The organism is Scandinavium sp. (assembly GCF_051650185.1).
Classification (GTDB): domain Bacteria; phylum Pseudomonadota; class Gammaproteobacteria; order Enterobacterales; family Enterobacteriaceae; genus Scandinavium.
Genome location: NZ_JBOFIN010000127.1, coordinates 1 through 85,203 on the forward strand (window position 1 = coordinate 1; position 85,203 = coordinate 85,203).

At 52.8% G+C, this 85,203-nt stretch carries 70 protein-coding genes, 1 tRNA gene, 3 pseudogenes and 1 other annotated feature; of the genes and pseudogenes, 27 read left to right on the forward strand and 47 right to left on the reverse strand.

What is annotated here, in order from left to right; all coding sequences use genetic code 11:
* The first annotated feature begins 2 nt into the window (after positions 1-2).
* From puuR to ACRCWW_RS17035, 3 genes are all read left to right on the forward strand, one after another.
* The gene (gene puuR / locus ACRCWW_RS17025; protein WP_438683458.1) at positions 3-476 is read left to right on the forward strand and encodes an HTH-type transcriptional regulator PuuR; all 474 of its coding nucleotides are present in this window, start codon (positions 3-5) and stop codon (positions 474-476) included.
* Positions 477-606: 130 nt separating this feature from the next.
* On the forward strand, positions 607-2,094 hold the full coding sequence (gene puuC, locus ACRCWW_RS17030; protein WP_438683459.1) for an aldehyde dehydrogenase PuuC: 1,488 nt from the start codon (positions 607-609) through the stop codon (positions 2,092-2,094).
* A 2-nt stretch (positions 2,095-2,096) separates the two neighbouring features.
* The gene (locus tag ACRCWW_RS17035; RefSeq protein ID WP_438683460.1) at positions 2,097-3,377 is read left to right on the forward strand and encodes an NAD(P)/FAD-dependent oxidoreductase; all 1,281 of its coding nucleotides are present in this window, start codon (positions 2,097-2,099) and stop codon (positions 3,375-3,377) included.
* 113 nt (positions 3,378-3,490) lie between these two features.
* On the opposite strand, the pseudogene ACRCWW_RS17040 reads toward ACRCWW_RS17035, so the two are convergent.
* Together ACRCWW_RS17040 and ACRCWW_RS17045 are read right to left on the reverse strand one after the other, a co-directional pair.
* Positions 3,491-4,954: pseudogene (locus ACRCWW_RS17040) on the reverse strand (EmmdR/YeeO family multidrug/toxin efflux MATE transporter).
* A 46-nt stretch (positions 4,955-5,000) separates the two neighbouring features.
* Positions 5,001-5,099: pseudogene (locus ACRCWW_RS17045) on the reverse strand (DUF5951 family protein); the annotation flags it as partial.
* Between the two features lie 9 nt (positions 5,100-5,108).
* Here ACRCWW_RS17045 and ACRCWW_RS17050 point away from each other — a divergent pair.
* Positions 5,109-5,184: transfer RNA gene (locus ACRCWW_RS17050), tRNA-Asn, on the forward strand.
* 88 nt (positions 5,185-5,272) lie between these two features.
* On the opposite strand, the gene ACRCWW_RS17055 is transcribed toward ACRCWW_RS17050, so the two are convergent.
* From ACRCWW_RS17055 to dacD, 4 genes are all read right to left on the reverse strand, one after another.
* The gene (locus tag ACRCWW_RS17055) at positions 5,273-5,608 is read right to left on the reverse strand and encodes a DUF496 family protein (RefSeq protein WP_097161971.1); all 336 of its coding nucleotides are present in this window, start codon (positions 5,606-5,608) and stop codon (positions 5,273-5,275) included.
* Between the two features lie 164 nt (positions 5,609-5,772).
* The gene (locus ACRCWW_RS17060) at positions 5,773-6,831 is read right to left on the reverse strand and encodes an FUSC family protein (RefSeq protein ID WP_438683461.1); all 1,059 of its coding nucleotides are present in this window, start codon (positions 6,829-6,831) and stop codon (positions 5,773-5,775) included.
* Between the two features lie 98 nt (positions 6,832-6,929).
* Entirely contained in the window at positions 6,930-7,403 is a 474-nt protein-coding gene (sbmC, locus tag ACRCWW_RS17065; protein WP_438683462.1) for a DNA gyrase inhibitor SbmC, read from the reverse strand.
* 237 nt (positions 7,404-7,640) lie between these two features.
* Positions 7,641-8,807, reverse strand: coding sequence for a serine-type D-Ala-D-Ala carboxypeptidase DacD (dacD, locus tag ACRCWW_RS17070; protein ID WP_438683463.1), 1,167 nt, complete (start codon positions 8,805-8,807; stop codon positions 7,641-7,643).
* A 190-nt stretch (positions 8,808-8,997) separates the two neighbouring features.
* Between dacD and sbcB the strand changes: the two genes are divergently transcribed.
* A complete protein-coding gene (gene sbcB, locus ACRCWW_RS17075) occupies positions 8,998-10,422 on the forward strand; it encodes an exodeoxyribonuclease I (protein ID WP_438683464.1) in 1,425 nt (474 codons plus the stop codon).
* A gap of 61 nt (positions 10,423-10,483) precedes the next feature.
* Here sbcB and ACRCWW_RS17080 read toward each other — a convergent pair whose 3' ends face one another.
* The 4 genes from ACRCWW_RS17080 to ACRCWW_RS17095 all read right to left on the reverse strand — a co-directional run bounded on the left by ACRCWW_RS17080 (position 10,484) and on the right by ACRCWW_RS17095 (position 13,901).
* Complete coding sequence (locus tag ACRCWW_RS17080) at positions 10,484-11,845, reverse strand: APC family permease (RefSeq protein ID WP_438683465.1); 1,362 nt, start codon at positions 11,843-11,845, stop codon at positions 10,484-10,486.
* Positions 11,835-11,897: a membrane protein YoeI gene (yoeI, locus tag ACRCWW_RS17085; RefSeq protein ID WP_330986102.1), complete on the reverse strand. Its 63-nt coding sequence runs from the start codon at positions 11,895-11,897 to the stop codon at positions 11,835-11,837. Before yoeI ends, ACRCWW_RS17080 begins: the two co-directional genes overlap by 11 nt.
* Before the next feature lie 216 nt (positions 11,898-12,113).
* Positions 12,114-13,043 carry a LysR family transcriptional regulator gene (locus ACRCWW_RS17090; RefSeq protein WP_438683466.1) on the reverse strand — a complete coding sequence of 310 codons (930 nt, stop codon included), beginning with the start codon at positions 13,041-13,043 and terminating at the stop codon, positions 12,114-12,116.
* A gap of 39 nt (positions 13,044-13,082) precedes the next feature.
* A complete protein-coding gene (locus ACRCWW_RS17095; RefSeq protein ID WP_438683467.1) occupies positions 13,083-13,901 on the reverse strand; it encodes an SDR family oxidoreductase in 819 nt (272 codons plus the stop codon).
* Between the two features lie 175 nt (positions 13,902-14,076).
* On the opposite strand from ACRCWW_RS17095, the gene hisL reads away from it, so the two are divergent.
* The 9 genes from hisL to hisIE all read left to right on the forward strand — a co-directional run bounded on the left by hisL (position 14,077) and on the right by hisIE (position 21,273).
* The gene (gene hisL, locus ACRCWW_RS17100; protein WP_330986103.1) at positions 14,077-14,127 is read left to right on the forward strand and encodes a his operon leader peptide; all 51 of its coding nucleotides are present in this window, start codon (positions 14,077-14,079) and stop codon (positions 14,125-14,127) included.
* Positions 14,103-14,227: a sequence feature (His leader region), on the forward strand. (Overlaps the previous gene by 25 nt.)
* Before the next feature lie 46 nt (positions 14,228-14,273).
* Positions 14,274-15,173 carry an ATP phosphoribosyltransferase gene (hisG, locus tag ACRCWW_RS17105; RefSeq protein ID WP_330986092.1) on the forward strand — a complete coding sequence of 300 codons (900 nt, stop codon included), beginning with the start codon at positions 14,274-14,276 and terminating at the stop codon, positions 15,171-15,173.
* A gap of 4 nt (positions 15,174-15,177) precedes the next feature.
* Positions 15,178-16,482, forward strand: a complete 1,305-nt coding sequence (gene hisD, locus ACRCWW_RS17110) for a histidinol dehydrogenase (protein WP_438683468.1) — start codon at positions 15,178-15,180, stop codon at positions 16,480-16,482.
* Entirely contained in the window at positions 16,479-17,540 is a 1,062-nt protein-coding gene (gene hisC, locus ACRCWW_RS17115) for a histidinol-phosphate transaminase (RefSeq protein ID WP_438683469.1), read from the forward strand. The genes hisD and hisC overlap by 4 nt, the downstream gene beginning before the upstream one ends.
* Complete coding sequence (gene hisB, locus ACRCWW_RS17120; RefSeq protein WP_438683470.1) at positions 17,537-18,604, forward strand: bifunctional histidinol-phosphatase/imidazoleglycerol-phosphate dehydratase HisB; 1,068 nt, start codon at positions 17,537-17,539, stop codon at positions 18,602-18,604. The genes hisC and hisB overlap by 4 nt, the downstream gene beginning before the upstream one ends.
* Complete coding sequence (hisH, locus tag ACRCWW_RS17125) at positions 18,604-19,194, forward strand: imidazole glycerol phosphate synthase subunit HisH (RefSeq protein WP_438683471.1); 591 nt, start codon at positions 18,604-18,606, stop codon at positions 19,192-19,194. The genes hisB and hisH overlap by 1 nt, the downstream gene beginning before the upstream one ends.
* Positions 19,194-19,931 (forward strand): 1-(5-phosphoribosyl)-5-[(5-phosphoribosylamino)methylideneamino]imidazole-4-carboxamide isomerase, encoded by a 738-nt coding sequence (gene hisA, locus ACRCWW_RS17130; protein ID WP_438683472.1) that lies wholly within the window; start codon positions 19,194-19,196, stop codon positions 19,929-19,931. Before hisH ends, hisA begins: the two co-directional genes overlap by 1 nt.
* Positions 19,913-20,686 (forward strand): imidazole glycerol phosphate synthase subunit HisF, encoded by a 774-nt coding sequence (gene hisF, locus ACRCWW_RS17135; RefSeq protein WP_438683473.1) that lies wholly within the window; start codon positions 19,913-19,915, stop codon positions 20,684-20,686. The genes hisA and hisF overlap by 19 nt, the downstream gene beginning before the upstream one ends.
* The gene (hisIE, locus tag ACRCWW_RS17140; protein ID WP_438683474.1) at positions 20,683-21,273 is read left to right on the forward strand and encodes a bifunctional phosphoribosyl-AMP cyclohydrolase/phosphoribosyl-ATP diphosphatase HisIE; all 591 of its coding nucleotides are present in this window, start codon (positions 20,683-20,685) and stop codon (positions 21,271-21,273) included. Before hisF ends, hisIE begins: the two co-directional genes overlap by 4 nt.
* A gap of 67 nt (positions 21,274-21,340) precedes the next feature.
* On the opposite strand, the gene wzzB is transcribed toward hisIE, so the two are convergent.
* A complete protein-coding gene (wzzB, locus tag ACRCWW_RS17145) occupies positions 21,341-22,345 on the reverse strand; it encodes an LPS O-antigen chain length determinant protein WzzB (RefSeq protein WP_438683475.1) in 1,005 nt (334 codons plus the stop codon).
* Between the two features lie 231 nt (positions 22,346-22,576).
* Between wzzB and ACRCWW_RS17150 the strand changes: the two genes are divergently transcribed.
* On the forward strand, positions 22,577-23,581 hold the full coding sequence (locus ACRCWW_RS17150; protein ID WP_438683476.1) for an NAD-dependent epimerase: 1,005 nt from the start codon (positions 22,577-22,579) through the stop codon (positions 23,579-23,581).
* Positions 23,582-23,693: 112 nt separating this feature from the next.
* Here ACRCWW_RS17150 and ACRCWW_RS17155 read toward each other — a convergent pair whose 3' ends face one another.
* The 4 genes from ACRCWW_RS17155 to gndA form a co-directional block, all read right to left on the reverse strand.
* On the reverse strand, positions 23,694-24,740 hold the full coding sequence (locus tag ACRCWW_RS17155) for an acyltransferase family protein (RefSeq protein WP_438683477.1): 1,047 nt from the start codon (positions 24,738-24,740) through the stop codon (positions 23,694-23,696).
* A gap of 281 nt (positions 24,741-25,021) precedes the next feature.
* Positions 25,022-26,041: an acyltransferase family protein gene (locus ACRCWW_RS17160; RefSeq protein ID WP_438683478.1), complete on the reverse strand. Its 1,020-nt coding sequence runs from the start codon at positions 26,039-26,041 to the stop codon at positions 25,022-25,024.
* A gap of 137 nt (positions 26,042-26,178) precedes the next feature.
* The gene (ugd, locus tag ACRCWW_RS17165; protein WP_438683479.1) at positions 26,179-27,345 is read right to left on the reverse strand and encodes a UDP-glucose 6-dehydrogenase; all 1,167 of its coding nucleotides are present in this window, start codon (positions 27,343-27,345) and stop codon (positions 26,179-26,181) included.
* Between the two features lie 228 nt (positions 27,346-27,573).
* On the reverse strand, positions 27,574-28,980 hold the full coding sequence (gene gndA, locus ACRCWW_RS17170; protein WP_438683480.1) for an NADP-dependent phosphogluconate dehydrogenase: 1,407 nt from the start codon (positions 28,978-28,980) through the stop codon (positions 27,574-27,576).
* Between the two features lie 270 nt (positions 28,981-29,250).
* On the opposite strand from gndA, the gene ACRCWW_RS17175 reads away from it, so the two are divergent.
* Entirely contained in the window at positions 29,251-30,312 is a 1,062-nt protein-coding gene (locus ACRCWW_RS17175; protein ID WP_438683481.1) for a glycosyltransferase, read from the forward strand.
* 79 nt (positions 30,313-30,391) lie between these two features.
* Here ACRCWW_RS17175 and ACRCWW_RS17180 read toward each other — a convergent pair whose 3' ends face one another.
* The 26 genes from ACRCWW_RS17180 to ACRCWW_RS17305 form a co-directional block, all read right to left on the reverse strand.
* Positions 30,392-31,492, reverse strand: coding sequence for a glycosyltransferase family 4 protein (locus ACRCWW_RS17180; protein WP_438683482.1), 1,101 nt, complete (start codon positions 31,490-31,492; stop codon positions 30,392-30,394).
* Between the two features lie 21 nt (positions 31,493-31,513).
* Positions 31,514-32,668: an oligosaccharide repeat unit polymerase gene (locus ACRCWW_RS17185; RefSeq protein WP_438683483.1), complete on the reverse strand. Its 1,155-nt coding sequence runs from the start codon at positions 32,666-32,668 to the stop codon at positions 31,514-31,516.
* A gap of 27 nt (positions 32,669-32,695) precedes the next feature.
* Complete coding sequence (locus ACRCWW_RS17190; protein WP_438683484.1) at positions 32,696-33,706, reverse strand: hypothetical protein; 1,011 nt, start codon at positions 33,704-33,706, stop codon at positions 32,696-32,698.
* 6 nt (positions 33,707-33,712) lie between these two features.
* The gene (glf, locus tag ACRCWW_RS17195) at positions 33,713-34,807 is read right to left on the reverse strand and encodes a UDP-galactopyranose mutase (RefSeq protein WP_438683485.1); all 1,095 of its coding nucleotides are present in this window, start codon (positions 34,805-34,807) and stop codon (positions 33,713-33,715) included.
* 11 nt (positions 34,808-34,818) lie between these two features.
* A complete protein-coding gene (locus ACRCWW_RS17200) occupies positions 34,819-36,066 on the reverse strand; it encodes a flippase (RefSeq protein WP_438683486.1) in 1,248 nt (415 codons plus the stop codon).
* Positions 36,067-36,410: 344 nt separating this feature from the next.
* Positions 36,411-37,304, reverse strand: coding sequence for a GalU regulator GalF (galF, locus tag ACRCWW_RS17205; RefSeq protein ID WP_438683487.1), 894 nt, complete (start codon positions 37,302-37,304; stop codon positions 36,411-36,413).
* Positions 37,305-37,449: 145 nt separating this feature from the next.
* The gene (gene wcaM / locus ACRCWW_RS17210; RefSeq protein WP_438683488.1) at positions 37,450-38,856 is read right to left on the reverse strand and encodes a colanic acid biosynthesis protein WcaM; all 1,407 of its coding nucleotides are present in this window, start codon (positions 38,854-38,856) and stop codon (positions 37,450-37,452) included.
* Between the two features lie 9 nt (positions 38,857-38,865).
* Positions 38,866-40,086 carry a colanic acid biosynthesis glycosyltransferase WcaL gene (wcaL, locus tag ACRCWW_RS17215; RefSeq protein ID WP_438683489.1) on the reverse strand — a complete coding sequence of 407 codons (1,221 nt, stop codon included), beginning with the start codon at positions 40,084-40,086 and terminating at the stop codon, positions 38,866-38,868.
* Positions 40,083-41,363 (reverse strand): colanic acid biosynthesis pyruvyl transferase WcaK, encoded by a 1,281-nt coding sequence (gene wcaK, locus ACRCWW_RS17220; protein WP_438683490.1) that lies wholly within the window; start codon positions 41,361-41,363, stop codon positions 40,083-40,085. Before wcaK ends, wcaL begins: the two co-directional genes overlap by 4 nt.
* A gap of 135 nt (positions 41,364-41,498) precedes the next feature.
* Positions 41,499-42,977, reverse strand: coding sequence for a colanic acid undecaprenyl disphosphate flippase WzxC (wzxC, locus tag ACRCWW_RS17225; protein ID WP_438683491.1), 1,479 nt, complete (start codon positions 42,975-42,977; stop codon positions 41,499-41,501).
* Positions 42,978-42,986: 9 nt separating this feature from the next.
* The gene (gene wcaJ, locus ACRCWW_RS17230) at positions 42,987-44,381 is read right to left on the reverse strand and encodes an undecaprenyl-phosphate glucose phosphotransferase (RefSeq protein WP_438683492.1); all 1,395 of its coding nucleotides are present in this window, start codon (positions 44,379-44,381) and stop codon (positions 42,987-42,989) included.
* Between the two features lie 127 nt (positions 44,382-44,508).
* Positions 44,509-45,879: a colanic acid biosynthesis phosphomannomutase CpsG gene (gene cpsG / locus ACRCWW_RS17235; RefSeq protein ID WP_438683493.1), complete on the reverse strand. Its 1,371-nt coding sequence runs from the start codon at positions 45,877-45,879 to the stop codon at positions 44,509-44,511.
* 103 nt (positions 45,880-45,982) lie between these two features.
* Complete coding sequence (cpsB, locus tag ACRCWW_RS17240) at positions 45,983-47,419, reverse strand: mannose-1-phosphate guanyltransferase (protein WP_438683494.1); 1,437 nt, start codon at positions 47,417-47,419, stop codon at positions 45,983-45,985.
* Positions 47,416-48,660 (reverse strand): colanic acid biosynthesis fucosyltransferase WcaI, encoded by a 1,245-nt coding sequence (wcaI, locus tag ACRCWW_RS17245; RefSeq protein ID WP_438683495.1) that lies wholly within the window; start codon positions 48,658-48,660, stop codon positions 47,416-47,418. Before wcaI ends, cpsB begins: the two co-directional genes overlap by 4 nt.
* Positions 48,657-49,136, reverse strand: a complete 480-nt coding sequence (locus tag ACRCWW_RS17250) for a GDP-mannose mannosyl hydrolase (RefSeq protein ID WP_438683496.1) — start codon at positions 49,134-49,136, stop codon at positions 48,657-48,659. The genes wcaI and ACRCWW_RS17250 overlap by 4 nt, the downstream gene beginning before the upstream one ends.
* Before the next feature lie 3 nt (positions 49,137-49,139).
* The gene (fcl, locus tag ACRCWW_RS17255) at positions 49,140-50,105 is read right to left on the reverse strand and encodes a GDP-L-fucose synthase (RefSeq protein ID WP_438683497.1); all 966 of its coding nucleotides are present in this window, start codon (positions 50,103-50,105) and stop codon (positions 49,140-49,142) included.
* Positions 50,106-50,109: 4 nt separating this feature from the next.
* Entirely contained in the window at positions 50,110-51,231 is a 1,122-nt protein-coding gene (gmd, locus tag ACRCWW_RS17260; protein WP_438683498.1) for a GDP-mannose 4,6-dehydratase, read from the reverse strand.
* Between the two features lie 16 nt (positions 51,232-51,247).
* Positions 51,248-51,805 carry a colanic acid biosynthesis acetyltransferase WcaF gene (wcaF, locus tag ACRCWW_RS17265; protein ID WP_438683499.1) on the reverse strand — a complete coding sequence of 186 codons (558 nt, stop codon included), beginning with the start codon at positions 51,803-51,805 and terminating at the stop codon, positions 51,248-51,250.
* 15 nt (positions 51,806-51,820) lie between these two features.
* Positions 51,821-52,567, reverse strand: coding sequence for a colanic acid biosynthesis glycosyltransferase WcaE (gene wcaE / locus ACRCWW_RS17270; protein ID WP_438683500.1), 747 nt, complete (start codon positions 52,565-52,567; stop codon positions 51,821-51,823).
* 14 nt (positions 52,568-52,581) lie between these two features.
* Positions 52,582-53,802 carry a colanic acid polymerase WcaD gene (gene wcaD / locus ACRCWW_RS17275; protein WP_438683501.1) on the reverse strand — a complete coding sequence of 407 codons (1,221 nt, stop codon included), beginning with the start codon at positions 53,800-53,802 and terminating at the stop codon, positions 52,582-52,584.
* Positions 53,777-54,994 carry a colanic acid biosynthesis glycosyltransferase WcaC gene (wcaC, locus tag ACRCWW_RS17280; RefSeq protein WP_438683502.1) on the reverse strand — a complete coding sequence of 406 codons (1,218 nt, stop codon included), beginning with the start codon at positions 54,992-54,994 and terminating at the stop codon, positions 53,777-53,779. The genes wcaD and wcaC overlap by 26 nt, the downstream gene beginning before the upstream one ends.
* The gene (gene wcaB / locus ACRCWW_RS17285) at positions 54,991-55,479 is read right to left on the reverse strand and encodes a colanic acid biosynthesis acetyltransferase WcaB (protein ID WP_438683519.1); all 489 of its coding nucleotides are present in this window, start codon (positions 55,477-55,479) and stop codon (positions 54,991-54,993) included. Before wcaB ends, wcaC begins: the two co-directional genes overlap by 4 nt.
* 2 nt (positions 55,480-55,481) lie before the next feature.
* On the reverse strand, positions 55,482-56,324 hold the full coding sequence (gene wcaA, locus ACRCWW_RS17290; protein WP_438683503.1) for a colanic acid biosynthesis glycosyltransferase WcaA: 843 nt from the start codon (positions 56,322-56,324) through the stop codon (positions 55,482-55,484).
* 107 nt (positions 56,325-56,431) lie between these two features.
* Entirely contained in the window at positions 56,432-58,594 is a 2,163-nt protein-coding gene (wzc, locus tag ACRCWW_RS17295) for a tyrosine-protein kinase Wzc (protein ID WP_438683504.1), read from the reverse strand.
* A gap of 2 nt (positions 58,595-58,596) precedes the next feature.
* Positions 58,597-59,040 (reverse strand): low molecular weight protein-tyrosine-phosphatase Wzb, encoded by a 444-nt coding sequence (gene wzb, locus ACRCWW_RS17300; protein WP_438683505.1) that lies wholly within the window; start codon positions 59,038-59,040, stop codon positions 58,597-58,599.
* Between the two features lie 5 nt (positions 59,041-59,045).
* Positions 59,046-60,179 (reverse strand): polysaccharide export protein, encoded by a 1,134-nt coding sequence (locus ACRCWW_RS17305; RefSeq protein ID WP_438683506.1) that lies wholly within the window; start codon positions 60,177-60,179, stop codon positions 59,046-59,048.
* A gap of 673 nt (positions 60,180-60,852) precedes the next feature.
* Between ACRCWW_RS17305 and ACRCWW_RS17310 the strand changes: the two genes are divergently transcribed.
* Positions 60,853-62,439: a TerC family protein gene (locus ACRCWW_RS17310; RefSeq protein WP_438683507.1), complete on the forward strand. Its 1,587-nt coding sequence runs from the start codon at positions 60,853-60,855 to the stop codon at positions 62,437-62,439.
* A 118-nt stretch (positions 62,440-62,557) separates the two neighbouring features.
* Here ACRCWW_RS17310 and asmA read toward each other — a convergent pair whose 3' ends face one another.
* From asmA to udk, 3 genes are all read right to left on the reverse strand, one after another.
* Positions 62,558-64,405 carry an outer membrane assembly protein AsmA gene (gene asmA / locus ACRCWW_RS17315; protein ID WP_438683508.1) on the reverse strand — a complete coding sequence of 616 codons (1,848 nt, stop codon included), beginning with the start codon at positions 64,403-64,405 and terminating at the stop codon, positions 62,558-62,560.
* Positions 64,406-64,429: 24 nt separating this feature from the next.
* Positions 64,430-65,011, reverse strand: a complete 582-nt coding sequence (dcd, locus tag ACRCWW_RS17320; RefSeq protein WP_438683509.1) for a dCTP deaminase — start codon at positions 65,009-65,011, stop codon at positions 64,430-64,432.
* 72 nt (positions 65,012-65,083) lie between these two features.
* Positions 65,084-65,725 (reverse strand): uridine kinase, encoded by a 642-nt coding sequence (gene udk / locus ACRCWW_RS17325; RefSeq protein WP_312627665.1) that lies wholly within the window; start codon positions 65,723-65,725, stop codon positions 65,084-65,086.
* A gap of 340 nt (positions 65,726-66,065) precedes the next feature.
* On the opposite strand from udk, the gene ACRCWW_RS17330 reads away from it, so the two are divergent.
* Together ACRCWW_RS17330 and ACRCWW_RS17335 are read left to right on the forward strand one after the other, a co-directional pair.
* Entirely contained in the window at positions 66,066-69,389 is a 3,324-nt protein-coding gene (locus ACRCWW_RS17330) for a diguanylate cyclase (protein ID WP_438683510.1), read from the forward strand.
* A gap of 26 nt (positions 69,390-69,415) precedes the next feature.
* Positions 69,416-69,772: pseudogene (locus ACRCWW_RS17335) on the forward strand (MFS transporter); the annotation flags it as partial.
* On the opposite strand, the gene alkA reads toward ACRCWW_RS17335, so the two are convergent.
* Entirely contained in the window at positions 69,769-70,611 is an 843-nt protein-coding gene (alkA, locus tag ACRCWW_RS17340) for a DNA-3-methyladenine glycosylase 2 (protein ID WP_438683511.1), read from the reverse strand. The pseudogene ACRCWW_RS17335 and the gene alkA sit on opposite strands and share 4 nt — an antisense overlap.
* A 135-nt stretch (positions 70,612-70,746) precedes the next feature.
* Here alkA and yegD point away from each other — a divergent pair, with 135 nt between their 5' ends.
* Positions 70,747-72,099 carry a molecular chaperone gene (yegD, locus tag ACRCWW_RS17345; protein ID WP_438683512.1) on the forward strand — a complete coding sequence of 451 codons (1,353 nt, stop codon included), beginning with the start codon at positions 70,747-70,749 and terminating at the stop codon, positions 72,097-72,099.
* Between the two features lie 100 nt (positions 72,100-72,199).
* Here the strand turns inward: yegD and ACRCWW_RS17350 are convergent, their stop codons facing one another.
* Complete coding sequence (locus ACRCWW_RS17350) at positions 72,200-72,259, reverse strand: type I toxin-antitoxin system Ibs family toxin (protein ID WP_108418456.1); 60 nt, start codon at positions 72,257-72,259, stop codon at positions 72,200-72,202.
* A gap of 288 nt (positions 72,260-72,547) precedes the next feature.
* Between ACRCWW_RS17350 and ACRCWW_RS17355 the strand changes: the two genes are divergently transcribed.
* The 7 genes from ACRCWW_RS17355 (at position 72,548) to trhP (ending at position 85,096) form a co-directional block, all read left to right on the forward strand.
* Positions 72,548-73,789 carry an MdtA/MuxA family multidrug efflux RND transporter periplasmic adaptor subunit gene (locus tag ACRCWW_RS17355; protein ID WP_438683513.1) on the forward strand — a complete coding sequence of 414 codons (1,242 nt, stop codon included), beginning with the start codon at positions 72,548-72,550 and terminating at the stop codon, positions 73,787-73,789.
* A complete protein-coding gene (locus ACRCWW_RS17360) occupies positions 73,789-76,911 on the forward strand; it encodes an MdtB/MuxB family multidrug efflux RND transporter permease subunit (RefSeq protein ID WP_438683514.1) in 3,123 nt (1,040 codons plus the stop codon). The genes ACRCWW_RS17355 and ACRCWW_RS17360 overlap by 1 nt, the downstream gene beginning before the upstream one ends.
* Positions 76,912-79,989 (forward strand): multidrug efflux RND transporter permease subunit MdtC, encoded by a 3,078-nt coding sequence (mdtC, locus tag ACRCWW_RS17365; RefSeq protein ID WP_438683515.1) that lies wholly within the window; start codon positions 76,912-76,914, stop codon positions 79,987-79,989.
* A 2-nt stretch (positions 79,990-79,991) separates the two neighbouring features.
* Complete coding sequence (locus tag ACRCWW_RS17370) at positions 79,992-81,407, forward strand: MFS transporter (protein WP_438683516.1); 1,416 nt, start codon at positions 79,992-79,994, stop codon at positions 81,405-81,407.
* A complete protein-coding gene (gene baeS / locus ACRCWW_RS17375; protein ID WP_438683517.1) occupies positions 81,404-82,825 on the forward strand; it encodes a two-component system sensor histidine kinase BaeS in 1,422 nt (473 codons plus the stop codon). Before ACRCWW_RS17370 ends, baeS begins: the two co-directional genes overlap by 4 nt.
* Complete coding sequence (gene baeR / locus ACRCWW_RS17380) at positions 82,822-83,544, forward strand: two-component system response regulator BaeR (protein WP_330982407.1); 723 nt, start codon at positions 82,822-82,824, stop codon at positions 83,542-83,544. The genes baeS and baeR overlap by 4 nt, the downstream gene beginning before the upstream one ends.
* A gap of 187 nt (positions 83,545-83,731) precedes the next feature.
* Positions 83,732-85,096, forward strand: a complete 1,365-nt coding sequence (gene trhP, locus ACRCWW_RS17385; protein WP_438683518.1) for a prephenate-dependent tRNA uridine(34) hydroxylase TrhP — start codon at positions 83,732-83,734, stop codon at positions 85,094-85,096.
* A 24-nt stretch (positions 85,097-85,120) separates the two neighbouring features.
* On the opposite strand, the gene ACRCWW_RS17390 is transcribed toward trhP, so the two are convergent.
* Positions 85,121-85,203 (reverse strand): hypothetical protein (locus ACRCWW_RS17390; protein ID WP_259293634.1); only part of this gene is annotated, 83 nt, incomplete at its 5' end.

The window sequence follows — 85,203 nt, forward strand, 5'->3', positions numbered from 1 at the left end:
AACTGTCTGGATTAACGCATAGCGCCATCAGCACCATAGAACAGGACAAAGTCAGTCCTGCCATCAGTACGCTGCAAAAGCTGCTGAAAGTCTACGGGCTGTCGCTCTCCGAGTTCTTCGCGGAACCGGAAAAACCTGATGAGCCGCAGGTGGTTATCAATCAGGATGACCTGATTGAGATCGGCAGTCAGGGTGTTTCAATGAAGCTGGTACACAACGGAAATCCGAACCGTACACTGGCAATGATCTTCGAGACTTACCAACCGGGGACAACCACCGGGGAGAGGATCAAACACCAGGGTGAGGAGATAGGCACGATACTGGAAGGTGAAGTGATACTGACCATCAACGGCCAGGATTATCACCTCGTTGCAGGGCAAAGCTATGCCATTAACACCGGCATACCGCACAGCTTCAGCAACACCTCGGCAGGCATTTGCCGCATTATCAGCGCCCATACCCCCACCACGTTCTGACTTCCTTCTGGCCTGAGTTTCTCAGGCCATCTTAAACGATGCTTTTTTAACAGGGTTCATTTCCTGGGGCATTTTGCAGCCTGAATTTCGTGGCCGCGGCAAAAAATTGCATTTATCAGAAGGAGTTACCATGGACTTTCAACATCTGAATTACTGGCAGGACAAAGCGAATAACGCCACGCCAGAAACGCGTCTGTTTATTAACGGCGAATATTGTCAGGCTCAGGATGGCAGCACGTTCGATATTGTCGATCCTGCCGCACAGCGCACTCTGGCACACGTTTCACGCGGCAAAAAAGCAGATGTGGACATCGCCGTTCGCGCTGCACGCGAAGTGTTTGATCGCGGTGACTGGTCGCAGGCCTCCCCGGCTAAACGTAAAGCCGTGTTGAACAAGCTGGCGGATTTAATGGAGCAGCATCACGAGGAGCTGGCACTGCTGGAAACGCTCGATACCGGCAAGCCTATTCGCCATAGCCTGCGTGATGATATTCCCGGCGCTACCCGCGCTATTCGCTGGTATGCCGAAGCGATCGATAAAGTCTATGGTGAAGTCGCGACCACCGGTGTGAATGAACTGGCGATGATTGTTCGCGAGCCGGTTGGCGTGATTGCCGCCGTGGTGCCCTGGAACTTCCCTCTGCTGCTGGCTTGCTGGAAATTAGGCCCGGCGTTGGCAACTGGCAACAGCGTTATCCTTAAGCCTTCTGAAAAATCGCCATTGACCGCTATTCGCATGGCGCAACTGGCGAAAGAAGCCGGGCTACCTGATGGCGTGTTCAACGTGATTCCAGGTTTTGGTCATGAAGCGGGCCAGGCGCTCTCTCAGCATCCTGATGTCGACGTGATCACCTTCACGGGTTCAACGCGCACAGGTAAACAACTGCTGAAAGATGCGGGCGACAGCAACATGAAACGCGTGTGGCTGGAAGCTGGCGGCAAAAGCGCCAACATCGTATTCGCTGACTGTCCGGATCTGCCTAAAGCCGCTGCGACAACAGCCGCAGGCATCTTCTATAACCAGGGCCAGGTGTGTATCGCGGGAACTCGTCTGCTGCTGGAAGAGAGCATCGCCGATGAGTTTATCGCTCTACTTAAAGAGCAGGCCAAAAACTGGCAGCCGGGCAACCCTCTCGATCCAAACACCACCATGGGCACGCTGATTGATAACGCCCACGCCGACACCGTTCACAGCTTTATTCGCGATGGCGAAACGCAAGGCAAACTGGCGCTGGATGGCCGCGACGGCAAGCACCCTGCCGCTATCGGCCCGACCATTTTTGTTGATACCGATCCGAAAGCCCGCGTGGGGCGTGATGAAATTTTCGGGCCGGTGCTGGTTGTTACCCGCTTCACCTCTGAAGCACAGGCGCTGGAACTGGCTAACGACAGCGACTATGGCCTGGGCGCAGCAGTGTGGACCAGCAACCTTTCCCGTGCGCATCGCATGAGCCGCCGCCTGAAAGCAGGGTCTGTTTTCGTCAATAACTACAACGATGGCGACATGACCGTGCCGTTTGGCGGGTACAAACAGAGCGGCAACGGACGCGATAAGTCCCTGCATGCCCTGGAAAAATTTAGCGAACTGAAAACTATCTGGATTGCCCTGGAGCCTTAATCATGACTGAACATACCACCAGCTATTACGCCGCAAGCGCTAACCAGTATGAACCGTTTCCGCAGTTGAACGAATCCGTCACCTGCGACGTGTGTGTGGTCGGCGGCGGCTACACCGGGCTTTCCGCTGCGCTGCATTTGTCCGAAATGGGCTATGACGTGGTGCTGCTGGAAGCGGCGCGTATTGGCTTCGGGGCCAGCGGACGTAACGGCGGCCAGTTGGTTAACTCCTACAGCCGCGATATTGACGTGATTGAACGCAACTACGGCCCGGAAGCGGCAAAAATGCTCGGCAGCATGATGTTTGAAGGCGGGGAGATCATTCGCGAACGCATCAAACGCTACCAGATTGACTGCGACTATCGTCCCGGCGGCCTGTTTGTGGCGATGAACCATAAGCAGCTGGAAAAACTGGAAGATCAGAAAGCCAACTGGGAACGCTACGGCAATACCCAGCTGGAGCTGCTGGATGCCAACGAGCTGAAACGCGAAGTGAACAGCGATCGCTATGTGGGCGCTCTGCTGGATCACAGCGGCGGCCATATTCATCCGCTCAACCTCGCCATCGGTGAAGCTAACGCGATTCGTCTGAACGGCGGGCGCGTCTATGAGCAATCACCGGTGACGAAGATCCAGCACACCACCCCGGCCGTTGTCAGCACGGAAAAAGGCCAGGTCACAGCGAAGTATGTGGTCGTGGCGGGCAACGCCTATCTTGGCGATAAAGTGGAGCCGGATTTGGCGAAACGTAGCATGCCGTGCGGCACCCAGGTGCTCACCACTGAGCCGCTGGGCGAAGACGTTGCCCGCTCACTGATCCCGAAAAATTACTGCGTGGAAGACTGTAACTATCTGCTGGATTACTACCGTCTGACTGCGGATAACCGTCTGCTGTACGGCGGCGGCGTAGTGTACGGTGCACGTGATCCAGCGGATATCGAACGTCTGGTAATGCCAAACCTGCTGAAAACCTTCCCGCAGTTGAAAGGCGTGAAAATTGATTACAGCTGGACGGGTAACTTCCTGCTGACGCTTTCCCGCCTGCCGCAGGTGGGGCGTCTGGATAACAATATTTATTACAGCCAGGGTTGCAGTGGTCACGGTGTCACTTATACCCATCTGGCAGGCCGCCTGATTGCCGAACTGCTGCGGGGTGATGCAGAACGCTTCAATGCCTTTGCCAACCTGCCGCACTATCCGTTCCCGGGCGGCCGTACCTTCCGTATTCCGTTCACGGCCATGGGAGCCGCTTACTACAGTCTTCGCGATCGCCTTGGGGTGTAATGAGCTCTGGTGTTTTGCCCGACGCACAAGGGAGATCCCCCCTTGTGCGTTTTTTTATTCATCGCCGAAGTCATTCGTAGGCCGGAGTAAGGCGAAGCCGCCACCCGGCATTTTTATTCACTCCGGACGCGCGGATATTTCCACAACCAGCGCCCGCTGATCATTCGCCAGTAGAACGCTGCGCCGCGTACAGCCCAATCCAGGAACATCCCCAGCCAGACGCCCACAACGCCCATCCCGAGCACAATGCCCAGCAGATAACCGGCCACCACGCGCGCGCCCCACATACTGAACATCGATACCCACATCGCGAAGCGTGCGTCACGAGCCCCTTTCAGCCCTGCCGGAAGCACCCATGAGGCCGACCAGATAGGCATAAACGCGGCGTTCAGCCACAGCAGTTCTTTCACCACCGCTTTCACGTCCGCTTCGTGCGTATAGAAGGAAGCAAACAGCCCGGCAAAGGGCGCGGTTCCCCACGCAATCGCGGTCAGCACAATCGTCGACATCCAGAAGACGTGGCGCAGCTGTTTTTCCGCCTGACCAATCTGCCCTTTACCGAGACGTTTGCCAGTGATGATGGTCGACGCCGAACCCAATGCGTTACCCGGCAGGTTAATCAGCGAGGCGACGGAGAAAGCAATAAAGTTACCGGCAATAACGTCAGTGCCCATTCCGGCCACGAACATCTGCGTCAGCAGTTTCCCGCTGTTAAACAGCACCGACTCAATACTGGCTGGAATGCCAATCCCCATCACCTCCCAGATAATGGCGAAGTTCAGCGGCTTGATGTAGCTCTTAAGCGGAATACGCAGCGCCGGGTTAAAGCCCACAGCCAGCACCGCCACAATCGCTACGGCACCGATGTAACGCGAAATCGTCAAGCCCAGCCCGGCGCCCACAAAGCCTAGTCCGTCCCACGAGAAGACACCGTAAATAAGAATGCTGCTGATAATAATGTTGAGGATGTTCATCCCGCCGTTAATCAGCAACGGGATTTTGGTGTTCCCTGCCCCACGCAGCGCTCCGCTGCCGATCAGCGCGATGGCTGCTGCCGGGTAACTCAATACGGTCAATTCCAGATAGGTCAGTGCCAGCTCTTTAACGTGCGGCGTGGCTGCTCCGGCAACCACCTCAATAATTTCGCGGCCAAACAGATGGATCACGACCGCAAGAATGATCGAGAATAGCGTCATAATCACCAACGACTGGCGCGCTGCGGCTCGCGCCTGCTTACGATTACGTTTGCCGAGACTGAAGGCCACCACCACTGTTGTACCGAGATCAATCGCGGCGAAAAACGCCATGATCACCATATTGAAACTGTCAGCCAGCCCAACGCCTGCCATGGCGTCAGCCCCCAGCCAGCTCACCAAAAATGTGCTGAGTACGCCCATTAACAGGACGCAGGTGTTTTCCAGAAAGATGGGCACAGCAAGAGGGGTGATTTCACGCCAGAACAGAACACGGTACGTTTTGCGATTTTTATACCAGGTTGTGCGAGTGACGGCCTGGCTTACAGCGGCAGAGAGCTTCAAGGGGTGCCTTAGAGAGAAAGTTGAAACCACGTTTTAAATGATGAGGGAGAATCCGAAAACCTGCAACGTGGAATTCACCGATAATTGTGGGTAAATACAACAAATTGTTGACGGAACCGTCAGTCGTGCAGAAAGGCGCGAATTGGGGTTTGACAAAAATTTTTTCGCCGCTAAGATTAGCCACCTAACCGATTCCTCTGTAGTTCAGTCGGTAGAACGGCGGACTGTTAATCCGTATGTCACTGGTTCGAGTCCAGTCAGAGGAGCCAAATTTAAAAAGCCTGCTTTCGAGCAGGCTTTTTGCTTTTGCGCGTCTGGCGCAATAAAAAAGCGGTGATGATCACCGCTCTTTGAATCTTACTCTGCTTTCGGCTCGGCGGTTTTCAGTTCGCCCATCACTTTCAGCTTTTTGGAGATCTCGCGACGCTCTTTAGAGAGTTCAGCGTTTTTGATGATGTAGTCGTCAACGCGATCTTCATAGTCGGTTTTCATGCTGGCGATGATGCCCTGAATCGCTTCTACGCTCATGCCTGGCTTGATGTAGTCGCTGAGGTTGTCCAGCAGCAGAACGCGTTTCTGGTTGTCACGGACCTTTTTCTCAACGTCCTGAATTTCACGCTGCAGCTTGTTCTTACGGCGGAACAGACGAACAAACTCCAGTACGTCCTGGAATGAAGGCTTAGTTGTTTCCATTTTGACACCCCTGATAATTGAGATTCGGATTCGTAAAACAGCCGCTACGGGTAAACATAACTGCTAGCGGCCGCGAATGACAATGGTTTTTGCTCTGGGTTCATCATAACCCTAAACGTTGCTGAATCGAAACAAGCACACCGCAAACCGTGACCGTGTGGGCGTTATTTGCGCAACGCGCGACAAATCAGATGCGACAGCAGTTCCAGCTGTCTGGCGAGCTCCATACTTAACCATACATAGCCGTGCATCGGGGTTTCTGCCAGGTTGTCGCCTTTGTAGTCACTGACCAGCTGGCGCAGTTCTGCGACTATCTCATTGAGCTTTTCGTTGTTCGCCAGAATCGGCTGCGGATTCCCTTCGTAAAGCGCATGGGCAATCGTCAGCAGCGTCTGTTGCGTCATGTGCTGCATGTCGCGCAGGGTATGGGCATTCAGCATCACATAGTGGCTGGCGCGGGACGCCCAGTGCGCATTGATTTGCAGTTCAAGCATGCAGACCAGGTTGCGGTTAACGGTCTGAATGCCTTCAAAGATAGATTTCTGGATGTGCGTTTCTTTGCTGGCGGGCGTAATGAGCCCACGCATTTTGACCACGTCATTGAGGATTTTTTGCAGATGGCGATCCAGACGCGGGCGTTCAAGCAAGTTCGGCGAGAACCCTGTCTGATAAAGACGGTTGAACTCTGTGACGTAACTGGCCATCTGAATGCGCCAGTGAATGAAAGCTCGCTGTGGCCAGATACCGGTGAATAACATCGCCAGCAATGAGCCAATGATAACGTCGCCACTTCGCCACAGCGCCATGTGCATATCGCCTGGTGGCGCACCCACCACCACCGCAAGCGTGATGCCGATCAGCAATGCCTGATAAGGTTTTTTACCGAGCGCCAGCCAGCCGCAAAGGAACATCGCCGCCGCGCACCATAATAGCATTAAGGGCAGAGACATCAGTTCCAGCTTGAGCGCCACCAGCCCAAGAACAGAGCCGAGGATTGTTCCGCCGATACGCTCGAAGGCACGAGGCACCACGTTGCCCCAGAATGAAATGGGCCCCATGATCACCACCAGGGTGATCAGAGGCCACGTGCCTTCCGGGATGTTTAGCAGGCGAACCAGAAGAAAGGTCAGAATAAATGCCAGCGAAATACGTATACCGTGAATAATGCGATAATTACGGTACAGACGAATTTCAAAAGGACTCAGTGATTTATCGGCGCGCACACCCGCTCTCCGCCAGGGCTAAAACACAATTGTATCTGCTTTTCTGCTTCTGGCATCACGGATGTGCAAAAAACCCTGCTAAAACCAGGACTTTTACCTTAACCCCCCCGGCGCTTAACAGGCACGTACATCTCAATATCCCAGTGCCCGTCTTTGTTACCGTCATTCAGATAGAGCTCGAAGCAGGGTTTGTCCGCAAGCTCGTGATCTTTATCTTCAAGCACGCTATTGAAGAACTGATACCACGGCGTGGAGAAGTCGTGATCAATAACCCTGGCAGGGGCTTTGGCATAAAGACCTGCGGCGACTTCGGTGATGATCACGCCTTCACTGTTGGCCGGGATAGCAAATCCCTCATCGACTGTGACCACCGTATCGCAACGCAGCTTCTCTGCGGGCGTTTCGTCCGGGTTATCGTAGTACACCGCCACCCACTCTTTGGCTGGGATCTTTTGACCGTCGACCCACATAGCCAGTTGCTCAAAGCCTTGCTTAACGGTTTGTTCCCATGGACCAACCATGTGAAAACCCGCCACGACGCGTTTTTGCTGCTGGGTAATGCTGTAATCCATACGTCCTCCGCACACAAGTTTACTGGATAAATATACATATAAAATCTAGCAAACAGCCCTGAAGGAGTATGTGCGATATTTCACAGAACGGGAAAGTCAGAGGCCTTCAATATGGGTTGATGACCAGGGGAATTGCCGGGTGGCGCTGCGCTTACCCGGCCTACAAATCCGTCCTGTAGGCCCGCGCAAACGCAGTGCCGCCGGGCAAAAACGCCACCCGGCAGCGTATTAAATGGATCAGGCTTTATGGTGCAGCCAGTCGCTAAAGCGTGAGAAGACTCCGCCCTTGCCAACGCTTTCCAGCGTCACCAGCGGCCAGTGAGCCACAATCTTGTCGCCATCATAGAGTTCAATTTCCCCGACGCGTTGATGGGCCGCAATCGGTGCGTCCAGCTCTTTCTTATCCAGCACGTATTTGGCTTTGATGTTCGGTACTTCCGCTTTTGGCAGCGCCAGCCAGAAATCCTGGTCAGTGCCAAGACTGATTTGTTCTTTATCGCCGTACCAGATGCGTTCCGTACCGACCTGTTTGCCCGTATGCAGAATTTGCACGGTGTCGAAATTCTGCTGGCCCCATTGCAGCAGCTTGCGAGCCTGATCTTCACGCCCTTTCGGGCTGTCGGCCCCCATGACGACCGCAATCAGACGGCGTTTGCCATCCACTGCCGATGCAATCAGGTTAAAGCCTGCGCCTGACGTATGCCCGGTTTTCAGGCCATCCACATTCATGGTTTTGTCCCACAGCAACCCGTTACGGTTGTTCTGGGTGATGCCGTTCCAGGTCAGGCTTTTCTCACTGTACATATGGTAGAAATCTGGCTCGCCGTGAATAATCGCCCGGGAAAGCACGGCCAAATCGTAGGCAGAACTGTGCTGGCCTGGCGCATCAAGCCCGTGCACCGTTTCAAAATGGGTGTCTTTCAGGCCCAACTTCTTCACGTAATCGTTCATCATGGTGACGAACTGCGGCTGCCCGCCTGCGACGTAGTCAGCCAGCGCCACGCAGGCGTCGTTACCCGAATCCACAATCAGACCACGACTGAGGTCGTGCACGGTTAAGCGGTCACCTTCTTTGAGGAACATCAGCGAGGAACCGTTAAATACAGGATTCACTTTCGCCCACGCATCGCGTCCCACCGTGACCATGTCATCCGGTGAAATACGGTGGCTGTCGATAGCGCGATCGACCACATAGCCGGTCATTAGCTTGGTCAGACTGGCGGGGTTACGCTGCTGGTGTTCATTACCGGCGGTAAGAATTTGGCCCGTGGTGTAATCCATCAGCACCCAGGAACCTGCCTGAATGGCCGGTGGCTGAACCGGTGCGGGGATATAATCTGCGGCAACGGCGCAGGAGATGCTCGAAGCGAGCAAAGATACAGCGACAAACAAACGGCCTTTCAACAGCAAATCCTCTACTTTCTTTTATTCGCCGTTCTTTTTACGGGAGTTACGCTTTACTGACAGCGTTAAATTGCAAGAAAGTATGACATTTCCTGCGAGATACGCCGCGGGATTGAACCCGTGCCCTTCTGATGCCAGGGCAAATCGTTTACCATTACCGCCTTTCGCGCTTACGGATTACTGACAGCTCATGCAAGAAACGCCATCGCAACCTGGATTTCTGTTCCACGATTATGAAACCTTCGGTACCAGCCCACAGCTGGACAGGCCGGCACAGTTTGCGGCCATCCGCACTGACAGCGATTTCAACATTATCGGTGAACCGGAAGTCTTTTATTGCAAGCCTGCCGACGATTATTTACCCCAGCCACAGGCGGTGATGATCACGGGTATTACGCCCCAGGAAGCGCTGGCGAAAGGCGAAAATGAAGCGGCTTTTGCCAAACGCATTCACGACCTGTTTACGGTGCCGAAAACCTGCGTCGTGGGCTACAACAACGTGCGCTTCGATGACGAAGTGACCCGCAACATTTTTTACCGAAATTTCTACGATCCGTATGCCTGGAGCTGGCAAAACCATAATTCACGCTGGGATTTGCTTGATGTGATGCGCGCCTGTTACGCGCTTCGTCCGGAAGGGATCAACTGGCCTGAAAATGAAGAAGGCTTGCCGAGCTTCCGTCTTGAGCATCTGACCAAAGCCAACGGGATTGAGCACAGCAACGCGCACGACGCGATGGCCGATGTTTACGCCACCATTGCGATGGCAAAACTGGTGAAATCACGTCAACCGCGCCTGTTTGAGTATCTCTATACCTACCGCGGCAAGAACAAACTTGCGACGCTGATTGATGTGCCACAGATGAAACCCCTGGTGCACATCTCTGGGATGTTTGGCGCATGGCGCGGCAACACCAGTTGGGTTGCGCCCCTTGCGTGGCATCCTGATAACAAAAACGCGGTGATCATGGTCGACCTGGCGGGTGATATTTCTCCGCTGCTGGAACTGGATGCCGATCAGCTGCGTGAGCGTCTGTATACGCCAAAAGCGGATTTGGGCGAGTTAGCTGCCGTCCCGGTCAAACTGGTTCATCTGAATAAATGCCCGATTCTGGCGCAGGCAAACACGCTGCGTCCTGAAGATGCTGACAGACTGGGCATTCATCGCCAGCAGTGTCTGGATAACCTGAAAGTGCTGCGTGAAAACCCGCAGGTGCGCGACAAAGTCGTCGCTATCTTTGCTGAAGCAGAACCGTTTGTCCCGTCGCCAAACGTCGATACACAGCTCTATAACGGATTCTTTAGCGATGCGGATCGCACGGCGATGAAAATCCTGCTGGAAACGGAACCGCGTAATTTGCCGGCGCTGGATTTGACCTTTGCCGACTCGCGAATTGAGAAGCTGTTATTTAACTACCGCGCGCGTAACTTCCCGGGAACACTGGATGAAGCCGAGCAGGAACGCTGGTTGCAGCATCGTCGCAATGTCTTTACGCCGGAGTTTTTGCAAGCTTATGCGCAGGAGCTGGAAGCGCTGTACGGGCAGTATGAAGGGGACAACGAGAAGCTGGCTTTGCTGAAAGCACTGTATCAGTACGCGCAGGATATCGTCTGAGGCCAGATTGCAGACATAAAAAAACCGGAGACACTGTCTCCGGTTTTTTATTGCGTCAGGATCACTGCGCGATATCTTCGTACTGCGGCACCGGGTTACGGAAGCTGCGGGTCACACAGGCCAGATAAATCAGGCCGACTGCGCCCCAAATCAGGCCGAGAACCATCGAACTCTCTTCGAGGTTAATCCACAGCGCACCAACGGTCAGAGCACCACATACCGGCATAATCAGGTAGTTGAAGTGGTCTTTCAGCGTCTTGTTACGCTTCTCGCGGATCCAGAACTGTGAGATAACGGACAGGTTCACGAAGGTAAACGCCACCAGCGCACCGAAGTTGATCAGCGCTGTCGCGGTAACCAAATCGAACTTGATAGCCAGCAGTGCGATAGCACCTACCAGCAGCACGTTCCACGCCGGAGTACGCCATTTCGGATGCACATAACCGAAGAAGCTTTTCGGGAACACGCCGTCACGACCCATGACGTACATCAGACGAGAAACACCTGCGTGCGCCGCCATACCAGAAGCCAGAACGGTGACGCTGGAGAAAATCAGCACACACCACTGGAAGGTTTTACCGGCAACGTACAGCATGATTTCTGGCTGTGACGCGTCTGGATCTTTGAAGCGCGAAATGTCCGGGAAGTACAGTTGCAGGAAGTAAGAAGCAACGATAAATACCGCACCGCCAATCAGAGCTGTCAGCACGATAGCTCTTGGGATTACGCGCTCTGCATCTTTGGTCTCTTCAGACAGAGAAGAGATACCGTCAAAGCCGAGGAACGAGAAGCACAGGATTGTCGCACCGGTGATCATCGGCGTGATATGCGCGCCTTCAGACCAGAACGGACGGCTGCTTGTCAGCGTGCCAGCACCCGTTCCGTTGTGTACGCCCCAGACGATCATGCCGACGATAACGGCCACGATCCCCATCTGCAGGACCACAATCAGGGTGTTGAAGTTAGCCACGGTCTTAATGCTGCGCAGGTTAGAGATGGTCATAAAGGCCACCAGACCGACAACAAAGATCCATGACGGCACCGACGGCACCAGGGCTTCAAAATAGATTTTCGCCAACAGGATGTTGATCATCGGCATAAACAGATAATCAAGCAGCGAAGACCAACCCACCATAAAGCCAACCGTCGGGCTAATGGATTTCTGGGCGTAGGTATAGGCTGAACCTGCAGACGGATAGCGGCGAACCAGCTTACCGTAACTTAACGCAGTAAACAGGATGGCTATCAGAGCGAATGCATAAGCTGTCGGGACGTGACCATCGGTCAGTCCAGATACGATACCAAATGTATCGAACAGCGTCATAGGCTGCATATAGGCAAGACCCATCATAACAACCGGAATCAACGTAAGAGACTTACGTAATTCCACGCGAGAGGTGTTTGGAGTAACGTTATGCGACATGGCTATTCCCCTTTACGGTGATAACCGTCGCGTAAGCAAAAAATTGCCCCATTTTTTGGATTTCCTCGGCGACAACAACTGTCGATTTTTAGTAAGTATCTATCCGGTACGAAGCCCGGCCTCTTGTTTGTATGAGTGTCTGAAAACAAAAAAATAACCGACGCCACTTTTAAATTGCGTCGGTTACTCTTTTTTTTCTGGCGCGTATTTTGCCCTCATCCCCACGTAAACACAAGAGAATGAGGGCTGCGTAAGAGAATTCTTTTAGCTAACTGCCTGATAATCCATCACCGATGCGATTGTAAACAGCCGCGATAGCATTATTTGCTAAAACAGCTTCCCGCCACCAGCTGCTGGCAAGCCCCGCCGTCTGCTCGTTCCAGCCCATCCAGACGGTATCAAAGGGCACATGAGCCGAAATCTGTTTTTCAATTAATGCGCCACTCTCGAGAAACCGTTGCGCCATATAACGCGGTAAATAGCCGCAGCCAAGGCCGCTGATTTGCAGCTCAAGCTTGGTTTTAAAGTCAAAAACCGTAATCGCTTCCTGATCGTCCAGCAATTGTTGAAATGCCGGGCAGTCGGGCGTCATGCCGTCACCCACCACAATCGCACGATAGCGTTTCAGGGTTTTACGGCTTATCGGCTCGGCTTCTTGCGCCAGGGGATGATGCGGGGCAATGACAAAGATTTGCTCCAGTTGGCCCAACGGAGCAAAGCCAAAATCACTAAGAGCTGGTGGATCGTGCAGCGCGCCGACAATCATATCCGCGCGGCCCTGGATTAACGCATCCCATGAGCCACCGAGCACGCCGTTAACGAATTTCAGCCGCGTGACGTTGTGCTTTGCATAGAATTGCTCAATCAGCGGTGCCAGAAGCGAGAAAGGAAAGGTGTCATCCACGCCAATCACCAGATCGTTTTCCCAGCCTTCGTGCAGCTTAATCGCCTGCTTCTCAAGCTCCCGAACGGTATGCAGCACTTCCCGGCCTTTCTCCAGCAGCAATTGCCCGGTGCGAGTGAAGGTTGCCCGATGCCCGCTGCGGTCAAGCAGCTGAATATTGAGGTCGCTTTCCAGCTTGTGGACGGTGTAACTGAGGGCAGACGGCGTCTTAAAGAGCTTTGCCGAAGCCGCAGCAAAGCTCCCTTCTTTATCGAGCGCATCAAGAATGATGAGGACTTCCAGCAATGGTTTCATCGTCGCCCCCTTACGGTACGCGATGTCACCGCCAGCAAGTTATTCCAGCGGCATCACCAGCGGATCAGGATATTGATACTCAAAGCCCAACTCAGCACAAATCCGGTTCCCGTCAATAATGCGCCCTTTCTCAGTGCTGTTGCTGAACACCGGCGGCTCAAGCCCCAGTTCGCGGGCCATTTGCGGGTAAAAGGTAGAGCGCGACGGATGTCCCGGCGCACAAAGATTATAGATATGGCCGCCTTTCGGGGCCTGCAACAGCAGCGTAATCGCCGAAATCACGTCTTCGAGATGCACAAGATTGACGCCCTGCTGCCCGTCCGGAGCCGATTTTCCGGCAAAGAAACGGCCTGGGTGACGGCCTGGCCCCACTAAACCGGCAAGGCGCAAAATGTCGACAGAGGTGCCGGGCAAATTGTGTAGCCAGTCTTCCAGCTCTTTTAATACTCGTCCGCTAGAGGTAATCGGCTCGCGCTCTGCGTTCTCTTTAATCGTGCCCTGCCCTTTGCCGTACACGGACGTTGAGCTGGTAAACACGATGCGGGGAATATGGTAAGCCAGGGCGCTGTCGACAATTTCTTGCACCGCCTGAAGATAAAAGTCTTCTCCCGGCCCGCTGCGACGAGCGGGAAGTGTTATCACCAGCGCGTCCACATTCATTAACGCATCGAGGTCGTCGCTATCGCAGACCAGCTGTGGCTCCAGACGAAGCGGATAACCGTCGATACCGCACATCCTCGCCGCCTCAACCCCGTCATCCGTGGTTTTGCTGCCCGTCACCTGCCAGCCTCGTGCCGTTAACGACAGCGCCAGCGGCATTCCCAGCCACCCTAAACCGACAATGGCGACCTTTTTCATCTGCATTCTCCTGCTTTTTCGCATTCCTGACTTAAGGCTACGCCAGCCCCGGCGAACTGACAATTTATCTGGTGAATATGAAATGAATTAAAGATAAAAAAAAGCCCTTGCAATCAGGCGCAGAACTGGTTTAGGTTAAACGACATCAAATGCATAAGCATTCAACGAGAAAATTATGAGCTGCGTTCAATTTAAACACCACCATCATCACCATCACCCTGACTAGTCTTTCAGGCGATGTGTGCTGGAAGACAGTTAGATCTTCCAGTGGTGCATGAACGCAAGAGAAAGCCCCCGGAAGATCGCACTTCCGGGGGCTTTTTTTTGGACGCGAGCAAGCGAAATACAGACAGGACTACGAGGATAACCAGAATGTCAGACACCAGCCGTTTACGCATAGCTATTCAGAAATCAGGCCGTTTAAGCGATGATTCACGCGAATTACTCGCCCGCTGTGGCATAAAAATTAATCTGCACACCCAGCGCCTGATCGCGCTGGCGGAAAATATGCCGATCGACATTCTGCGCGTGCGTGACGACGATATCCCTGGCCTGATCATGGATGGCGTGGTTGACCTCGGCATCATCGGTGAAAACGTACTGGAAGAAGAGCTGCTGAGCCGCCGCGCTCAGGGCGAAGACCCGCGTTACTTCACGCTGCGTCGTCTTGATTTTGGCGGTTGCCGTTTTTCCCTTGCTATCAATGTCGATGAACCGTGGGACGGCCCGGCATGCCTGAACAATAAGCGTATCGCGACCTCTTATCCTCACATCCTTAAACGCTATATGGACAGCAAGGGCGTACAGTTTAAATCCTGTCTGCTGAACGGTTCCGTTGAAGTCGCCCCGCGTGCGGGTCTGGCGGATGCGATTTGCGATCTGGTTTCGACTGGCGCGACGCTGGAAGCAAACGGTCTGCGTGAAGTGGAAGTGATTTATCGTTCTAAAGCATGCCTTATCCAGCGCGACGGCGAGATGCCGGAAGCCAAACAGCAGCTTATCGACAAACTGCTGACCCGTATTCAGGGCGTTATCCAGGCTCGCGAATCGAAATACATCATGATGCACGCGCCAACCGAACGTCTGGAAGAAGTCATTGCTCTGCTTCCTGGCGCTGAGCGCCCAACCATTCTGCCGCTGGCGGGCGATCAGCAGCGCGTGGCAATGCACATGGTCAGCAGCGAAACCCTGTTCTGGGAAACCATGGAAAAGCTCAAAGCGCTGGGCGCCAGCTCCATTCTGGTGCTGCCGATTGAGAAGATGATGGAGTAACGCCATGAGCTTCAATACTCTTATCGACTGGAACCAGTGTGACGAAGCCGAGCAGCGTGCTCTGCTGATGCGTCCGGCCATTAGCGCCTCTGACAGCATCACTCGCACCGTGGTCGAGATACTGGATAACGTCAAAACCAACGGCGATAACGCGCTGCGTGAATACAGCGCTAAGTTTGATAAAACTGATGTTAAAGCGCTTAAAGTCAGCGAGCAGGAAATTGACGCGGCAAGCGAACGCCTGAGCGATGAACTGAAACAAGCGATGGCGGTAGCGGTAAAAAACATCGACACCTTCCACAATGCGCAGATATTGCAGGCGGTTGATGTGGAAACGCTGCCCGGCGTGCGCTGCCAGCAGGTTACCCGTCCAATCTCGTCCGTGGGCCTTTATATTCCTGGCGGCTCTGCGCCACTGTTCTCGACAGTATTGATGCTCGCCACGCCAGCACGTATCGCGGGATGCAAAAAAGTGGTGCTCTGTTCCCCACCGCCGATTGCTGATGAAATTCTGTATGCGGCAAAACTGTGCGGCGTGCAGGAAGTGTTTAACGTCGGCGGCGCACAGGCGATTGCTGCCCTCGCCTTCGGAACCGAATCCGTTCCGAAAGTCGATAAAATTTTTGGCCCGGGCAATGCCTTTGTCACCGAAGCCAAACGCCAGGTTAGCCAGCGTCTGGACGGCGCAGCCATCGATATGCCAGCGGGCCCATCCGAAGTGCTGGTCATTGCCGACAGCGGCGCAACACCTGATTTTGTTGCTTCCGATTTGCTGTCTCAGGCGGAACACGGCCCTGATTCCCAGGTGATTTTGCTGACGCCAGATGCCGACATGGCTTCTCGCGTGGCGCTGGCCGTCGAACGCCAGCTCGCAGAGTTACCGCGTGCTGAAACAGCCCGTCAGGCGCTTTCAGCCAGCCGTTTGATTGTGGCTCGCGACATGGCGCAATGCGTGGAAATTTCCAACCAGTACGGCCCGGAGCACCTGATCATTCAGACTCGCGATGCACGCTCACTGGTCGACAGCATCACCAGCGCAGGCTCGGTGTTCCTCGGCGACTGGTCGCCGGAATCCGCGGGCGATTACGCTTCCGGCACCAACCACGTATTGCCAACGTACGGCTACACCGCAACCTGCTCAAGCCTTGGCCTTGCCGACTTCCAGAAGCGCATGACCGTACAAGAGTTGTCCCGCGAAGGTTTTGCGTCACTGGCTTCCACCATTGAAACGCTGGCCGCTGCCGAACGCCTGACCGCCCACAAAAACGCCGTCACCCTGCGCGTTGCCGCCCTCAAGGAGATGAAATGAGCATTGAAGAGTTAGCCCGCAAAAACGTTCGCGACCTGACGCCTTATCAATCCGCCCGTCGTCTTGGCGGTAAAGGGGATGTCTGGCTGAATGCCAACGAATTTCCGACGGCGGTAGCGTTCGACTTGTCCCAGCAGACACTGAACCGTTATCCAGAGTGCCAGCCAAAAGCGGTCATCGACAACTATGCCCAATACGCCGGACTGAAACCGGAACAAGTGCTGGTTAGCCGCGGTGCCGATGAAGGCATTGAGCTGCTGATCCGCGCATTTTGCGAACCGGGTAAAGATGCCATTCTGTTTTGCCCACCGACTTACGGCATGTACAGCGTCAGCGCCGAAACCTTCGGCGTGGAATACCGTACCGTTCCGGCACTGGAAAACTGGCAGTTAGACTTACAGGCGATTGCCGACAAACTCGACGGCGTGAAAGTCGTTTACGTCTGCAGCCCGAACAACCCGACCGGGCAAATTATTAACCCGCAGGATATTCGCGTGCTGCTGGAAATGACACGCGGCAAAGCGATCGTAGTGGCAGACGAAGCATATATCGAATTTTGCCCACAGGCGACGCTCACCAGCTGGATTGCCGAGTACCCACACTTAGTGGTGCTGCGTACGTTATCCAAAGCCTTCGCCCTGGCCGGGCTGCGCTGCGGCTTTACGCTGGCAAGTGAAGAAGTCATCGCCCTGCTGCTGAAAGTCATCGCCCCCTACCCGCTTTCAACGCCAGTAGCCGACATTGCGGCTCAGGCGCTAAGCCCGCAGGGGATAAACGCCATGCGTGACCGCGTCGCGCAAATCCTGCAAGAGCGCCAGTATCTGGTTAGCCAGCTGCGTGAGATTGACTGTGTCGAACAGGTGTTTGATTCAGAGACCAACTACATTCTGGCGCGTATCACCGCCTCAAGCGCAGTCTTCAAATCTCTGTGGGATCAGGGCATTATCTTACGTGATCAGAATAAACAACCTTCTTTAAGCGGCTGTCTGCGAATCACCATCGGCACCCGTGAAGAGAGCCAGCGCGTCATTGACGCCCTTCGTGCGGAGAAAGTATGACCCAGAAGTTCCTCTTTATCGATCGTGACGGCACGCTGATTAGCGAGCCACCGAGTGATTTTCAGGTAGACCGTTTTGACAAGCTGGCGTTTGAGCCGGAAGCGATCCCTTCCCTGCTGAAGCTGCAAAATGCAGGCTACAGGCTGGTGATGATCACCAATCAGGATGGTCTTGGCACTGACAGCTTCCCGCAGGCGGATTTTGACGGCCCGCACAACCTGATGATGCAGGTTTTCACCTCGCAGGGCGTGAAGTTTGAAGACGTGCTGATTTGCCCGCACTTCGAAACCGACAACTGCGAGTGCCGCAAACCGAAAACCAAAATGGTGGCGGCGTGGCTGGCAGACGGCGCCATGGACGGGGCGCACAGCTATGTGATTGGCGACCGTGCCACCGACGTTCAGCTTGCCAATAACATGGGCATCGCTGGCCTGCGTTATAACCGCGATGAACTGAACTGGCTGAAAATCACCGAACAGCTGACCCAACGCGATCGTTATGCTCACGTTGAACGCACCACGCGCGAAACGCAGATTGATGTGAAAGTGTGGCTGGATCGCGAAGGTGGCAGCAAAATCAACACCGGCGTCGGTTTCTTCGATCATATGCTGGATCAGATTGCCACCCACGGCGGGTTCCGTATGGAAATCACCGTCAAAGGTGACCTGTATATCGACGATCACCACACCGTGGAAGACACCGGTTTAGCACTGGGCGAAGCGCTGAAGCTGGCGCTCGGCGATAAGCGTGGCATCAACCGCTTTGGCTTCGTGCTGCCGATGGACGAATGCCTGGCCCGCTGTGCGCTGGATATTTCCGGCCGTCCTCACCTCGAATACCGCGCCGAATTTACCTATCAGCGCGTCGGCGACCTCAGCACCGAAATGATTGAGCACTTCTTCCGCTCGCTGTCGTACACCATGGGCGTGACGCTGCACCTGAAAACCAAAGGCAAAAACGATCACCACCGCGTAGAAAGCCTGTTTAAAGCCTTTGGCCGTACACTGCGCCAGGCAATCCGCGTGGAAGGCGACACCCTTCCCTCCTCCAAAGGAGTGTTGTGATGAACGTGGTGATCCTCGACACCGATTGCGCCAATCTCAACTCGGTGAAATCCGCCGTGAGTCGTCACGGCTATGAGCCTGTCGTAAGCCGTGACCCGGACGTGGTTCTGCGTGCGGACAAACTCTTTCTGCCGGGCGTAGGCACTGCGCAGGCGGCCATGGATCAGCTTCGCGAGCGCGAGCTGATTGAGCTCATCAAAGCCTGTACTCAACCAGTGCTGGGCATTTGTCTGGGGATGCAGCTGCTTGGTCGTCGTAGCGAAGAGACTCGCGGCGTCGACATGCTGGGCATCATCGAGCAGGATGTGCCGAAGATGACAGATTTTGGCCTGCCGTTGCCGCACATGGGCTGGAACCGCGTTTATCCGAAAGCGGGCGATCGCCTGTTCCGTGGCATTGAAGACGGGGCTTATTTCTACTTCGTGCACAGCTACGCGATGCCGGTTAACACATACACCACTGCGCAGTGTAATTACGGCGAGCCTTTTACTGCCGCCGTGCAAAAAGACAATTTCTTCGGCGTGCAGTTTCACCCGGAACGCTCCGGTGCTGCCGGGGCCATGCTGCTGAAAAACTTCCTGGAGATGTGATGATCATTCCAGCTTTAGATTTAATTGACGGCACCGTGGTGCGTCTTCATCAGGGCGATTACGGCCAACAGCGCGACTACGGCAATGACCCGTTGCCGCGCCTGCAGGATTACGCAGCGCAAGGTGCGGAAGTTTTACATCTGGTCGATTTGACCGGAGCAAAAGACCCGGCTAAGCGTCAGATCCCATTGCTTAAAAAACTGGTCGCTGGCATTAACGTGCCAGTTCAGGTTGGCGGCGGTATTCGTACCGAAGAAGATGTTGCAGCCCTACTGGATGCTGGAGTTGCACGGGTGGTCGTCGGTTCAACGGCGGTTAAATCCCCGGAGATTGTGAAAAGCTGGTTTGCGCGTTTTGGTGCGGACAAGCTGGTACTGGCGCTCGATGTACGCATCGACGAACAAGGCAATAAGCAGGTCGCGGTCAGCGGCTGGCAGGAAAACTCAGGCGTCACGCTGGAAGAACTGGTTGATACCTATTTGCCGGTTGGGCTCAAACATGTGCTGTGTACCGATATTTCGCGCGACGGCACGCTGGCTGGCTCCAACGTCTCTTTATATAAAGAAGTCTGTGCTCGTTTTCCGCAGATTGCCTTCCAGTCATCCGGCGGGATTGGTGATATTCAGGATGTCGCGGCTCTGCGCGGCACGGGTGTGAAAGGCGTTATCGTAGGGCGCGCCCTGCTGGAAGGTAAGTTCACTGTAACGGAGGCCATCGAATGCTGGCAAAACGGATAATTCCTTGTCTTGATGTGCGCGATGGTCAGGTCGTGAAAGGCGTGCAGTTCCGCAATCACGAAATCATCGGCGATATCGTGCCGCTGGCAAAACGCTATGCCGAAGAAGGTGCCGACGAACTGGTGTTCTATGACATCACCGCTTCCAGCGACGGCCGCGTGGTTGATAAAAGCTGGGTATCGCGCGTGGCAGAAGTTATCGATATTCCTTTCTGCGTGGCAGGCGGGATCAAGTCGGTGGACGATGCGTCCAAAATTCTCTCTTTCGGCGCAGATAAGATTTCGGTCAACTCCCCTGCGTTGGCCGATCCAGAGCTGATCACGCGTCTTGCGGATCGCTTTGGCGTGCAGTGTATTGTGGTGGGGATCGACACCTGGTTTGACGATCAAACAGGAAAGTATCACGTCAACCAGTACACGGGCGATGAAAGCCGAACTCGCGTCACTCAATGGGAAACCCTGGAGTGGGTGCAGGAAGTGCAGAAACGTGGCGCGGGTGAAATCGTGTTAAACATGATGAACCAGGACGGCGTGCGTAATGGTTACGACTTAGCCCAGCTGAAAAAAGTCCGTGAAGTTTGCCATGTTCCGCTGATCGCCTCTGGCGGCGCGGGCACAATGGAGCACTTCCTCGAAGCGTTCAGGGATGCCGACGTTGACGGCGCTTTAGCCGCCTCGGTGTTCCACAAACAGATTATCAATATTGGTGAATTAAAAGCGTACCTGGCGACTCAGGGCGTGGAGATCAGGTTATGAAACTGGACTGGGAAAAAACCGACGGACTGATGCCCGCCATCGTGCAACACGCCGTTTCCGGCGAAGTGCTGATGCTGGGCTATATGAATCAGGAAGCACTGGCGCAAACACAAGAAAGTGGCAAAGTGACCTTTTACTCACGCACGAAAGAGCGTCTGTGGACCAAAGGCGAAACGTCCGGAAACTTCCTGAATGTTGTCAGTATCACTCCAGATTGCGACAACGACACCTTGCTGGTGCTGGTGAATCCGATTGGCCCAACCTGCCACAAAGGCACCTCAAGCTGCTTTGGCGAAGCAAGCCACCAGTGGCTGTTCCTGTATCAACTTGAACAACTTTTGGCTGAGCGCAAAACAGCCGATCCCGCGAGTTCGTATACCGCCAAACTGTACGCCAGCGGCACCAAGCGCATCGCACAAAAAGTGGGTGAAGAAGGCGTGGAAACAGCGCTGGCGGCAACAGTCAACGACCGTCATGAGCTGACCAACGAAGCTTCAGATTTGATGTATCACCTGCTGGTTTTGCTACAGGATCAGGACCTGGATTTAACGACGGTGATCGAGAATTTACGTAAGCGGCATCAGTAAACCGTTTCGCAGTGACAAAAAAACCGGGCCATTTCTGTGCCCGGTTTTTTTATGACTTGCGTGAAGCTTAAGCTTTCGGCTGGTAGTTACGCAGCGCGTTGCGGCCCAGAACAACACCAGCCCCGACCATACCGCCCAATAACACGGCCAGGATCAGCGTGATAGCACGTTTCGGGCTATCGCGATGAATAGCCAGCGTTGGCTTCATCACATAACGGTAGGCGTGAATGTTAGAGGTTTTGAGCTCCTCTTTATTCTCGCCGCTCATCAGGTTATCGATATCAAACAGCGTCTGACGCGTCTGGTAGTAGCTGTCCGGGAAGGACAACGGACGCGTTGCTTCGTTTTTTACCATCGCAGAAAGCGCATCGCTCCCCAACATAAACATGGTGTCCTGCGAAACCTGTTCAGCCTGCTGAACTTGCGGCACCTTGATTTTTGACTGTTCGGCAATGGTCAGCGCCTGAGTGATCTGCGCGACACGTAATGCTTTCTGCTCGGTAGCGACTTTTTCCTGCGTCGTCAGTGACTGCTCAAGCGCGTCTTTACGGGAATCAATGTTGGATTTGAGATCCCCGCCTACCGCTTTGGCCACACCTTCATCAACCTGCTGAATGTACTGCGCCAGAGTTTTCTGTGCTTCTTCAGCCGAAGGCCCCGTGTAGGAGACGCGCAGTGGCAAGCCCTGCCCCTTCACCGCCGTTTCAATACTCAGTTTTTCCGGCACTTCCTGATTATCCAGTGTTTCGGACAATGCTGAGAAAGAGGAGTTAAAACGGGTGATGAAATCTTGTTGAATCGCCCCTGTAGAAGGCGCACTGCCACCAAACAGAATGTTCATGGCGTTAGAGTAGCTGGAAATCTGCCCTGAATCCGGCTGTGTGATGAGTGCTGTAGAGGTCCATTTCTCTTTAGCAACAAACAGATAAACGACAGCAAGCAGGATCGCGACAACAACACAAACAATGATGGTGCCCTTCCCACGCCAGATCTGCATCACTAAATCTATCAGATCAATCTGCTCCGGATCGCTGCTGCGGCCGGAAAAACTCTTATTGTTATCCTGTGTCATAAAAACCTTAAGCTGCGAAATGAAGAAATGCCCACAAGGCCAGGTAGTCTACTCATACATCCGGGAAATACTATAGGAATAATGCCCGAACTCATCTGAATTTACCGAAAAAGCTGGCTACCCTAATTGTAGATAACGATTATCTTTTTGCCTTATCTAACGGTATGATTTTGCTTTCAGATGTGCCAGGAGCGATGTGGTGAAATCCTGGTCAGTTTTCGAGGATATAAGATGAAATATCTGGTTACCGGCGCGGCCGGTTTTATCGGCTTCCATGTAAGCGAACGCCTTTTGCAGGCGGGCCATCAGGTGGTGGGGATTGATAACCTCAATGACTACTACGACGTCAGCCTCAAGCAGGCGCGACTGGATCTGCTTAGCGCACCTGGCTTCAGCTTCCATAAAATCGATCTCGCTGACCGTGAAGCCATGGCGACCTTGTTTGCTGAAGAGAGATTCGACAGAGTGATCCATCTGGCCGCACAAGCGGGGGTGCGCTACTCGCTGGAAAACCCACACGCGTATGCCGATGCCAACCTGATGGGTCACCTGAACGTGCTGGAAGGCTGTCGCCATAACAAAGTTCAGCATCTTCTCTACGCCTCTTCCAGCTCCGTATACGGCCTGAACCGCAAGATGCCTTTCTCAACTGATGATTCGGTTGACCACCCGGTGTCCCTGTATGCGGCAACCAAAAAAGCCAACGAGCTGATGTCCCATACCTATTCACACCTGTATGGCCTGCCAACAACAGGGCTGCGCTTCTTTACCGTGTATGGCCCGTGGGGCCGCCCGGATATGGCACTGTTTAAGTTCACCAAAGCCATGCTTGAAGGCAAAAGCATCGACGTTTACAACTATGGCAAAATGAAGCGTGACTTCACCTATATCGATGATATTGCCGAAGCCATCATTCGCTTGCAGGACGTCATCCCACAGCCAGATGCCAACTGGACTGTAGAAGAAGGCTCCCCGGCTACCAGTTCTGCGCCCTACCGCGTCTATAACATCGGTAACAGCTCCCCTGTCGAGCTGATGGATTACATTACCGCGCTGGAAGAAGCGCTGGGCATTGAGGCAGATAAGAACATGATGCCGATTCAGCCTGGCGATGTGCTGGAAACCAGCGCCGACACCAAAGCGCTGTTTGATGTTATCGGCTTTAAACCAGAAACCACGGTGAAAGATGGGGTGAAAAACTTCGTCGACTGGTATCGCGAGTTTTATAAAGCCTAAATGTTGTATCAGCTACTCCATCATTGAGTAGCTGATACTTTTCTATAATTGAATTTCACCGCCAGGTTAGACACCTGAACCAAATTTTATTAAGTCACAGGCTCACGGCCATTCAGTTCAATCGTGTTTTCATAACCAATTCTCTTAGCTTATTTTTCTCGAGCAATTGATAGCTGAAAAAAGCCGTAATTATAGCGGATAGTATAGCAACTGACGCGAGTAGATATGAAGAATGCACCCTTGAGATAAGAAAATACTTAACCAATATAAAAATTGGCAGATGGCATAAGTACAATGAGAAAGAGATATTGCCGATACCCGCAAGCATGTTATTAAAAACGCCAAAAACGGGCCGACTATAAAATGAAGTAGCAACAAAGGCTATTGACAAGATTAGTGCCGTTATTGTGTAAGCAACACCTCCGAATCTCTGGTATGGATAAGACAGAAAAGATGCACTGAGTAGTGCTAATATAAATACTGTAACAATCATTGCCGGGTGCTGTTTATTTAATGTATTTTTTATCATTTCGAATGGTGCTAATTGGGTAATAAACCACACCAGCAATCCGATAAAAAGAGCATTAGCCCTAAACATCCACCAGGTTTTTATCCCACCAGGAATTACTGTGAAAAGCAACAGCAAAATTATGCAGGGAACCCATCTGTTACGAATGCTAATAGCAACAAGCAAAGGAAGAAAAAGATAAAATTGCATTTCAACGCCTAATGACCAAAAATAGCCGAAAACATTTGGCATCGTCGCATTGAAAAAATTCCCGGTGAAGGTTATTGCACCAAGCACCACACCTAAGATTTGACGAAACTCTTTAAAAAAACCTTGTTCAATCCAGACCCAACTTAACACAAAGATGAAAACTGCCCAAAAAAAACAAGGCAAATACAGCCTTGAAAATCTTCGTTTATAAAAAACAAATGCATCTTCGCATGTCATCATTCGGCCATCTATTTTTTTAAGAAAAGTTTCCCCCATCAGGTAACCCGATATGATAAAGAAAAAATCAACACCAATCGCCGTATCAAAATACGAATGCCAAAAATTAAATACATCACTCTTTTTAAGAAAGATGCCCAAATGTGTAAAAATAACCAGAAGAATAGAGACACCACGCAACATCTGAATGTTATTATTTTTCACTCTGTACTCCAACAACGCTGAAGATGGTTCTTTTACACTAATTAACTATTATTCCATTAACATTTACTTAGGCAGACAAGAACGTGATGCCGATTCAATTGGGCGCCTGTGCCTGAACCGACGATGACAGTAAAGCTCTGCTGATTATATTGGTCCTAAACAGATAACAGGCGATAACTGAAACATTATCACCTGCGATCTCGAGCATTTTACTAATGCATTACTCTTTGCATATCGAACTGGTAGCGAATGCCCCTGGTGCCACTGTTCTGACAGGGGGATTATCGTACCACCACCCGTTGCCTTTTTGCTTTAAAAAATCTCACCATCGGTTTTTCCAGATATAAATAGCCAATCACACCTGATGCTATCGCTGGAATCAGCATTCCAAAACCGAAAAGATATGGCACGGTCAGATGAAGTTTTTTTAAAATCATAGCAGCAGGACTTAAAACAAATGGGTGGATCAAGTATAACGAGTATGAGCTATAGCCAAGCAGAATGCCAAAATTAAGGATCGCATTCGTTTTATTCTTAAACCAGGATTCCAATGACACTAAACCGGTGAACACCAACCACATTGGCACTCCGACGCTGAAAGCACCAGGCAGTGTAGAAAACACATCCATATTATTATTTTTATAGATCAACAGGGCCAAGCCAGTCGATAGCAATACGGTTCCCGATCCTGTACCAATTTTATATTTTTTCAGAATGAAAAATGAGGCCACTCCCATCGCAAACTCATACAGCCAACTACTGAAAATGAAATTTAGGATATGCCCTTCTGGCTGCAGTACGAAACCGAGAGTCGCCAGCAGACAGAGTGAAAAAACAGTACTGAGATATCTTACAGACCTGTCTTTTATTAAAAAAATAAATACGGAGAAAATAAAGTAATAATAAAATTCATAGCTTAAAGTCCAGCCATTTTGAACCAGATACTTATTTCCAGTTGGAATTAACAAGTAGGAATTCAGAATACTCGTCGTTCCACCGGAGGAATTAACAACGTGAGGAGCCACAATAAAAACAGCTAACGCTACCGTAGTAAAAAACCAATACAAAGGAAGAATACGTTCAAAACGCAATGCAATGAATTTCCCGAAGGTTATGTCTTTATCATGAGTAGAGTAACACATGATAAACCCAGAAATAATGAAAAATAGGTCTACCCCTGATCCTCCAATATGCAACCAGTCAAAACCACTCACACCATATGTTCGCTCTTTAAATGCAATATGATGTAACACAACCAGCAGAGCCGCAAAGCCTCGCAATAACTGAACGGAAATAAGCATAATCAGCCTTTATAATCACATTACATTTATCGCAAGTGAAATAATACATTCATTCCAAAAACGATCATATGAACATAAATAATAAGATAAATAGAAATAAAAAAGCACCTACCCTAAGGCAGGTGCATCACTAAAAATCAGTCATTCCCAAACAAATCGCGGGTATAAACTTTATCCGCGACGTCAGCCAGTTCTTCTGCCATACGGTTTGAAATAATCACATCGGCTTCTTGCTTAAACGCGTCGAGGTCACGCACCACGCGAGAATGGAAGAACTCGTCTTCTTGCATCACGGGTTCATAAATGATGACCTGCACGCCCTTCGCTTTGATACGCTTCATGATCCCCTGAATGGAAGAGGCACGGAAGTTATCGGAACCGCTCTTCATGATCAGGCGATACACACCAACCACTTTTGGTTTGCGGGACAGAATGGAATCCGCCACAAAATCTTTACGTGTACGGTTGGCATCGACGATGGCAGAGATAATGTTATTCGGCACAGACTGGTAGTTTGCCAGCAGCTGCTTGGTGTCTTTCGGCAGGCAGTAACCGCCGTAGCCAAATGACGGGTTGTTGTAGTGGTTGCCGATACGCGGGTCGAGGCAGACACCTTCGATGATCTGGCGGCTGTCCAGGCCTAAGCTTTCTGCATAGCTGTCCAGCTCGTTGAAGTACGCCACACGCATCGCCAGATAAGTGTTAGCAAACAGCTTGATGGCTTCGGCTTCTGTGGAATCCGTGAACAGCACAGGAATGTCTTTCTTGATAGCCCCTTCCTGCAACAGCCCGGCAAAACGCTCCGCACGCTCCGAACGCTCGCCAATCACAATACGTGATGGATGCAGGTTATCGTAGAGCGCACGGCCTTCACGCAGGAACTCAGGCGAGAAAATCACGTTATCGATGCCCAGCTCTTCCTTGATTGACTGAGTAAAGCCAACAGGAATGGTGGACTTGATGATCATCACGGCTTTCGGGTTGATAGCCACGACATCGCGGATGACCGCTTCAACGCTTGAAGTGTTGAAGTAGTTAGTCTTAGGGTCGTAATCCGTTGGCGTGGCGATAATCACATACTCAGCGTCGCGGTACGCATCTTCTTTATCGGTGGTCGCACGGAAGTTCAGCGTTTTGGTCGCCAGATACTCTTCAATCTCTTTATCAGCAATCGGCGACTTCTTCTGATTGAGCATGTCGACTTTGGCCTGCACGATGTCCAGAGCCACCACTTCATGGTGTTGAGCAATCAAGATGCCGTTTGAAAGGCCAACGTAACCTGTACCGGAAATTGTAATTTTCATTAGACGCAACTTATTCAGTGAACGGGGTAGAGATGGCGCACTCTGGCCACCACGATAAACAAAACTGTTGTGGTTTTTACCTCTTGCATCGCTGGCCTGTCAAGGTAAAGGCCGCCGATAGCCCCTCTATTGAGGCGACATTCAGACTACTTCGAATGCCTTAAGGGAAGATTAATGCAAAAGGCCCGGAGACAAGCTCCGGGCCTTTGATAGATGGACTAAGGAAAATTATTCCATCCACTCGGTGTGGAACACACCTTCTTTGTCAGTGCGCTTGTAAGTGTGAGCACCGAAGTAGTCACGCTGCGCCTGAATCAGGTTTGCTGGCAGAACCGCTGAACGGTAGCTGTCGTAGTAGGCGATAGCCGCTGCGAAGGTTGGTACTGGAATACCGTTCTGAACAGCATAAGCCACTACGTCACGCAGCGCCTGCTGGTAGTCATCGGCAATCTTTTTGAAGTACGGTGCCAGCAGCAGGTTCGCGATGTCTGCATTCTCAGCATACGCATCGGTGATTTTCTGCAGGAACTGAGCACGAATGATGCAACCTGCACGGAAGATCTTCGCGATTTCGCCGTAGTTCAGGTCCCAGTTGTACTCGTTAGACGCAGCACGCAGCTGAGAGAAGCCCTGAGCGTAAGAAACAATCTTGCCCAGATACAAAGCACGACGTACTTTCTCAACGAATTCCGCTTTATCACCAGCAGGTTTAGCCTGCGGGCCGCTCAGCACTTTAGAGGCTGCAACACGCTGGTCTTTCAGAGAAGAGATGTAACGTGCGAAAACTGACTCAGTGATCAGAGACAGCGGCTCACCGAGGTCCAAAGAGCTCTGGCTGGTCCATTTACCGGTACCTTTGTTCGCAGCTTCATCCAGAATCACATCAACCAGGTATGTGCCTTCTTCATCTTTCTTGGTGAAGATATCTTTGGTGATGTCGATCAGGTAGCTGTTCAGCTCACCGTTGTTCCACTCGGTGAACACCTGAGCCAGTTCTTCATTAGACAGGTTCAGGCCACCTTTCAGCAGGGAGTACGCTTCAGCAATCAGCTGCATATCGCCGTACTCGATACCGTTGTGCACCATCTTCACATAGTGACCCGCACCGTCCGGACCGATATAGGTCACGCATGGCTCACCATCTTCTGCCACAGCAGCGATTTTGGTGAGGATTGGGGCAACCAGCTCGTAAGCGTGCTTCTGACCACCAGGCATGATGGATGGGCCCTTCAGCGCGCCCTCTTCACCGCCGGAAACACCAGTACCGATGAAGTTGAAGCCTTCCGCAGACAGTTCACGGTTACGACGGACGGTGTCCGGGAAGTAGGAGTTACCGCCTTCAATGATGATGTCGCCTTTGTCCAGATAAGGCTTGAGTGATTCGATGGCTTTGTCCGTGCCCTCGCCCGCCTTCACCATTAACAGGATACGGCGTGGTGTTTCCAGAGACTCGACGAACTCCTGCACCGTGTAGTAAGGAACCAGTTTCTTGCCGGGATTCTCGGCAACAACTTCTTCAGTTTTTTCACGGGAGCGGTTGAAGATGGAGACGGTATAACCACGGCTTTCGATGTTGAGCGCCAGGTTGCGCCCCATCACTGCCATACCGACGACGCCGATCTGTTGCTTGGACATTACATACTCCTGTCAGGTGTGGTCACCGCGCAGGGTGCGCGCGGCTTGAAATGTGGTGAAGATGTTAACTCATGAAATGGGGGCTGGGTAGTGTAAGTTGGTGCTCTCTTAGTTAAGTTTCTGAAAAGAAAACTGACTACGCAGCCCAATATCCATTTTATTCACAAACGGGATTTGAAGTAGAATCACGGTTCTGTTGAGCAATTTTGCGATATGAGACTTTTTATCTCAGAGAACAGCGCAAAATGTAACCATTGACTGGAAATCAAAATGAATATTGTACATGTCATTACTTCTTTGGGTCTGGGTGGAGCTGAGAAAACCGTTTGCGACATCGCAGATGAACAAGCCCATCAAGGTCATACTGTAACTCTGATATCCATCACTGGGGAAACATTGACAAAGCCAACAAATGAAAATATTAAAGTAATTTCAATCGGAATCAAAAAAAAACCAACAGGGTTTATATATGCTCTTAACAAACTGCCTAAATTAATCTTAGCGCTTGACGTTGATATTATACATGCTCATATGTATCATGCGATCATTATAACAAGATTAGCCATTCGCAATAAAACACCTCTTATTTGCACCTTCCATAATTCACATGAGAAGTCGGCATTAAGAAACAAAATAATTAAAGCCACCAATAAATTGGCTCGTTGCACCACTTGCGTTTCACCAATGGCTGCAGAAAATTATAATACGAAAATAGTCATACCCAATGGATTAAAAATTGAAAACTATTATCAATCCAAGGATGAAGGTAAGGCCATTCGCAATCAACACAACATATCTGACAGTGATTATTTATATGGTTTTGTAGGTAGACTTCATGAAGATAAAAATATCCCCTTACTGCTTGAATCTTTTTCTGAAGTCAATAAAAACACCCCATCATCAAAATTGTTAATCGTTGGAGTAGGCCCTTTATATCAACAACTAGAAAAATTTGTCATTGAAAAAAACTTAATAAATGTTGTGATTTTTCACGGAGCAGAAAAAAATACTCGTTCAATTTATAATGCAATGGACTTATTAATAATCCCTTCTGTAAATGAAGGTTTTGGCCTTGTGGCTGCAGAATCAATTCTTTGTGACACACCAGTGCTGAGCATGGATAATGGCGGAGTGCCCTTTGTTTTAAACTCTGAAAGATTTATATGTCACAATAAAAAAGAGCTAACAGATAAAATGCTTGCATGCCTAAATGGTCAATTTAACATCAACATTAACAACACTAAAAGTAATATCATAGGAAAATTTAGTCTTTTTAATGTAGTTTGCTCTTATAATAAGCTTTACATTCAGCTAATTGGTGAAGAACACTAGAATTTCAATACTTTCTACATGCGAAGAGTTTCATCATTGCAAACCGATTGCTGTTCAGGTTAACTCGAACAGCAATAAATCATAGACAGGAAAGATACTCATTGATAACGATCTGTTCATCAAAACGTCGTGTAATGTAGTCCCTTCCAGCTAGTCCCATTTTGTGACGTTCAGTCTTATCCATCACAATGACCTTTTCAAGTGCAGCGGCTAGAGAGGAAGACGATCGCGGATCACACAAATATCCTGTTTCATTATTAATTACGGCTTCTCGGCAGCCAACATTATCAGTGGTTACGATTATTTTTCCCATTGCCGCGGCTTCCAACAAACTTTTAGGTACTCCTTCCCTGTAATATGATGGAAGCACTACACAATCATTGTCTTGCAAAAAAAGCTCAACGTTATCAGTCTTACCTAAGAATTCTATCAGACCGCTTTCTTGCCACTGGATAATTTCACTTTTTAAAATGGCAGATGGATTTCCTTCATCTACAAATCCAGCGAGACTGAAACGAACACGATCACCATATTTCTTTTTCAACATTTTAGCCGCTTCTGCGTACTCAGGTATTCCTTTTTCCCTAATTAGGCGGGCAATTAATATGAAATTAACCACTCCATCGTCAATTCTGTTGTTTAATCTAAAACGTTGAAGATCTACCCCAGAACCAGGTATGAGCAATGCTTGTTTTTCGCTGACGATGCCATTATCTATAAACTGAGATAAGTCATCTTTATTCTGAAAAAAGACACACTTGGCTCTTCGCTGTGAAACTTTATAAAGAAAATTAATTATTGCTTTTGTTTTTGAGCTTTTGATGAAAGCTGTTCCCAACCCAGCAATATTATTAATAACTTCCGCATTAGTACAATAAGCAGCCATTGTACTGTATATGTTACTCTTAGGTGTGAAGTTGAAAATAAAATCTGGGTTTTCTTTTTTGAATATTTTATAGTACGAAATGATTGTTTTTATTTCATGTATTGGGTTCATTCCTCTTTGAGACATACTTACGTTAGAAAACGTACAGCCCAAAGACTTTAATTTTTCGGTATACGCATCTTCCGGGGAGGCTATATGTACGGAATGCCCTTTAGAAATAAACTTGGCAATCGTATTTTTTCTAAAATTGTAAAGATACCAACTGGTATTAGCTGAAATAATAATTTTGGACATAATCTACTTTTCACTTTATATTTAAATTTTTCTGTCTATTTTTTTAACCTGATAGACAAAGCTAAATAAGAGTGATAACAATAGTAACTGAATCCATAGACTAAGAGATGTTATCAAACTCTCATGGAAAAATACAAAAATTATGGTATATGCAAAGAGAGAGTAAAAAACTTCTGCCCAGAAATAAAACTTTGCCAACTTCCATAACAGCCCACTGATGAATCCATGAATCGCCATCAACAAGTATGATACATACCAACCATAAGCGATATAGTCAGAATAAGCGGTGTATACATTCGTTGGTACACCAACATCCACAAACTCTCTGTGTAGTGTTACGGGTACATTTCCGCCAACTAACTTAATGAAAATTCGCAATAAGTTACTATCCTTAAGTTGATCACTCAACAGGTAAAATTCTTGCATAGCAATCGTCGGGCTAGATATATAAATTGCCATGTAAGTTTTCAAAGCATCCCAAAAGTTATTGGATTCGCTTGTTCTTATAATAAAACTGAAAAATGAAAACAACGCCAGTCCAAGGATTGCAAATAATACTATTGATTTCAGCCTTCTCTTTGTTGCTATGTAAAATGTTGAGATAAAGAGCATAAAAGTGGCTTGTTTTGATGTACTCACCACTGCAACGACAAGTAATAGAACCATAAGAGCAGTAAAAATAACCTTGCTACCAGGGTTAATATTTCTTGAGATAAGGTAGTACCCCCAAACAATATAAACTAATGTAAAGAAGTACTGTACTGCTGAATGCCCATCTGAAACATCTTCAGACCTGATCTCATGCAGAGTATTTTTAAACTCCTGCAAGGAAAAACCATAATCACTAATTCTGAGAGTAATATAAAATAGCGAGAAAGTAACTAATAGCACAAAAAGCAAACTGGATTTAAGCTTTATAGCTTTCTGGTATGCAGATTCCCCCCCAGATACCACTTTACAACCTAATCCAGAGAAAAGTGAGAAAATAACAATATTTGCAAATATAAATAACTGAGTTTCAACTTTAAACTCTACTGTAATTATACCTGAAGTCCACAATATTATTGCCGACACAAATAAATAAGATGAGGCCATCAAAAAAGCGGGGTTGAAAGTGTCTCTCGTAAATCTGTATGATATAAATACAAGTGGCAATATCAATAAGATCAAATACATTTTCCCACCGAACCACTCATAGTGGTGTTAATTTTTATACTCGCATCTTTCGATAGCACGTGCTAAGAACTTGCCTGAACGAACTTTCTCTGCGACTACCGTTGCCGAACGATAACAGAGATTCCATTTATTGGTGTCGTGCATAATATCTTCAATTTCGTCCAGGCTATCAATCACTATTCCACATCCTTCTCGCCTTACAAAATCTGCTAGTGCAGATTTACTCCAGACAATTATAGGAATGGATAAAGAAAGATACAGTGATGCTTTATGAGGATTATTATATTGCAAATAATGGCCAAAGATACCACTACAGGCCGCCTGGGAGTCGCCATCCCAAACAAGTCCATAATATGCCTTGGTCGCTGATACTGTTTGATCTGGAATATTGGCATCGAAGATGCCACAATAATTTAATTCACCGATCGCCAATTCTTTCTGGAAATTTACCCCATAGACATCTACAGGGTAGCTCGGCTGCCATGAATAAATATAACCAGCCTTCTCTTTAGTCAAGTTACCAGCAACGAGTAATGAAATCTTTTCATCCTCAGCGATACGTCTAACAGAAGTAGATTCTGCTAACAGGTAATCGAAAAGCTCAAGTTCGATGATATTGACGCCCTGAACTTTGATATCTCGGAGATAATCAGTCATAACTTTATTATGGCTGATTATATTTGATGCTTTATATATCAAAGAATCTTCTTTGTCTTTTTTCCTCAAAGAGTTAAGATCGTGAACAATTACTGTCAGTTTGAATGACTTAATGGCCATCATGACTTCCAATAATTTTCCGTAAGGCTTAGCCAATGGATAATTAATGATTAGATTATCATTTGAACTCAAAGAGAATAAAAACCTGATGAAATTAAATGAACTCGAAAGCCTCTCCAGTCGGTTGCCGATACTTAACGGAATTTTCACAACTTTAATATGACTTTGGTCGCTAAGTATTTCAAGTACGTCATATCTAGCCTTAAACCCAGCATGATTTGCCGTCTCAGTTAAATCATGGATATATACAAAGTTACTCATAATTAATTAATCTTGCTTTGAAATAAAATATAATGCCGAAGAGATGACTTGATGCATGTCATAATATTTATATTCAGCCAATCTTCCACCGAAGAAAACATCACCGTCATCATTGATCATAGCTTTGTATTTTTTATACAAATCCATGTTTTTAGAATTATTTACAGGGTAATATGGCTCATCACCTTTTACCCATTCTGCTGGATATTCTCTGGTGACCACTGTATGTGAAGTTTCAACAGGATCAAAATGCTTGTGCTCAATTATCCGTGTGAATGGAACCTCAGCTTCAGTATAGTTAACAACTGCATTCCCTTGATAATTATCAATTTGTAAAATTTCAGTTTCAAAAGAAAGAGAACGATATTCTAATTGACCATGACAGTACTCAAAATATTCATCAATAGGACCGGTGTAAATTATTTTTTTGGCTATTCTTTTAAATTCTGATTTATTTTTTAAATAATCAACGCCCAATCTGACCTCGATACCCTCCAACATTTTTTCTACCATCTTCGTGTAACCACCTATTGGTATACCCTGGTATCTGTCGGAGAAATAATTGTTATCATATGTCATGCGGACTGGTAATCGACTAATGATGAATGCTGGCAGATCTGCTGCCTTTCTACCCCATTGCTTTTCAGTATAGCCTTTTATCAGCTTTTCATAAATATCTCGCCCAACTAAGGATATCGCTTTTTCTTCTAAGTTTTCTGGCTCTTTTCCTGCTAATTCTTTTCTTTGCTCATCAATAACCATCATTGCTTCAGCAGGAGTTTTTGTTCCCCACAACTGATAAAATGTATTCATATTAAATGGCAGGTTATAGAGCATCCCTTTATAGTTCGCCAAAGGTGAGTTAGTGAACCTATTAAACTCAACAAATGAATTCACATACTCCCATATTTCTTTGTCATTTGTGTGAAATATATGAGCTCCATACTTATGCACATGAATTCCATTAACATTTTCTGTATATGCATTCCCAGCTATATGGTTTCTTTTTTCAATGACAAGAACTTTTTTACCTTTCTTTGTCAGTTCATGTGCACATACAGAGCCAAATAATCCAGCACCAACAATGAGATAGTCGTACATTAATCCACCAGTTATTTAAAAAGATAAATGTGTTTCGAACGCAGAAATAAATACATTAATAGAGTAACAAGAGTTTCAGTTACCAATAGTGATATGGCTGCACCAGTTTCAGCGTAGAAGAAAACTAAAGGGAATATGATTAATAAGTTTGTTATACCACTTACAATCAGGATGCGACTAAACTGTTTTTTATAATTATGAGTCAACATCGTTTGTACACCAAAAATGTTACTCAACACTATAATCAGGGGCAAAACTGCCATCCATCTTAAGACAATTATTGACTCCTCATAATTTTTACCAACACCAATATTTATAATCCAAGGAGCTAGTACAAACAAAAGAATGGAGCCAATACATGCCAAACCACCCACAATGCGTATTGATTTCCTTATTAAGGACAGCGCCTGTTGGTAGTCAGTATCAAACAATGAATTTATCCGTGGATATATCGCCTGTGTAATTGGGCTTAGAAGCCCCTGAGCAGCATTTCTGATTGTATTTGCAGCGTTAAAATAGCCTACAGCAACCGGTCCTGCGACAAAGCCAAGAATAACCGTCGTACTTGTTGTATAGAGACTAATTGCTGATGTTGACAAAAAAACATGCCAGCCATCGGCTAAACTACTTTTTATCTTCGCTCGATTAAATATCAAGCCGTGGATCCATTGCTTTTGCATGATAAGGCATAACCCAATCATTCCGGCCAATAAATTCACCGATCCTTGAATCAAGGCCGCGAGCCAGACATCCTCTTTAGAATGAACAAGTAGAAATGTTAATGGAATAACCAGACATCGCGCCGAAATGGTGCATAGGGTTATCCATTTCATTTTTTCCATACCCTGGAAAAACCAAACTGGATAAATAATATTTCCAATAACTAATGGACTAAATGCCAGCAATATATACCATACCTGATTATATTGTGGCACAACTAAACAAGCAATAATCAGTACAATAAATGCGCCAACAGCAAGGAATATCTTAGCAAAAATAACACTCCAGAATATTTCTGTTAACTCTTTTTTATTGCCTTTGTTTTTGGCTATCTGCTGAGTAGCTGTCCAGTTGAACCCATAATCAGTGAGAAGTACAAGGTATTGCATTGAGGCCTGACAAAAACCCAGTAATCCAAAATATTCTGGCCCAAGTATGCGTACCAAATATGGAAAAGTAATCAGAGGGAGAATATATGAACTACCCTGAACCAGGGCTAAATAGAATATGTTTTTATTAAGTGTTGAATTAATCTTCACAATATTTCTTCATTATATTCATGCAACACATGTTTTAATAATTAATTAACCCACGCTACCGCCCCTGGCTCAACAGCTACCAGTGCACTGAACGTAAAGTCAGTATGCGATCAGGACTAATGATTAAAAATCAACCATCACTCCGCTCAATCTAATCCAATATTGTGGTCTTAAACACATCTCAAAACAAGTGGAAATCCCTGATTTGATGTCTAAAATGACATTTCTTACTCAGTGGCAACCCATTGATTTTGAAATAAAAAAAAGGCAGTGGCGTCATGAATGCGCGTTAATCGCTTCATAACCTCCCCTGCCGTTCAGTTTGGCATACTGCTTCCTGGGAATCAGCCTACCAATAATTTCTTGATGCTTTCTCGGAACTTAGCACCTTCTTTCAGGTTACGCAGGCCGTACTGTACGAATGCCTGCATATAGCCCATTTTCTTACCGCAGTCGTAGCTGTCGCCGGTCATCAACATGGCATCGACGGACTGTTTCTTCGCCAGTTCGGCAATAGCGTCAGTCAGTTGCACGCGGCCCCAGGCACCTGGCTCGGTTTTTTCCAGTTCTGCCCAGACATCTGCGGAAAGCACATAGCGGCCAACTGCCATCAGGTCAGAATCCAGCGTCTGCGGCTGGTCTGGTTTTTCAACGAACTCAACAATGCGGCTCACATTGCCTTCGTTGTCCAGTGGCTCTTTGGTTTTGATGATGGAGTATTCGCTCAGGTCGCCGTCCATATGCTTCGCCAACACCTGGCTACGGCCTGTTTCATTGAAACGGGCAACCATCGCGGCAAGGTTATAGCGCAGTGGGTCAGCTGTGGCGTTATCCAGAATGATATCTGGCAGCACAACCACAAACGGGTTATCGCCAACAATCGGGCGAGCGCACAGAATGGAATGGCCCAGGCCCAGTGGCTGCGCCTGGCGCACGTTCATGATAGTCACACCCGGCGGACAGATAGACTGCACTTCGGCCAGCAGCTGACGCTTAACGCGCTGCTCCAGCAGTGACTCAAGCTCATAAGAGGTGTCGAAGTGGTTTTCCACGGCGTTCTTGGACGCGTGGGTGACCAGGACGATTTCTTTGATCCCTGCAGCAACAATTTCGTCGACGATGTATTGGATCATCGGCTTGTCAACGATCGGCAGCATTTCTTTCGGAATAGCCTTGGTGGCAGGAAGCATATGCATCCCGAGGCCCGCTACCGGAATTACTGCTTTCAAATTAATCATTATCATGTCCACCTGTGAATGGTTGAAGAATTATAGCCAGTCAGGACGTTTAATCCAGCACGTTTTTTTGATGATACCTGGCTAAATTTGATAAAACTTCAGGTTCAATCCGAGAGTTAGCAAGCTTTTCCAGGAATCCTCGGATTTACCGCCCCGGCAGCCTAAAATTCAGCCCGCTGGCGTTAATCGTGTGCTGATCGACCCGGTCGATATCCACGGAGCGCACGCCCTTTTCATTCACGGCTTTGATGTTCGCGAGCGACAGCAAGGTGTCCTCTTTCGCCATAAATTTACCCCGCACATCTTTGCGTAAATCGAAGTTCATCGACAGCGCCGGGCCGCGGTCTGCATCCTGCATAACGTTGATATTACGCATGAAAAGGTGCTGCGGCTTGTTGTGCAGCTCCAGCGAGGCGCGTTTGATATCGAGGTTGGTGATGGAGACAAACGACGGCGCATTGCCTGATGAAATCTGGATGCCCCGCAGTTTGGTCGGCATGTCCGTGTTGTCCATCCTGATATTCGAGAGCTGGAAGTTCTGCGGTATCGAGAGGTAATTGCCCTTAATCACGCCGTAGCCAATCAGCATTCCGGCGCTATTGACCATCTCGACATTATCAATAATGAAATTATCACAGCCGTAAATTGCCACCGTGGCGTTATCGATTCCCGCCTGTTTACTGAACGCCGGGGTGATATTTTGCGCTTTTACATTACGAATGATGAAGTGTTTGCCATTTTCCACATGCACCAGCTGACGACAATTTCGGCCGGTGATGTTCGCCACGACAAAGTTTTTGACCGACTGATCTTCCGGATAACTGTTGTTATACGTGCTGCCCGCAAGCCCTATTCCGATGCCCCAGTTTATCTTGCCGTTGGTGCAGTTAATGGTGTCGATCACATGGTCAGAAATGAGAATGTTCTTATCATTAATGGCGACATTCCATTCAATCGCATCGCCCTGTAACTGGGTAAAACGGCCGTTAGTTATTTTCACGCCATCAAACTGGTTATGAAATCCCTGCCTTAAAATGCCGTAGTTCGCTTTGGTGATGGTGATGTTATCGATAAGCAAGTTGCGCATCGTGCGGGTGTCTTTCCCGCCGATGAAAATCTGCGCGACCGGGCCATAGCCGCTCATCGTCACCCCTTCAATCACGCAGTCTGATCCACGCACATCCAGGCAGATATTGTTGAGCGTGCCCTGATGGCTGCCGATGATTTTACAGCCATCCTGCAACGCGAAGCGCCCTCGCCCGTTGCCGTTCAGCGCGCCTTCTATTTGCAGCGTTTTCCCCGGAGGGATGATGATGCCGGTATTGATGTTTTCACAGGTCACGCCTTGCGGAACGGTGACCACATCGCTGTCTTTGAAGGCATCGTTGAAGGCCCGAATCCAGTCATTGTGCGTGTTGTAGGCCCGGATATCTGCGGCTTTGGTTTGCCCAACCGCCAAAGCGGCAGGGCTGTTAATGAGAGGCAGAGCAGCCAGCGCAGAGCTGGCTTGAAGGAAGTGTCGTCGTGAGAGGGAGTACTTTTTTGCAGTCATGCGACCTCTTTACAGCGTCTGCAGCAGGCTCGCCAGTTGGCGGTTGATCACCTGCTGGTTAAAGGTGGTTTCCACTTTTTCGCGCGCCTTCGTGACGACAGGCTCCAGCGTTTGCTGTTCATAAGCGCTCAGCGCACTCAGGCGATTGGCTAACGCAGCCGCGTCATTTTCAGGGACCAGCCAGCCTGATTCGTCCGTTTCAATCAGCTCAGGAATGCCACTGTGAAGGGTCGATACCACCGGAATGCCGACCGCCATCGCTTCCATCAGCGCCACCGGAATGCCTTCCATATCTCCGTCGGTGCCAGTGACGGAGGGCAGCAGGAACACATCCGCTTCATCGAGCATCGCTTTGACTTCATGACTTGGCTTAAAGCCCGGCATCTCCACCACGTCTTCAAGCTGATACTGCTCGATTAGCGTTTTCAGGCGGCGTTCCCACGGGCCGATACCAAGAATGCGATAGTGGAAATCAACGCCACGCTGTTTGAGCTGGCGGCAGGCTTCAATCGCCACGTGCAGCCCTTTTTTCTCGGTCAGACGGGCAACAGAAATGATCTGCAGGGTTTTCCCCGGCTCTTTGGCGGCGCGCAGAGCGAAGCGATCCATGTTCACGCCCATGCGCGACACCGCAATCTTCTCCGGCGGGCAGCCCATGGTTTGCAGGCGCTTCGCCCACAGGTCGCTAATCGGCAGCATCAAATCGCCACGGCGGAACAGCTGCTGATACTCCGGGGTGTAATGCTGAAGCACTTCTCGGCTGGAAATATCCACGCCGTGGAACACAGTCGCAATTTTGCCGCGGATCACGCCCAGCTCGCGCAGTTTGGCAGCGGTCACGCCCGCCGGGCCGAAATGGGCGATAAAGACATCTGCGCTGATAGGCTCAGGATTTTTCGCCGTAATGGAGGAAAGGATCAGGTTACGCGCCTCATTGCCATAACGACGCGGATCAAGCGAACGCCAGGTGGCCGCGCGATGCAACCCTTTCAGCGTGTTGGTGGCCCGGTAACGCAGCTTCGCCAGCTTGCCTTCCGGTTCAGCCTGCAACCAGCGCGTTTTCTCCGCCAGGCCATAACGCCTGAAGGCTTCATGGGTGTTGGTCATGTCGCCTTTCAGCAGCGAGACAATCTCCACCTCATAACCCATGTCGATAAACGCGACTATCTGATTTAAAACAAACGTCTCTGACGACAGTGGGAATTTTAACAGGAAGAATCCAATCTTCATTTCACCTCCTTGATACGGTCGAGGACCGATTTCACCATATGTATTCCGTTTTCACGCTCGGCTTTGACCGCCACGCGCAGGCGTTCGTTGATAGCAGGCAGTTGGCCCAGTGTGTCAGCCACCATCGCGCCAAGGCTTCCATCCAGCAAATGTCTGATATCAATCGCCATTTCCGGCATGCCGAGCTGCTGCATGATACCGGCGGATTTGTGTTCGTAATTGATGGCAATGGCTGGCGTGTCGAAGTTCATCGAGATAATCGCCGAATGCAGGCGTGTGCCCACCGTCAGGTCGCACGCGCCAAGAATTTTGCCCATTTCAAGGTCGTTGAGCTCATCCATCACCACGTGATACTGAGCAGGATCCTGAATGTGCTGACGCAAATTCAACGCCACCATCCGGTCATCTTTGTTGTAGCTGTCGATTCCGGTACAGGTCGACAGCGCAATCACCTGATAACCCGCCTCAATAATGCGATTCACCACGCCCGCAAAGGCTTCTTCGTAGGCCTGCTGGGTTGTGCCAAGGCGCTTATCGAACGGGGCAAGTTCACGCAGGGTGATAGCCACGCTTTTCTTTTGGCTGATGGTTTTTAGCCAGTGTTCGACAGCATAGCTCGGCGTGAAATCGTCGTTGTGGTGCTCGACCAGCCAGGCGGTATCCACGCCCTGCTCGACTTTCGCCGTGGTGATGTCGCTGCGCTTCATCAGGTTCAGGCTGACCGATTCACGCAGGATCAGCGCATCACACTGCGCAAACACATGGTTTGCCAGCTGGTTAAACTGCGGATCCTGGAAGGGCCCCACGCTGTGGCCAATCATGTACAACGGCTTTTTCGCCATAAAGGTACAAAGCGCGTGCTCAAACTGCGGCGCGCCATACAAATCCACAAAGAACGAGCCGCCGACCTGGATGATGGCGTCGTAGTTGCTGAGCAAACGGACAAAATCGGTGAAGCCCTGAGCGATGCGGATATTGCGCAGCTTGCCCGTGTCGGTCACGCGGGAAAGCAGCACCTGATGCTGATAGCGACGACGCAGGATTTTCTTCACCCGCCCCATCACCCCGGCAGCATTGTTGTGCTGCTTCATCTGCGCATACAGCGGGTCGCCCATCACCGGGCGGTTCAGCAGCCAGGATGAACTCACCGGATAGCGGCTCATCACGTCCACTTCAGCATCCGGGTTCAGGGTGTTGATGGCATCAAGCAGGCCGCGCAGAATGGCGCTGTCGCCGCGATTACCACAGGTGTGATTGCCTAGAATCAGTAATTTCATGTATGACCTCTAAATCGGGGTTCTTCATTCATCGGGAGCTGCCTGATGCCCTCTCCCTAACCCTCTCCCACGGGGAGAGGGAATGATTTCTCCCCTCGCCCTTAGGGAGAGGGGCCGGGGGAGAGGGGCTGGCACTCAACCAGCCCGCAATAACACTTTCATTTTTTCACTGCGGCACAGCTGCCGTTTCATCTCCACCACCAGCGGGTGGCGTGAGAGCACAATCATCAGCGCAAATGCAGCCGCGCCTGCGGCCACCTGCACGGCGAGCAGTAGCGGTAAGGGCAGCGCGTTCTTCAGCACCACGCCCAGGCCGTAGCTCACCGCCAGCGTCGGCAGCGACAGGTAAAACGGCAGCCACAGGCTCAGCATGTATTCGCGATAGCTTGAGCCCAGCACGGGTTTAATCATCACGAAGTAGCTCAGCACGGTGTTGATGATCTGCACGAGTAAAAAGCCCAGCGTCACGCCCAGCGCGCCTGCCAGATGGCCGCCTGCGATAATCGCCGGAATGAACAAGAAGGTTTTAAAGACGTTGAATTTGAAGCTGATATCGACGCGAGCTTTGGCCATCAGCAGCGAGCCAATCGGGTTGCCGACAGAACGCAACAGCCCCACCACGCACAGCAGTTGCAGCACAGGGACAATGCTGACCCACTTCTCGCCAAACACCAGCGGCACCATGTTGTTGCTGACCACCATCAGGCCGAGCAGCACCGGGAAGTTGATGATCCCCACTACCGACAGCAGCTTGTAGAAGTTCACGCGAAGCTTCGCGGTATCATCCTGAATCTTGGCAAACGCCGGAAAAAGCACGCGGGTGATAATCGGGTTGAGCTTCATCGGCGGCACAACCGCCACGTTGTACGCCAGGTTGTAGCCCCCGGCGACGCTCGCGCCAAGAATACGCGCCAGCACCAGCGTCGACAGATTCGTGTTCACATAGTTGATGATGCTGTCTGCCGTCAGCCACGCGCCAAAGCGCAGGTTCGAGGAGACAGACGCCAGTGAAAAATGCAGGCCCGGGCGGTAAATCTTGCGTCCAGACCAGCCGAAAAGCAGCGTGCGCACGGCACTGTTCACCAGATAACCCAGAATGGCCGTCATCGCCAACGGCCAGAAATGAGCGCTGATCACCGTGAAGGTAAACCCGGCCAGCACGGCCGAGGTTTCAATCATGCCAATCTTGTTGAATTCCAGCTCTTTTTGCATCAGCGCGCGGAACTGCTGCCCGTGTGGGATAACCACAAACGCGAACGACAGCGTACGCATCAACGGCGCCAGATCCGGGTTATGCAACACGCTGGCAATCACCCCGCTCAGGGAAAAGACCAGCGCGAAAACCACCATCCCCAGGCCAACGTTCAGCCAGTACAGGGTGGTGAGCTCAAGGTGGCTTATCTCTTTACGCTGGATGATGGAGTTGGCGATGCCGAAATCCGACAGCGTGTCCGCGAGGGCGATGATCACCAGCGATACGGTCAGCAGGCCGAACTGGTGATTGTCGATAATGCGGGCCAGCACGGTCATCTGCACCAGCCCCAGACCGATAATCACCACGGTCGCCATCGCGGACCATTTGGCCCCGCTAATGGTTTTTTCTCTCAGGCTCATCTCGCTACCTCAGTACGCCGCTTTGTTGACAAAGCCTTTGAACACCGTCAGGAACACGATGCGAATATCGAACCACAGGCTCCACTCACGGATGTATTCCAGGTCGAACTCCACACGCTTTTCCATCTTCTCAAGCGTGTCGGTTTCACCGCGCCAGCCGTTGATTTGCGCCCAGCCGGTAATGCCCGGTTTCACCTTATGGCGCAGCATGTAGCCTTCGATTAACTGGCGATACTGCTCGTTGTGCGCCACAGCATGGGGACGAGGCCCAACAATCGACATGCCTCCGGTCAGGACGTTGATAAACTGCGGCAACTCATCCAGAGAAGTGCGGCGCAGGAAGTTGCCAACAGGCGTCACGCGCGGGTCGTTTTGCGTCGCTTGCGTCACAACCGCATCATTTTCCATCACCTTCATGGAGCGGAACTTCCACACTTTGATAGGTATACCGTCCATCCCGTAACGGGTCTGACGGAAGATAATCGGCCCCGGCGAAGTGAACTTCACCGCCAGCGAAATACACAGCAGCACCGGTGAAATCAGCAGCAGAATGAGCGAAGAAAGCACGATATCTTCCAGACGCTTAATCACCCGATTCAGCCCGGAAAGCGGCGTGTCATACAGCGGCACTACCGGCACTCCGTTCACTTCATCAATGCGTGAATGCAGAATATTGAAGGTGAAAACGTCCGGAATGAGGATCACCGAACAGGTGGTATCCGCCAGGTCACGAACCAGGTCTTTGATTCGCACTTCGTCCTGCATCGACAGCGCAATGTAGACGTTATGAATTTTGCCGCCGCGTGCATCGTCCAGCAGTTGCTCATAGTTACCCGCCCAGTCTGCCGTCACGCCGCCCGGTTTGGCATCGTGATAGCTGCCGAGAACATCGAACCCCAGCCACGGCTGATTGCGGAAGCTGTCGAGCAGCGCCTGCCCCGCAGGCATATCACCCGCGACGGCCACGGTGCGAACGTTGTAACCGCGATGGCGTAACCAGCCCACACCGAAACGAATAAACGTCCGGCAGCCGATCATTCCGCAGGTGCTTAACACATACCAGCCGAGCCACAGCGAGACGCTGTTGTTGAAGTCGTCGTTGAAGGCCAGTACGCCTGCGGTGAAAATCAACGCCAGCGTCCAGTTTTGCAGCAGTAATAAGAGTTCAGTCGTAATGCGCACGCCTCGCCAGGAGCGGTAAAAGTCCGTCATCCCGCCGATCATCTGAAACACCACCAGGGTTATCAGAACCATCAACTGATGCGTGTAGGTAAAAGGTAATCCCGCCCCTTTGCAGACAACCCACAGGCCACTCACCATGATGGTGATGTCAGAGAATCGCTGCACCATTGAAATTAACGATGCATTCGTTTTGGCTCGCTCGCGCTTTCTTAGAGTCGTCATCGTTGTTCCTGTTGTTGATGTTTTCCCCCTCACCCCGGCCCTCTCCCCAAAGGGGCGAGGGAGAAAAGACCGCACCAGGCGATCCCCTCTCCCCTATGGGGAGAGGGTTAGGGTGAGGGGCAGTGTGTTACTGATTCAGCAGCGCCAGAATGTCCTTCGTCCGCGCTTCCATCAGCGAGGTATCGCCGCGAGACTCGACGTTCAGACGCACCACAGGCTCGGTGTTGGAGGAACGCAGGTTGAAGCGCCAGTCCGCAAACGCGAGGCTGATGCCGTCGGTGCGGTCGATCTCCAGCGCGTGCTGAGCGAAATGTTGCTCCACGCGGGCAATGGCCAGAGCAGGCTCTTCCAGCTTGCTGTTGATTTCTCCGCTCGCCGGGAAAGCCAGCATGCGGTCACGCACCAGCTCGCCGAGCGTTTTGCCTTTCAGGCACAGCAGTTCAGCCACCAGCAGCCAGGGGATCATTCCGCTGTCGCAGTAGGCGAAATCACGGAAATAGTGGTGAGCGCTCATTTCGCCACCGTAAATGGCGTCTTCCTGGCGCATGCGCTCTTTGATAAACGCGTGGCCCGTTTTCGACATCACCGGCGTGCCGCCTGCCGCTTCCACCACATCAACGGTGTTCCAGGAAAGGCGCGGGTCGTGAATGATGCGTTCGCCCGGCGCTTTCTCGAGGAACGCTTCCGCCAGCAGGCCGACAATGTAGTAGCCCTCAATAAACTGCCCGGTTTCGTCGAACAGGAAGCAGCGGTCGAAGTCGCCGTCAAAGGCGATGCCCATATCCGCCCCGTGTTCAATCACCGCATTGCGGGTGTCGTCGCGGCACTCCGGCAGCAGCGGATTCGGGATCCCGTTCGGGAAGTTACCGTCAGGCGTGTTGTGAACTTTGATGAACGTCACCGGCACGTTCAGGGCTTTGAAGCGAGCTTCCAGCGCATCGACAACCGGGCCCGCCGCGCCGTTACCGGAGTTGATCACCAGCTTCAGCGGCCTGAGGTTAGCGGTGTCGATATAGCCCAGCAGGTGATCGATGTACGCTTTACGCAGGTCGATTTTCTGGTAGCTGCCGCGTTTTTTGGCATCCACTGGCGGGAAGTCATTCGCTTCCGCCAGACGCTGCACATCGCGCAGGCCGGTGTCGCCGCTGATCGGGCGAGCGCCTTCGCGCACCAGCTTCATGCCGTTGTAATCCATCGGGTTATGGCTGGCGGTCACTTCGATACCGCCGTCCACGCCCAGGTTAAACGTGGCGAAATAAATCTCTTCGGTGCCGGAAAGCCCGATATCCAGCACGTCCACGCCCGCATCACGCAGGCCTTTTGCCAGCGCCATCTTCAGGCTTTCGCTGGTCAGGCGAACATCGCCACCGAGCACGATGGTTTTGGGTTTCAGGAACTCGCCATAGGCACGGCCAATGCGGGTCGCAATCTCTTCATTCAGCTCTTCACCGAGCTTGCCGCGAATGTCATAGGCTTTAAAACAGGTTAATTTGGTCATGTTTTTACCCTTTTCAGGCAACAGTCAGCCGTGACCCAAATGGGCCAAAATTTGGTTTTTCAGGAATTGCCCGGCGGCGTGTGACTTGCCGGGCCGGTGGTCTTTACACGCGCCCGTACCGGTCCTCGAACCGCACGATGTCATCCTCTTCGAGGTAGGAGCCCGAGCGCACTTCAATCAGGTCAAGCGGGATCTTGCCCGGGTTTTCCAGGCAGTGCGTGGCACCGAGCGGAATGTAGATGGATTCGTTTTCCCCGAGCAGCTTCACGTCTTCGTTGATGGTCACCTTCGCGGTGCCCGCCACGATAATCCAGTGTTCCGCGCGGTGGTGATGCATCTGCACCGATAAGCCTTCGCCCGGTTTCACGGTGATGCGTTTCACCTGATAACGGTCGCCGGAGTCAATGGAGTCATATTTGCCCCAGGGACGGTACACCTCGCGGTGAATGTGATGCTCATGGCGACCATCGGCCTTAATCTGCTCCACCACTTTTTTCACGTCCTGCACCGCGTTGCGGTCGGCGATAAGCACGGCGTCTTTGGTCTGCACCACCACCAAATCCTTTACCCCAACGGTGGTCACCAGCCCGGATTCGGCATACACATAGCTGTTTTCAGTTTTATGGCTGATAACATCGCCGTGGTGCACATTCCCTTCGGCGGTGTGGTTGCTGATTTCCCACAGTGAGGACCAGGAGCCGACATCGCTCCAGCCTGCATCCATTGGCACCACCACCGCGTCGGCGGTTCTTTCCATCACGGCATAGTCGATGGACTCTTCAGGGCAGGCCAGGAACGCTGCTTCATCAACACGGATAAAGTCGAGATCCGGGTCAACCACGTCCATGGCCTTCTCGCAGGCCTGCAAAATATCCGGGCGGAATTTGCCCAGTTCTTCCAGATAGCGCCCGGCGCGGAACAGGAACATGCCGCTGTTCCAGTAATATTCCCCGCAGGAGACATACGCCTGCGCGGTTTCCAGATTCGGTTTTTCAACAAACTGCGCCACGGAAAACGCCACTGAGTCTTTCTCGCCCGCGCTGACTTCGCCGCGACGAATGTAGCCATAGCCGGTTTCCGGCAGGTCCGGCACGATCCCGAAGGTCACCAGTTTGCCGCTTTCGGCATACGGAATGGCGTCACGCACGGCGTTACGGAAAGCCTCTTCATTCTGAATGACGTGGTCAGCAGCCAGCACCAGCATCAGCGGATCGTTCTCCGGGCTGCTGCGTTTTGCCGCCAGCGCGGCCAGCGCAATCGCAGGCGCAGTATTACGGCCAGCCGGTTCGAGAATAATGTTCTCGGTCAATTTGTTGAGCTTGCGCAGCTGCTCGGCAACGATAAAACGGTGCTGTTCGTTGCAGATAACCACCGGGCTTTCACACTCCACGCCGTTGAGACGGTTCACCGTCGTTTGCAGCATGGTTAACTCGCCCTTCAGGCACAGGAACTGTTTCGGGTAAAGCACACGGGACAGCGGCCATAAACGGCTACCGGAGCCACCGGCCATCACTACCGGATAGAGTTGGGTCTGACTCATGATTTCACTCCGACGTCTGCTACGGAAATAGCATTAATGAATGTCTTCAGCACGTTCTCTTTGTCGAGCGTGCGTTCGGCGTAATCGCCAGCAATCGTGTTGTTCTGTGGCATCAGCAGCGCGCGTTCGATCCCGTCAACCAGCTCAGGAACCGACTCCGGTTCAACACAAACGGCAATCCCCGGATGCGCCTCGCAAAGCTGGCCCAGCTCGGTTTCCGCTTCTGCGGTGATCACCGCGTTGCCGCCCACGGCCAGAATATTGGTCAGTTTCGACGGCAGCACCGCGTCTGCTGCGCCGCGCTTCTGGATAACCAGATGGCAATCCGCCATTTTCAGCAGCGCGGGCAGCGCCTCGTAAGACTGCAACGGGAAGAAACGCACGTTGCTTAATCCCCGCTCTGCGACCAGCTTTTCCAGGCGCGCTTTTCCGCCGCCCTGCCCGACAATGGCGAACAGCCACGGCTTGTCCTGCAACTGTTCAGCGGCCGCAACGACATTTTCCAGCCCCTGCTTTTCGCCGATGTTGCCGGAGTAAAGAATGATTTTGCGATCTGAAGGCAGGCCAAGCTGCTCGCGCAATACCGCAACCTGCGTCGGGTTGACGTCGCGAAAACGGGCCACTTCTGACCAGTTGGGGAAGAAAATCACTTTCTCCGCCGCCACGCCCTTTTCCTGCGCTTTGTTCATCATCGAGCGCGAAATCGTGGAAACGTTATCGACGTTATGCAGCCCACTGCGCTCGAAGCGGCTTGCCAGTTTCGCTACCTTGCCGCCCTTGCCTTTGCCCGCCATGCCCAGGCCGAGCATCGCGTCGACTTCGTAATCCTGAATATGCAGCAGCGTGCGTGCGCCGGAGAGTTTCGCCAGCAGGCGCATGCCAGGGGTGCAAAACAGGGTCGGCACCACGCCAATAATCCTGTCCGGCTTCCAGCGACGTTGCGCCATCAGCGGGAAAAAACTGCTCAGCGCGAAGCTGCCTAAATGGATCAGGCGCTTCAGCGTTGAAGGTTGTTTCGGCACATACAGCGGGCAGCGCCAGACGGTCGCCGCGCCCTCTTCCCTACGGTAGCACCAGGAAGAGTAACGCTCGCCCACTTTCCATTCCGGGTAATACGGCGGGGCAGTGATCACGCGGACGTCGTGCCCTTGCTGCGCCATCCACTCGACCATCTCTCCGGTGTATTTGCCGATGCCGGTCAGTTCCGGAGAGTAGTTGATGCCATAAACCAGGATTTTCACAGGACGGGTGCCTCCGTGCTTGGCTCGGTGTGGAAATAGGCGCGGCTGTTGGCGTGGACATTGTCCGCCGCCAGCAATGCCTGCCTGGTGAGCCAGCAATAATCGTTATGCTGCGCGGTCGGCAGCGCGAGCGAGGTTTGCTCCACCTGAACGCGGAACCCCAGCACCACGTAATGGGTGCTGAAATCCGTGCCGGAGAAGTTATCGTCGTAGAAGTGCTGCCACACGCCGTTAAACTGCCCGGCAGAGAGCGGCAGGCTCACGCCCAGCTCCGCTTCCGTCAGGCGTGCAAAAGCGTCCGCAAGGGTTTCGTCTTTCTGCACTCGTCCGCCCGGCACGAACCAATAGCCCTGTGCCGGACGGTTGTTACGTTTCCCGAGCAGAAATTCGCCCTGTGCGTTCTCGACAATCAAATCAAGGGAGATGAGCGGCGTGGAACGCACCACGGTGGCAAAATCTTCTGGCTTCAGAAACATGGTTTACCCCCGGAAGCGGTGCTGGTTCTCAAGGAACCACTGGTAAGTACTCGCCAGACCCGCTTCGAGCGTCACTTCGTGATACCAGCCAAGCTGATGCAGACGAGACACATCCAGCAGCTTGCGCGGGGTGCCGTCTGGCTTAGAAGCGTCAAACACCACGCGGCCCTTGTAGCCCACCACTTTGGCGATAGTCTGCGCCAGTTCGCGAATGGTGCAGTCCACGCCGGTGCCGACGTTGATGTGCGACAGCATCGGCTCGGTGTTCTCTTGCCACACTTCACGATCCAGCTCCATCACGTGAATGCTGGCAGCCGCCATGTCGTCCACGTGCAGGAATTCACGCATCGGCGTGCCGCTGCCCCACACCACCACGTCAGGCGTATTCGCCTGAGTCGCTTCGTGGAAACGACGCAGCAGCGCCGGGATCACGTGCGAATTGCTCGGGTGGAAGTTGTCATGCGGCCCGTACAGGTTGGTCGGCATCACCGAGCGGTAGTCGCGGTTATGCTGACGGTTGTACGATTCGCACAGCTTGATCCCGGCGATTTTGGCAATCGCGTAGGGCTCGTTGGTCGCTTCCAAAGTTCCCTGCAACAGCTCGCTTTCCGGGATCGGCTGCTTCGCCATTTTCGGGTAAATGCAGGACGAGCCGAGGAACAGCAGCTTGTTCACGTTATGCAGATGCGCCGCGTGAACGATGTTGCTTTCGATCATCATGTTTTCGTAGATGAAATCCGCCGGGAAGCTGTTGTTCGCCACGATCCCGCCGACTTTCGCCGCCGCCAGATACACCTGATCGATGCGCTCTTGCGCAAAGAACTCATTCACCGCTTTGCCGTCAAGCAGGTTCAGCTCATCGCGGGTGCGCAGAACCAGTTCCACATCCCCGCGCTGTTCAAGCTGTCGAACAATGGCGGAGCCAACCATACCCCGATGGCCCGCCACGAAAATACGTTGTCTGGTCATGAAATCAGGACTCCAGCGCGATGGCTACCTCGTAGCCGTGAGCTTTAAGCAGGGAGTGTTTCTTCGCTGCTTCCAGATCTTTGGCGACCATCTCAGAGACCATCTCGCGCAGGGTGGTTTCCGGTTTCCAGCCCAGTTTTTCGTGTGCTTTGGTTGGGTCGCCGAGCAGCGTTTCCACTTCAGCAGGGCGGAAGTAACGCGGGTCAACTTCCACAATCACATCCCCTGGCTTCACGCCTGGCGCATCGTGGCCCGTCACGGAAACAACAATGCCTTTCTCATCCACGCCCGTGCCTTCAAAGCGCAGTTTGATACCCAGTTGGGCCGCCGCCATTTCAACGAACTGACGCACGGAGTACTGCACGCCGGTCGCGATAACGAAATCTTCCGGTTTTTCCTGTTGCAGCATCATCCACTGCATTTTCACGTAGTCTTTGGCATGGCCCCAGTCACGCAGGGAGTCCATGTTGCCGAGGTGCAGTTTCTTCTCCAGACCCTGAGCAATGTTGGCAATCGCACGCGTGATTTTGCGAGTCACGAAGGTTTCGCCACGGCGCGGAGATTCGTGGTTGAACAGGATGCCGTTACAGGCGTACATGCCGTAGGATTCGCGGTAGTTGACGGTGATCCAGTAGGCGTACATTTTCGCCACCGCATATGGAGAACGCGGGTAGAACGGCGTGGTCTCTTTCTGTGGGATTTCCTGCACCAGGCCGTACAGCTCAGAAGTGGATGCCTGATAGAAACGGGTTTTCTTCTCAAGACCGAGGAAACGGATGGCTTCCAGCAGACGCAGCGTACCGATGGCATCTACGTCGGCGGTGTATTCAGGGGACTCAAAAGAAACCGCCACGTGGCTCATCGCGCCCAGGTTGTACACCTCGTCCGGCTGCACTTCCTGCAGAATACGGGTCAGGTTGGAGGTGTCGGTCAGGTCACCGTAATGCAGATGGAATTTTGGGTTAGCCGCATGAGGATCCTGATAGATGTGGTCCACACGTTCGGTGTTGAAAGAAGAAGCACGACGCTTAATACCGTGAACTTCATAGCCTTTTTCCAGCAGCAGTTCTGCCAGGTAGGAACCATCCTGCCCGGTTACGCCGGTGATGAGTGCGACTTTAGTCATGTTTATTTTCCTCTACTTACAGGGATTGAATAGTTTCAACGCGTTCGCGCGTCACCACTGCAGGGTTGCCACGGCAAATCACATTTGCCGGAAGCGGTTTAAATACGCTGCTGCGCGCGCCAACGACGGTGCCATCACCGATCGTGACGCCGGGTGCGACAAATACATCCGTTGCCAGCCAGCATTTCTCGCCAATCACAATCGGCGTCGCGTTAATATCAAAATGCGCGCTCATATAATCGTGACTGCCGGTGCACAAATAACATTTCTGCGACACCACTGAATTGGCGCCAATCGTAATATCGCCGAGGGTATATAACACGGCGTCATCGCCCACCCACGCGTAATCACCAAGGGTTAATTTCCACGGATAGGTAATTTTCACCGAAGGACGAATGACTACGTTTTTTCCGATTTTTGCGCCAAACAGGCGCAATAAAAACGCCCGCCAGCGATAGAGTATTTGTGGCGACCAGGCAAATAAGGTTGCCTGCACCGCCCACCACAATTGAACCTTAATACCGTTCCCGCCCCGAAAGCCTTTCGGCACGGAGAATCCACTTAATTCCTGCATGGTTAATCCTTATATTCAGGCTTTGTTATATAAGGCTTTCGTTTTGCCTGTGGTGCGAAGTCTTAATAAATACGATATCTCTGCCCAGAACCCCGGCACTCGCAAAATCTGGCGCTGCACTTTCTTCGCATCCTGACATAATTCAAGATTATTGGAGGTTGACACTCCGCCCATCGAGAATTCAGAGACCAGGCCTTTAATGCGCTTAAAGGAATACCCTTCCTTATACATTCTGGCGGCCAGCGCATAATCCGAAGAAACCCGATATTGCAAATCATACGGATAACGCTGCAAACCGCTCAGCGGGAAGAAAATAGCCTGATGACTGGCCGGCAAACTGTGGTAGATATACCAGCCATGTTTCGCACTGCGGCGCACTTTATGGCCGTCGCCAAAATCGAGCATCGCATCACCGATATACATCGCATCGTCATTTTTGCTGCCAAGCTGTAATACGCTTTCCACGATCTCCGGGTGGAACACATCCCCGGAGTTAAGAAAGATAGCAAAGTTCCCGCGGGCCATATTGATGCCTTTGTTCATGGCATCATAAATGCCCTTATCTTTCTCACTGATGTAGCGTAAGTTGTACTCACCATTAAGGTTTTCCAGGAACTCAGCGGTGCCGTCACCGGAGCCGCCATCGACAACAATCCATTCGAATTCGATTTTTGGATCCCGCGCCAGATGGGCCAATGACGCCCAGGTTTTCACCACGCCTTCATAATTTCGAAACGCAACGGTAATCACACTTAGCAGCATCTTTTGACTCCTCATTAGCTGTTTGTCAGCTTCAGCGCTTTACGCAAAATAAATGGACAAACAATTAAAAACGCATATTCCGGGCTAAAAATCGAACCGGTAAAAAACAGCGATACCGGGCAAAAAAGAAATAACTGAACGCGATAATTCTGATTATTGCCAAACGCGTTAATCATCATTTTTCCGATTTTCGCCATGTACCATACGGTCAATAAAATAGCGAACCAGGAAAAATAAATAATCAGCAGATACAACCCATTGTCTATGGTTTTACCGACGTCCGCACCGTTAAAGATTCCGAATGATGCAACATATTCGTAAAGGGAACCAAAACGCACCACCCCATCAATATGGGTCAGGGAATAACCGACCATCACCAATGGACCAATAATACGGTAATAGGACGATGACCCTTCCGTTCCGAGGTCGCCAACGCGCTCCGAAATATACGGAAAGGCAAAAACAATACCCACTACAAAGACAGCCAGTGAAATAATCGCCAGCGGCAACTTCTTACTGATAGCGTCTTTGTTTAAATACTGAAATGCCCATTCCAGTAAATAAAAAAGGATAAAGGTCATCACCCCGGAAAACGATCCTGAGAGAACGATTCCTGCCAGAATCATAGCATCGGTCTTCGGTGTTTTGATACCAAACTGTTTGATGCTGAGCCAAATTGAGATTAATGCCAGGGCGAAGAAGGCCGGTTCGAAATACAGCGCGGTGGTTCGCTTGCCGCCAAACTTGATAAAGTTCAGAACATAGCTGTTGCTGTAAATAAGATATTTCGAAATCGTCTCCATTAAACTGCTGCCGCCGCTAAGGATAATCTGCGCCATTTCGGCTGCGGCCAGCATCACCACCAGCCCGACAACGACATAAAAGAAGCGCAGGATTTTGCCGTAGTTATGCGGTGAGATGGTTTTGAAACGAATGCTCCAGACCATGCCGACAATGATGACGATATAGATAAACAGCATGGTCGAGGTGACGTACTTGCTGGCGTCCAGTGACTGACCAAAAATGTAGTTAAACAGCGTCAGCCCTGCCCCGATGCCCAGCGCAATCATCAGCTTTTTCAGGCTGATGCGCTCGACGTACAGCAACAGCAACACGGGCAGAAACGTCACAATGGTAATCGGGAAACTTTCACCCAGCTGGGCGATTTTGACGTTAACCAGCAGGTAGATGACGGGCAGCAGCAGGTAACTACAGAGTCTGATAGAACGAGACATATTCCTCCAGCATCTGTTGTCCGCTATAGGCCTGGCGGCTTCGGGTGCGAAACGCGTCCAAAGACGTGCCAAAAATGGCTTCGGCAATCTCAGCTTTTGATTTCTGCACCAGGCTCAGCACTTCGTCGGTTTCTGCCGTGCGCCCCCCAGATTTCGCTAACACTTCCTGCGCGGCTTCACTTGGCGTGGCAATCACGGGCACGCCAATCGAAAGCGCTTCACAGAGGATCAGCGGGTAGTTATCCACGCGCGAGCTGAACAGCAACGCATCGAGCTGATTCAGTTCGCTCATCAATTGACGCTTGTCGGTCAGGAAACCATGATTGATGACATTGCTGCCCTCAAACGGCGAAAACTTTCCGAAGGTGTGCACTTCTACTGCATCGCCCAACGCAATGATGTCGCGCACCAGTTGCTGATTGGTTTTGCCGTCATAGCGTAAGTCGTGGGCCACCACGGCGATTTTGGGTTTGCCGTTTGTAGAGTTAATCGGGGCCAGCTCAGCCAGGATCTCTTCAGTGGCGACGTCGATGCCGTTGTTGATGATTTGGCATTGCCCTTCGCCGTAAAGGCGATTAAACGCATCGGCCACGTGCTGGCTCGGCGAGATGAACTGGCAGCCCAGGGCGATCATTTCACGGAACAGCTGGCGCTTACCGCCAACTAACAGATGCGCCCGGTCGATTTTCACCGGCGGATAGTTGGTCAGCGTCGGGCATTTACCGCAGCCGCTTTTCCACTCTTCGCAGCCATCAAGAAACGCACAACGCCCGGTGACGCTCCAGTGATCGTGCAGCGTCCAGATAAAACGCACGTCGCGTTTGTGTTCTTTCAGCTTGTGGCAAAAATCGACCACCTCATCCAGATTCAGCCAGTAGCTGTGCAGCACGTGAAAATGCAGCACGACCGGGCCGGACGTGCGGGTCACGGTGCGATACAGATTGTTCAGGTTGCCGAACAAATCGCGATTGAACAGACGAAACAGCGCGATGTTGGCGATGGACGTAACTCGCGAGGTTTGCTTAATCACGTTGGCATAGTTGTCATGGCTGACGCTTTTCTTGCCGCCTTTGCCATAGCCATACACAAAGCGCGAAGCCAGGCCTTGTTGCAGCGCGCGCTGATGTAAATCCAGCGCCACGCCTGCAGCACCGCCTTCAGCCAGACGCACGTTAAATTGAAGAATATTCATTTAATGACCTTTACTCGCGCTTTTTCACCGACCACCAGCGCATTGTCCGGCACGCTGTCCAGCACCACGCTGCCAGCGCCGACGGTGACGTTATTGCCGATGGTTATCTCACCGATCATGACGACGTTGGCGCCCAGCTCTACGCCGTTGCCAATCAACGGACACGCCAGGCTGTCTGGCCCGCGATTACCGAGAGTGACGCCGTGGCGAATCGTAAAATCATCACCTGCGACCACGTTCTTATTGATGACCACGGCATAGCCATGATGGATGGTGAAACGGCGGCCAATGGTGGCGGCAGCCTGAATTTCATAGCCAAACAGGCATTCGGTGATAAAGCGATACATCAGCAACACGGGCGCGGCCCACAGATTGTTGATGACGCTCTTCTTACGCCAGACAGAGCAAAAATGGGCAATACGGTAGCTCACCACCATGCAGCACGGACGCAGGCTCCAGCTGTTGGCGCGGAGATCTTCAAGCAGCATCATTTCCCCCGCAGTCCATCAGCCAGACGTTTGCCGTTGCGCACCGAAAGCAGCGTCATCAGCGTGCGCCAGTTCATGCGCTTGTTGCGGATCTGGTAGAGCGTGAACAGCTGATACTTCTTGCTGGCGCGGTCGAATTTGTCTTTGTGTTTGCGGTAAAAATGGAAGTAGCCGGAGAATTTCTTCGGCGAAGACGTTATCTGCATTTCACCGTGATTGATGTGCAGAATTTGCGTCGCCTCTTCGACTTTCCACGGCTCGCCGTATTCCGTCACCATGCGCAGGAAGATGTCATAGTCCTGAGCCGCTTTCAGTTCAGTGTCGAACAGGTGCTCTTTGAAACGCCACGCCCAGCTAAAGACCTGATTACCAATGATGTTGCGCTTGAAAAACAGCTTGCGGGAGAACGGCGATTTCGGGTAGAGCGGCAAGCTCGCAGGCTGGGAATAGACCTCGCCTTCGCAGACATAGTCGTTGGCATACAGGAACGCGTGCGTGACCAGCTGGTGCTTGTGTTCAAGGAACACCGACAGACGGTTGGGCGTCCATTCATCGTCATCATCAATCCCGGTGATGAACTGCCCGCTGGCCTGCAAGATGGCCTGGTTACGCACCGCACAAGCCCCTGAGTTGAAGTCATTCCGGGTATAGCGGATGCGCGGGTCGTTCAGCTCTTCGATGAAGTGTTGCAGCTGTTCAAACGAGGAGGAGCAGTCGTCAACAATCATCATTTCCCAGTGAGGGTAATCCTGGCGCAGCACCGATTTGATGGCGCGAATAGCCAGCTGCTGACGGTTCCATGTCGGCATATAAACAGAAATCAAAGGGTGTTGGGTGGTCATTGTGTTCCCCGGATGGCTGAGTCTCCCCTCTCCCCGGCCCTCTCCCAAAGGGAGAGGGGGAATACGTTCCCTCGCCCTTTGGGAGAGGGTTAGGGAGAGGGGGAAGATTATTTACTGTCAGACTTGTATTCGTACTCGTAGTAACCGTAATCCTGATATCCGGTCGCGCGGCGGAAGATGGAGTTGAGGATCACCCCCTTCACGTGGATGCCGTTCTGCTCGAAGCGGCTGAGGCTGGTCTCCACTTCTTTCAGGGTGTTCACCGCGTAACGCGCTACCATCAGCGTGGTGCCTGCATGGCGACCCACGATCCCCGCATCGGTTACCGCCAGAATTGGCGGGGTGTCGATCAGCACCAGGTCATACTGGCTGCTCGCCCACTTCACCAGCTCGCTAAAGCGGTCGCTCATCAGCAGTTCCGAAGGATTCGGCGGCACTTGTCCGCGCGTTATCAGGTCAAAGTTTGTAATCGAGGTCCGTTTAGCGCAGGTCGCGATGTCAGCGTTGCCAATCAGCACTTCCGACAGGCCGTTATCGTTGGTGGTGCCCAGCAGTTCGTGGGTGTAGCCTTTACGCATATCGCAGTCGATCAGCAGCACGCGTTTACCCGTCTGGCTAATCACCGCAGCCAGGTTGGCACAGACAAAGGTTTTACCGATTGACGGGCTCACCCCGGTCAGCATCAGCACGTTATTGCTGGCCTGCATCATGGCGAAGTGCAGACTGGTACGCAGACTGCGCACGGCTTCAATCGCCAGATCAGTCGGGTTACCCACCGCCAGCAGCTGGCTCTGTTTGTAACGCTTGAGGCCTTTGACGGTTTTGACCTGATCGCGTTTCTTCTGCCACTCAGACAGCGGGATGCTGGCGTACACATTGATGCCGTTATCTTCCAGTACCTGTGGCGACTCAATTCCACGGCTGAACATCGAGCGCAGCAGTGCGCCAAGCACAGAAAGCATCAGGCCCAGAATGATGCCGCCAAGGATAATCAGGGCTTTCTTCGGTTTCAGCACACCCGGCTGGGTGATAGCGGAGTCAACGATACGCACATCGCCGACGGTGCTCGCTTCCTGAATTTTCAGCTCCTGCTGTTTATTCAGCAGCTGCATGTAGACCTGCTGGCCGGATTCCACATCGCGCGTCAGACGCACAATTTCCTGCTGAGTTTCCGGCATCGCGGTAATGCGCTTGTTGAGGTTCGCCTTTTCGTCTTCCAGGGTGCGGCGCTTCTCAAGCAGGGTGCGATAAGCCGGGTGACGCCTGGTGTAGAGCTTGGAAATCTCAGCCTCGCTGAAGGTCAACTGGTTCAGCTGCGCGTCGATGTTGACCATCGAGTCCAGCACTGACTTGGCTTCCAGCGACATGTCCACCGAGTCTTTCTGTTGGCGATAGGCGTTGAGTTTGTTCTCAGCGTCATCCAGATGGGTACGCACTTCCGGCAGTTGTTTCGCCAGGAACTTCAGGCTGCGCGAGGCTTCTTCCGATTTACGCTCGACGTTTTGCGCCAGGTAGTTTTGCGCGATGCTGTTTAGGATCTGACGAATCTGGTCTTTGTCTTCCCCGGTATAGGTCAGGCTTAATACGCCCGTATCTTTCCCGTTTTCCGTGACGGTCAGGTTGTTTTGCAGCGTGTTAATCATGCCGAGCGTGGAATATTTGGTGACCGTGAATTCACCGCCTTCCTGGGCATGGATGGCGCTCACCAGCATGCTCACACCAGATTTGGTCAGCATTTTCCCTACGGTGCCGCGTGCGGAAAAACCACCGTCGCTGGTCAACTGGTAACTTTGCGGCCCCAGCACTTCGAGAGTGAATGTTTGATCGTGCATGCCTGCGGGCAGCGTGAAAGTATCGACCGCCACGCTCTCATTTGCGCGCCCCATCAGGCGTTCCCAGCCTGTACCAAAAATCGGGAAGGTGTTTTTCGTCACCGCGATATCGAGGTTGAGATCGTCGACCGTTTTCCCCAATACCATACGGGACTGAATCAGCTGCATTTCTGCTTCAGAGGCTGGCGGCTTGCTGCTCAGCGCCGAGTTGATGTCCTGCACCAGCGAGCTGCTGGTATCCTGCTCGATTTGCACCAGCGCATCGGCGCTGTAAATCGGCGTGGCAAACAGCGTATAAACAACGGCGGCGGCGGCAAACAGCGCGGTGATGCCGAGCACCCACCATTTCGCCTCCACCACCGTGCCAACCAGGCGGCCAATGTCGATTTCATCACTGCCGACAGCGTGCGGATTCGCTGATTTTACGTTATCTGTCATTGTTATCCCTGCTGTACTTTCAGTGCCTGCGCCCACTGTTGGGCAGACTGATCGAGTAAGTGGTAAACCGCTTCAAAGGCGTCGCGACTTTTGCGATACGGATCGGGGATTTCACGTTCATCATCCCAGTGACCAAACAGCATCACCTTGCCGCGCATTTCCGGCGCGAGTTCGCACAGGCGGGCAATGTGACGTTTTTCCATGGTCAGAATGAGATCGTATTCACGACACATCTTGCCGGTGATTTGACGGGCGCTGTGCCCGTCCAGGGAGATGTTATGGACTGCGGCAACGCTTGCCGCAGCGTCGTCCGCCCCTTTACCCACCAGCGCACCGAGCCCGGCGGACGCCACATTTAGCGACGGAAGATAGTTTCTCAGCAGCCGCTCCGCCGTGGGGGAGCGGCAGATATTGCCGACGCATACCACCAAAATTTTGTTGAACATCATGGTTACCAGGTATGGATATCTTTCGCCGCATCCGTCATGTAGCGAACGCCACTGATGGTCGGCAACAGTTGGTTGATCAGGCGGTTCCAGCGCGTGACCGGCGCGGTGGTGACATACACCACGTCATACGGCTGCAGCGTGAAGTTGGTTGCCATCACCAGCGAGGTCGCATCGGACATATCCAGCTGATAAACGCTGGCAATCTTGCCGCTCTTGTCGTTCTTCAGCGGACGAATTACGAAGATGCCGCTGGCGTTGGAGGCGGTCATATCGATGCCTTCGGCCTGGCCCAGCGCCTCGGTCAGCGTCATGCCGCTGAAGTCCATTTTGAGGGTGCTCTGTTTTTTCACTTCGCCCATCACGAACACTTTCAGGTCGTCATTACGCGGCACGAAAAGAATATCGCCCGGATAGAGCAGGCGGTTCTGGCTCAGGTCGCCGTTTTGCATCAGCGCCTGCAGCGAAATACGCTCTTCCTTACCGTTGTGCGTCAGCACCACGTTGCGCCAGTCGGCCAGATCGGTCATGCCGCCTGCGGAGTTGATGGCATCCAGCACTGTCAGCGGAACGTTAGTGATCGCTTGTTGGCCCGATTTATTCACCTGCCCGGAAACATAAGCCTTCTGCGAACGGAAGGCGGCGACGTTGACGTCCACCTGCGGGTCAGTGATGTAGGCCGCCAGACGACCGGTGATGACGTTGCGGATTTCAGACAGCGTTTTGCCCGCCACCTGCACTCGCCCGATGTAGGGATAGAAAATCGAACCGTCTGGCTGAACCCAGTTGCCGGTATCGCTGGAGCTACGGTATTGCCCGGCGGGCGTGGTCAGTTCCGGGTGATCCCAGACGGTGACGCTCAACACGTCGCCTGCACCAACGCGATACTGATAATTGCTTAACTCCTGATCCAGCGACATGTTGGGTTGCGCCACGTTTGGACGTGGGCGCAATTGTTCAATCAGGCGCGGGGTCAGCGGATAAACATTCACCATCCGGTCGATGTCAAAATCAGCATCCTGCTGCTTAATCACATCTTTACCGTAGGTAGACATATTGCTGCCGGGAAGGACAGTGCAACCACTCATCAGGATTGCAGACACCAATAATGGCATCAATTTCAGTTGGGATTTCATCATTGATTATTTATCACTTTGGCAGAGAAATTATCCTGTGCGAATAAAACAAACCGGAATGCATTCCAGTCATTTACATTGAGCATGCCGTTAACCGAATCGAAATATAACTGGCATCATTCCTAAAAACATTTTATTCACATGTCAGCAGTTGACAGAATAATCGAGGCTGATTAATGGCCTTCAGGCACGCTACCGCCCTTGGCTTTCAGTTACCAATCCACTGTTTAATCATGAAGTTATTGTCGACTTGATGGCCAAAGCCATGACGGAGCTTTCCACACGCATACCGCAAAGCTTTTCTCTGAGAGAATCTCATTTATTAATCAAAGAAAAACCCGGCAATATTCATTTATGCCATCGAATTGTTGCAGCAATATCTATATCAGACAAGGAAGCCGTCTCTGCATCAGGCGCTTTTCGGATAAATATTAAGAACAGGCATTCGCTTTTAGGATTTTCTTTATATTGACAGCATGGGATATCGCTCAATTATCAAAAAGTATATTCTTCGATTAAAAAAATAAAATAATTCATACCAGAAACAATAAGGTTATATTCGGGAGGATAAAAAATTCATTTTAAGAATATCCTCAATCAATATTGCAATTTTGTCTTCCCTTATCCATGATCCCATTGTGACATTAGTCATATTACTGAAGGTGTTAAACGACATATGGAATGGATTGCCGATCCATCAATCTGGGCAGGTCTGGTCACACTGGTCATTATCGAACTGGTGCTCGGGATTGATAATCTGGTGTTTATCGCGATTCTTGCGGAGAAACTCCCCCCAGCCGAGCGCAACCGCGCCCGGGTCACCGGGCTGATTCTGGCGATGGTGATGCGCCTGCTGTTGCTGGCGTCGATTTCCTGGCTGGTGACGCTCACTCGCCCTCTTTTCACCGTCAGAGATCTCAGCTTTAGCGCCCGGGATTTGATTATGCTTGGCGGTGGGCTGTTCTTGCTGTTTAAGGCAACCGTCGAGTTGAACGAGCGGCTGGAAGGGAAAGACAACGATAACCCGACGCAACGACGGGGTGCCAAATTCTGGGCGGTGGTCGCACAAATCGTGGTGCTGGACGCTGTTTTCTCGCTCGACTCCGTGATAACCGCTGTCGGCATGGTTGACCATCTGCTGGTGATGATGGCCGCGGTGGTGATTGCCATCAGCATGATGCTGCTCGCAAGCCGTGCCCTGACCCGCTTTGTGAACAGCCACCCGACGATTGTGATCCTTTGTCTGAGCTTCCTGCTGATGATTGGCTTTAGCCTCGTGGCGGAAGGGTTCGGCTTTTACATCCCTAAAGGCTACCTGTACGCCGCGATTGGTTTTTCGGTGATGATTGAAGCGCTGAACCAGTTGGCTAACTTTAACCGTCGACGCTTCCTGAGCGCCAATCAGAGCCTGAGGAGCCGAACCACCGAGGCGGTAATGCGTTTACTCAGCGGGCAAAAAGAAGACGCCGAGCTGGACGCACAAACGGCATCCATGCTTGCCGACCACAAAGATGAGCCGGTGTTTGACCCGCAGGAGCGTCGCATGATTGAGCGTGTCCTGAATCTTAATCAGCGCAGCGTCAGCAGCATCATGACCTCGCGCCATGATATTGAGCATATCGATTTGAGCGCGCCGGAAGAGGAAGTCCGTGCCCTGCTGGAGAAAAACCAGCACACGCGTCTGGTGGTGACCGGTGGGGAACATGATGAAGAGCTGCTGGGCGTGGTGCATGTCATCGATTTGCTGCAACAGTCTCTGCGTGGGGAAGCGCTGGACTTACGTGTCCTTATCCGTCAGCCGCTGGTATTCCCGGAAACGTTGCCCTTGCTGCCCGCTCTGGAGCAGTTCCGCAACGCCCGTACTCACTTTGCTTTTGTAGTGGATGAATTCGGTTCGGTGGAAGGGATTGTGACCCTCAGTGATGTGATGGAAACCATCGCCGGGAACCTGCCGAATGAAGCACAAGAGATTGATGCCCGTCATGATATTCAGAAAAACGCCGACGGAAGCTGGACGGCTAACGGCCATATGCCGCTGGAAGATCTGGTTCAATTCGTGGCGATCCCTCTGGATGAGAAACGCGAATATCACACCATCGCGGGCTTGCTGATGGAACATCTCCAGCGAATCCCGACTGCGGGCGAAACAGTGGAGATTGACGGTTTCACCCTGAAGGTGCTGAGCGTTGAAAATCACCGTGTGCAGAGAGTGCAGATTATCCCACCGGTGCAGGAAGAGGATGAGTTGAATTACGAGGTTTAATCAGGCTCAGACTTCAATTGCCCGGTGGCGGCTAGCGCCTTACCGGGCCTACAGTTCAGGTTTGCCAGGCCCGCGCAAGCGAAGCGCCGCCGGGCACAACTCCCGGCGGAAAGGTGGATCACATCTTCTCTAAAAACTTCTTCAGGTCTTTACCGCTCTGGGTATTTTGATTCTTATCCGCCCACGCTTTCAGGCGGTCTTTGGCTTCATTTTGCAGCTGCTTGCGTAACACCTGATCCACTTGCAGGCTGTAGTTGAGCGCCGTCCATTTGCCATAAACCCGCAGCGGAATGGCCGTTTTCTTCAGAGTGTCGATAAGCTTACTTTCGCCCTGCCAGCCTTCAAGCACGCGAACGTTGAAGCGAACATCGCCTTCTTCTTTAACCAAATCGAGCATGCCCTGCCCGTCCAGAGAAATCATGGCAGAACTGCCGGACATTTCGCTGAGCTTCATTTGCCCATGGTCCAGCGTCATGGCGGTTTCGAAGTTATCCAGACGGGTGGCGCTGTCGTAATTCTCTTTCGCCTTCACGTTGGTGCTGCGCTCAACGGCTTGTTGCACCAGCTGCTGGAAGTTCAGCCCTTCGGCACGCGAATCCTTGAGCTGAAGTTGGGCATCGCCCTGCCAGCTACGGCGGAAATTATCTGCATCAATTTTATCGCCGCTGAAATTCCCTGTTAACGACAGCTTACCGGTCAGTTCGATAGGATAATCAAAGGCCTTCAGCAGCGTGCCAATTTCGATATTTTCAAGCTTCGGCGCAAATTCGGACACCGGGGTATCACCGCGCGCATCCAGAGAGCCCGGCAGCGACATCGTGCCTGCGTCGAGCTTGCCTTGCAGCTTCGCCACTTTCAGCAAACCAACATCATTGCTGGCCTGAACATCAACGCCGGTGAAGTCCATCCCGCGCCAGAGGATTTGGTTCGCCGCAAGACTAATATCGGCGCTGTAGCCACGCAGGCTGCTGTAATCAGGCTTTGAGTTGCCTTCAGCAATGATCGGACGCTGTTGACGCGGCTGGCTTTGCCCTTGCTGACTGGCGCTGGTGTTATCCGCCGGGCTTGCCTCGGACAACAGATTATCGAGGTTCAACTTGTCGGAGCGGAGATCGAGCTGCCAGACCGGTTTATCCGCAAGCGTCACGCTACCCGCGCCGCCCAGCGAACTGTCATTGGCGGTCAGTTGAAGGTTGCTGAAGCTTAATTTTTTCTGGTCTTCCTGCCAGTTAGCCTGCAGAGAGCCCTGCCCCGCAATGCCCTGGCTTGGCAAATCCGCCCCCTGCAATTGCCAGGTGACGTTTTCGAGCGTTGCCGTCAGCTGGTGCGGATAATCCCCGGCATCCACTTTGGCATTAAAAGAGAGATTCAGGTCGCGCTGATCGCGATTAACGCGCCCTGAGAATTCAACGGTCGCCTGGTAGTGATCGTCCTGCTCCATTTGCAGTTTGATATCACGAACCGTGACCTGCTCATCGCCTTCATGCTGGAAAACCAGCACGCTATCAGCCACCTGCAAACGTGAAATGTCGAAAGACCAGCCTTTGTCTTCCGGAGCCTGAGGCAGAGTATTTTCGCGCGGAGCAACAGGGGCCTGAGTATCTTTGGCCGCTTCTGTTTGTGGAGTCAGCTCAATCACCGCGCCTTTTAGCATCACCTGCTTAACCTGCAGCTGATGAGACAGCAGCGGAAGCAATGCGACGTCAAGACGCATGTTGTCGGCTTTCACTAAAGGCGCCTGAGCGCCAGGCTCGGTGAGCGTCATGCGACCCGAAAGAATGCTGAGCTGCGGCCAGACGTGCCAGCGCAGCGGGCCATCAAGCTTAAGCTGATAATCGCTGCGTGCAGCAACCTGACGCACCAGGTAATCGCGAAAATCGTTCGGATTCACCAGCAGCACCAGCGCCGAAAGACCAGCGACGATCACCACCAGCAGGATCATCAGCGTTGTCAGCAAACGTCTCATGGTTTCTCCGGCCTCTGCGCTACGTCAGTCTTTGTCGATACGGCTGGCAACCGCGCCTTGCTGGTCGCGGTATTTTGCGTCTTCGCGGCGGTTGTAAGGACGCGCAGCCGGGCCGGACAGCGGTTCAAAACTGAGGGCACCAATCAGCATGCCCGGACGCAGCGCCAGCGGCAGCTTGCCCGAGTTATAGAATTCCAGCACGATGCAGCCAGACCAGCCTGGATCGATACGGTGCGCGGTGACGTGAACCATCAGGCCCAGACGCGCAAGGGAAGAACGACCATCAAGCCAGCCGACCAGATCGGCAGGAATAGTGACAGATTCTAATGTGACGGCCAGCGCCAGTTCGCCCGGATGCAGGTAGAAAGCTTCGCCTTCGTCCAGCACAATTTCTTCGCTCATCACTTTGTCGAGCGCCGCGCTCACTTCCGCTTTCGGGCCGCTAAGGTCAATAAACGCCGCGGTGTGTCCGCTGAAAGTCCGGAATTTATTCCCGAGACGCACATCAACCGTGGCACCGTTAATACGCTCTACAGGAGGACGAGGGGAAATCACCAGACGACCTTCATCCAGCCAGGCTTCAATATCTCGGTCACACAGACGCATGCGCTATCTCCTTTGATGCATCATGCCCGGCTGATGCCGGGCCATCACTGCACAGTACCTAATTCAGGGGAATTATTCAAAAAACTGACTGATTTTGGCCTTGAGGATATCAATCGCGATACGGTTTTTCCCGCCGCGTGGGACAATAATATCCGCGTACTGCTTCGACGGTTCAATAAACTGCAGGAACATCGGGCGAACCGTTTTCTGATACTGGGCCATCACCGAATCCATTGAACGGCCGCGTTCATTGACATCGCGTTTGATACGACGCATCAGACAGATGTCCAGCGGGGTATCCACGAAAATCGAAAAGTTCATCTCTTCGCGCAGACGGGCATCCGTCAGCAGCAAAATCCCTTCGAGAATAATGACTTTCTTCGGCTTGATATGGACCGTCTGCGGCATGCGGGTATGTTCCACATAGCTGTATACCGGCAGTTCAATCGCTTCGCCGCGTTTCAGCATTTGCAGGTGCTGATACAGCAAGCTGTGGTCCATCGCGCTCGGATGGTCATAGTTGGTTTTGACACGGTCTTCCATCGACAGATGACTTTGGTCTTTGTAATAGCTGTCTTCAGGGATCACGCCAATGTGCTCATCACCAACCTGTTCACGTAATTCGCGGTAAAGCGTGCTGGAGATGAGACTTTTACCCGAAGCCGATGCGCCGGCGATGCCTATAATGACGCACTGATGAGACTTATCAGTCATAAATTTTTGCGACCTGATTAACCTGGATGATAGGAAGGGTGGCGCCAGAGCGCCAAACGCGGCAATTATAGGGATTTCCCCCCTGCGATACCAGTCGAAAACAACAATCGCGCGAGTTGGCGCAAAAAGTGACTATTCCTAAATTAAGATGCTCACTTTTCCGACGGTTAACGCGATTTCGGCCCCGCTTCGCTAATTAATCTCTCAATGCTGTTAAATAATGAACAGATGCCATAGGAAATGTAAATTGTTTGTACTAGCATGATCCCATTTATCATCCTAATGAATTCAGGCCAGTTCCTCGCAAGTCCTTGCGGAAAAGCCCTGGCGGAAGCGGTTAATGAAGATACCTGAAAAACGAGCGTCCGGTACGCCCACTCATCCTTTATTGCGCATGGTCAGCCTTGGGCTTCTGACATTCATTTTCACCCTTTTCTCGCTCGAATTGACGCGTTTTGGAACGCTTCTGGCACCGGTCTGGTTCCCGACCTCAATCATGATGGTCGCCTTTTATCGCCATGCCGGAAAGATGTGGCCTGCCATCGCGATTGTCTGTTCACTGGGCAACATTCTGGCCTCACTGCTGCTGTTCCCTGCCAGCTCGCTGAACGTCATCTTTACCTCGATAAACCTTGTTGAGGCGGTCACTGGCGCACTGCTACTGCGTAAATTCTTACCCAGCTATAACCCGCTGCAAAATCTGCATGACTGGGTTCGTCTGGCAATTGCCAGTGCGGTCGTCCCGCCCTTAGTGGGCGGCGCACTGGTGATGATATTTTTCCCGGGTGATAACTGGCTTCACACCGTGCTGGTGTGGGTGTTATCGGAAGCGATTGGCGCACTGGCCCTGGTGCCGCTGGGCCTGCTTTACAAAAGCCACTACCTTAACCGTCACCGTAATCCTCGCCTGCTGATAGAAACGTTACTGACCCTGGCGGTGACGCTCGCGTTGAGTGCAATGGCGATGCTCTGGCTGCCGTGGCCATTCACCTGCGTTATCGTTCTGCTGATGTGGAGCGCCGTTCGCCTGCCGCGAATGGAGGCTTTCGCCGTGTTCCTGATAACCATCATGATGGTGTCGCTGATGATGGCGACCAATCCTGTCCCGCTGAACACGACTCAGGCTTTCGCGATCAGCAACGCGCCCTGGCTGCCGTTCCTGATGATGCTGCTCCCCGCCAACGTGATGACCATGGTGATGTACGCTTTCCGCGCAGAGCGCAAACACATCACCGAAAGTGAAGAGCGCTTCCGCAATGCGATGGAATATTCCGCCATCGGCATGGCGCTGGTCGGAACCGAAGGCCAGTGGCTGCAGGCCAACAAGGCGCTGTGCAAGTTCCTGGGCTATTCCCAGAATGAGCTGCGCAATATGACCTTCCAGCAGCTGACCTGGCCGGAAGATCTGGAGAACGATCTGGCGCAGCTTGAGCTGCTGGTGAACGGTGAGATCAACACCTACACCATGGAGAAGCGCTATTACAATCGCAAAGGCGATGTTATCTGGGCGCTGCTGGCGGTCTCCCTGGTGCGTCACGCTGATGGCACCCCCCTCTATTTCATTGCCCAGGTTGAAGACATCAACGATCTGAAGCACACCGAATGGGTGAACAAGCGCCTGATGGAACGCATTACGCTCGCTAACGAGGCAGGCGGGATCGGCATCTGGGAGTGGGAGCTTGAGCCAGACCTTATCTCCTGGGATAAGCGCATGTTTGATTTGTATGAGATCCCTTCACACATCAAACCGACGTGGCAGCTTTGGCACAATTGCCTGCTGGAAGAAGATCGTGAACAGGCGGAACGCGTGATCCGCAACGCGCTCAGCGCCCGCTCCCCGTTCAAACTTGAATTCCGTATTCAGGTAAAAGAAGGCATTCGCCATATTCGCTCGCTGGCCAACCGGGTACTGAATAAACAAGGCGAAGTGGAACGCCTGCTCGGCATCAATATGGACATGACCGAGGTGAAACAGCTCAACGAAGCCCTGTTTCAGGAGAAAGAGCGTTTGCATATCACCCTCGATTCCATCGGCGAAGCGGTGCTCTGTACTGATATCGATATGAACGTCATCTTTATGAACCCGGTCGCCGAGAAAATGAGCGGCTGGACTCAGGAACAGGCGATGAAACAGCCCCTGCTCAACGTCCTGCGCATCACCTTTGGCGATAACGGCCCGCTGATGGAGAACATCCACAGCGGCGATATGTCGCGCACGGATATCGAACAGGACGTGGTGCTGCACTGCCGTAACGGCGGCAGCTACGACATTCACTATACGATCACCCCGCTCAGCACCCTCGACGGGCAAAATATCGGTTCGGTCCTGGTTATTCAGGATGTCACCGAATCCCGTAAAATGCTGCGCCAGCTCAGCTACAGCGCCTCCCATGATGCCCTGACCCATCTGGCAAATCGCGTCAGTTTTGAAAATCACCTCAAGCGCCTGCTGCAAACCGTGCAGGAAACCCATCAGCGCCATGCGCTGGTGTTTATCGATCTTGACCGCTTTAAAGCGGTGAACGATACCGCAGGCCATGCGGCGGGTGATGCGCTGCTGCGTGAACTGTCTGCAATGATGCTCAGTATGCTGCGCACCAGCGACGTGCTGGCCCGCCTTGGCGGCGATGAGTTCGGGCTGCTGCTGCCGGATTGCAATGTGGAAAGCGCTCGCTATATTTCCGGGCGAATTATTCAGGCCATTAACGACTACCACTTTATGTGGGAAGGTCGATTGCACCGCATCGGCGCCAGCGCCGGGATAACGCTGATTGACGAAAGCAACAATCTGGCTTCTGAAGTGATGTCACAGGCGGATATCGCCTGTTATACCTCCAAAAATAACGGGCGCGGCATCGTCAGTGTCTATGAACCCCAGCAGGACAGGCTGCATCAGCAGCGCAGCATGATGTCGCTGGACGAACAGTGGCACATGATTAAAGACAACCATCTGGTGCTCATGGCGCGTGGCGTCGCTTCCCCTCGCGTACCTGAGAGCAGCAATTTCTGGCTGCTGTCGCTGCGCCTGTGGACCAGCGAAGGCGAAATGGTGGAAGAGCAGGCTTTCCGCAAAGGGCTTGCCGACCCGGAACTCATTCACGCACTGGATCGCCGCGTGTATCAGGAGTTTTTCAACCGCTGGGCCAATACCGTTGCGGCTCGCGGAATAAGCATCACCTTGCCGCTTTCCGCCTCAGGCCTGACGAGCCCAACGCTGGTGCAGGAGTTGCTCGACGGATTGAAGGAAAGCGGAATGCCAGCGCGTTTGCTGTATCTGGTGATTGCCGCCGACAGCCTGATGCAATCTGGCGTTACGGAAGGACTGGCCCACCTCAGGAAAGCAGGCTGCAAAATTATCCTGAGCCAGGTTGGGCAGGATCTGGAACTGTTCGACCACATCACGGCCGGAACAGCAGACTACATCATGCTCGATCCGGAGATTATCGGGAATGTCCACGCGAGCCTGATGGACGAAATGATGGTCACCATTGTGCAGGGTCACGCCCAGCGTCTTGGGATGAAAACTATCGCCGGGCCGTCAAACCAGGCGTTGATGATGGACACGCTCTCCGGGATCGGCGTGGACTTGCTCTACGGCGACACCATTGCCCATCGCCAGCCGCTTGAGCTGATGCTCAGCACCAGTTATTTCGCTATCAACTGATCCCCTGCCCGTCGCAGTCGCGGCGGGCCTTTTCAACCGGCTCGTTCAATATCGGTCTGGGCGCCTTCCTGATGCAGTTTATGGTTCAGGGCGCGTGGGGCGTGGTGCCAACCTATCTTAACGAACTCGTTCCGGCGAACGCTCGCGCGGTTCTGCCTGGGTTCGTTTATCAGTTAGGGAATTTACTGGCCTCGGTGAATGCCACGCTGCAGTCGCGTATTGCCGAGGCCAATGGCGGAAACTATGGCATGGCGATGGCGTTAGTGGCCGGTACGGTGGCCATTCTGATTTGCCTGTTCGTCGCTTTTGGGCGGGAAACTCGCGGGGTGGTTATCTCCGGGCATCAGCCTCAGGGTTCTGCCCGGGAACAGCACACGCATTAGTCAGGCTGAAAACCGTCGCTATACCAGATGTGCAGCAACGCATAGGAACGCCAGGGCTGCCAGCGTTCGGCATAGCGACGGATTTGCGCCGGCGTCATGCCGGCAAAACGCTGCTTTATCAGGTAATCGTCCGGCAGGAACACGTCTTTCGCCTGCCAGCCGCGCAGGGCAAAGTAATTGGCTGTCCAGCGGCCAATCCCCGGGAAGGTTTGCAGATTTTTCATCGCCGCTTCCACGTTGTCGGGCGGCAGCAAAGGAAGCGCCCCGGAGAGGGCCGCCTGCGCCAAATGAATCAGTGATTCTGCCCTTTTCACAGGCATACCCAATGCTTTCAGCGCCATCGGGTCGGCCACTGCGAGTTGTTCCGGCGTGGGAAAGCACACCATGTCTGGCGCTTCCTCAAGCGGTGTACCGTACAATTTCGCCACCCGGCTGGTGAGTTTGGCTGCCATCGCAACGCTAACCAATTGCCCCAGAATCGCCCTGACGCCCTGTTCAAAAGGATCAACACAGCCCGGCAGACGCAAGCCCGGCCTTACCGCAGCCAGTTCACCAAGCGCCATCGAAATTTGCTGCGGGTTACAGCGTAAATCGAAGAGTTGCTCCAGTTTTGCGAGACACTGTTCTTTTACCGGCAATAATCCGTCGGACAAACTCACCGCCAGCGTTGACGTTTCAGGGTTGGGCGTGGCCCGGATAATGCCCCGATGCGGCCCCAGCGCGAACGAGCGAACGTAGGTGTCGCCTTCAAAACGCTCAACGCCCTCAACGGTACGGCCTTCAAGAAAACCAAACATCCAGGCCCAGTCATACGGCGGCTGCCACGCTAAACTCAACATTGTCTCTCCTCGATAAGTCATTACAGAATAACCGCTTCGTGCCTTTCTCGCCTTGCTTTCATATTGTGACTTGTCGCCCAGGCCACATTCGGCTAAAGTCGTCGCCCTTTCTTCACTGGCATGGGGAATTTTAAGGTGTTTATTGGTTTTGACTACGGAACGGCTAACTGTTCAGTTGCCGTCATGAAAGGAGATTCGCCTCAGCTCTTAACGCTGGAAAACGGCAGCACCCTGCTGCCATCAATGCTGTGCGCCCCGACGCGCGAAGCGGTCAGCGAATGGCTCTATCGCCAGCACGATGTGCCTGCGACCGGGGACGAAACAGAAGCTCTACTGCGTCGCGCTATTCGCTATAACCGCGAAGAAGATATCGACGTACAGCGCAACAGCGTGCAGTTCGGCCTCTCTTCACTGCGCCAGTATATTGATGACCCGGAAGAAGTTTACTTCGTTAAATCCCCGAAATCATTCCTGGGTGCCAGCGGCCTGAAGCCGCAGCAGGTTGCGCTGTTTGAGGATTTGGTCTGCGCCATGATGTTTCACATCAAGCAACAGGCCGAAGCTCAACTGCCAGAAACCATCACCCAGGCCGTGATTGGTCGCCCGATTAACTTTCAGGGTCTGGGCGGTGACGACGCCAATGACCAGGCTCAGGGGATTCTGGAACGCGCGGCACTGCGCGCCGGTTTCCGCGATGTGGTATTCCAGTACGAACCTGTCGCCGCAGGCCTTGATTTCGAAGCGACACTCACGCAGGAAAAACGCGTGCTGGTCGTCGATATCGGCGGCGGAACCACCGACTGCTCACTGCTGCTGATGGGCCCACAATGGCGTTCGCGCCGCGACCGGGAAGGTAGCCTTCTTGGACACAGCGGCTGTCGCGTGGGCGGTAACGATCTGGATATTGCGCTGGCCTTTAAATGCCTGATGCCTTTGCTCGGCATGGGGGGCGAAACAGAAAAAGGGATCGCCCTGCCAGTACTGCCGTGGTGGAACGCGGTGGCGATAAACGATGTTCCGGCACAAACAGACTTCTACAGCACGGCGAACGGCCGCCTGTTGCGGGATCTGGTGCGTGATGCACGCGAGACTGACAAAGTCACGTTGCTGCTGAAAACGTGGCAGCAACGTCTGAGCTATCGTCTGGTTCGCAGTGCGGAGGAGAGCAAAATCGCGCTTTCCGGGAAGTCAGAAATCACCACCACACTGCCGTTCCTCAGCCCGACTCTGGCGGCAGACATTGATTTGATGGGCCTCGATAACGCGTTGAATCAGCCTCTGACCCGCATCCTTGAGCAGGTGCAGTTAGCGCTGGATAATGGCCAGGAAAAACCTGACGTAATTTACCTGACCGGCGGTAGCGCTCGTTCACCGCTGATCAAAAAAGCGTTAGCCCGGCAGCTGCCGGGAATTGAAATTGCCGGTGGAGATGACTTTGGTTCTGTCACCGCGGGTCTGGCTCGCTGGGCGCAAACTCTTTTTGCCTGAGATTGCGATCTACCCCGAAAGACCCGGATTGACTTCGCCGCTTTTTCGACCTACTTTGAAGGGCAAAGGGCGAGGAGGGATTTCTCCCCCCTCTGGTCTCTTAGTATGCTGGTAGGCTAATCACTAAGAGTATGACCAGTATGATGACTAACTTCATCATAACCCTTTTCCTTCTTAAGGCCCCTTCCTCGGGAGGGGCTTTCCCGTTTTAGCCCCTTGCTAACTTCCTTATCAGCCAGACATTCAGCATGAATGCGGCTGGCGATGACTTTACCTCGCCGCTTTCAAAGCCGCTTACTTTTCATCCGCTTTTACGAGGAGCCTCGTAAATCACCTTTCATTCAGACGTTTCCAGACAGTCTTTCATATTTCCTCCATTATTCCGGGGTGTTCCGTTACTAAACTAGTATCATTCGGTGAAAGGTTTCAGGACGAGATACGTATAACGATGAAAGGCAGCAATAAATCGCGCTGGTTAATAGCGCTGGGTGTAGTGGTTGTGGCGGGTGCTGCGGTGTTTTACTGGCACAGTCGCAGTGCGTCTGATAATGGTGCATCCGCCGCCACGGCTCAGGCTCCCAAAGCAGGCGAAGGCCGTCATGGTGGGCGCTTTAGCGGTGCGCTTGCGCCCGTTCAGGCAGCCACAGCCACCAGCGAGGCCGTTCCGCGCTTTCTGACCGGACTCGGGACGATCACCGCAGCCAATACCGTCACTGTACGTAGCCGGGTGGACGGCCAGCTTTTAGGACTGCATTTCCAGGAGGGTCAGCAGGTTAAAGCAGGCGATCTCCTCGCGCAAATCGACCCCAGCCAGTTTAAAGTTGCCCTGGCTCAGGCACAGGGCCAGTTAGCGAAAGACAACGCCACGCTCGCCAATGCCCGTCGGGATTTGTCTCGTTATCAGCAACTGGTCAAAACTAACCTGGTGTCACGCCAGGAAATGGACACCCAACAATCTCTGGTCACAGAAAGTCTGGGCACCATCAAAGCGGATGAAGCCGCCGTCGCCAGCGCGCAGTTGCAGTTAGACTGGACGCGGATCACCGCGCCGATTGACGGGCGTGTCGGCCTGAAACAGGTCGATATCGGCAACCAGATTTCCAGCAGCGACACCACCGGCATTGTGGTGCTGACCCAAACCCACCCAATCGATCTGGTGTTCACGCTGCCAGAAAATGATATCGCCACCGTGGTTCAGGCCCAAAAAGCAGGGAAAAGCCTGACGGTCGAAGCCTGGGATCGCACCAATAAGCAGAAGCTCAGCAGCGGCTCGCTGTTAAGCCTCGATAACCAGATTGATGCCACCACAGGCACCATTAAGCTGAAAGCCCGATTCAATAATCAGGACGACGCGCTGTTCCCGAATCAATTCGTTAACGCGAGGATGTTAGTCGATACCGAACAAAATGCCGTGGTTATTCCCACCGCCGCCTTACAAATGGGCAATGAAGGCAACTTTGTCTGGGTGCTGAACGATGAAAACAAAGTCAGCAAACACATCGTGGTGCCGGGCATTCAGGACAGCCAGAAAGTCGTGATTAACGCGGGCCTTTCCGCAGGTGACAAAGTAGTGACCGACGGGATTGACCGTCTGACCGAAGGCGCGAAGGTCGAAGTGGTCGAAGCGCATAGCGCAGCTGCTGAGAAACCTGCCGCAGAACAGAGCGGTAAAAAAGGAGCTCGCTCCTGATGCAAGTCTTACCTCCTGGCAACACAGGCGGCCCGTCCCGCCTGTTTATTCTGCGTCCGGTTGCCACCACGCTGATGATGATCGCCATATTGCTGGCGGGGATCATCGGCTACCGTTTTCTGCCTGTCTCAGCCCTTCCCGAAGTGGATTACCCGACCATTCAGGTGGTTACGCTTTATCCTGGCGCCAGCCCTGACGTCGTGACTTCATCAATCACGGCCCCGCTTGAACGCCAGTTTGGGCAGATGTCTGGCCTGAAACAGATGTCTTCCCAAAGCGCAGGCGGCGCGTCCGTTGTGACGTTGCAGTTCCAGCTTGAGCTGTCGCTGGATGTCGCCGAGCAGGAAGTGCAGGCCGCCATTAACGCCGCCACCAACCTGCTGCCGGGTGATTTACCGAACCCGCCGGTCTACAGCAAAGTGAACCCGGCGGACCCGCCGATCATGACCCTGGCCGTCACCTCCAGCGCCCTGCCGATGACGCAGGTTGAAGACATGGTGGAAACACGCGTCGCGCAGAAAATTTCACAAGTCTCCGGTGTCGGCCTCGTGACGCTGGCTGGCGGCCAACGCCCTGCCGTTCGTGTGAAACTCAATGCTCAGGCCATCGCCGCGCTGGGTCTGACCAGTGAAACCGTGCGCACGGCTATCACCAACGCCAACGTTAACTCGGCAAAAGGCAGTCTCGACGGCCCTACCCGCGCGGTCACGCTGTCTGCTAACGACCAGATGCAGTCCGCCGAAGAGTATCGCAACCTGATTATTGCTTATCAGAACGGTGCGCCCGTGCGGCTTGGTGCTGTGGCCACTATCGAACAAGGTGCGGAAAACAGCTGGCTTGGCGCGTGGGCGAACAAACAGCAGGCGATCGTAATGAACATTCAGCGTCAGCCAGGGGCCAACATCATCGCCACCGCTGACAGCATCCGTCAGATGTTGCCGCAGCTCACCAGCAGCCTGCCTAAATCCGTGCAGGTTAAAGTGCTGTCTGACCGCACCAACAACATCCGCGCTTCCGTCAGCGACACACAGTTTGAACTGATGCTGGCCATCGCGCTGGTGGTCATGATCATCTACGTTTTCCTGCGTAATATTCCGGCGACCATTATTCCCGGCGTTGCCGTGCCGCTGTCACTCGTCGGCACCTTTGCGGTGATGGTGTTCCTCGATTTCTCGATCAACAACCTGACGTTGATGGCGTTGACCATCGCCACAGGCTTCGTGGTCGATGATGCGATCGTGGTTATCGAGAACATCTCGCGCTATATCGAAAAAGGCGAGAAACCGATGGCAGCGGCGCTGAAAGGTGCGGGCGAAATCGGCTTCACCATTATCTCGCTCACCTTCTCGCTGATTGCGGTGCTGATCCCGCTGCTGTTTATGGGCGATATCGTCGGCCGTTTGTTCCGTGAGTTTGCGATAACCCTGGCGGTGGCGATCCTGATTTCTGCGGTGGTGTCGCTAACGCTCACCCCGATGATGTGCGCCCGCATGCTGAGCCACGAATCGCTGCGCAAACAGAACCGTTTCTCCCAGGCCTGCGAACGCTTTTTTGAGCGGGTCATTGCGGCGTATGGCCGAATGCTCGCCAAGGTGCTGAACCACCCCTGGCTGACGCTGGGTGTGGCTCTGAGCACGCTGGCGCTGTCGATTTTGCTGTGGGTCTTTATTCCGAAAGGCTTCTTCCCGATTCAGGACAACGGCATTATTCAGGGCACGCTTCAGGCGCCACAATCGGCCTCGTTTGCCAGCATGGCGCAACGTCAGGAGCAGGTTTCTGAAATCATCCTGAAAGATCCGGCGGTCGAAAGCCTGACGTCGTTTGTCGGCGTGGACGGCACCAACCCGGCACTCAATAGCGCCCGACTGCAAATCAATCTCAAACCGCTTTCTGAGCGTGATGACCGCGTGCAGAAAGTGATTCGTCGTCTGCAACACGCTGTCGACAGGGTGCCCGGCATCGAGCTTTACCTGCAACCGACGCAGGACCTGACCATCGATACCACCGTCAGCCGCACGCAGTATCAGTTCAGTTTGCAGGCCAACTCGCTGGATGCCCTGAGCGAGTGGGTGCCGCAGCTGATGGTGAAACTGCAAACCCTGCCACAGCTGGAAGACGTCAGCAGCGACTGGCAGGACAAAGGCCTGGCTGCGTATGTGAATGTTGACCGGGACAGCGCCAGCCGTCTGGGTATCAGCATGGCGGATGTCGATAACGCGCTGTACAACGCTTTCGGCCAGCGCCTGATTTCCACCATTTATACCCAGTCGAACCAGTATCGGGTGGTGCTGGAACATGACACCAGCGAAACGCCGGGGCTGTCGGCGCTGGATAACATCCGCATCACCAGCAGCAGCGGCGGGATTGTGCCGCTCAATGCCATCGCCAAAGTGGAAGAACGCTTTGCCCCGCTGTCCATCAACCACCTCGATCAGTTCCCGGTGACCACCATTTCCTTTAACGTGGCCCAGGACTCCTCACTCGGCGATGCGGTGCAGGCGATTATGGATGCCGAAAAAACGCTGAACCTGCCGGTCGATATTCGTACCGAGTTCCAGGGCAGTTCACTGGCATTTCAGGCAGCTCTCGGCAGCACCATCTGGCTGGTCGTGGCCGCTGTGGTGGCGATGTATATCGTGCTCGGCATTCTGTATGAAAGCTTTATCCACCCCATTACTATTCTCTCAACGCTGCCAACAGCAGGCGTCGGCGCGCTGCTGGCGCTGTGGGTCTCCGGCAGTGAACTGGACGTTATCGCCATCATCGGCATCATTCTGCTTATCGGCATCGTGAAGAAGAACGCCATCATGATGATCGACTTTGCGCTTGCCGCAGAGCGCGAACAGGGAATGCCACCGCGCGAAGCCATCTATCAGGCTTGTCTGCTGCGTTTCCGCCCGATTTTGATGACCACGCTGGCGGCGCTATTGGGCGCTCTGCCGCTGATGCTGAGTACCGGGGTTGGCGCAGAATTACGCCGTCCGTTAGGTATTGGTATGGTGGGTGGTTTGCTGGTCAGCCAGGTGTTGACGCTGTTTACTACGCCAGTGATTTACCTGCTGTTCGACCGTCTGTCGCTGTACCTGAAAAGCAGACTGCCTTCGCGTGAAGAGGAGGCATAGGTGAAGTTTTTTGCGCTATTTATTCACCGCCCGGTGGCGACGATTTTGATCTCGCTTGCCATCACGCTGTGCGGCGTCCTGGGCTTCCGGCTGTTGCCGGTGGCTCCGTTGCCGCAGGTGGATTATCCGGTGATCATGATCAGCGCCTCTCTGCCAGGCGCCTCACCGGAAACCATGGCCTCTTCGGTGGCAACGCCGCTGGAACGTTCGCTGGGGCGCATCGCCGGGGTCAACGAAATGACCTCAATGAGCTCGCTTGGCAGCACGCGCATCATTTTGCAGTTCGATTTTGATCGCGATATCAACGGCGCGGCTCGTGACGTACAGGCGGCTATTAACGCGGCGCAAAGCCTGTTGCCGACGGGAATGCCAAGCCGCCCGACCTATCGCAAAGCGAACCCGTCCGATGCGCCAATCATGATCCTGACGCTCACCTCGGATACCTATTCGCAGGGCGAGCTGTATGATTTTGCCTCCACGCAGCTGGCGCAAACCATTTCCCAGATTGATGGCGTGGGCGATGTCGATGTGGGCGGCAGCTCTCTGCCCGCCGTGCGTGTTGATTTAAACCCCCAGGCGCTGTTTAACCAGGGCGTATCGCTTGACGATGTGCGCTCGGCTATCACCAGCGCCAACGTGCGTAATCCTCAGGGTGCCATTGAAAACAGCTCTCAGCGCTGGCAGCTCGCCACCAATGACGAGCTGAAAACGGCAGCGGAGTACAAGCCGCTGATTATTCATTACAACAACGGTTCTTCCGTTCGTCTGAGCGATGTCGCCAACGTCATCGACTCGGTGCAGGACGTGCGCAATGCGGGGATGACCAACGCCAAACCGGCGATTTTGCTGATGATCCGCAAGCTGCCGGAAGCCAACATCATCCAGACCGTCGATGCCATCCGCGCCAAATTACCGGATCTGAAAGAGACCATCCCGGCCTCAATTGACCTGCAAATTGCCCAGGATCGCTCCCCCACCATTCGCGCCTCGCTCGATGAGGTGGAACAAACGCTGATCATCTCCGTCGCACTGGTTATTCTGGTGGTCTTCCTGTTTTTGCGTTCTGGTCGCGCCACGATTATTCCGGCCGTTGCCGTGCCGGTGTCGCTTATCGGCACGTTTGCCGCCATGTATCTCTGCGGCTTCAGTCTCAATAACCTGTCGTTGATGGCGCTGACCATCGCCACTGGCTTTGTGGTCGATGACGCGATTGTGGTGCTGGAGAACATTTCACGCCATCTGGAAGCCGGGATGAAACCGTTGCAGGCCGCGCTTCAGGGCAGCCGCGAGGTAGGCTTTACCGTGCTGTCGATGAGCGTTTCTCTGGTCGCCGTGTTCCTGCCGTTATTGCTGATGGGCGGTCTGCCCGGCCGCTTGTTGCGCGAGTTTGCCGTCACGCTTTCCGTCGCGATTGGCATTTCACTGGCGGTGTCGCTCACGCTCACGCCAATGATGTGCGGCTGGATGCTGAAATCTTCCCGCCCGCATCAACCGACGCGTAACCGGGGCTTTGGCAAACTGCTGGTCGGCATGCAGCAAGGCTATGGCAAATCACTGAAATGGGTGCTCGAACACGCGCGGCTGGTCGGCGTGGTGTTACTCGCCACCATCGCGTTGAACGTCTGGCTGTACATTTCCATTCCGAAAACGTTCTTCCCCGAACAGGATACCGGCGTGCTGATGGGCAACATTCAGGCCGATCAGAGCATCTCGTTCCAGGCGATGCGCGGCAAGTTGCAGGACTTTATGAAGATCATTCGTGAAGACAAAGCGGTGGATAACGTCACAGGCTTTACCGGCGGCTCACGAGTCAACAGCGGGATGATGTTTATCACCCTCAAGCCGCGCAGTGAGCGTAACGAAACGGCGCAGCAGGTGATTGACCGTCTGCGTAAAAAGCTCGCTAAAGAGCCCGGCGCAAACCTGTTCTTAATGGCGGTGCAGGATATTCGCGTCGGCGGCCGTCAGGCCAATGCCGGGTATCAGTACACCCTGCTTTCGGACAATCTGGCGGATTTACGCGAATGGACGCCCAAAATCACCACCGCGCTGTCGAAGCTGCCCGAACTCGCCGACGTCAACTCAGACCAGCAGGATAACGGTGCGGAGATGGATTTGGTCTATGACCGCGAAACCATGTCGCGGCTGGGGATTAACGTCGAAGCGGCGAACAGCCTGCTGCACAATGCCTTCGGTCAACGGCAGATTTCGACCATCTATCAGCCGCTGAATCAGTACAAAGTGGTGATGGAAGTCGATCCGGTTTATACCCAGGACATCAGCGCGCTGAACCAGATGTTTGTTATCAACAGCGAAGGCAAAGCCATTCCGCTCTCTTACTTTGCGAAATGGCAGCCGGCCAATGCGCCGCTGTCGGTGAACCATCAGGGGCTTTCTGCGGCCTCAACCATCTCCTTCAACCTGCCGACCGGAAAATCGCTGTCGGAAGCGAGGGATGTGATTGACCGCACCATGACGCAGCTTGGCGTCCCGCAAACCATCCGCGGCAGTTTTGCGGGCACCGCGCAGGTGTTCCAGCAAACCATGAACTCGCAGGTGATCCTCATCATTGCGGCAATTGCGACGGTCTACATCGTGCTCGGTATCCTCTATGAGAGCTATGTTCACCCGCTGACGATCCTCTCGACGCTGCCTTCCGCAGGCGTGGGCGCCTTGCTGGCGCTGGAGCTGTTCGGGGCGCCGTTCAGCCTGATTGCCTTAATTGGCATCATGTTGCTGATAGGCATTGTGAAGAAGAACGCCATCATGATGGTCGATTTCGCCCTTGAGGCGCAGCGCAACGGCAATCTGCCGCCGGAAGAAGCGATTTTCCAGGCCTGCCTGCTGCGTTTTCGCCCAATCATGATGACCACCCTCGCCGCCCTGTTTGGCGCTCTGCCGCTGGTGCTCTCCGGGGGCGATGGGTCTGAATTACGCCAACCGCTCGGTATTACCATTGTCGGGGGTCTGGTGATGAGCCAGCTACTGACGCTGTACACCACACCGGTGGTGTACCTGTTCTTCGACCGCCTGCGGTTGCGTTTTACGCGTAAATCTCGTCAAACGGTGATTGAGTAACTATGGAAGAGCTGCCCGCCAGCGTACGCTGGCAACTGTGGATTGTGGCGTTCGGCTTCTTTATGCAGGCGCTGGACACCACCATCGTCAATACCGCCCTCCCCTCTATGGCGAAAAGCCTCGGGGAGAGCCCGCTCCACATGCACATGGTGGTGGTCGCCTACGTGCTGACGGTAGCGGTGATGCTGCCCGCCAGCGGCTGGCTCGCCGACCGCATCGGCGTGCGCAATATCTTCTTCACCGCCATCGTGCTGTTTACGGCAGGCTCCGTGTTCTGCGCGCAGTCGAATACGCTCAATGAGCTGGTGATGTCACGCGTCTTACAGGGGATCGGCGGAGCAATGATGGTGCCGGTCGGCAGGTTGACGGTGATGAAAATCGTGCCGCGCGATCAATATATGGCGGCAATGACCTTCGTTACCATCCCCGGTCAGGTCGGCCCGCTGGTTGGCCCGGCGCTGGGCGGTATTCTGGTGGAATACGCGTCGTGGCACTGGATTTTTTTGATCAACATTCCGGTCGGCATTATTGGCGCGATTGCCACGTTGTGGCTGATGCCTAATTACACGATGCAGACCCGACGCTTTGATATCTCAGGGTTTATCCTGCTGGCGCTCGGCATGGCAACGTTGACGCTGGCACTCGACGGTCAGCGCGGGCTGGGCATTACACCGTGGATGCTCGCCCTTCTGGTCGCAGTCGGCGTGTTTTCCCTGCTTTTTTATCTCTGGCACGCACGCGGCAATGACAATGCGCTGTTCAGCCTGAATCTCTTCAAAAACCGTATCTTCTCGCTGGGGCTGGCAGGCAGTTTCGCCGGGCGCATCGGCAGCGGCATGTTGCCGTTCATGACCCCGGTGTTCCTGCAGATTGGCCTCGGTTTTTCGCCCTTCCACGCCGGATTGATGATGATCCCGATGGTGATGGGCAGCATGGGCATGAAGCGCATTGTGGTGCAGGTGGTGAACCGCTTTGGCTATCGCCGGGTGCTGATCGTCGCCACGCTCGGCCTGGCGCTCATCAGCCTGGTCTTTATGGCGACGGCGCTGATGGGCTGGTACTGGCTGCTGCCAGTGGTGCTGTTCCTGCAAGGGACTCTCAACTCCAGCCGCTTCTCGTCGATGAACACGCTGACGCTGAAAGAGCTGCCGGACGACCTCGCCAGCAGCGGCAACAGCATGCTGTCGATGGTGATGCAGCTTTCAATGAGTATCGGCGTCACCGTGGCGGGTTTGCTGCTGGGTATGTACGGCCAGCATCACATCAGCGTCGACAGCGCCGTGTCGCATCAGGTCTTTTTGTACACCTACCTCAGCATGGCGGTGATCATTGCGCTTCCGGCGCTGATTTTTGCCCGCGTGCCTGACGACATCAGTAAAAACGTGATTATCGCAAGACGCAAAAGGAGCGAGCCGTGAAATTCTGGCGCCCGGGTATTACCGCGAAGCTTTTCCTCGCCATTCTCGCCACCTGTATTGTGCTGCTGATCAGCATGCACTGGGCGGTGCGCCTCAGTTTTGAGCATGGCTTTATCGACTACATCAAGCGAGGCAACGAGCAGCGCCTGCAAATGCTGAGCGATGCGCTGGGCGAGCAATACGAAACGCACGGCAACTGGCGCTTCCTGCGCGGCAACGACCGCTTTGTGTTTCAAATTCTGCGATCCTTTGAACATGATGGCCCGGATGACAAACACGGTGGCCCACCCGGCCCGGGGCCTGGAATGCCCCCGCACGGCTGGCGTACGCAGTTTTGGGTCGTCGATCAGAATGCCAAAGTGATGGTTGGCCCACGCTCCCCCATTCCACCCGATGGGACTCGTCGCGGCATTATGGTCAACGGGGTGGAAGTCGGCGCAGTGATTGCCTCGCCGGTTGAACGCCTGACGCGCAACACCGATATCAACTTTGATCGCCAGCAACGCCGCACCAGCTGGCTGATTGTCGCCCTTTCCACCCTGCTTGCCGCGCTGGCGACTTTCCCGCTGGCTCGCGGATTACTGGCTCCGGTCAAACGCCTGGTGGAAGGCACGCATCGTCTTGCTGCGGGGGATTTTTCGACTCGCGTGGATTCGACAGGCTCCGACGAACTGGGCCGACTGGCGCAGGATTTTAACCAGCTCGCCAGCACGCTTGAGCGCAACCAGCAGATGCGCCGTGATTTTATGGCTGATATCTCCCACGAACTGCGAACGCCGCTGGCGGTGCTGCGCGGTGAACTGGAAGCCATCCAGGATGGGGTAAGGAAGTTCACGCCGGAATCCGTCGCTTCGCTTCAGGCCGAGGTCGGCACGCTGACAAAATTAGTGGATGACCTTCATCAGCTCTCGATGTCCGATGAAGGCGCGCTGGCCTACCAGAAAGCCCCGGTCGATCTTATCTCGCTCATCGAAATGGCAGCAGGAGCCTTCCGCGAGCGTTTCGCCAGCCGTGGGCTTAGCCTGAACCTCAGGCTACCGGAAAGTGCCAGCGTCTTTGGCGATCGCGACCGTCTGATGCAGTTGTTCAACAACCTGCTCGAAAACAGCCTGCGCTACACCGACAGCGGTGGCCAGCTACAGATTTCAGCCGAAACAGCGCAGCATCACATCACGCTCTCGTTCTCGGATAGCGCCCCGGGCGTAAGCAATGAGCAACTGGAGATGCTGTGCGAACGCTTCTATCGCACGGAAGGCTCGCGAAATCGGGCCAGCGGCGGCTCAGGATTAGGGCTCGCCATCTGCGTGAATATTGTGGCGGCGCACGGCGGCTCCCTGCGCGCCGAGCATTCGCCTTTTGGTGGGGTAAGCATTAAAGTAGAGTTACCTCTGGACCGCGATTTACCGGGAAATGTATGACCGAGCTACCGATTGATGATAAAACCCCGCGCATCCTGATTGTTGAGGATGAGCCCAAGCTTGGGCAGCTGTTGATTGATTATCTGCTGGCCGCCAACTATGCGCCGACGCTGATTAATCACGGCGATAAGGTGCTGAACTTTGTGCATCAGTCGCCGCCGGATCTGATCTTGCTGGACCTGATGTTGCCGGGCACCGACGGCCTGACCTTATGCCGCGAAATTCGCCGTTTCTCAGAAGTGCCGATTGTGATGGTGACCGCCAAAATCGAAGAGATTGACCGTCTTCTGGGGCTTGAAATCGGGGCGGATGATTACATCTGTAAGCCTTACAGCCCGCGTGAAGTGGTGGCGCGAGTAAAAACCATTCTGCGCCGTTGCCGCCCGCATCGCGAGTTGCAGGTGCTGGATGCTGAAAGCCCGCTGATTGTCGATGAAAGCCGCTTCCAGGCGTCCTGGCGCAACAAGGTGCTGGATTTAACGCCTGCGGAATTCCGCCTGCTGAAAACCCTTTCGCAGGAACCCGGTAAGGTGTTTTCACGCGAGCAGCTGCTGAATCACCTCTATGATGATTATCGCGTCGTGACGGATCGCACTATCGACAGCCACATCAAAAACCTGCGCCGCAAACTGGAAGCGCAGGATGCCGAGCAGTCTTTTATTCGCGCCGTGTATGGCGTGGGCTATCGCTGGGAAGCAGACTCCTGCCGCCTGGCCTAGGTTTTGCCGGGTGGTCTGGAATTGCCGGGTGGCGCTGGCGCTTACCCGGCCTACAACTCCCCGCAGGAAAGCAAAAGGTTTACTCCCCCTGTCCGCAGCGCTACAATTCCCGCCCTTAAAGTAGGGGAACACCCCCATCGCCTCACGCCGTGTGGCGAATCTGACCTGTCATCAGAACGAGAAAATCATGTTTAAACCGGAACTCCTCTCCCCGGCGGGAACGCTGAAAAATATGCGTTACGCTTTCGCCTATGGTGCCGATGCGGTCTACGCTGGCCAGCCACGTTATTCCCTGCGAGTGCGCAATAATGAATTCAACCATGAGAATTTGCAGCTCGGTATCAACGAAGCGCATGCCTTAGGCAAAAAATTCTACGTGGTGGTCAACATCGCGCCGCACAATGCGAAGCTGAAAACGTTCATTCGCGATTTGCAACCTGTTGTGGATATGGGGCCAGATGCGCTGATCATGTCTGATCCGGGCCTGATTATGCTGGTCCGCGAGCATTTCCCGCAGATGGATATCCATCTCTCGGTCCAGGCTAACGCCGTGAACTGGGCGACGGTGAAGTTCTGGCAGCAGATGGGTCTGACCCGCGTGATCCTCTCCCGCGAACTGTCGCTCGAAGAAATCGAAGAAATTCGCGCTCAGGTGCCGGAAATGGAGATCGAGATTTTCGTTCACGGCGCTCTGTGCATGGCCTATTCCGGCCGCTGCCTGCTTTCCGGTTACATCAACAAGCGTGACCCGAATCAGGGCACCTGCACCAACGCTTGCCGCTGGGAATACAACGTTCAGGAAGGCAAAGAGGATGATGTGGGGAACATCGTCCACAAACACGAGCCGATTCCCGTGCAGAATATCGAGCCAACGCTGGGAGAAGGCGCACCGACCGACAGCGTGTTTATGATTGAAGAAGCCAAACGTCCGGGCGAGTACATGACCGCGTTCGAAGACGAGCACGGTACCTACATCATGAACTCCAAAGACCTTCGCGCCATCGCACACGTTGAGCGCCTGACGCAGATGGGCGTGCACTCGCTGAAAATTGAAGGCCGTACCAAATCTTATTATTACTGCGCGCGCACCGCACAGGTTTACCGCAAAGCGATTGATGACGCGGCGGCCGGGAAACCGTTTGATACCACCCTGCTGGAAACCCTCGAAGGGCTGGCGCATCGCGGTTACACCGAAGGCTTCCTGCGTCGTCACACCCACGAAAGCTATCAGAATTACGAACACGGTTATTCTGTTTCCGAGCGCCAGCAGTTTGTCGGTGATTTCACCGGCGAGCGCAAAGGCAATCTGGCAGCCGTCGCGGTAAAAAACAAATTCCTTAAAGGCGACAGCCTGGAGTTGATGACCCCACAGGGCAACGTCAACTTCGTGCTGGAGCACATGGAAAACAGCAAAGGCCAGCCAACCGACGTCGCCCCGGGCGATGGTCACACGGTGTGGATCCCGGTACCGGAAGAAATTAGCCTGGATTACGCGCTGCTGATGCGCAATTTCGTCGGCGAGGCTTTGTTGAATAAATCAGATTTCGGGTAAGTCTCCCCGAAGCAGGTTGTGTTTTCAGGCAATACGCACGCTTTCTGGCATACCTGCTTTCGTCATTTTGTTCAGCGCTCGCACCATGGCCATTGCCTCCGCAACCT

Excerpts from the sequence above, each read along its gene's own strand:
- puuC (WP_438683459.1), top strand. The coding sequence starts at position 607 with ATGGACTTTCAACATCTGAATTACTGGCAGGACAAAGCGAATAACGCC.
- ACRCWW_RS17035 (WP_438683460.1), top strand. The coding sequence starts at position 2,097 with ATGACTGAACATACCACCAGCTATTACGCCGCAAGCGCTAACCAGTAT.
- ACRCWW_RS17055 (WP_097161971.1), bottom strand. The coding sequence starts at position 5,608 with ATGGAAACAACTAAGCCTTCATTCCAGGACGTACTGGAGTTTGTTCGT.
- sbmC (WP_438683462.1), bottom strand. The coding sequence starts at position 7,403 with ATGGATTACAGCATTACCCAGCAGCAAAAACGCGTCGTGGCGGGTTTT.
- sbcB (WP_438683464.1), top strand. The coding sequence starts at position 8,998 with ATGCAAGAAACGCCATCGCAACCTGGATTTCTGTTCCACGATTATGAA.
- ACRCWW_RS17080 (WP_438683465.1), bottom strand. The coding sequence starts at position 11,845 with ATGTCGCATAACGTTACTCCAAACACCTCTCGCGTGGAATTACGTAAG.
- ACRCWW_RS17090 (WP_438683466.1), bottom strand. The coding sequence starts at position 13,043 with ATGAAACCATTGCTGGAAGTCCTCATCATTCTTGATGCGCTCGATAAA.
- ACRCWW_RS17095 (WP_438683467.1), bottom strand. The coding sequence starts at position 13,901 with ATGAAAAAGGTCGCCATTGTCGGTTTAGGGTGGCTGGGAATGCCGCTG.
- hisG (WP_330986092.1), top strand. The coding sequence starts at position 14,274 with ATGTCAGACACCAGCCGTTTACGCATAGCTATTCAGAAATCAGGCCGT.
- hisD (WP_438683468.1), top strand. The coding sequence starts at position 15,178 with ATGAGCTTCAATACTCTTATCGACTGGAACCAGTGTGACGAAGCCGAG.
- hisC (WP_438683469.1), top strand. The coding sequence starts at position 16,479 with ATGAGCATTGAAGAGTTAGCCCGCAAAAACGTTCGCGACCTGACGCCT.
- hisB (WP_438683470.1), top strand. The coding sequence starts at position 17,537 with ATGACCCAGAAGTTCCTCTTTATCGATCGTGACGGCACGCTGATTAGC.
- hisH (WP_438683471.1), top strand. The coding sequence starts at position 18,604 with ATGAACGTGGTGATCCTCGACACCGATTGCGCCAATCTCAACTCGGTG.
- hisA (WP_438683472.1), top strand. The coding sequence starts at position 19,194 with ATGATCATTCCAGCTTTAGATTTAATTGACGGCACCGTGGTGCGTCTT.
- hisF (WP_438683473.1), top strand. The coding sequence starts at position 19,913 with ATGCTGGCAAAACGGATAATTCCTTGTCTTGATGTGCGCGATGGTCAG.
- hisIE (WP_438683474.1), top strand. The coding sequence starts at position 20,683 with ATGAAACTGGACTGGGAAAAAACCGACGGACTGATGCCCGCCATCGTG.
- wzzB (WP_438683475.1), bottom strand. The coding sequence starts at position 22,345 with ATGACACAGGATAACAATAAGAGTTTTTCCGGCCGCAGCAGCGATCCG.
- ACRCWW_RS17150 (WP_438683476.1), top strand. The coding sequence starts at position 22,577 with ATGAAATATCTGGTTACCGGCGCGGCCGGTTTTATCGGCTTCCATGTA.
- ACRCWW_RS17160 (WP_438683478.1), bottom strand. The coding sequence starts at position 26,041 with ATGCTTATTTCCGTTCAGTTATTGCGAGGCTTTGCGGCTCTGCTGGTT.
- ugd (WP_438683479.1), bottom strand. The coding sequence starts at position 27,345 with ATGAAAATTACAATTTCCGGTACAGGTTACGTTGGCCTTTCAAACGGC.
- gndA (WP_438683480.1), bottom strand. The coding sequence starts at position 28,980 with ATGTCCAAGCAACAGATCGGCGTCGTCGGTATGGCAGTGATGGGGCGC.
- ACRCWW_RS17175 (WP_438683481.1), top strand. The coding sequence starts at position 29,251 with ATGAATATTGTACATGTCATTACTTCTTTGGGTCTGGGTGGAGCTGAG.
- ACRCWW_RS17180 (WP_438683482.1), bottom strand. The coding sequence starts at position 31,492 with ATGTCCAAAATTATTATTTCAGCTAATACCAGTTGGTATCTTTACAAT.
- ACRCWW_RS17185 (WP_438683483.1), bottom strand. The coding sequence starts at position 32,668 with ATGTATTTGATCTTATTGATATTGCCACTTGTATTTATATCATACAGA.
- ACRCWW_RS17190 (WP_438683484.1), bottom strand. The coding sequence starts at position 33,706 with ATGAGTAACTTTGTATATATCCATGATTTAACTGAGACGGCAAATCAT.
- glf (WP_438683485.1), bottom strand. The coding sequence starts at position 34,807 with ATGTACGACTATCTCATTGTTGGTGCTGGATTATTTGGCTCTGTATGT.
- galF (WP_438683487.1), bottom strand. The coding sequence starts at position 37,304 with ATGATTAATTTGAAAGCAGTAATTCCGGTAGCGGGCCTCGGGATGCAT.
- wcaM (WP_438683488.1), bottom strand. The coding sequence starts at position 38,856 with ATGACTGCAAAAAAGTACTCCCTCTCACGACGACACTTCCTTCAAGCC.
- wcaL (WP_438683489.1), bottom strand. The coding sequence starts at position 40,086 with ATGAAGATTGGATTCTTCCTGTTAAAATTCCCACTGTCGTCAGAGACG.
- wcaK (WP_438683490.1), bottom strand. The coding sequence starts at position 41,363 with ATGAAATTACTGATTCTAGGCAATCACACCTGTGGTAATCGCGGCGAC.
- wzxC (WP_438683491.1), bottom strand. The coding sequence starts at position 42,977 with ATGAGCCTGAGAGAAAAAACCATTAGCGGGGCCAAATGGTCCGCGATG.
- wcaJ (WP_438683492.1), bottom strand. The coding sequence starts at position 44,381 with ATGACGACTCTAAGAAAGCGCGAGCGAGCCAAAACGAATGCATCGTTA.
- cpsG (WP_438683493.1), bottom strand. The coding sequence starts at position 45,879 with ATGACCAAATTAACCTGTTTTAAAGCCTATGACATTCGCGGCAAGCTC.
- cpsB (WP_438683494.1), bottom strand. The coding sequence starts at position 47,419 with ATGAGTCAGACCCAACTCTATCCGGTAGTGATGGCCGGTGGCTCCGGT.
- ACRCWW_RS17250 (WP_438683496.1), bottom strand. The coding sequence starts at position 49,136 with ATGTTTCTGAAGCCAGAAGATTTTGCCACCGTGGTGCGTTCCACGCCG.
- fcl (WP_438683497.1), bottom strand. The coding sequence starts at position 50,105 with ATGACCAGACAACGTATTTTCGTGGCGGGCCATCGGGGTATGGTTGGC.
- gmd (WP_438683498.1), bottom strand. The coding sequence starts at position 51,231 with ATGACTAAAGTCGCACTCATCACCGGCGTAACCGGGCAGGATGGTTCC.
- wcaF (WP_438683499.1), bottom strand. The coding sequence starts at position 51,805 with ATGCAGGAATTAAGTGGATTCTCCGTGCCGAAAGGCTTTCGGGGCGGG.
- wcaE (WP_438683500.1), bottom strand. The coding sequence starts at position 52,567 with ATGCTGCTAAGTGTGATTACCGTTGCGTTTCGAAATTATGAAGGCGTG.
- wcaD (WP_438683501.1), bottom strand. The coding sequence starts at position 53,802 with ATGTCTCGTTCTATCAGACTCTGTAGTTACCTGCTGCTGCCCGTCATC.
- wcaC (WP_438683502.1), bottom strand. The coding sequence starts at position 54,994 with ATGAATATTCTTCAATTTAACGTGCGTCTGGCTGAAGGCGGTGCTGCA.
- wcaA (WP_438683503.1), bottom strand. The coding sequence starts at position 56,324 with ATGACCACCCAACACCCTTTGATTTCTGTTTATATGCCGACATGGAAC.
- wzc (WP_438683504.1), bottom strand. The coding sequence starts at position 58,594 with ATGACAGATAACGTAAAATCAGCGAATCCGCACGCTGTCGGCAGTGAT.
- wzb (WP_438683505.1), bottom strand. The coding sequence starts at position 59,040 with ATGTTCAACAAAATTTTGGTGGTATGCGTCGGCAATATCTGCCGCTCC.
- ACRCWW_RS17305 (WP_438683506.1), bottom strand. The coding sequence starts at position 60,179 with ATGATGAAATCCCAACTGAAATTGATGCCATTATTGGTGTCTGCAATC.
- ACRCWW_RS17310 (WP_438683507.1), top strand. The coding sequence starts at position 60,853 with ATGGAATGGATTGCCGATCCATCAATCTGGGCAGGTCTGGTCACACTG.
- asmA (WP_438683508.1), bottom strand. The coding sequence starts at position 64,405 with ATGAGACGTTTGCTGACAACGCTGATGATCCTGCTGGTGGTGATCGTC.
- dcd (WP_438683509.1), bottom strand. The coding sequence starts at position 65,011 with ATGCGTCTGTGTGACCGAGATATTGAAGCCTGGCTGGATGAAGGTCGT.
- udk (WP_312627665.1), bottom strand. The coding sequence starts at position 65,725 with ATGACTGATAAGTCTCATCAGTGCGTCATTATAGGCATCGCCGGCGCA.
- ACRCWW_RS17330 (WP_438683510.1), top strand. The coding sequence starts at position 66,066 with ATGAAGATACCTGAAAAACGAGCGTCCGGTACGCCCACTCATCCTTTA.
- alkA (WP_438683511.1), bottom strand. The coding sequence starts at position 70,611 with ATGTTGAGTTTAGCGTGGCAGCCGCCGTATGACTGGGCCTGGATGTTT.
- ACRCWW_RS17355 (WP_438683513.1), top strand. The coding sequence starts at position 72,548 with ATGAAAGGCAGCAATAAATCGCGCTGGTTAATAGCGCTGGGTGTAGTG.
- ACRCWW_RS17360 (WP_438683514.1), top strand. The coding sequence starts at position 73,789 with ATGCAAGTCTTACCTCCTGGCAACACAGGCGGCCCGTCCCGCCTGTTT.
- ACRCWW_RS17370 (WP_438683516.1), top strand. The coding sequence starts at position 79,992 with ATGGAAGAGCTGCCCGCCAGCGTACGCTGGCAACTGTGGATTGTGGCG.
- baeR (WP_330982407.1), top strand. The coding sequence starts at position 82,822 with ATGACCGAGCTACCGATTGATGATAAAACCCCGCGCATCCTGATTGTT.
- trhP (WP_438683518.1), top strand. The coding sequence starts at position 83,732 with ATGTTTAAACCGGAACTCCTCTCCCCGGCGGGAACGCTGAAAAATATG.